Genomic DNA, 115343 nt, shown 5'->3' on the forward strand with positions numbered 1-115343 from the left:
CAAAAGAAAGCAGAAGAACAAAAGAAAGCAGAAGAACAGAAGAAAGTAGAAGAACAGAAGAAAGTAGAAGAACAGAAGAAAGTAGAAGAACAGAAGAAAGTAGAAGAACAGAAGAAAGTAGAAGAGCAAAAGAAAGCGGAGTAACTGCTTTAGTGAAACAGCCGGAAAACAAGAATGTGGTGTAAGAGAGAGTGAACGAATAAGCAAGACTAGTAATATTTATACGAGTGTGAGGGAACGTTAGCCCTCACCTCTTTATTTTTCTTTTTTCTTATAGTATTAAATGATTTGAGTGTGAAAAAAGATATAAATCATCATTATTTTTTCTGAAAAGTCTAAATAATATTGAGAAATAAAAATAACTGAAAATATTAATAAATATGTGTTGTGTTTATACAGTGTTGTTCGTTATAATGAACATAAGGTTTTTAAAAAAGAACACATATTAGCTAAGCTAATATAGTTTTCTTTACATCTCTTATTGAAAAATAAGTGATAAAAATATAAAAAAAAGCTAGGGGGAATTGATTGTGAGTCTGAAAAAGAAATTAGGTATGGGAGTTGCATCAGCAGCATTGGGGTTAGCTTTAATTGGTGGAGGAACATTTGCATTCTTTAGCGATAAAGAAGTATCAAACAATACATTTGCAGCTGGGACGTTAGACCTTACATTAAACCCTAAGACGCTTGTAGATATTAAAGATTTAAAACCAGGGGATTCTGTTAAGAAAGAGTTCTTATTACAAAACAGCGGTTCGTTAACTATTAAAGATGTTAAATTAGCAACAAAGTATACTGTTAAAGATGCAAAAGGTGATAATGCTGGTGAAGACTTTGGTAAGCACGTTAAAGTAAAATTCCTTTGGAACTGGGATAAACAAAGTGAGCCTGTATACGAAACAACTTTAGCAGACTTACAAAAAGTTGATCCAGATCTTTTAGCTAAAGATATCTTTGCTCCTGAGTGGGGAGAAAAGGGTGGATTAGCAGCTGGTACAGAGGATTATCTATGGGTACAATTTGAGTTTGTAGATAATGGAAAAGATCAAAATATCTTCCAAGGTGATACATTGAATTTAGAATGGACATTCAATGCTAACCAAGAAGCTGGGGAAGAAAAATAATAAAAAAGCGGGTATCCCCCGCTTTTTTTTATAAAGAAAAAGAAGTGCTACTTGTAAGCACTTCTTTCTATTTATTATTTTGCTTCCACTTTGTAAATTCAAGAAATTCACGAAATTGTTCTTTGGAGACACCAGAGTTCATTGCATCTTTAACGAGTTGTGTCCATTCGGAGTCTAGGTTAGTTTCCTTTGTTGTTTCATCATGAAGTAAAGTATCAACTGGAATTTGTAGAACTGCTGCGATCTTTTCAAGAAACTGAATGGAAGGGTTTTTTTGTAAATTTCGTTCTATAGAACTAATGTAAGATTTAGCAACGCCAGCTTTTTCGGCAAGTTCAGTTAATGAAATACCTTTTTGTAAACGAAGGCGTTTTATACGTTCTCCAATCATATTTGCGCACCTTTCTATCAATATGTAGTTGTCTTATGATGTCATTATTATAACATAAACTTCGTTAAAAAGAACAAACCTATTGAGCCTGACTGGATGGCTTCATACGTTGGAAAAATTGCTCGATGTCTTGCATGGCGATACCAGCATCTAGAGCTTCAAGTATTAAATCAATCCATTCTTGATCCAGTGCGTCTGTCTTATCTTTGTACAAATGTAATTCCTCCCTAATTATCGGTCATAATTGCTGCTACAGAATACATGATAATGAAATCCGATTTTGTGTTTTATATAGTGAATTATCAAATATTGTGTAGATGAAACAAAGATAAAATCCCCATTAAACTCCCTCTATGGAAATTATAAATTGTTCGATAAAAACTTTCAATATTTTCAGAAAACATTGTTGAATTGTGATATATTCGTATGCTAACTATGAAATTTTTACAAATATATTAAAAACATTACATAATATGACTAAATATTGAAAAAATATAGAATTTTTAATAAAATTCAATTTGTAATACATATTATTTATTAGGGGAGGAAATATGGGATGAACAAGAAACCGTTCAAAGTTTTGTCATCAATCGCTTTGACAGCTGTATTAGGTCTTTCATTCGGAGCTGGCACTCAATCTGCATATGCTGAAACGCCTGTGAATAAAACAGCTACGAGCCCAGTTGATGATCATTTAATTCCGGAAGAACGTTTAGCAGATGCGCTAAAAAAACGTGGGGTAATTGATTCGAAGGCTTCAGAGACAGAAACAAAGAAAGCAGTCGAAAAGTATGTAGAGAACAAAAAGGGTGAAAATCCTGGAAAAGAAGCAGCAAATGGGGACCAGCTTACGAAAGATGCATCCGACTTTTTAAAGAAAGTAAAAGATGCGAAAGCAGACACGAAAGAAAAATTAAATGAACCAGCAACAGGGACACCTGCAGCGACAGGCCCAGTTAAAGGCGGACTAAATGGTAAAGTGCCAACTTCTCCAGCAAAACAAAAAGACTATAACGGTGAAGTTCGTAAAGACAAAGTACTCGTTTTACTTGTAGAGTACGCTGACTTTAAACATAATAATATCGACAAAGAGCCTGGATATATGTATTCTAACGATTTTAATAAAGAACATTATGAAAAAATGTTATTCGGCAACGAGCCATTCACATTAGATGATGGAAGCAAAATCGAAACATTTAAACAATATTACGAAGAGCAATCTGGTGGTAGTTACACAGTGGACGGAACAGTTACAAAATGGTTAACAGTTCCTGGTAAAGCTGCTGATTACGGTGCAGATGCTGCTAGCGGCGGCCATGATAATAAAGGACCAAAAGGGCCACGTGATTTAGTAAAAGATGCATTAAAAGCAGCTGTAGATAGTGGTATTGATTTATCAGAGTTCGATCAATTTGATCAATACGATGTAAATGGTGATGGAAATAAAAATCAACCAGATGGTTTAATCGATCACTTAATGATTATTCATGCGGGTGTTGGACAAGAAGCAGGCGGTGGTAAATTAGGCGATGATGCAATTTGGTCGCACCGTTGGACAGTTGGACCAAAGCCATTCCCAATTGAAGGTACACAAGCGAAAGTTCCATATTGGGGCGGAAAGATGGCAGCATTTGACTACACAATTGAACCAGAAGATGGAGCGGTTGGTGTATTCGCACATGAATATGGTCACGATTTAGGTCTTCCAGATGAGTACGATACACAATATAGTGGTCAAGGTGAGCCGATTGAAGCTTGGTCTATTATGAGTGGCGGAAGCTGGGCTGGTAAAATCGCTGGAACGACACCAACGAGTTTCTCACCACAAAATAAAGAGTTTTTCCAAAAAACAATTGGTGGTAACTGGGCAAATATCGTAGAAGTAGATTACGAGAAATTAAATAAAGGTATCGGTCTAGCGACATATTTGGATCAAAGTGTTACGAAATCAGATCGACCAGGTATGATCCGTGTTAACTTACCAGATAAAGATGTTAAAACAATTGAGCCAGCATTTGGTAAACAATATTATTACAGCACAAAAGGTGACGATCTTCATACGAAGATGGAAACACCGTTGTTTGATTTAACGAATGCAACGAATGCAAAATTTGATTTCAAGTCATTATATGAGATTGAAGCAGGTTATGATTTCCTTGAAGTACACGCTGTAACAGAAGATGGTAAACAAACGTTAATTGAAAGACTTGGCGAGAAAGCAACTAGTGGAAATGCAGATTCGACAAATGGAAAATGGATTGACAAATCATATGATTTAAGTCAATTCAAAGGCAAGAAAGTAAAATTAACATTTGATTACATTACTGATGGTGGTTTAGCATTAAATGGATTCGCTCTTGATAATGCTTCATTAACAGTAGATGGTAAAGTAGTATTCTCTGATGATGCAGAAGGTACACCACAATTAAAATTAGATGGTTTCGTTGTATCTAACGGAACAGAAAAGAAAAAACATAACTACTATGTTGAGTGGAGAAACTATGCTGGGGCAGATAACGCGTTGAAATTTGCTCGCGGTCCAGTATTTAACACTGGTATGGTTGTATGGTATGCAGATTCAGCTTATACAGATAACTGGGTTGGTGTACATCCAGGACACGGTTTCCTTGGTGTTGTTGATTCTCATCCAGAAGCAATTGTTGGTACTTTAAATGGTAAACCAACAGTTAAGAGCAGTACACGATTCCAAATCGCTGATGCTGCGTTCTCATTCGACAAAACGCCAGCTTGGAAAGTTGTATCTCCAACGCGTGGAACATTTACGTATGATGGCTTAGCAGGCGTACCGAAGTTTGATGATTCTAAAACGTATATTAATCAACAGATTCCAGATGCAGGACGTATTTTACCGAAGCTTGGTTTGAAATTTGAAGTAGTAGGACAAGCTGATGATAATTCTGCAGGTGCTGTTCGTTTATATCGTTAATACAGTAAAACTACCGAGAGATTTTCTTTCGGTAGTTTTTTTGTGAGCAATGAATTTTATATAGCTGAAAAAGTCATATATAATGTAACTTTAAGAATAGAAATTTGTTATATATGAAGTCTATATAAATAATGAAAGAATTGGATGAAAATAGTGGGAGAAGGTGAGTGAATGAGTATTTCCTCTATTGTAAGTAGGCAAAAGGAATATTTTTTAAAAGGGCATACGAGAAGCATCGAAATAAGAAAGAATAATTTGAAGAAGCTTTATGAAGGCATTCAGCATTTTGAAGAAGAAATATTTCAGGCGTTGAAATTAGATTTAAATAAGTCAGTTCACGAGTCGTTTACAACGGAAGTTGGATATGTATTAAAAGAAATTTCCTTTCAATTGAAACATATGTCATCATGGAGTAAACCGAAGCGAGTTCGAACAGCACTCACTCATTTTGGATCAAAAGGAAAAGTAGTGCCAGAACCGTATGGTGTGACGCTTATTATTGCACCGTGGAACTATCCTTTTCAATTAGCAATTGCACCACTTGTAGGCGCACTGGCAGCTGGAAATACAATCGTTTTAAAGCCGTCAGAGTTAACGCCAAGCGTTTCAAAAGTGCTTAAGATAATGTTAGATGAATTATTCCCAGAAGAGCTTGTAGCGGTAGTAGAAGGTGGCGTTGAAGAGAGTACATCTTTGCTGAGGGAACCATTTGATTATATTTTCTTTACTGGTAGTGTTGGCGTTGGAAAAGTTGTAATGGAAGCAGCAGCGAAACAGTTGACGCCGCTTACGTTAGAACTTGGCGGGAAAAGTCCTTGTATTGTACATAAAGATGCAAAGATAGAGATGACAGCAAGAAGAATTGTTTGGGGTAAGTTTTTAAATGCAGGGCAGACATGTGTAGCGCCTGATTATATGTACGTGCATTCTTCCGTGAAAGAACAGCTAGTTGAGGCACTGCGACATGAAATTACAGAGCAGTATAGTAAAGAACCTTTGCAAAATGAAAATTACGTGCGTATTGTAAGTGAGCGTCATTTTGAACGATTATGTGGATTTTTACAAGATGGTCAAGTCGTAATTGGTGGAAACTATGAGAAAGATACATTACATATTGAACCGACAGTACTAGCGGATGTTACATGGCAAGATGCTGTTATGGAAGATGAAATTTTTGGTCCGATTTTACCAATCATAGAGTACGACAATATAGAAGATGTAATTGGCACAATCCAGCAACATCCGAAGCCGTTAGCGTTATATGTATTTTCGGAAGATAAAGAAGTACAAAAGAAAGTGACGAGTAATATTTCATATGGTGGAGGCTGTATTAATGATGTTGTCTACCATCTTGCCACGCCATATTTACCTTTTGGGGGTGTTGGAAGTAGTGGATTAGGGGGTTATCATGGGGAAGAAAGTTTTCGGACTTTTTCACATTATAAAAGCATTTTAGCCCAATCTACAGCATTCGACATGAAAATTCGTTACTCTTCTACAAAAAGTGCTTTAAAATTCATACGAAAGTTGTTAAAATGATGATGGTGTTTATCAGTAGGCGTAGCCGTATGATAATAGCCCCTTCGCAATGGAAGGGGTTTTTCTGTTCGACGTTATGTATCATGCGAAAATGAATCAAACATACTACATAAAGAATAGAAACGAACGCTTGCTAAATAACCATTTTTGTTTGGATCGAAACAAAAAATAGTCTATAGAACATAAATATTTATTCATGAATATAAAAATTTAAAATTTAAGGTAGATAGGACGGGAAAATGAAAAAGATTATTAAAGTTGAAGCAGTTGAAAAACATTTTGGAAATCAAGTGATTATCCCACCTCTTTCTTTAGATATTAAAGAGGGAGAGTTTTTAACAATTTTAGGGCCGAGTGGCTGCGGGAAAACGACTTTACTTCGTATGATCGCAGGATTTGAAACTCCAACTAAAGGGAATCTTTTATTAGATGATGAAAGAATTAACGATTTGCCGCCATATAAGCGTCATATGAACCTAGTGTTCCAACATTACGCACTATTCCCACATATGACAGTAGAGAAGAATATTTGTTTTGGTATGAAAATGCAGAAAGTATCAGCAGCAGAGCAGAAAGAGCGTGCTGAAGAGGCAATGCGTTTAACGCAGTTACTTGAGTTCCGTAATCGTAAACCTGCTAAGCTTTCTGGTGGACAACAGCAGCGTGTTGCAATTGCAAGAGCGATTGTAAATAATCCGCGTGTATTACTATTAGATGAGCCACTTGGAGCGCTTGACTTTAAGTTACGAAAAGACTTGCAACGTGAATTGAAAAACTTACAACGTAATTTAGGAATTACGTTTATATACGTAACGCACGATCAAGAAGAAGCAATGAGCATGAGCGATCGTATCGTCGTTATGAATAAAGGACATATCGAACAAATTGGAACGCCGAAAGAAATTTATAATAAGCCGAAAACATTGTTCGTTGCGACATTCATCGGTGAAAATAATATTGTGAAAAATGGGGAAGGCTATGTAGCAATTCGCCCTGAAAATGTGAAAGTACGTTCGGTTGAAGAACCAATTTTAAAAGAATACCATCTTGGACATATTGAAGATATCGAGTTTGTCGGAAATATGGAGAAGCTTTATGTACGTGATGAGAAAACATCAGAATTACTAATGGCATATCAAACTGCTGAAGAGGCAGCGCAGTGGAGCATTGGAGATAATGTATATGTAGGCTGGGAGCAAGAGGACGAGGTGACCTTAAATTGAAAAAAGGGAAATTACTCGCACTACCTACAGTCGCGTGGCTGTTAATTTTCTTCCTAATCCCGCTCGTATTCGTATTAGGATTCGCCTTCATGCAGCGCGGAGCTTACGGGACAGTAGAAATGCAATTTACGCTGGAGAATATATCCCGTGTGTTTGATCCATTGTACTTAGGAACGTTATGGGAAACTGTTAAGATTGCAGTTATTACTACAGTAATATGTTTATTAATTGGTTATCCATTTGCGTATACAATTACAATTGTTGACCGCAAATATCGTTCTATTCTTTTATTATTGGCAACGATCCCGTTTTGGATTAACTTTCTTGTTCGTTCATACGCATGGATTGTTATTTTACGTTCACAAGGTCTTGTGAATACGTTGTTATTAAAACTCGGCATTATTAGTGAACCGTTAAATTTATTATATAATACGCCTTCTGTAATACTCGGAATGGTCTATTCTTTATTACCATTTATGATTTTACCAGTGTATGCAGCAATTGAGCAGCTGGATAAGCGTAAGCTAGAAGCGGCTTATGATTTAGGAGCAACACCAATAAAGGCATTTTGGAATATAACAGTGCCGATGACAATGTCAGGAATTGCGACTGGTTCTATTTTAGTATTCGTTTCTTCTATCGGAATGTTTGTTGTATCAGACGTGATGGGCGGATCGAAAGTAGCATTAATCGGAAACGTTATTCAAAACCAATTCTTAGGTGCACGTGACTGGCCGTTTGGATCTGCGTTATCGATTATCGTTGTTCTATTCTCTGTTCTGTTAATTTACTTATATTATCGTGCAACGAAAGTATATAAATATAATGAGAACGGAGGGGAATAGGCAAAGATGAAGAAGTTTTTAGTTTCTTATTCTTGGTTAATTTTGTTATTCTTGTATTTTCCAATGATGGTTTTAATGGTCTATTCTTTCAACGACTCTCGCATTAATGCGGAGTGGGAAGGTTTTACATTCCATTGGTATACAGATTTATTTCAAAAACAAGATGTTATTGATGCATTTGTAAATAGTATTACGATTGCAGTTATAACAACGATTGTGACAACGGTACTTGGTGTATTCTTTGCGATTGCTTTACATCGTTATAAATATCGTTTCGAAGGGGCTATTAATGGCCTTGTATATTTACCAATTTTAATTCCTGATATTTTAATGGGATTATCTTTACTAATTCTTTTCAGTCAGCTGGGAATGGAACTTGGACAAACAACGATTATTATTGCACATATTACATTTAGTATTTCGTTTGTTGTTGTTATTTTAGCTGCGCGTCTTTCAAGTATGGGACGTGACTTAGAAGAAGCTGCAAATGATTTAGGAGCAACGCCTTGGCAAACGTTTCGTTTTGTAACGTTCCCAGCAATTGCACCGGGAGTTATTTCAGCAGCATTATTAACATTCACATTATCAATTGATGATTTTGTAATTAGTTTCTTCGTATCAGGACCAGGATCAACAACATTGCCATTATACATTTACAGTATGGTTAAGCGCGGAGTATCACCAGAAATTAATGCTCTTTCTACAATTTTAATTGTTGCTATCGTAGGATTAATGGTTCTATCTGAAATCTTCCGTAACAAAGGTGCAGATGGTGAAGAAAACTCTGGAGGACACCTTCCTTTATAATACGAACGATATAGAAAGTACGAGGGGGTAATAAACCGATGAAATTAATGAAAAGAATAGCTGGCGCAGCAATTAGCTTTAGCCTTGTTGCTGGTGTGCTTGCTGGTTGTGGTGAAAAGAAAGAAGAATTAAATATTTATAGCTGGGCTGACAATTTTGATGAGCAAGTGCTAAGAGATTTTGAAAAGAAGTATAATGTGAAAATTAACTATGATAAGTACGCAAGTAACGAAGAAATGCTTGCGAAATTACAAGCTGGTGGCGCAAAGTATGATTTAATTCAACCATCTGATTACATGGTTAAAACAATGGCAAAAATGGATTTATTAGCGCCGTTAGATAAAAAGAATATCCCAAATATCGAAAACATGGTTTCTAATTTCAAAACACCTGCGTTTGATCCAGAGAATAAATATTCTTTAGTGTACACTTGGGGTGTAACAGGGATTGCATACAATAAAAAGTATGTGAAAGAAGCACCTACAAGCTGGGCTGACTTATGGAATGAGAAATATAAAGGACATGTAACGTTATTAAATGATTCCCGTGAAGTATTAGGAGTGGGTCTTAAGAAGCACGGGTTCTCAAACAGTACAAAAGAAGATGCAGAGTTAAAGACAGCAGCAGATGATTTAAAGAAGCTGCTTCCAAACTTATTAGCATTTGATACAGATAACATTAAACAAAAATTCATTACAGAAGATGCTTGGATCGGAACAGTTTGGTCTGGAGATGCAGCATTTATCGCAAAAGATAATAAAGATGTAGAATACGTTGTACCAAAAGAAGGCGGCACAATTTGGGCTGATACGTTAGCAATTCCAAAAGGTTCAAAACATAAAGAGCTTGCTGAGAAGTTTATGAACTACTTACTTGATGAAAAAGTAAGTGTGAAAAACTACGAGTCAATTGGTTACAGTAATCCAAATGAAAAAGCTCATCCTCTTCATAGTAAAGAATACCGTGATAATCACATGATTTTCTTAACGAAAGAAGAGTTAGATCGTACAGAATGGCTTGTTGATGTAGACGATAAGTTAAAAGACTATGATCGTTACTGGACAGAGCTAAAAACAAAAGGTAAATAAGTAAGAAAATGCGGTTTCTAAAGTAGAAATCGCATTTTTTCATAGTAGGAGGAAATCGTTTGAAGAAGAAGTTACATCAGTATGAGGTAATATGTATCGGTTTATTATTTGCTGTATTTAGTATTGTTGCTTGGCGCGTACATGCAGGTGGCGTTACAGTAATGGATACATATGTCCGCGGATTAGTAAAAGGGCTACAAACGGAAAGTTCCCTTACATTTTTCTCGTACTTTACAAAATTGGGGTCAGGAATTGGGATAGCTGCTACGCTCGTTATAAGTTTGCTTGTTTTTTGGAAGAAGCGTTATTATGCCGCGATGATTGTGTATCCAATGGGAATATTAATAACACATCTTGTGAATAAAGGGATAAAAGAGATTGTAAAGAGAGAACGTCCGTCATTAAATGAAGCGTTAGATGCACTTGGATATAGTTTTCCTAGTGGACATGCAATGCTATCGATTATGACATTTGGATTTCTTGCTTATATCATTGCTGCTAATTTGAAAAGCATAGCTGGGAAATGTGTCATAACGATTTTGATGGGTATAGTAATCCTATCGATTGGATTAAGTAGAGTCATTTTAAATGTACATTACCCAACTGATATTTTAGCTGGTTACTGCGTAGGTGGTATTTTGTTAGTTATCGCTATTTACTATCATCGTTTACTTACTGAGAGATTGGGGCTTAATAAAGAGAGATAGAAAAAACGCCTGGAAAAACTATCATTATAGTGTTCCTAGGCGTTTTTTGTTTGTATAAAGATATGATACAGTATAAGTGACAATTGAATTATTTAAAGTAGGTGAAAATGTGTGAAGACAAATGTTCATAAAGTTGATAAGTGGGGGAAGTTAGGAGCTTTTTTGTATCAATTTCGTTATACAGTAATTGTAGCGTTACTGTTGCTTGCAATCGCACTTGGGATTTTTGCTCCAAAGCTACCGGGAGTATTAGGTGGTGACGGTTTCCAAACGGAAGGCGACTATCAAAAAACAAAAGAAATTTTAGATAAAGATTTTAAGAAGTCTCAAGATACGCTTCTGCTCGTTTTTGAGAAAAATAAAGATGCTTCGCATGAGGAATTTAAAAAGCGAATAGATGAAATTGTAAAGAATGTTCAAGAGAAAGAGAACTATGAATCTTTCCATCACCCAATCCAAAATAAAGAAATGCTACAAGATGACATCGGTTATGCGACAATTTTATTTTCCGGGAAAACAAATAAAGAAAGAATGGAAAAGACATTACAATTTGCTAATGAGATTGAGAAAGAAAGTAATGTAGCATTAAAAGTAACACCTACAGGATTTCCGAAAATTAATCAAGAGATTAATGAAAGAACGCAAAATGATTTAAAAGTAGCAGAAATGATTGGATTACCAATTGCGTTTCTTGTATTACTATTTTCGTTTGGTAGCCTTTTGGCATCAATTTTACCGATTTTGAATGGAGCGCTTAGTGTTATTAGCACGATGGGTATATTGTATTTCATCGGTGTGGATAAAGAACTATCTATTTTCGTGTTAAACGTTGCACCGATGATTGGACTTGCACTATCTATTGATTTTGCGCTATTATTTGTGAACCGTTTTCGAGAGGAAGTTGCTAAACGAACGGTAAAAGAAGCGATAGCAATTACATATCAGACGGCAGGACGTGCAATTGTATTTTCAGGATTATGCGTATTTGTTGGGTTATCCGGTTTGTTTTTCTTTAAGATAGATTATATTCAATCTGTCGCAATTAGCGGAATGATTGTTGTGATTATGAGCATTTTATTCTCACTCACACTTCTTCCAGCGTTATTATCGTTAATCGGTAAAAAAATATTAAAAAAGAATCAAGTAGCACATACGCCGGCAAAAGCATGGCGTAAATTTGCACAATTTGTGATGAAACATCCAATTGCAATGATTGTTGTTGTTACAACATTTATTGTTATTTGCTTATTACCGTTACGTACAGCTAATTTGCAGTTCCCTAGTGTTGAAGCTTTACCTGAAAAGAGTGATACAAGGATTGCATATGAAAAGTATGAAGAAGCATTTAATAAAACTGTCAAAACACACGCTGATGTTACGTTAGTTGTAGAGACGAAAAAAGATATGAAAGAAAAAGAAAGTCTACAAAAGATAGAAGAAGTCGTCCAAAAGTTAAAAGATGATAAGAAAGTATATGAAGTAAGAAGTTTATACGACGGGTTAACTGGAATGAAAGCAGATCAAGTTGCTGGAATATTGCAGTCGCCAGAAGCAGCAAAACTAACTCCTGTATTTGAAGCATACACAAAAGGGAATAAGACGACGATAGAAGTCTTTTTGAAAACAAAACCACGTACAGAGACTGCAAAACAGTGGGTGCGTGACTTTAAAAAGAACTATAAAGAAACGAATGTTACGTATTATTTAGGCGGAATGACGACGTTTCAACAAGAATTAGAAGATGAAATTAAAGATAAAGTTGTAATTGGTATGTCTGTTATATTTGGATCGACCTTTGTTATATTATTATTTGCATTCCGATCTATACTCATTCCAATTAAGGCAATTATTATGAATATACTTAGTTTGAGTGCAACCATTGGAATTGTTGTTTGGTTATTTGAAGGTGGTCATTTCGGTTTAGAAGCGAGTCCGGTTCTGTTTGTCTTACCAATCTTCATTTTTGGTCTCGTATTTGGGCTTAGTATGGATTATGAAGTATTTCTTATTTCACGTATTCACGAGCTCTATGAAGAAACAGGAGATAACGATCAAGCAACGTTAGAAGGGCTCGTTTCAACAAGTAGAATCATTACATCAGCTGCATTAATTATGATTGTTGTAACGGGTGCATTCGCATTTACTGATATTTTACCAGTAAAGCAGATGGGGCTTGGCGTGGCATTAGCAATATTTCTTGATGCAACAATTATTCGTCTTATGCTCGTTCCAAGCTTAATGAAGTTATTTGGAGACTGGAATTGGTGGCTACCATTTCGAAAAAAACGAGAAAAATCATCGTAAAAAATGCTCATCATATTGATGAGCATTTTTTTATGAATAGCAAGACCTACATTTTGCAAATAGTATGTGATAAGAACATTACATACAAGTAGGTGAAGGCAATGTTTCGTTATTTTAAGTTTAAGTTAAATGATACAGTACAGTTTGCAGAAAACGATGGGCATATGTATCGCATTGTCGGTTATCGGTTAGAAAAGGGATTTTATCCAAAAGATGAATGGACTCATATCATTTATGAACTACTTAGAGAATTTGACGGGTATACGATGGATGCAGAGGAGGAAGAACTTGTAAAGGTCGTTCAAGTAGAGGATGAGTATTACAAAATACAAGAAGTATCAGGTTATCGTTATCCAGTAAAAATGAAACAAAAACAACAAGTGATGAAAATAGAAAGGATGGACGATTTATTAGATGCTTACAATGACTATAAAAGGTTGGCGGATTTCTTTAAAGATTTATCGTATGAACAAAAAGCTGAAGAAGTATTGTTAGAAATGAAAAGACTTAGAGCTTGAGGGGCAGTCTATTATAAGACTGTCCTCTATTTTTGACGGTGCACCAAAGTGTGTTTTCCGTTACAATGAGAGAATCAATAGAAATAAGGTGATAAACAGTATGGAAACAAAGAAAAAGGGCGAATGGTGTGAAATTACCGTTCCAGCTAAATGGAATGGTATAAGTATTGAATCGGTATTAAAAGTAGAATGGGAAATACCGAAAAAGCTATTACATCAGCTTCGTATGGAAAAAGGTGTTACGGTTAACGGAGAACAAAGAAGATGGAATGAGCTTTTAAAAGAGAACGATAAGTTACAAGTTCATATGTTTGCGGAGGAAGAGTACGGTGTGGATCCAGAATATGGTGAATTGCATGTAGTATACGAAGATGATCACGTACTCATCGTAAATAAACCAGAGAAAATGGACACACATCCTGCTGAAAAAGGTGGAACCGGGACGCTTGCAAATCTTGTTGCTTTTCATTTTCAAATGCAAGGTTTAGAGACGAAGGTGCGTCATATTCATCGTTTAGATAAAGATACGACAGGTGGTGTCGTATTTGCTAAGCATAGAATTGCTGGTGCAATTATGGATCGTTTATTAGTGGAACGAAAAATTAAAAGGACGTACGCAGCGCTCGTTGAAGGGAAAGTAAAGAAGAAACAAGGAAAGATTGATGCTGCTATCGGAAGGGATCGCCATCATGCTACAAGGCGTCGTATTTCTCCAAAAGGTGACCAAGCTATCACATATTATAAAGTAGAAAAGTATTTTAAGAAGCAAAACACGACTTTCGTAACGTTACAATTAGAAACGGGTAGAACACATCAAATTCGTGTTCATATGAGTCATAATGGTAATCCATTAGTTGGGGATGTATTATATGGTGGACAAACAAAATATATGTCCAGTCAAGCATTGCATGCGATGAAGATAAATTTCTTACATCCAATTACGAAAGAAGCGATTGAAGTTGATGTGCCGTTTCCTACAAAGTTACATAATAAAATAAAAGAATTTCAAAAAGAAAATGCGTAAAGTATAAGTTTTAACTTGAAAAAAGTAGATTTTTGCAGGGATTTCTCTAAAAGAAGCGAAGCCGTTAAGAGAAAAGAGAGGTGAGAATCACTTGATCAAATATAAGTATATACTGGGAATGTTTTCCACTTGTCTTTTACTTACTCTATTTCTCTATCCCTATTTACCAAATCGTATGGCAGTACATTGGAATGTAAATGGTGAGCCAAACGAATTTATGAGTAAACAAGTTGTTGTAGCATTTATTCCCTGTTTTATTATTTTTTCATATGGATTTTTGTATATTATTTCACATAATATATTTAAGTTTAATGAAAGAGAGCATGGTATTATAGGCGGATTTATAAAGAAAATTACGTTATTTATGTTGTTTATTCATATGCTTATCCTCTTTATTAATTTTGAGGATTTGATATCCTTTCAAACAGGATTAACGATTGGGATTAGTATGTTTCTTTTTATGCTGAGTAAAGAATTTAAGAAAATAAAAGGCAAAGAAAAAGAAAAAGACCCAATTAAATTACAAAAAATTTGTTTAGTGAGTAGACGGATTTTTCAAGTGATGGCATGTGGCATATTGTTTTCATTGTTTTTGAACTTAGAGTGGGGATTTTATGTATTGCTTAGTGTAATAAGCTGTGGATCTATGTTGTTTATGTTATATATTTTCTATTCATACATAATAGAAAGCTATGAAACTTAAAAAAGAGTCTTCTCATTATGAGAAGACTCTTTTAATCTATTTACTTCGTAATAAATTGTTGTGTCCAGTAGTTGCCGCTTTCTACATAACCAACACCGATGTGAGTGAAGCCGTTATTTAAGATGTTTGCACGGTGTCCAGCGCTGTTCATCCAAGCTTGTACTACTTCTTCAGGTGTACGTTGACCTTGAGCGATGTTTTCACCTGCAGATGTATAAGAAATACCAAATTTCTTCATCATGTCAAACGGAGACCCGTATGTAGGGCTGTTATGATCAAAGTAGTTGTTTTTTTGCATATCTTCAGACTTAATACGTGCTACTTTGCTTAATTCAGTATCGATTTTTAGTGCTGGTAAGCCTTGTTTTGCACGCTCAGCGTTTGTTAATTCAACAACACGTTGTTCAAACTCGCTTAAAGATTTTGCTTCTTCAGCAGGCTTTTGCTCAGCTGGTTTTTGTTCAGCAGGTTTTTGCGTATTGTTGTTTTCAGCAGGCTTTTGAGCTTCTGGTTTTTGAACTTCTTCAGCAGGCTTTTGCGTATTGTTGTTTTCAGCAGGCTTTTGAGCTTCTGGTTTTTGAACTTCTTCAGCAGGCTTTTGCTCGGCAGGTTTTTGCTCAGCAGGCTTTTGAGTTTCTGGCTTAGCTGTTGGTTGCTCAGTTACAACATTTTCAGTAGGTTGTTGACCAGGAATGAAGCAGTTTGGTTGGAAGTTTCCTTGTTGCCATTGTGCTAATGATTCAACTCCCATAGATTGTAAGAATGCTTGTAATTCTTGTTGGCTCATTTGCTTCATCATCACTTTTGAATGCTGAATATTTTGAACCTTTATGTTAGATGGTTGTACTGTTGCAGCTTGTGCATCTAGAGAAGATACTCCTAAAGTAAGAGCTGTTGCAGCAGCTACAGATAATAAAACACGCTTTTTCATGATGTGTGTCCCCCTATATAAAGTTTTAATTTGTTTTCACACGATTTGTTTTTGACAGCCTGTCTGACTGACAAATTCATCGTAGCATACAATTTGCGAGAAAAAAGATGGAAAAAAATTCATAGACTTTAAAATTACCTAATTTATCCTAAGAGAAGAAGGGAGCAAAAATAAGAGAAATATAGAGTATAAAAGGAATTTATAGTGTTTTTATACTTGGTTTTAAGAGGGGGTTTTTGGATAAAGTTACCTAAATAGAAAATGAAGAATCCTATTGTATCAATGGTTTGAGCGATTTTTTGAGGAATATAATGGATTGATTTTTACAAAACTGTAATGTTTCTGTTGTTCTTTTTTATAATAAAGTAACATATTTTTAATGTTGTAGCAGACAAAAAAGCGGCTATCTCTTTACATAGACGAAGGAGATAGCCGTTTTCCTATTATTACGTATGTTACGAGTTATTACGAGTTAGTTTCAATTGCTTCTAATAATAAATCCACAATGTGAATTCCTCTCATTTTATGAGAAAGCCCTTCTCGCTCAATGCCCAATTTCATTTGTAATAAACAACCTGGATTTGCAGTAACAATGGTTGCTGCGTCTGTTTCATGCACACGGTCCATTTTGTAATCTAGAAATTCCATTGATAACTCTGAATGAACAATATTGTAAATACCAGCAGAGCCACAGCAGCGGTCCGCATCTTTCATTTCTCGATATGTTGCACCTTGGATAGCTTCTAGTAACATACGAGGTTCAGAAGATGTGCGCATAACATTGCGTAAATGACAAGAGTCTTGATACGTAATAACCTGCGGCGTGAGTCGTAAGTCAGTTCGCTTATGGAAGTCTAGTTCTACTAGTATAGCAGTAATATCTTTAATCTTAGAAACAAACTGCTTAGCACGTTCAGCCCAATCCGGATCATCCTTTAAAAGATAATCATAGTCTACGAGGTAAGCTCCGCAACCACCTGCATTCGTAATAATATAGTCGATGTTTAAATCTTCGAATGCCTTTATATTTCGCTTTGCTAATTCTTTTGCTCCACTCTTTTCACCAGCATGTCCATGCAATGCACCGCAGCAACTTTGTGTTTTCGGGATAACGACATCACAACCAGCTAATTGAAGAAGTTTCATCGTTGCGTTATTTGTTTCTAAAAACATCGTATCCATTAAGCAACCTGTGAAGAATGCAACTTGTTTTTTCTTTGTACTTTCTGCAGGTAAAAATGAAGGACGATCTTTCATTGCTTTCATTTTTGGGACTTTCGGCAAAACGAGATCCATCGTTGCAAGTGTTTCAGGGAATAACTTCATAATACCTGTTTTATGTGATAGTGTTTGTAAACCAGAACGTTGATAAAATCCGATTAGTCCGGTTAATGTTCGCATTCGATTTTGATGGGGGAATAATCCTTCAAAAACGACTTTTCGAACAGCTTTCACTGGCATTGAGAATTTTTTATTTTGATTAATAATATCGCGAGCTTCTTCTAATAAATGTCCATAATTTACACCAGACGGACAAACAGGCTCACAAGCACGGCAACCAAGACAAACGTTTAATGTATTTTCAACATCTTCATCTGGATCGATTAAACCATCAACGACTGCTTTCATTAATGCGATACGTCCGCGCGGTGAATGTGACTCTTTATATCCGGATTGAATGTAGGTAGGACAAGTAGGTAAACAAAAACCGCATCGCATACAGTTTAGTAGCTCATCTTCACTTAATCGTTTTTTAAATTCCTTTTGAATATTGGCTTTATTTAATGTGGTCATCGCTCAACCACCACTCTTTTTCGAGTGTCTTTCGCGAACATTTTTCCAGGATTCATAATGTTATTTGGATCGAAAGCTTGCTTTATCCCTTGCATAGCTGCAATACCTTCTTTACCTAATTTCATTTCTAAATATGGAGCTTTCATCGCACCAACACCATGTTCACCGGTAATTGTGCCACCAAGTTCAATTGCTTTTGCAAATATTTCAGCAAAAGCTTGTTCAGCTCGGTGCATTTCTTCTTCATTACGAGCGTCTGTCATACAAGTTGGATGTAAGTTACCATCACCAGCGTGCCCAAACGTACAAATAGGAATATTATATTTTTTTGCAATGGCATTAATAGCTTCAACCATCGGAGCGATTTGTGAACGTGGTACAGTCGCATCTTCTAATATTGTAGTAGGCTTTAATCGTGCGAGCGCTGATAGAGCACTACGGCGAGCAGTACGAAGCGCATCTGCTTCTGTTTCATCTTTTGCAATGCGAACATCAACTGCATTCATAGAGCGGCAAACGTTAGCCATGTTTTCAATATCTCGATTGACTACTTCGGGCGGGCCGTCTTGTTCGATTAATAAAATTGCTTTTACGTCAGTTGGTAAACCGATTTGTGCAAACTCTTCTACAACTTCAATTGTCGGTTGGTCTAAAAACTCAAGTGTTGCTGGAATAATTTTATTTGCAATAATAGAAGAAACAGCACGTGCAGCTTCATTAATATCTTCATATAATGCAAGCATTGTTTTCTTTGTTTCAGGTATAGGAACGAGTTTTAATATAGCTTCTGTTACCACGCCAAGTGTTCCTTCAGAACCGATAAATAAACGAGTTAAATCGTAACCTGCTACATCTTTTGCTAATTTACCGCCAGTGCGAATAATATCACCATTTGGTAAGACAAGTTCAAGCCCCATTACATAATCACGTGTTACGCCATATTTCAAACCGCGTAATCCACCTGAGTTTTCGTTAATATTGCCGCCGATTGTAGAAATTTTCATCGAGCTTGGATCTGGTGGATAAAATAAACCTTTTTCTTCTACCGCTTTAATAATATCAAGTGTAATGACACCAGCTTGTACAGTAATTGTTAAGTTTTCTTCATCAATTTCTAAAATATTGTTCATATGGCGGAAAATAAGGACGATACCGCCTTCAAGTGGACATGTACCTGCGCAAAGGTTTGTTCCAGACCCGCGCACATATACAGGAATTTTGTGAGTGTTACATACTTTTAACACTTCAGCTACTTCATTTGTATTACGAGGAGCAATGACTGCATCAGGCATTGCTTGGAAGTTTGGAGTGGCATCATAACTATAAGTTAAACGCCCCATATTGGATGTATCTACATTATCTTCGCCAACAATAGATACGAATGAATGAATAATTTGCTTTTCTAACATTGGAAATCCCCCTCAAACTGTCAACGTGTTTAGTTATAATAAACATCGTGGTAACAGTGCTTTCATTATAATGATAAAAAAGTCGAGGGATTCTTTCTATGTGTAATCATCTGAAGATTAATCTGTTTTATCCTTCTTTTTTGTGTGATTATCTAATAGGAGGAGTGCGAAGTATAAAACGTTTAAGTCTTTGAATTGTTTTGGATCAAGTCCTGTATGTTCTTCAATCTTTTTTAGCCTGTAATGTAATGTGTTAATGTGTATATGTAATTGTTTAGCCGTCTGTTTATAAGATTGGTTATAATCGATAAATAAGCGTAAAGTGTGCATAAGCTCAGGAAATGATAGTAAGTTCTCGATGGTACGCTCTAGAAATTGTTCGCGCGTTTCGGCAGAAATATCTTGTAAACACATTTCTAAACGTAAATCTTCATTAAATACAATTTTTTTCGTTTCCAATGATACAGAAAGAGCACGTAATGCTTGTTCGTAACATATGTTCATATTGTTTGGGGTAACTGTTTGTCCAATCCCAATATATAAAGGAATAGAAAATAAAGTTTCGCAGTCTTGTTTTAACCGTTTTAAAAATTGATAAGTTTGTTCTTTGGAGCTCATCGCTGTAAATAAAATAAAACGATCATTTCCCCAGCGAACAAATAGATGCTCTTTTGTTAAAATATTACGTACATGTTGCCATATTTTACGCTGGAGCATCGTGTCATTTTTGCCAATAGAAAACAAAATAAGTTGTTTTTTCTTATATAAATCAATGCCAAGTGTTTTGGCGCGATCGAGAAAACTCGGGGACCACTCTGTATTTTGAAGCCAATCAAAGACGAAAGCTTCATAAGAACGGTGCTCAAGTTCTAGTTGCTCTAAAAAGTAGTTTTCATGAATTAATAATTCGGTCATCTTACGCAATATTTCGCCGTAGCGTGAAATATTTTCAGGTTCTCCTGTAATTCCAATGACACCAATTACTTCATCATGAAATAATAAAGGAAGATTCATCCCAGCCTTTACACCTTGCAATCGCCTTTCATCTTCTTTTGTAATGATGACGGTTTTCTTTTGTTTGGCGCAGCGGAGTGCACCTTCATGAAATTGACCAATTCTTTCTGTATCTGTACTTGCGATAATAACGCCTTCTATATTAATGATAATAATATTTTCTGTAATTAGTCTGCGTACTTCTCGTACAATTTTATTCGCTAAATCAGGAAATAGCATAATTGACACACCTCAAATTCTATTTGTTGTACATTATATATGTAAATTGAGTAAGAAAGGAAAATTTCACACTTTCCACACATTTATTTGTTATTTTACAATTATAACGAAATCATCCGAAGATGGAGGGAATCTTTTGAGAAAGTATGTTTTTCTTCTCTGTTTTTTATTTCTATTAGTAGGGTGTCAAGGAAGTTCATATACACCAATTGCTAAAGATAAAAATGTTATTATAACAACGAATATAAAAGAAGGCAGTATTAGTTTTATTGATAAAAAAGATAAAAAGTTAATCACGACATGGGAACTAAATGAGCCAATGGCCGGAATCACACTGCTTCCAAATGGTGAGGAAATACTTGTATACGGTAAGCAATTAGAATATATGTATGTATATTCACTAGCGGAAGGAAGGCAAGTGGGAAAATATAAAACTGGAAAGGGCATTGTAAATGTGGTCGTATCAGAAGATAAAAAACAATTATTTGCTGCCGATCAAAATATTCAAAAGGTAAGGTTCTTTACGATAAATGGGAAAGAGACAGGAAATGTTTCAACAGGTAAAGGACCTATAACGATGGTAGAGTATCATAATCGGTTATCTGTATTAAACTTTTATGATACGAAACTAACGACAATTGATACGAAGAAAAAAGAGGTTGTTCAATCCTTTATGATTCCACCAGCATCAACAGGAGCAACGATTAGTCCTGATGGGAAAGAAATATGGATTGGCGGACATGGTGATGGAAATCAAGTAAATGAGAAAGTGTTAGTATATTCTTTGCAGGATGGAGAAATGGTACGTTCTTTACATGCTCCATTTATGCCTGTGAATATAACGAAGGATAGTAAGTACGTATATGCATTAAGTCATGGGTCGAATACACTTAGAAAGTTTGATATTAGCACATATAAAGAAATAGCTTCTGTAGAAGTAGGATCGAATCCATTTGCATTTTTGGAGAGCGGAGCAGAAGGATATGTAGCAAGTTATGATAGTGATGAAGTGTGCGTTATGGATATGAAGAATTTGAAAATAAAACAAACAATTAAAGTCGGAAAAGGACCGTTTCAACTCATAGAGAGGGAAGGGAAGGACAATGAATAAATATAGAGTGCTAGTTGTAGATGATGAAAGTGATATGAGGCAGCTTGTTGGAATGTATTTGGATAACTTCGGATATGAGTGGGGAGAAGCTGAAAATGGAAAAGAGGCTCTTAAAAAAATAGAAACAGATCATTATGATTTCGTTGTATTAGATATTATGATGCCAGAAATGGATGGACTTTCAGTTTGTAAAGAAATTAGAAAAACGTCAGATGTACCGATTATATTTTTAACCGCAAAAGGTGAAGAGTGGAATAGGGTGAACGGTTTACGTATGGGAGCAGATGATTATATTGTAAAACCGTTTAGTCCTGGTGAATTGGTTGCCCGTATGGAAGCTGTGTTAAGAAGATATACAAAACAAGAACAGCAAGAAGAGATTCAATTTGGACCAATTCTTATCAATGAAAAAAGTAGAAGAATCGAGGCGGATGGTGAGTCGATTTCTCTTACTGTAAAAGAGTTTGATTTACTATATTTTCTTTGCCAGCATACAGGACAAGTATTTAGCCGGGAGCAATTACTTGAAAAGGTATGGGGATATGATTATGCCGGAAGTACAAGAACAGTAGATACGCACGTGAAAACGATGCGCTTGAAGCTTGGAGAAAGTGGAAACTACATTCAAACTGTTTGGGGTGTAGGCTATAAATTCGAGGTGTAACGTATGTTTACGATGGTACAAAAACTTTGGCTTACAGTAGTATGTGCAGTATGTGTAACAGTGTCCTTTCTTTATTTCGTATCTTTATACTCGTATGAAAAACTATACGTTGATAATTTAAAAGGTTCATTAGTAATGGAAGGAAAAAATCTTGCTGCTCAATATGATAAGCACGAAGGAATATCAACTTTTGAAGAGAAAGTAAGATCGTTTGATCAAATATCTAGTTCAGACGTTATTTTCGTGTCTAATCCGCGTGATTTAAGTGCATGTTTGCCTTTTGATGTGCATCATCATTCCCTTATAAGTGAAGGAGATAGGCAAACGCTATTAGATGGGAAAACTGTGACAAAAATAGGATATGAAGAACATTTTGACCGTAATATTATGGGGGTTGTCATCCCTGTATTGGAAAATAAAAAATTAGTCGGAATTGTCTATTCGTATATTCCTTTAAAAAGTATAAAAGATTTAATCTATGATATGGGTCTTATTTTAGCACCGTTAGCAATTGCTATGATTTTAATTACTATATGGGTTGGAAGAAAAATTATAATTGCAATTACGAAGCCACTTTCGCAAATGGAACGGGTTGCAAATCATTTGGCTACGGGAGATTTCTCGGAGCGGATTACAGTTTCTTCAGAGGATGAGATTGGACGACTAGGAAAAGCATTTAATAAAATGGCCAATTCATTAGAAACAGAAGATGTAAAGCGTAAGGAATTTTTAGCAAATGTTTCGCATGAACTTAGAACACCACTTAGTTATATAAAAGGGTATAGCGAGGCTATTTTAGATGGCGTTGCCAAGGGACCGCAGCAGGAAAAAGTAACGCAGCTAATTCATAAAGAAGCAGGTCGTATGCAGCGTCTCGTTCATGACTTGTTAGACTTAGCACAATTAGAAGGTGAGCACTTTCCGTTAAAGAAGCAACCTATCGTTTTTTCACAGCTGATTGAAGACGTATTAGATACGTATGAGATTAAGTTTATAGAAAAGGAAATTCATATTTCAACCAATTTAAATCCAGAGGTCATTGTCATGATTGATGAGGATCGTATGCAACAAGTGCTTCATAATGTGTTAGATAATGCGATACGGTATACAAATCAAAACGGAAATATCGTTATAACTTTAGAGCAAATCGATGATTACTGTGAATTGAAAATAAAAGATACAGGAATTGGAATTGATATAGAGCATTTGGAAAATCTTGGAGAGCGCTTTTACCGAGTTGATAAAGCGAGAAGTCGTCAACATGGTGGAACAGGCTTAGGCCTTGCTATTGTGAGACAAATTGTTCATATACATGGTGGACAGTGGCAAATTGAAAGTGAAAAAGATAAAGGAACAACGGTTATTATTAAACTGAATGTACAGGATGAGGTGGGCATGTTCTAATTTTTAGGACATGTTCTTTATATTGAAGGGAATATTTATCCCGCTATTTGTCGGGCAGTAAGATCCCCACCTCAAAATTTAGTGGAAGCAAAGAAGTTAGGTGGGGGATGAACAAAACCCCTACTGATTAAAGTTTCACTTTATACGTAAAAATATAAATTAATATGTAATAAATATCGAAAATTTGACTATTTTATGAACAAAACATTTGTACTTCTTATCAATTCGGTCTAAAATAGTTATGATGCAAAGTTCTTATAAATCGTTTCAATTGTTGTTTGGAAGATACTGAGGTGATTTAACTGGAGTACAAATCTATTAAACCGAAAAAAATTTACGAAGAAGTATCTGAAGCTATTTTAACAATGATTAAAAATGGTACGTTAAAACCTGGTGACAAACTACTCCCTGTGCATCAATTAGCTGAGCAGTTTCAAGTTGGTAGATCTGCTGTTCGTGAAGCGCTAAGTGCGCTAAGAGCGATGGGCTTAATTGAGATGAAACAAGGAGAAGGTACATATGTGAAGAACTTCGATTCTTCTTCATTAACGAAATCATTAAACAATAGATTATTAATGAAGAAAGAAGATATTTTGAATTTATTAGAAGTGCGAAAGGTACTTGAAGTGGGGGCAGTTCGAGTAGCGGCGGCAAAACGTACGGAAGATAATTTACAAAATATGAAACATTGGTTAGATGAAATGGCAAAGAGCATTGGAGATGAAAAGGCTGGCGAAAAAGCCGATTTTCAATTCCATATGGGAATTGCAGAGTCTTCGCATAATAACATTTTGCTTGAACTCATGAATCATGTTTCAGAGATGATTGCTGAAACGATTGGTGAATCAAGACGCATTATTTTATATGGTGAACAAACGACATCAGAACGACTTATAGAAGAGCATCAAGTTATATATGATGCGGTGTTAAAACAAGATGTAGAATTAGCGCAGCAAGCAATGCTAGATCATTTAACAAATGTAGAACATATTGTCACAGGTAAAAACGATATAAATTCGTAATTTAATCTTTTAAAAATTTAATTTTCTGATAAAATAGAGAAAGATTAAGTAAGCGTTTTCTTTAGAAGAGGGAGAGGATAGGCCATGGTTGAGCCTATTTCTTCTCTACTCAGTCATCTGATGACCATATGTTTGTTGGCGAAGTTGTAAAAAGGGGGAGTAATAGTTATGAAAGTTACTTTATTTGTTACTTGTTTAGTCGATATGTTCGAAACAAATGTCGGCAAAGCAACAGTTGAAGTGTTGGAGCGTTTAGGTTGTGAAATTGAATTTCCAGAAGCACAAGTTTGTTGTGGCCAGCCTGCTTATAATAGTGGCCATGTAGAAGCAGCAAAAGAAGCGATGAAACATATGATTGAAACTTTCGAAGATGCAGAATATATCGTTACGCCATCTGGTTCGTGTGCGACAATGTTTCATGAGTATCCGCATGTTTTCAAAGATGATCCAAAGTGGGCTAAACGTGCACAAAAAGTTGCTGATAAAACCTATGAATTTACACAGTTTATTGTAGATGTTTTAAAAGTTACAGATGTTGGTGCAAGTTTACCAGGGATAGCTACTATTCATAAATCATGTCATATGACACGTATGCTCGGAATAAAAGAAGCACCAGGAATTTTATTATCAAATGTAAAAGGATTAACTGTGAGAGATTTACCAAACGTGCAAAATTGTTGCGGGTTTGGGGGAACGTTTTCAGTTAAGATGACTCCAATTTCTGAGCAAATGGTAGACGAAAAAGTAGATAGTGTAATGGAAACAGGTGCAGATTATTTAATCGGTGCAGATTGTGGGTGTTTGTTAAACATTGGCGGACGTATTGAGCGTTTAGGAAAAGAAGTAAAAGTAATGCATATTGCTGAGGTACTGAATAGTCGCTCATGAAGGGGGAACATAAGCTATGTCTATGAAAATCAGTGAGAAAAAATTTAATGATCGCGTTGGTGATGGAATTCAAGATTCGTTTATGCGCGGAGCAGTTTCTTCTGCACAAACGCGTTTATATACGAATCGCTTAAAAGCCGCAGATGAATTAGGAAACTGGGAAGAGTGGCGAGAACTAGGTGAACAAATTCGTCAACATACGTTAGAAAATCTTGATTATTATTTAATGCAGTTAAGTGAAAATGTATCAAAAAGAGGCGGACACGTGTACTTTGCGAAGACGAAAGAGGAAGCAGCAAAGTATATTCAAGACGTTGCCAAAAAGAAACAAGCGAAAAAAGTAGTAAAATCAAAGTCGATGGTAACAGAAGAAATCAGTATGAACCATGCGCTTGAAGAGATTGGCTGTGAAGTATTAGAGAGTGACTTAGGAGAGTATATCTTGCAAGTAGATAACGATCCACCTTCACATATTATTGCACCTGCACTTCATAAAAATAGAACGCAAATTCGCGATGTATTTAAAGAAAAGCTAGGCTATGAAAATTCTGATGACCCGTATGAAATGACAAAGTTTGTTCGTAAACAACTTCGTGAGAAATTTATGGATGCAGAAATTGGTGTAACTGGTTGTAACTTTGCTGTTGCAAATACTGGCTCTCTTTGTTTAGTAACGAATGAAGGTAATGCAGATCTTGTTATGTCAATTCCGAAAACACAAATTGCGGTAATGGGTATGGAACGTATGGTTCCGACAATGGAAGAATTAGATGTTTTAGTTGGTTTACTATGTCGTAGTGCAGTAGGTCAAAAATTAACAAGTTATGTAACAGTAGCAGGACCAATTCAAGAAGAGGAAGTTGATGGACCTGAAGAATTCCATTTAGTTGTTGTTGATAATGGTCGCTCTCAAATTCTGGGATCTGAATTCCGTTCAGTATTACAATGTATTCGTTGCGCTGCTTGTGTTAATGTATGTCCTGTATATCGTCACGTTGGTGGACATTCATATGGATCGATTTACTCAGGACCAATCGGTGCGGTATTAACACCGCTTCTAGGTGGATATGATGATTACAAAGAGCTTCCTTATGCATCTAGTTTATGCGGGGCATGTACAGAAGCTTGTCCAGTAAAAATTCCATTGCATGATTTATTATTAAAGCATCGTCAAGTTATCGTTGAGCAAGAAGGTCGTGCACCACTTGCAGAAAAACTAGCGATGAAAATGTTTAGTATGGGTGCTTCTTCAGCTGCTTTATATAAAATGGGGTCAAAAATGGCACCAGCGGCAATGAGTCCATTTACATCTGGTAATCGTGTATCAAAAGGTGTTGGACCACTTAAAAACTGGACGGATATTCGGGAATTCCCAGCTCCAAGTAAAGAGCGATTCCGTGATTGGTATAAAGATCATAAGAAAGGCGGGGATAAATAATGACAGGATTAATTCAAAACCGTGATGCCTTTCTAGATAACATTGCAAAAGAACTTGGGCGCGCGCGTAAAACAGAAGGTGTAGAGCGACCAGTATGGAAAAGTAATGTGAATATAGAAACGTTAAAAGATTGTTCACAAGAAGAATTACTAGAAGTGTTTAAAAAGCAATGTACAAACATTCATACAACTGTAGTAGAAACGACAAATGACCGATTAGGTGAAGACCTTCAAAAAGTAATCATGGAAAACGGGGGTGGACCTATTTTATTATCAGCAGATGAGCGTTTTGATGCATATGGTTTAACATCTTTATTTAAAGAAGAACTTCCAAAGCGAGACGTTGAAGTAAACGTATGGGAACCAGAGAGAAAAGACGAAAATATGCGTTTAGCTGAAAAAGCGAATATTGGTATTGCATTTAGTGATTATACATTAGCTGAATCTGGTACAATTGTTGTACAAAGTCATAAAGGGCAAGGACGTTCTTTACACTTTTTACCGACTGTATATTTTGCTATTATTCCACGTGAAACACTTGTGCCTCGTATTACACAAGCAGTTCAGGATATGAACTCACGCGTAGAAAATGGGGAGACAGCGGCATCTTGTATTAACTTTATTACAGGGCCAAGTAACTCGGCTGACATTGAGATGAATCTTGTTGTCGGAGTACATGGACCATTAAAAGCAGTATATTTCATCGTATAAAAGAGGGGAAAGCAGGCCAGAAAATGGCCTGCTTTTTAGTAGAATAAAGGATAATATGAAGTAGAAGTTCTCTCCTTTTTTTGCTATGTTTTTTGGAAAAGGAGAGGAAGGGATGTTCACTTATTTATATGCACTGTTAGCAGGGATGGTGTTTGGTTCTTTTTTTATGCTAGTTGCGATGAGGGTTCCATTAGGTGCGTCTATTATTACCCCGCGTTCACATTGTTATTATTGCAAATATGTGCTAAGGCCAAAAGAACTAATCCCCATCATTTCATTTTATATACAAAGAGGCTGTTGTACGAATTGTAAGAGGAAAATTCCAATTATGTATGTAGCATTTGAATGTATAACAGGAAGTATATTTCTTCTTACCGTGTATATGATTGGAATAGAACGAGAGCTTATTATCATTTTATCCCTTTTTTCGCTACTTCTTATTATTTCAGTTACAGATTACTTATATATGTTAATTCCGGATTGTATTTTAATTTCGTTTGCCGTTTTACTCATTCTTGAAAGTATTTTTGTACAATTAGTTACTTGGACAGATAGTATAGTTGGTAGTGGTGTTATATTCATTTTGTTATATTGCATGCAAAAGATATATCCAGAAGGGCTTGGCGGAGGTGATATAAAACTACTTTCGTTACTTGGGTTTATAGTAGGAGTGAAAGGCGTTTTTATCATTTTATTTTTAGCATCTTGTTTCAGTCTTTGTTTCTTCGGGATGGGTATCGTATTAAAACGTATAGAAGTACGAAAACCAATTCCATTTGGTCCTTTTATTAGTCTTGGGGCAATATGTTATGTATTGGCCGTATATTCAAATTAGAGAGGGAATAGAAAATGAACGTATATATGGATGATCAAAGAAGTTGCCCGTTCGGGTATGTGCCCGCAACTACAGTAGAATGTGCTTTGCAAATGGTTCGGTATTATGATGTGAATATTCTTTCCCTTGATTTTAATATGGGGTGGGGAGCAAAAAATGGACTGGATTTTGTAGAAGCTTTTTGTACAGAGGGGTTATATGTAAATGAAATTCACCTTCATACGAATGATGTCATCGGTATGCACAAGATGAAACAGAGAATGGATAAGGGAAAGGAAGAAGGAGAAATTAATCCTCACCTTGTTGTTAAATACGTGGGAAGCTAAAAACTCCAAAGTAAAACTTTGGAGTTTTTAATGTTTCATATGTGCTTGTAAAGGAATAATCTCTTCTTGTTGAGCTGCTGCGATTTCAGTTTCTTCCTGTTGAACTTCAGGTGTTTTTTTTGTTAAGTAGTGGTATACCATACCGACAAATACTGATCCGCCAATAATGTTACCGATTGTAACAGGAATTAAGTTATGAATAGCACCTGAAAAAGAAATTGTCTCAGGATGTGGTGAAACTAAAGATAAAGCAAAGAGTGACAAGTTTGCAATACTATGTTCGTAACCAGATAAGAAGAATGTGAAAACAAGTAGCATCATGACCATTATTTTTGCCGTGTCGCCTTTAACCTGAGATGGTAAGAAGCAAGCAAGACATACGAGCCAGTTACATAAAATGGCTTTAAAGAATAACTGCATTGTAGGTGTGTTCATCTTTCCTTCAACGACTTTATTCATTAAGTGACCGTGATCAATTGCTTCAAAAATTCCAGTTGCGTAAAATAGTAAGGCAAAGAATAACGCGCCGGCTAAGTTACCTGCATAACAAGCAACCCAGTTACGAAGTGTATCAGCAATTGTTGTTTCTTTTCTTAAAGTTGCTACAGTAAAGTACATTGTGTTTCCAGTAAACAATTCAGCACCGCCATATATAATAAGTACGAGAGCAATCCCGAAAAACATAGAAGCAGCTAAATAAGTTGCTGGTGAATCTGCACTGTGAAAAAAGTTACCTAATTTAAAACATAGTACAATAATAAAACCGATATAAATACCTGCAAGTGCAGCACGAATGAAATATTGCATTGGGCTTGTATCTAGCATTTTCTTTTTGCTTTTAGCCAGTTTGACAACATAATCTAGTCCTTGTTCTAGCATGAGTAATACGCTCCTTTAGTAAATCTTCTATAAATACTCCTTATATGAATAAAGTACATGGAATTGTTCTCACTTTCAATAAGTTTGTGCAATGTTTCACAAAAAGGACATACATACATTAAGAAAACGTTTACAAAAGGTAGTATAATGGAATTTTTTCTGGACATTGAGAGGAAGAAAGGAAAAAGAAAAAGCGCTGTAATTACAGCGCTTTTTCGTCTAAATTCTTTTCTACTTTTACTTCTACTTCTTTTGAGAAGAACCAACCACCAACTGCGATTCCGACTAATACAATCCAGAATGTAAGCTTCCACGGAGTGGATTCTGGGAATGAATGTGGAATTACATTTAATGCAGGGTGTGCTAATGTATAAACTGCTAGCTTCACACCAACCCAACCTACAATTAAGAATGCTGCAGTTTCAAGTCCTGGTTTACGTTTTAAGATTTGTACGAATGCAGTTGCTGCAAATCGCATAATGATTAATCCGATAAGTCCACCTACAAAGATAACAACGAATTGCCCAGTATCTAAACTACCAATTGTACCTAATCCTGTTTTTGGTAAAGTCATTGCTAGTGCAACCGCAGCTAAAATTGAATCAACTGCGAAGGCGATATCAGCAACTTCAACTTTAAATACAGTCCACCAGAAGTTCTCTTGTTTTTTCTTTGCTTCTTTTTCTTCTGTTTCTTCATCTGTATTCTTTTTAACATATGTTTTAAATAAGTGATTACCAGCGATAAACATAAGGTAGATGGCACCGATTGCTTGCACTTGCCATACATCGACTAAGAACGAAATCATAAATAACGATCCAAATCGGAAAACAAATGCCCCCGCTAATCCGTAAAATAGTGCTTTCTTTCGTTTTTCTTCTGGTAAATGTTTTACCATAATTGCTAGAACAAGAGCGTTATCAGCCGCTAAAATCCCTTCAAGTGCAATTAGGATGAGTAATACCCAACCATACTCCAATAATAATGATACATCCATGTACATTCTCCTCTCATCTCTATAAGTTCTAAATAAGTGAAGAATTTCCCCACTATTTAGTTTCCCCATACTCCTGCCTATTAACTTTGGAAGAATTTGGAAATGAATACAAAAAAGACCTCTGCCGTTAATAGGCAAAGGTCTTGCTAGACATATGTAATAAAAATGTCAACAAAGCCGGAAGAACTAAGTTCTACGTAATGACGACTTTGTTTCCAAGAAATATTCTTGGACGCTACTCCCCTTTGGAGATATGTTATTGTATTCTCATTATATGGATAATTGATACGGTTGTCAACCTGTTAAAATATCTTCATTAGGATATTTTATTTTCCGGTTCTTTTTACGAGCAAATGAAAAAGCCAATGTTAAAGGACCCATTTTCCCAAAAAACATCATAAAGATAATAATAGCTTTTCCGATTATAGTTAAGTGGGGTGTTAAGTTCATACTGAGGCCAACAGTCCCGAATGCTGAAAATACTTCGAAAGCACTCATCAATAGAGGAACTCGCTCAGTAATACTCAAAATTAAAATAGCAAAAAAGATAAATGAAATAGAAATAATAGTAATGGTTAATGATTTGACAATGAGAGTATCTTTAATGGATTTTTTAAATACGACAATATCCTCTTGTTCTTGTAAAAATTTAAATACGCCAAAAAATATGATTAAAAATGTTGTTAACTTAATCCCACCACCCGTTGAAGCACTACCAGCACCAATAAACATAAGGAGCATCATTAATAGGAGGGAAGGTTTTGACAATGTAGAAATATCAACAGTATTAAACCCGGCAGTTCGTGTTGAAATTGCTTGAAAATAAGAGGCCATTCCTTCTTCAAATGGGGTAAAACCTCTCATAGAAAGGGAGTTATGGAACTCGAATATAAAAATAAAAAGGGTAGCAATAATGTTGACGATTAGAGTAGAAGTGAGCATAAGTTTTGAATGTAGTGTAAGGTTTTTAAAGTTTTTCTTTCTTTTTATGTCTACAATTACTGTAAAACCAATTCCACCTAAAATGATGAGAGAGGAAATGACGAAATTGACAAGAATGCTATGAGAATGGGACATTAAATTATCGCTCCACACAGAAAAACCAGCATTGTTAAAGGCTGAGATTGAATGGAAAAAACTATAATAGATCCCTTTGGCAACCCCATATTTGGGTACCCATTCAAAAGAAAGAATTAAAGTAGCGATACATTCGACTGTAAAAGAGAATAAAAATAATGCTTTGGCAAGACGGATAACGCCGCCGATATTCGTTTGATTTAATGCTTGTTGTAATAAAATACGGTTTTGAAGACCGATTTTTCTTCCGAGCATAATAGCAATTAAGACCGCAAAGCTCATAATGCCAAGCCCGCCAACTTGTATAAGCGTTAAAATGACACATTGTCCAAATAAAGTAAACACTTTTCCAGTATCCACAACACCAAGCCCAGTAACAGTACAAGCGGAAACGGTTGTAAATAAGGCATCGAGCCATGAAATGGACGTTGTCGTAGCAATTGGCAGTTTTAATAAGCATGTGCCGACAACTGATAATACAATAAAAGATAAAGTAAGAACGCGGGGAGGGCTCATGCTAATATTAATCCGTTTCATGTCACATATTGCTCCTTTCGTTTTGCTTTGATTAGTATGTGAAAAAGCACTATTATGTATGTTGAAAATAGAAAGAGGCAGATAATATCTGCCTCTAAGCCATATGTTATATTATTATCCACGTAATTGTTGTTGAGCTAAAGCAACAAGACGTTTTGTTACTTCACCGCCAACTGAACCGTTAGAACGAGATGCTGTATTAGAACCTAAGCTTACACCAAATTCTTGTGCAATTTCATATTTAAATTGTTCAAGCGCTTGTTCTGCACCTGGAACTAATAATTTGTTTGTTTTTACCATGTTGATACACATCCTTATGAGTAGTCCAGTTCAGCTAAGTTCTTATCTAAACTGGTAAAGTTATTTTATGTGGAAATGACATACTCATACGCGGAAGTAATCGGTGCGATTAGAAGTTCTTGGATAGAAAAAAAGAGTAGCAAATTTGCTACTCTTTTTTCAGTATTGTCGCTGTACCTTCCACGACAATATCATTCGATTGATTATATATGTTTGTTTGCAACGTGATGATTTTTTTATCGTCACGCTTCTTAATAACCTCTGCCACAACGCGAAGTGTATCACCGATTTTGACAGGGGCACGGAATGAAACATTTTGGGATAAATAAATCGTATTTTTGCCTGGGAGTTTCGTTCCAAGGATAGTAGAAATAAAACTCGAAACGAGCATACCGTGAGCAATACGTTCTTTAAACATTGTCGTTTTTGCAAAAGAATCTAAAATGTGAATAGGATTCACATCTCCAGTCAATTTTGCAAAATTGATAACATCTTCATCTGTAATTGTTTTTGTAAGGGATGCTTGATCACCGACTTGAATCTCATCATAACGAAGCTCTGGAACAGTTTGTGCTTCTTGAAATGGATTCATTTTGTCCTCCTTCTTTTCCATATCGAAAAATGTTAGCCATCTTGATGTAGTAGGAGGAAGAAAGAGTTTTGTTTGTGCTGCAGTTAGCTCCCACATTTTTCTTACTTGATGGAAGTAAATAGATTTTTTGAGTTTTCCTCGAACTTTTTTGCGAGTTCCAACTGTTTTGACTTGAACTCTTCCAAAAAACCCTCTAACTGTTTTTGAGCCTCTTCACGTTGTAATTGTTGTTGCTCAATAAATTGTTTTGTTGTTTCTTCAAATTGACCGCTTGTTTGTGTAAGAATTGACAAAGATGTTTTTGTAGGAGAAACAGTAAGCTGCTGCATATGAGCAGAAAGTTCTTTCCACTTGTCTTGCCACTCGTTAATTTGATCATTTAAGGAGTTACCAGTTAATTGTTTTACGTAATCTGTATATTGGTTATTGAACTGAGCAGTGATTTGTTGTAGTTCTTTTTCTAGTTCATCTACTCCTGATGTTAATTTATGCAAAGCGTCTTGTTGTTGTTTTAATGTTTCTAAAGTAAGTTGCTCTAATTGTTTCCCAGCTGAAGAAAAAAGGGAAAGTGATTGAGACCAGTTTTTCCAAAATGCATCGACTAATTCGTATGGTTTAGTTTCCATTGTTTGACCCCCAAATGTTTTTTTGCATATTGTGAACGCAGATTACTCTGCTGTACCACCAGGTGAAGATGAAGAATCCTTTTCATCCTTTTCTGGAGAAGTAGAAAATGGAAAGAATGCATTGGTGTATAACGTGAAAAACGTCCGCAACATATTTTGATAATGTTCAAAAGAAGTCGCACATGTTGTTAAATATTGCTCTCCATATTCAGTTAAAGAATAAATTCTTTTTGCCGGCCCTCCATCGCTTGTATCCCAAGTAGAAGAAATAAGGTTTTCTTTTTCTAATTTGCGTAGTGTTCTATAAACATTACCTTGGTCAACAGAAGAAAAGCCGATATCCATTAGCATTTGAATAAGTTTGTAACCATGAAGACTCCAGTCTTTTAGACAGAGAAGTAAGAAGGGAACTAAGAAGTTTTTTGGCATGGAGTTTGGTTGTTTCGCTTGGTTGTTCTCCAAACTTTCGCGTTGTTCTGGTTCATTTTGTAGCATGATTGTGCATCACCTCATGAATCAGTTAGATGGAATTTTTTGCTTATAAGTGCAATTTACACCTATCTGTTTTTAAAGTCAACACATTTGTTAGAAAATAGAAAAAAATAAAATATAGACTTGAAGTTTTATTCAGAATATTAGAAAATAGTGAATAGGTTGAATTGTTTCAAAAAAGAAAAAGGGAGTGTAGGTAAAGTGATTGATCAAAAATTCGATCCACTACAAGCATGGAAAAATGCTTATGAACAAACCGAAACATTTTGGGGAAAAGCGCTCAATGAAACAATTAAAACAGAAGAATATTCTGCTTGGATGGGCAGCGTTCTAGATTTGAATTTGTTTTATCAAAAAGCATTAAATGATACGACAAAAAACTATTTAGAACAAGTAAATGTGCCGACGAAAGAGGATATCGCAAGAGTGGCTACGCTTGTTATTAACTTAGAAAATAAAGTAGATAACATTGAGGAGTTTCTAGAGGAGAAAGTAGATTCTTTAGGACAAGCTCCTACATTAAAGCGTGATGTGACAAAAGTGAAACAAGATATTCGTACGCTTGAAACAAAAGTAGATCAAATTTTAGAATTGCTAGAAAAGCAAAATGCAGTACTAGCTAAACTACAAGTACCTGTAAAAGAAGAGATAAAGCCTGCGAATAAGCCGGAAAATAAAAAATGATAAAAGCGCTTGTTTATAACAGGCAAAAGAGAGAGGGAGAATCTCTTTTCACATGTAAACGGCGAAACATAATTATATAGGGACTCTACAGTATGAGTACCAAAATGATTCATAACAATCGTTCACAAATTCATTTAAGGGGGAAAAGAAATGGTTCAATTAAATGGCAAAGTAGCAATCGTAACAGGTGGAGCAAAAGGAATTGGAAAAGCAATTACAGTAGCATTAGCACAAGAGGGCGCTAAAGTTGTTATTAACTATAATAGTAGTAAAGAAGCAGCTGAAAACTTAGTAAATGAACTAGGAAAAGACGGACATGACGTTTATGCAGTGCAAGCGGATGTTTCTAAAGTAGAAGATGCAAACCGACTTGTAGAAGAAGCTGTGAATCATTTTGGTAAAGTTGATATTCTTGTTAATAATGCTGGTATTACAAGAGATCGTACATTCAAAAAGTTAAATCGTGAAGATTGGGAGCGCGTAATTGACGTGAATTTAAGTAGCGTATTTAATACGACAAGCGCGGTTCTTCCATACATAACGGAAGCGGAAGAAGGAAGAATTATTAGCATTTCTTCTATTATTGGCCAAGCAGGTGGATTTGGCCAAACAAACTACTCAGCAGCAAAAGCGGGTATGTTAGGATTTACAAAATCATTAGCGTTAGAACTTGCAAAAACAAATGTCACTGTAAATGCAATTTGCCCAGGATTTATTGATACTGAAATGGTAGCAGAAGTGCCAGAAGAAGTACGTCAAAAAATCGTTGCAAAAATCCCGAAAAAACGTTTTGGTCAAGCTGATGAAATTGCAAAAGGTGTAGTATACCTATGCCGTGACGGTGCGTATATCACAGGTCAGCAATTAAACATTAACGGCGGATTATATATGTAATGAAGTAAGAAAAAAGTGCATATCCATAGCAGGAATGCACTTCTTTTTTTAAGAAGGAAATCGACCAAAAAGGAGATAAAAAAATGACTACATTCGCAACAGAATGGGAAAAGCAATTAGAGCTATACCCAGAAGAGTACCGAAAAGCATACCGCCGAGTGAAAAGGGCGAGTGAAATTTTATTACGTGAACCAGAGCCGCAAGTAGGATTAACGCCGAAAGAGGTTATTTGGACGAAGAATAAGACGAAGCTTTATCGCTACATTCCAAAACAAGAAAAAACACAAAGAGTTCCAATTCTGTTAATATATGCTCTTATTAATAAACCATATATTATGGATTTAACTCCTGGAAATAGTTTAGTGGAATATCTAGTGGATCGTGGTTTTGATGTGTATATGCTTGATTGGGGCACATTTGGTTTAGAAGATAGTCATTTGAAATTTGATGATTTCGTGTTTGATTATATTGCAAAAGCAGTAAAAAAAGTAATGCGAACTGCAAAATCGGACGAGATTTCTTTACTTGGTTATTGCATGGGTGGAACGCTAACTTCTATTTATGCAGCACTTCATCCGCACATGCCAATTCGTAATTTAATTTTCATGACAAGTCCTTTTGATTTCTCTGAAACAGGATTGTATGGTCCTTTGTTAGATGAGAAATACTTCAATTTAGATAAAGCGGTTGATACATTTGGAAATATTCCGCCAGAAATGATTGATTTCGGAAACAAAATGTTAAAACCAATTACGAACTTTGTCGGTCCATATGTTGCTTTAGTAGATCGTTCAGAGAATGAGCGCTTCGTCGAAAGCTGGAGATTGGTTCAAAAGTGGGTTGGTGATGGTATTCCGTTCCCGGGTGAATCATACAGACAGTGGATTCGTGATTTTTATCAAAATAATAAACTGGTTAAGGGTGAACTCGTTATTCGCGGACAAAAGGTAGACCTTGCAAATATTAAGGCGAATGTCTTAAATATTTCTGGGAAACGTGATCATATCGCTTTGCCATGTCAAGTAGAAGCATTACTAGACCATATTTCTAGCACAGATAAACAATATGTATGTTTACCGACAGGGCATATGTCTATCGTTTACGGTGGAACAGCTGTAAAACAAACATATCCGACGATTGGAAATTGGCTTGAAGAGCGTTCTAATTAAAAATAAAAAATCCAACTAGCCTATGTTAGTTGGATTTTTTTATGGAAAATAACAAAACATAGAAAGGAGAAACTTATATTTTAGGAGTATAATTATGAAACTTATGAATGGTAAGTTGTTTTGGAATACAGGAGTTTCTGTACCTTGTTATCCACTGTTAGAAAATGATATGATATGTGATGTGCTCGTAGTCGGAAGCGGCGAAGCTGGTGCTCATATAGCGCATTCGTTAGCGAAAATTGGCATGAGTGTTACGCTTATTGAAAAAAGAGCAATTGCGTGTGGTAGCACAGCTGCTAATACAGGTTTACTACAATTCCTTCATGATAAATCGTTAATCTCCCTTATCCATACATTTGGTAAAGAAAAAGGGGTACGAGCATATAAGCTTTGTTATGAAGCGCTAAGAACAATGGAAGAGGTTATACCGACTCTTGATATTGATCCCCATTTTATTCCGCGAAATAGTTTATATTATGCAAGTAAAAGTGAGGATGTCTCATTTTTACAAGAGGAATATAATACGTTACAGAATTATGGATTTCCAGTTGAATATTTTATAGAAGCTGATATTAAGAAACGTTATTCTTTTGCAAAACAAGCAGCGTTATATACGCAAGGTGATGCTGAGGTGAATCCGTATTTATTAGCGCATAGTTTTTTGCATAAAGCAAACCAAATGGGAGCTAATATATATGAACATACAGAGGCAATACATATAAAAAAACGCCAAAATGATTTAATTTGTTACACGAAAACAGGAAATCAAATTGTAGCAAAGAATATTATTTTGGCGACAGGTTATGAAGCGCTTTTTGGAAAGAAAGAAAAAAATATAACAGTAGAAACTTCTTATGCAATTGTAACAAATGAAATAGATCAGTTTGAAGGCTGGCATGAGCGATCGTTAATTTGGGAAACGGAACGGCCTTACTTATATTTTCGAACGTATCGAAACCGCATTATTGTAGGCGGATTAGATGAAGCGATGCAAATTCAAACAATTGGTGATACGAAATTATTGCATAAGCGTGATATCCTTATTAATATTGTAAAAGAGATGTTCCCGCAGTATAAAAATATACAGGCAGACTACTATTGGGCAGCCGCATTTGGTGGTACTCATGATGGTCTCCCCATTTTAAAAGAAGACGAAAAGATACATAATTTGTTTTACGCATTGCCGTATGGAGGTAATGGAACTGTATATGGAATGGTCTTTGCCAAATTATTTGAACAGTTATTTACAAATAAAGAAAGGGAAGATTTTTCTTTATTTAATCGATAGAAAAAAGGTAGCGAAGTGATGGAATGAGAGATATAAAAAAGTTTTTACAAAAATTACGTCCAGTACAACTCATTGTTTTATTTTATTTATTAGCAGTAGTTGTATCGGTAATCTTGCTTAGTTTACCGTTTGTTACGAAACCTGGTGTGAAATGGACATTTATAGATGCCCTTTTTACATCGGTTAGTGCGGTAAGTGTTACGGGGCTGTCTGTTATTACGATTTCAGATACGTTTACTACAGCAGGAATTATTGTTTTAGCCCTTATTTTACAATTAGGCGGCTTAGGAATTATGGCGCTTGGTACATTTGTTTGGATTATTACGGGGAAAAAGATTGGTTTGCAAAGAAGAAGATTAATTATGGCAGACCATAATCAAGGAAATTTATCGGGTCTTGTAGAATTGATGCGTTCTATTTTAATTGTAATTATTTCGATAGAACTTATTGGAGCAATCCTATTAGGTACAAGATTTTTACTTTACTTTCCGACTTGGCAAGAAGCTTATTTTCACGGTTTCTTTGCAGCAGTTAGTGCGACTACGAACGGTGGATTTGATTTAACAGGACAATCGTTAATTCCGTATAAAAAAGATTATATTGTTCAAATGATTCATATGTTACTAATTATTTTAGGAGCGATTGGTTTCCCTGTGCTAATGGAAGTGAAACAATTCCTTAGTAAAAGAGAACAACAATTATTTCGTTTTTCATTATTTACAAAATTGACGACAACAACATTTTTTGCACTCGTTGTTGTTGGTACAATTATGATTTTTTTACTGGAGAGAAATCACTTTTTAGTAGGAAAGTCATGGCATGAAACGGTATTTTATACATTATTCCAATCTGTGACGACGCGAAGTGGTGGACTTGCTACGATGGATATACGTGAATTGTCACAACCGACGCTTTTATTTATGAGTATATTAATGTTTATAGGGGCATCTCCAAGTTCGGTTGGGGGCGGAATACGTACAACGACATTTGCTGTTAGTATATTGTCACTATACACCTTTGCAAGGGGCGGTAGAACAGTTAGAGTCTTCAAACGTCAGCTACATGAAGAGGATGTACTAAAAGCATCTGTCGTTATGACGATGGGGATTTTGTTATGTGCTACTGCGCTATTCATTTTATCTATTACGGAAAATGTACCGCTTATGAGCTTAATTGTTGAAGTTTGTTCTGCTTTCGGAACGACGGGACTATCAACAGGTGTTACGCCTGATTTAACAACTGTTGGGAAACTTGTACTCATTGTGCTTATGTTTATCGGACGTGTTGGTATTTTAACATTTATTTTAGCTAGTGGTGGAAGGGAACAACCACCTCGCTATAAATACCCGAAAGAGCGGATTATTATTGGATAGTATGAAACCATTCTACCTACGTTAGGTAGAATGGTTTTTTAATCGTTAATGCCAAATTGTGGATGCATAAAAGCTTCATTTTTATTATCCACTTCGTTTTTTAGTAACTCTTGATTTTCTTCTGAAATCCACCCAATATCATTTGTCGGATGGATCCACTCATCGCCAGCCATAATGGCAGGATCTACTTCATCACTCCAATTGTTAAGCGGACTGTTCTCGGAATTGTATTTACTGTCTCCAATTACAACATTATATTGATTCACAAAAGGTTGTTGCATTGTTTTTCCTGTTCCTTTAAAAGATGGAAAATTCATTTGATGCGGGAGCGTTTCGTCTAAAATTGGTGATTGAATCTTTTCTTTTTTCTTCAAAATTATCGCTCCTTTTTATAATGATTTCTTCATATGTAGTATTTCCATCTAACGCCTCTTATGTACTTGTTAACACTTGCCAGTAATAATTATTTTAAGTTGTTTCAAACTAGAGTAGAAAGTGATTTCTTGAGAGCAGGTGAATGTATTGGTAAAAAGAAAAGTGAAACAAAATGCGGCAATCAATAATAATAAAACTCCGAAAGAAAGCTTACCAGATGCAGAATTTGCATTAGAGTATGAAGGAGAAAATAGCGCAAAGTATGCTAATCGTAATTCAAAAAAAGGGAAACAAAAATGAGGCGTTTTTTACAAACGCCTCATTTTTTTGTGGGATTATAAAGGTTTTTTTAATTATTTGTAAATTTACTGTTTTCTATTGGCAGAAAAATGCGAAAAAACATAGAAGTAGCAACGTATTACACAAAAACAAACAACAAACAAAAGATTAATGTTGGTTTAATACTGCTTTTACACTAGTTGTTTATATTTGAGTTGTACATAAGATTTGTAAAAGGAGAGAGAAACAGTGAAAAAAACAATCTTTAAAGCTGTAGCGACTGGAATGGTATTTTCGTTATTAATGGGGTGTGGTGCAAAGAAGGAAGAAAGTGCTGGAGCGAAAGTGAAAGATGACAAATTATCTGGATCATTAACTGTTTACACAGCAATTGAAGAAGAGCTTGTACCAATTTATCTTGATTCCTTTAAAAAGAAATATCCTGATGTGAAATTGAACATTGTACGTGATTCAACAGGAGTTATTACCGCGAAATTGCTAGCTGAAGGGAAAAATACACAAGCAGATGTTGTATGGGGAACTGCGGCATCAAGTCTATTAGCTTTAGATAAAAAAGATATGTTAAAAGGATACTCTCCAAAAGGAGCAGATCGTGTTCTTCCGCAATTTAAAGACGATAAGCAACCTGAAAAATGGGTAGGAAATACTGCATTTATGACGGGGATTGCTGTAAATAAAGAAGAGTTAAAGAAGAAAAATTTACCAATGCCAGAATCATATGAAGATTTAACGAAACCAGAGTATAAAGGAACACTTGTTATGCCACATCCAGCATCATCTGGAACAGGATTTTTAACAGTTTCTGCATGGCTACAAATCATGGGTGAAGATAAAGGCTGGGATTACATGAAGAAACTTCATGATAATATGGCAAGTTATACGCATTCAGGATCAAAACCAGCGAAATTAGCAGGAGCAGGTGAATATCCAGTCGGTGTATCAATGGTTTATAGTGCTTTAAAAGAGAAACAAAAAGGTGCACCAGTTGAAGTTGTACTGCCGAAAGAAGGATTAGGGTGGGAAGTAGAAGCGAACGCACTTATTAAGAAAGATAATGCGAAAAATGATAAATTAGCGCAAGCATTTTTAGATTGGGCAATTACTGATGATGTAATGAAATTATACTTTGAGAAAAATGGATTTGCGACAATTAAAAATGATTATAAACTTCCAGAGGGATTCCCGAAAGATGTTACTGAAAAATTATATAAAAAGAATGACTTTAAATGGGCAGCAGAAAATCGTGACAAAATTTTAGAAAAATGGGAAAAAGAGTTTGGCCAAAAAGCAGAACCGAAAAAGTAAGTGAGTGGGAGAGAGAAAAATGAGCGAATATTTATCAATTCAACACATTCAAAAACAGTTTGATGCATTTACAGCGTTAAAAGATATTTCTTTTACTGTGAACAAAAATGAGTTTGTTTGTTTATTAGGCCCGAGTGGCTGTGGGAAAACGACGTTGCTTCGCATTTTAGCGGGACTAGAGGAACCAACGACTGGCAGTATAGCTGTGAATGGAAAAGATATTACAGCATTGCCTCCTGGAAAGAGAAACTTCGGAATGGTTTTCCAATCGTATGCTTTATTTCCGAATTTAACAGCACTTGAAAATATTGAATACGGCTTAAAGACAAAAAAATATGGGAAAGCAGAAGTGAAAGAGAAAGCGCTAGATGCGTTAAAACTTGTAGATTTGCTGAATGTAAAAGATAAATATCCTGCTCAAATGTCTGGTGGACAACAGCAGCGAGTAGCACTTGCACGTGCGCTCGCTCTGTCTCCAGATATTTTGTTACTCGATGAGCCGTTATCAGCTTTAGATGCAAAAGTGCGTGAAAAATTACGTAGGGAAATGCGTGATTTGCAAGAGAAAATAGGAGTAACGACGATTATGGTAACGCATGATCAAGAAGAGGCATTAACGATGGCTGATAAAATTGTTGTAATGAATCATGCGGAAATTATGCAGATTGGAACACCAGAGGAGATTTATCAAAGACCAGCCAATCCGTTTGTGGCAGATTTTATTGGTTCTATTAATTTCTTTTCGAAAAATAACGAAGAACATGCAATTCGTCCTGAACATGTAACAATTGTACAAAAGGACGGTATTAAAACAGTTGTGGAAAGTATGGAATTTCGCGGATCTGTATATCGGACGGAAGTGCGAGTCTTAGAAGAAAACACACACCTTTATAATGAGAAAATTGTAGTGGATATATTAGCATCAGAAGTAGAAGCAACGGCTATTAGAAAAGGAAAGCCGATTCAAATCTCTTTCTCAGAAAATCATATGTTGTCATATGGAAAGAAGGTCATTGTATAGATGGAGATGTTAGAAAACTATAAGGTAGAAAGTACGAAAAAAAAGATTAAGAGAAGTATAGGGAAAGAGGAATGGATCCAAAGGCTCGTAATTATCGGTATGATTCTTTCCTTCCTTATCATACTTGTACTACCGCTATTACAACTATTTACACAAGCTTTTTATAATAAAGATGGAGTTTTCATTGGTTTGGCGAATTTCAGTAAATATTTCACAACACCAACTTTAGTGCAGTCTTTACAAAATACAGTATGGATTTCGGGCGCAACAACAATTATTTCAGTTGCAATCGCATTCGTTTACGCATATGCAATTGCCCGTACGAATGTTTTTGGAAAGCGCGTATTTCAGTATGTAGCGTTATTACCATTGTTCGCACCAACGATGATGCACGGTATAGCACTTACATATTTATTTGGTAATCAAGGGCTAGTAACGAAAGGAATGTTTGGTTTATTTGAAGGTATACAAATCCCTTTATATGGACCAGTAGGAATTGTAATAGCTGAAGTTATGTATACATTTCCGCAAGCCTTTCTCATATTGCTAATTGCCTTTCAAGGATCTGATTATCGTTTATATGAAGCTTCTAATATGTTAGGGGCGAGTAAAACGAAGCAATTTTTCACGGTTACTTTACCTAGTGTAAAGTACGGATTAATTAGTGCAATGTTTGTTGTGTTTACACTTAGTTTTACTGATTTTGGGGCACCCAAAATTGTTGGTGGGCAATATAATGTGCTTGCTACTGACGTATACAAACAAGTGATTGGACAGCAAAATATGCCGATGGGTGCAACTGTCGGAATGATTTTATTAATCCCAGCTATATTCGCATTTGTAGTTGATCGTATTACGCAAAGAAAGCAGGCGAATTACTTATCTTCAAAGGCAGTACCATACAGAATAATAGCTAATAAGAAAAGAGATGTAATCTCATTCATATATTGTAGTGTGATTACCCTTATGATCATTCTATTATTTGTTGCAGTTGGTATTGCTGCAAGTGTGAAAGTATGGCCATATAATATGAGTTTTACATTTGAGCATTTTAATTTTTCAAGTTTAACAGGAGATGGACTTGAAGCATTTAAAAATAGCGTAATTGTTTCAGCAGTTACAGCAGTTATTGGGGCGATTTTAACATTTGTATTCGCATATGCAATTGAGAAAATAGACCAGCTACAATTTTTCAGAAAAACAGGTTACTTTTTCTCTATAGTGCCGTTAGCGATACCAGGTTTAGTACTCGGATTAGGATATGTCTTTTTCTTTAGTCAACCAACGATTCAAATTCTTGGACTATCAGTAACGAATCCGTTTCATTCTTTATACGGAACAATCGCTGTGTTAGTACTAGTAAATATCATTCATTTTTATTCTGTAACATTTGTCACGGCAACGACTGCCTTAAAGAAATTAGACCGAGAGTTTGAGCTTGTTTCGCAGTCGATGGGTATTCCGTTTTATAAAACATTCTTACGAGTAACAGTACCAATGTGTTTACCAGCAATTTTAGAAATGGTAATGTACTACTTCGTAAATTCAATGGTAACTGTATCGGCAGTTGTATTCCTATATGCAGCTGATTTTAAACTAGCTGCCGTATCAATCGTAAATATGGATGATGCAGGAAATGTAGCGCCAGCAGCTGCAATGAGTGTACTTATTGTTGTTACAAATATTGTAGTGAGAGTTGTATATGAATGGGGAACGAAAGCACTTCGTAACCGAACTTCACAATGGCAAAAAAGATAAGTAAGAAAGGTGATGGACAGAATGAAAATTGAAGCAGTTATTTTTGATTGGGCAGGTACGACGGTTGATTACGGATGTTTTGCACCACTAGAAGTATTCATGAAGATTTTTCATAAACGCGGCGTTGAAATTACAGCAGAAGAAGCACGTAAGCCAATGGGATTATTAAAAATAGATCATGTAAGGGCACTAACAGAAATGCCTCGTATTGCGGATGAGTGGAAGCGTGTCTTCGGTCAATTACCAACAGAAGCAGACATTCATGAGATGTATGAAGAGTTTGAAGAAATTCTCTTTTCTATTTTGCCAAGTTATGCTACGCCGATTGATGGGATAAAAGGAGTAATCGCTTCTTTACGTGAGAGAGGCATTAAAATCGGTTCAACAACTGGTTATACGAGAGAAATGATGGATATTGTAGCAAAGGAAGCAGCGCTACAAGGATATAAACCTGATTTTCTTGTTACGGCAGATGATGTTCCAGCAGGCCGCCCATACCCATGGATGTGCTATAAAAATGCAATGGAACTTGGTGTGTATCCGATGAACCATATGATAAAAGTAGGGGACACAGTATCAGATATGAAAGAAGGTAGAAATGCTGGAATGTGGACAGTTGGTGTAATTCTTGGAAGTAGTGAGCTCGGTTTAACGGAAGAGGAAGTGGAGAGTATGGATTCGGTAGAGCTTCGTGAAAAAATAGAAATAGTTCGTAATCGGTTTGTTGAAAATGGGGCTCATTTTACGATTGAAACGATGCAGGAGCTCGAAAATGTAATGGAACATATCGAGAAACAAGAACTTATTATTTCATAAAAGGGGTACGGGATCATGAATGAAAATCACTACTTATTATTAACACCAGGACCATTAACGACAACAAAATCAGTAAAAGAAGTTATGCTATACGATTGGTGTACGTGGGATGTTGAATATAATACGATGGTGCAAGAAGTAAGAGCTAAACTTGTATCGCTAGCGACGAAGGAAGAAGAGAAATATACAACAGTGTTAATGCAAGGAAGCGGTACGTTTTCAGTTGAAGCAGTAATTGGCTCTGTTATTCCGGCAAATGGGAAGCTGCTCGTTTGTACAAATGGTGCGTACGGTAAGCGCATTGTGCAAATGGCAGAGATGTTGCAGATTGATGTAGTGGTCAGTCAAACAGAAGAGTGGGAACCTACTAATATTGTAGAAGTAGAAAAGTTATTGCAAGAGGATAAAGAGATTACGCATATTGCAGTTGTTCATTGTGAAACAACGACAGGCATTATAAATCCAATTGTAGATGTATGTAAATTAGGAAAGCGGTATGGAAAGGTTACAATTGTTGATGCGATGAGTAGTTTCGGCGGGATTGAAATAGACATTGCTGATTTACAAATTGATTTTTTAATTAGTAGTGCGAATAAGTGTATTCAAGGGGTTCCTGGATTCGGATTTGTAATCGCAAAACGTGATGAATTATTGAAGTGTAAAGGGCAAGGACGCTCTTTATCTCTTGATTTATATGATCAATGGGAAACGATGGAAAAACAAAATGGGAAATGGCGTTTTACTTCACCTACACATGTTGTACATGCTTTTTATCAAGCACTACTTGAACTAGAAAAAGAGGGTGGAGTAAGAGCGCGTTACAATCGATATTACAACAATCAAAAACTACTAGTGAATAGAATGGGAGAAATCGGATTTAAGCCACTAGTAGATGAGAAATATCAATCTCCTATTATTACATCTTTCATTTATCCAAAAGGGGAGTTCGAGTTTCAACAGTTATATAACGAATTAAAATGCTATGGATTTGTTATTTACCCTGGGAAAATTTCGAAAGTAGATACGTTCCGGATTGGAAATATAGGTGATGTACATGAAGAAGATATTAATCGCTTAGTTGATAGTATTGCTAAAGGAGCTGTTATTGGGTGAAAGTATTTTGTTTAGGTGGAGCAGGTAAAATTTGTCGTGAAGCTATTTTGGATTTAGTTCAATTTTCATCTTTTGAGACGATTACTGTAGCCGATTTTAACGAGGAAGAAGGCTGTAAAGTAGTAGAATGGCTCAACGATCCTCGTGTTGATTTTGTAAAAGTAGATGTAACGAATCACGAGGATACGGTTGCAAAAATGAAAGGTTATGACATTGTAATGGACGGTACGACGATAAAGCTAAACGGATTGTCGACTCGCTGTATTGCAGAAGCAGGCTGCCACGGTGTGAACTTAAATGGATTTGGTGAAGAAAATGAATCGCATGCTATATTTGTTCAAAATGAAAAAACATGTTTGCCTGGGTTTGGCATGACGCCAGGTGTAACGCAAATGATGGCAATGCATGCAGCAAATCAACTGGATATTGTAGAGTCTGTCCGCGTAAGTCACGGTTCGTATCGTCCGATTGCTTTTTCTGCTTCAATTACAGAGACAACGACATATGAATATGATCCACATTTACCATCGCGTACAGTGTATGAAGATGGTGAATTTAAACAAGTACTTCCGTTTGCGCGTCCGAGAGAAATAGAATTGCCAGCGCCTTATGGTAAGGAAACGCAGTATATCATTCCGCATTCTGAAACGCTTACGTTAGCAAAGGCACTAGAAAATAAAGGTGTCAAACTGATAGAGACGAGAGGAACTTGGCCGAAGCAAAATATGCAACTTGTACGTGCTTTATATGATTACGGCATATTGCGTAATGATCAGATTGAAATAAACGGGAAAGAAATAGGCATTATGGATTGTATTTCGCAGTATTTATTGCAATCGAAAGAAGGACAAGAAACAGAGCTTTATGGTTATGCACTTCATGTAGAAGTAATAGGTATGAAAAATAATGAGAAGCAAAGACATGTGTTATATCATACACATCCGTTATCTGATGGTTCTGTTGTAGGATGGGGAAAATTAAGGGCGTATACGAGAAACGTCGGTATTCCATTTGGGATTGCCGCAGAGTTAATTGCAACTGGAAATGTAAATAGGTTGGGTGTTGTTACGCCTGAAGAAGCTTTTGAAAATCCACAATTAATTTTTGATGAGCTAGCAAAGCGTGGTATTCATATTCATGAAGAAGTTTCTACTTACAAAGAAAATTATAACTTTGTATAAGTAAGGAAGTTTATGAGGGAGATATAAATGAGGTGAAGCTATGTCTGTAGTAGGAGAAGAAAGAAAGCGAACCATTCTTGAAAAGGTAGAATTTAAAGGAAAAGTAAAGGTTTCAGAATTAGCGAGAGAATTTGCTGTATCAACAGAAACGATTCGTCGTTATTTAGAAGAATTAGATCGTGAAAAGAAGCTGAAAAAAGTGTATGGTGGAGCTGTTCAACTTCCAGGCGCTGGGGTAGAGGCACCGATGTTAGAAAGAGAAATGCTACATATAGAAGAGAAGAAAAGAATTGGTTATAAAGCAGCGACATTTGTAGAAGATGGTGATGTCATTGCAATTGATGATGGAAGTACACCGCTTCAAATGGTTCCATACCTTGTTCATCGTAAAAACTTAACGATTGTAACAAGTTCATTTCCGGTCGCAACACAATTAATTTCTTCTATTAATAAAAAAATGTTTCACGGTGAAGTTTTATTTATAGGTGGAAAAGTATCTCCAAAGCATTCGCGTGTATCGGGATCTATTTCGCAGCAAGTAATACAGCAATTCCATTTTCATAAAGCGTTTGTTTCGATTGATGGGTTATTACCTAGTTTTGGAGTTTCCAGCTTTGAATTAGAGAAAGCGAAATTGTCAGAGGCGATGATGAAATTAGCTGAGAAGACATATATTTTATGTGATCATACGAAGGTAGGCGTGAAAGGGAATTATCGTATAGCAGCATTTTCACGTATTCAACATGTAATTTGTGATAAAAAAATGCCATATAGTTTTGAAGAAGAACTTATGAAGCATAATATTCAGTGGACAGTTTGTTAAATAAAATGAAAGTACCTAAACTCCCGCCTAATTTTTAGGAGGGAGTTTTATTATCTGTAAATCGTAAAATAAAAGATTTGCAGTTATGCAAAAAGTGGACACATTTTCTCACCTCTTTCATATAATTTACCAATACAAAAAAAGTTGGTCGAAGGAAAGAAGGGAGAACATGTCAGAACGAATATATAATAAACTTGTATTGTACGCGAATATTTTGCAAAAAATAGGTGTCATCAATGAGAAGGAAAAAAGTGAAATTCTTCATACGATAGGTAAAAAGGCCCTTTGAATAAAGGGCTTTTTATTTTTTATCTTTAAAAATATAAATTCAATGTAATATTACCATTGACAATGATAATGATATTCATTATCATTTATTTGCGGGTAATTGATAAGGGTTATCAATTATAAAAAATTATATATGATAGGGGATATTATTTTGAAAAAAAATTATATGAAGGCGCTAGTAGTAGCGACAACATTAGCAATTCCATTTGCTACGTATTCTACTCCAGCATTAGCGGTATTAAAAGTTGAAGCAAATCAATCGGTAGCAGCAGCGAGTGATCGCACGTATGATACTGAGATTAAAATATATAAGGACCAAAAAGATGAGCCATCTATGGTTTCTCAATATATAAAAGATCCTAAAGTAACGATTGCAGCTGGCAAAAAAATTGTCACTGTAACAATGCAAGATAGTGATTATTTTCAATATCTTAGAATAGAAGATAGAAACCAGCCTGGTGTATTTCATGATGTGAAGGTTTTGTCAGAAGATAAGAGGAAGAATGGAACGAAAGTAGTTCAATTTGAAATTGGTGAGTTTGAGAAGAAGCACAATATGCAAATGCATATACTTATTCCAGCTATTGGATATGATCACAAATATCAAGTTCAATTTGAAATTAAAGATCCAACTGTAGGTAACAAAGAAACAGAGAAACCAGATGATAACTCTAATTCAGGCAATACGGAAACGGATAATCCAGTTGATAATCAAAATATGATAACAGATAACAAATTAAGAGAACTTGTGAATAAAAAAGTATTTAATAGAAAAGATTTAAATACACCAATTACGAAAGAAGAGTTATTACAAGTAAAGGATTTGTTTTTAAATACGAATGAGATACTTGATTATAGTGCATTAAAATATATGCCAAATTTAAAATCTTTAACAGTTGCGAATGCGAAGATAAAAGACCCGTCGTTCTTTGCGAACTTAAAGCAATTAAATCATTTAGCTTTGCGTGGTAATGAATTTGCAGATGTAACGCCACTTGTTAAGATGGATAATTTAGAATCTCTTGATTTAAGTAATAATAAAATTACAAACGTTGCACCACTAACTGAAATGAAAAATGTAAAAAGTTTATATCTATCAGGCAACCAAATAGAAGATGTAACAGCATTAGCGAAAATGGAACAACTAGATTACTTGAATTTAGCAAATAATAAAATTACGAACGTTGCTCCATTAAGCGCTTTGAAAAATGTAACATACTTAACTTTAGCAGGTAATCAAATTGAAGATATTAAAGCGTTATATTCATTACCTTTAACAGACTTAGTATTAACACGTAATAAAGTTAAAGATTTATCCGGCATTGAGCAAATGAAGCAATTAGAAGAATTGTGGATCGGGAAAAATGAAATAAAAGATGTTACTCCTCTAAGTAAGATGACACAGTTAAAACAATTACACTTACCTAACAATGAGTTAAAGGATATTACGCCATTATCAAGTCTAGTAAACTTACAAAAGCTTGATTTAGAAGCGAATTATATTTCAGACTTATCACCAGTGAGCAATTTGAAAAAATTAGTATTTCTAAGTTTTGTTGCAAATGAAATCCGTGATGTCCGACCAGTTATAGAACTAAGTAAGACGGCTTATATTAATGTCCAAAATCAAAAAGTATTTTTAGAGGAAACAGAAGTAAATAAAGAAGTAAAAGTACCTATATATGAAAAAGATGGTGAGGTTTCTACGAAAATCCGTCTGAAGAGCGATAACGGTACGTATAGTAATGGTGTAGTGAAATGGAGTACACCAGGTGAGAAAGTATATGAATTTGGCGTGAAAGATCCATTCGCGGATACAGGAATCTTCTTTACAGGATCTGTTATTCAAAATGTAATAGAAAGTAAAGACGGTAATACATCTAAAGAAGATGAGAAAACAGAAGTGGTAGAATTTAAAGATGTACCAAAAGGACATTGGTCAGAAGAAGCAATTAATTACTTAGCGAAAGAAAAGTTATTTATAGGCTATGGAAATGGTGAATTTGGATTTGGGGATAACATTACTCGTGGACAAGTAGCACTTCTAATACAAAGGTACTTAAAATTAGAAAATAATCTAAAACCAAAAACGACATTTACAGATACGAAAGGAAATATGTATGAAACGGCTATTGATACAGTAGTTCAAGCTGGTATTATGACAGGGTATGGAAATGATACATTCCGTCCAGATGGAGTATTAACTCGATATGAAATGTCAGTAGTACTACAAAGAGTATTTCAGTTAAAAGAAAATGAAAATAGTGCAGAGAACTTTAAAGATATACCAAATGGCCATTGGGCGAAAGGATATGTGAAAGCTTTAGTAGATAATAAAATATCAAAAGGTGACGGGGAAGGGAACTTTTTAGGAGATAATTTCGTAACACGTGAACACTACGCACAGTTTTTATATAATGCAATAAAGAAATAAAGTGAAACTTTAATCAGTGGGGGTCTTACTGCCCGGCAAATAGCGGGATAAAAAATGAGGAAAATACGCTATTCTTTAATTAAAGAATAGCGTATTTTTTTATGTGCAAAATGAAATAGGCAATAGATAGGAGTATAGACATATGAATAGCCTATTTTAAAGAAGAACCACGAAACTATATTGACAAAAAAGCGTTCTCATGTGATAATTCAATTAAATTTTTAGAATAATCAAAAAATATTCCTTTTACATAGAAAGGATTCGAACCTTATATGAATATTATGCCGGGGGTGACGAAATGTTATTTTTTCTGAAGAAATGGAATGAATTAAAAGATGTGAAATCTGAATTGGCACTTCGTGATTGGTTTTATGGTACCAAAATTAGCTTATCGCTATGTACGTCAAAAGAGCCGTTAACATTCTTAGTAAATGTTGAGGGAAGAGATAAAGGGCTATTTTCGGAAGAAGATTTTATTGTCGTAAATTGCATGTGCGAGTCAGTATTTGAAAATGAAGAAAAACCAGCTGCAGAGTCATTTATGCATGCGGATATTTATAAAAAAAGTAGTGCAGGATGTATTTTACAAGTGCAGACTGTAGATAGTCATTTAATATCAGAGTTATATGGGGAAGAAGGAGAAGTAACGTTCGATAAACGCAGTGTGGAGCGTGTTTTCGGAAAAGAAGGTATAACAGAAATGACAATTCCAATTGTAGAAGATGAAAAAAAATTCGCTGATTTATTAGAAAGCAATGTTCCGAATTTTATTGAAGGTGGAGGAGTAGTTCTTGTTCATAATTACGGCATGATTGTGTGGGGGAAAACGCCAGAAGAATCGAAAAAATGGCTAGAGGGTATAGAATATTTAATGAACTATCATGTAAAGTTATTAATGATTAAGGGCGCAAGGAGCTCTGTTATATAAAAATGTATGTGATATGGATACAAGTTAATAAATAAATGAAAGCGTTTTAAAAATAATTTCACTCATAAAATATAGGTCTCCTTATTATATATAGATTACATGTTGACATGTAAGGAGGAACATATTTTGCGAGTTAAATATCATTTTCTGCCAAAGCAGCAAGTAACATTTTGCAAAATAAATGATTCTGGTGAAGAGGCACTGCAAATGATGAACGAAACGGGATTTCGAGCCATCCCGGTATTAGCAGAAGATGAGAAGAAATTCATGGGGATTATTTATAAAGTAGATTTATTAGAAAAAAAATGCAATAGCGGATTAGATCATGTAAGTGCAGGAGATATGCTTGACAATTCCAATGCATTTATTTTTGAAAAGGATTCCTTCTTCAGAGCCTTTTATGTAATTCGTCGGCTTCCGTTTTTAGCCGTGCTAAATGATTATAATGAATTTGTCGGTATGTTAACACATTCGAATATATTTGATGTTATTGAAGATTCATTTGGTATGCGAACAGGTGGTTATATATTAACAATTGCAACACAAGATTGTAAGGGGACGATTAAAGAGCTTGGGACATTGTTAAAAGCATACAATATCGGTGGGTTGTTTACACTCGATAACGGTGATCAATATATCCGCCGGGTTATTGTAAATATATCAGATGAGTTAGATGAAACAAGATTAAAGCAATTAATCGGAAAAATAGAGAAAAAAGGATTCAGAGTGAGTCATGTAGATTATATTTAAGTTAAAAAGAAAAGTACCTATCTGTTATATACAGATAGGTACTTTTTTGTCCCGTTATTTGTGGGCAGTAAGATCCCCACCTCAAAATTCAGCGAAAGCAATGGGGGGTTCCCGTAAAAGCCCGATTGATGAGGGCTGATTATATGTGAGCAATGAACTTTATTTTGAAACAGGAGGCGGGGATAATGCTAGATCAGATAAAAAAATAAAGTCTGCATGCTCACGAATTTTAGGGATAGAAGTTTCAATAACGCGTGATGTAATTTCACCTGGGGGGCCCACATGCCCGATAGCTACCATAATAGGCTTTTCTTGAATTTTTTTGATGAGTAATTGGGCTTGTTTTGAAATATGTCCTGCTGTATACACATCATCAAAAAATAGTTGGTTTTCAATAATAGGAACTCCTAATTCTTTTCCGATTTTTGGGACGACACTATTAGGATTCGTTTTACTATCTAAGTAAAATAAACCGTGTTTTTTACAAGCAGCAAGTATAAGGCGAACAATTCTTTCATCTGCTGTTACTTTTGACCCCATATGATTGTTCATTCCAATTGCATGCGGAACTTCTTGAATTGCTTGTTCAAGTCGGTTGTTTATTTCTTCATCGCTTAAATCGGTTGTAATTGCTTTTGGTCCAAGCCATTCTTTTTTACCTTTAATAGGTTCCATTGGCATATGTATAATAACTTCATGACCTTTCTTATGGGCAGCTATTGCATCTTCTTTTGTGGAAGGAAGAAAAGGCATAACAGCAACAGTTAGTGGAATTGGAAGTGACAACATTTGATTAGTCCCCTTCATATTATTGCCGAAATCATCAATGACAATAGCAACTTTATTCGTATGAGCAGTTGCTTGAATGGGAAATAAGAAGGACGGTAAAAACAAAACAATGATGAATAATGCAATCGTATATTTTCGCATATAAATATTTCCTTTCTATTGTTATCCCGCTATTTGTGGGTAGTAAGACTCCCACCTCAACATTGGGCTGGATAGGTGGGAGATTCACTGCCAATAAACGCCCGATTGGTGAATGCTAATAATCAGTGGGGCTGAACAAAAAACACTGATGAAAGTTTCACTTTATCAATCATCATTATGTTTTGCTTTTTTATATAAATTAAACAAAAAATGTCGAAGAAAAGTAGGTGGAAAATTAAGAATCCCCGGTTTACGTAGAATTTGTAAAAAAAGAAGATGAAAAAAATGTCTATTATTGCGAATGTATTTACAAAGATAGAATAATTTGTAATAATTCTCAAAGTGAGGGTAAAGATTTGTAAATTACAGGGAGAAAATGTTAAATTTTCTGATTCTTCAAATTTGCATATGATTAAGTAGTTAAAAAAGTCAATGGAGAAGTGAACTTGAGAGCATGGAAGTATAATAAGGGGGATATGGATGTTTACTGTAAAAAGGAAGTACACATTAGAAAAGCTTTCACGTGATATTCATATGAAACGTGAAGAAATGATTCAACTAGGATTAACAAGTGGGCTAAATAGTAAGGAGACAATTCAAGTTAGTCAAGAATTGGACAAGCTTATTTTACAATATCAGTGTTATAAAGAAAAACAAACACCGAAATGGTTTTCAATTATAAAAATACCTATTTTCCAAATCGGGTATGAAGGAAAATCAAATAATTTTTGGCGAATGCTTGTCGCTGGTTTTATGAAATAAGTATAATTACCCTTATAGGATAAGGATAATTATACTATGTGTAACGGAATTTCGATATGAACTGTCGTCCCTTCGTTTTCTGTACTGTCAATAAAAATATGCCCATTATACATCTCTACAATTCGTTTACATATGACAAGTCCAAGACCTGTTCCAGTATCTTTATTAGTAAAGAACGGATGAAAGAGGTGTTTTTGAATATGTTGTGGAATCCCTTTCCCAGTATCTATAATCTGCAATTGTGCGTGTGTTTTATTGTTTTTTACTACAATGGTTAGTGTATCACTAGAAGTCATAGCCTCAATTGCATTTTTTGTAATGTTTAAAACCACTTGTTTCATATGGTCTTTCGAACAACGGATATGAACAGGATGGTCTGGCAAATGTAAATGGAATACAATGTTATGTAAATTCGCCTCAGATTGAATAATTAATGCTACCTCATTTAGAATTGTTCTTACATCATATGTTTGTTCGATGATGGCGGTTGGCTTTCCGAGAATAAGAAATTCACTTACAATTTCATTGATTCGCTCTATTTCTTGTTCAATTACGGAAAAGTAGAACTGATCTTGTTCATCTTTATATTTCTCTTTTAATAGAGCGACGAGTCCTTTAATTCCAGTAAGAGGATTACGGATTTCGTGTGCTGTACTTGCTGCAAAAGTTCCAACTAATTCAATTTTCTGTAGTTCGTTTTGTTGTCTTTCAAGTTTTGTTTGACGTTTTAACAACATATATTGAGCAAGTAAAAATAAAATAGACATTAAAAATAAAGTAGCGATACACTCTATTGCAACCCACTGGTATAAGGTTTTTTGATGAATAGGTAATGGAGAAACAGAGACCTTCCAATTTAATCTTTGGAGTGGGGTAGTAAGCATATTAGAATGCGTATCACTTGTGTCGTTATTATCATCGGTTAGAAAAACTACATCATGTTTATCAGTTACCTCAAAATGGTATTGTGGTTTAATGGCATTTAAAGAAGATGAAATGTAATCAAAGCGTAAACTAGCTAATAATAATCCTGAGAGCTCTTTCTGTTTATTGAATATGGGGGTAGCAATCATAATAGCTTTATGTCCAAGAACGCGATCAGTAATGACTGATGATACAGTGGTTTTTTTAGTTTGTAGCACGTCTTGAATATATTTACGGTCTGAAACATCTATAGGCTTTGATTCATCTTCAGATGCGATTGTAATGACCCCTTCTGGTGTAGCGTAATATAAACCAGAAAAGCGTGCATCGTTCCCATCTGTATCATGTACAATTTGTTTAATGCCGTTTATATTACCAGTCTCGGTGCCTACAACTTTTGCAAGCATGTCTAAAGCAGAAATTGCTTCACCAAGATGATGATCTAAATAATCTCTATATAAAAAGAGAACTGTATGAGCGGATAATTTGTTTTCCTGTTTCATTTTATATGTATGATACGAATAAAATGTAGCACCAATCCCTATTGTCGGTAGGATAACAAGCAATATATATATAATTATGCTTTGGAATTTGACTTTCAAATGTGGTACTCCTTCTTTTTTTATTATCATTATATATAAACTATGTTAAAATTGTCATGTTTTTATTCAAGAATGATTCTTAATATATTAGGGGAGAGGAAATGGATGAGTGAATGCTCATTCGGAATTCACATGAAGTATGAAGTGGCATTTTCTTTTTATTGCTGAGAATTTAAGTGAAGGGTTGAAAGTTGTATGACATCAAATAATGAACGAGAAGATATTTCTCAATCTTTAAAAGTATTTATTGCATTATCTCGTGTACATCGTTCTGTTATGGATACTACAAATAAATCTATACAAAGTAACGGGTTAAATCCAACTGAATTTGCTGTATTAGAACTGCTATATCATAAAGGTGGTCAACCACTCCAGCAAATTGGTGAGCGCATTTTAATAGCCAGTGGCAGCATTACATATGTTGTAGATAAGCTGGAGAAAAAGGGATTAGTAAAGAGAATCCCATGTCCGAATGACAGACGTGTTATTTACGCGCAATTAACTGAGTCTGGCGAGAACTTTATTGCTTCTATTTTTCCGGGGCATGAGAAAGTTATACATCAGTCTTTTGAAATGTTAACGAAAGATGAAAAAGATGAATTACTTGATCTATTAAAAAAAATTGGGAAGTATGAAAAATAATAATATGTTCCAAAGGAGCTTTGGATAAATAAATCCAGGGCTTTTTTATTTGCAATGAACTCAGAGTAGTCACTGCCGAATTTTGTTGAAAATTAAGAGGGAATTCGAGAATACGTATTGAATTATAATAAAGGTATGTAATGGAGAGGAGGCTCGTTCATGTCATTTAAAGACTATGAATATAAACGCCCAAATATTGAAGAGTTAAAAGAGAAATTTACTGTTGCTTTAGAGAAGTTTGATAACGCAAAAACTGTAGAAGAACAAAAACAAGTCATTCATTCAATTAATGAAATTCGCAACGATTTTGGTACAATGGGAAACCTTTGTTACATTCGCCATTCTGTTGATACGACGGATACTTTTTATAAGGAGGAGCAGGATTTCTTTGATGAATTCTCTCCAGTTGTACAAGGATATGGTACAAAATATTATAAGGCACTTATTAATTCTCCATTTCGTGAAGAATTAGAGGCGTATTATGGAAAACAATTATTTGCTCTAGCAGAATGTGATTTAAAAACATATTCAGATGAAGTCGTGAAAGATTTACAATTAGAAAATAAATTATCGTCGCAATATACACAGTTATTAGCATCCGCAAAAATTGACTTTGCTGGAGAAGAAAGAACGTTATCGCAACTGATTCCGTTTATGCAAGGAAAAGAAAGAAGCGAACGTAAAGCAGCAAGTGAAGCATACTACGGATTTTTAGCTGGAAATGAGGAAGAACTAGATCGTATTTATGATGAGCTTGTTAAAGTGAGAACGAAAATCGCAAAATCTTTAGGTTTCAAAACCTTTGTTGAACTTGGATATGCAAGAATGTACCGTACAGATTATAATGCGGAGATGGTGGCTAATTACCGTCAGCAAGTGCTGGATTATATCGTTCCCGTTACAACGGAATTAAGAAAGCGACAACAAGCACGTATCGGTGTAGAGAAGTTAGCTTATTACGACGAAAACTTTGAGTTTGCTACAGGTAACCCAACTCCAAAAGGAGATGCGGATTGGATTGTTGATCATGGAAAGACGATGTATAAAGAGTTATCGGCTGAAACAGATGAATTTTTCAATTTCATGCTAGATAACGATTTATTAGATTTAGTTGCGAAAAAAGGAAAAGCTGGTGGCGGATATTGTACATATATTGAGAATTATAAAGCGCCATTTATTTTCTCAAACTTCAATGGAACATCTGGTGACATTGATGTATTAACACATGAAGCAGGTCATGCTTTCCAAGTATATGAAAGTCGTAAATTTGAAATTCCAGAATATAATTGGCCAACATATGAGGCATGTGAAATCCACTCTATGAGTATGGAATTCTTTACATGGCCATGGATGAAGCTATTCTTTGAAGAAGATGCAGATAAATATTACTTCTCTCACTTAAGTTCAGCACTTCTGTTTTTACCTTATGGTGTATCTGTTGATGAATATCAACATTATGTATATGAAAATCCTGAAGCATCACCTGAAGAGCGTAAGACAGCATGGCGTAACATAGAGAAGAAATATTTACCGCATCGTGATTATGAGGATAATGATTATTTAGAGCGCGGTGGTTTTTGGCAACGTCAAGGGCATATTTATAGCTCACCTTTCTATTATATTGATTACACGCTTGCTCAAATTTGTGCGCTACAATTTTGGAAACGTGCAAGAGATAATAGACAAGAGGCATGGGAAGATTATGTGAATCTGTGCCAACAAGGTGGAAGTAAATCGTTCTTAGAATTAGTAGAAGTTGCAAATTTAACATCACCATTTGCTGAAGGCTGTGTGAAAAGTGTTATTACAGAAATTGAAGCATGGTTACATGCGATTGACGACACAAAATTGTAAAAAACATGCGCTTTTTTTCACATGTTTAACATCGACATAATGGGAAAATGATGAGATAATAAAAGAAAATTCAGAATACTAAAGAGGTGTTTCTAATAAGGAGCACCTCTTTTCACCAACAAAAAGGGGGGAAAGAAGTATGCTTCAATCTAATATGGATGTGAGTTTAGAAAGTTTAGTAAGCTCATTGCAGTCTACTCGAAGCACGCTATTATCAGAAATTGAAATGTTAAATGATACAGAAGTGAATGTAAAGCCACGCCGTGATAAATGGAGTATTATTCAAATTTTACACCACTTGCATTTAGTTGAACAATCTGTCACGTCTGCCCTTGTATATGCTTTACAAAAAAATGAAAGAAACATGACTCCATTTAAAGACCTCCAACTTACGCTTGATCGCACACATAAACGAGAAGCTCCTCAGCAAATGCAACCAACAGAAACTTTAATGAAAAAACAGCAAGGAATTCAATTACTAGAACATTCACGACAAGAACTATTACATGCGCTTCATAGTGTTATAGATGAAAAAGATCTATTTGAAAATGGATTAAAGCATCCTGTTTTTAATGATCTGAATTTGTATCAATGGGTTCAATTTCTTGATTTGCATGAACAAAGACATCTTACGCAATTAAAAGAGGCGAAACATGCAATTTTGCAGCGCTAAAGTGGAAGAAGTGGGAAACCACTTCTTTTTTTGATACGTGCATAGTTTTCTTTCTTATTTTGGAATACTACATGGAGAAAGAAAAGAAGGAGTTGAAAAAATATGTCTAAGAAGAAGCGAGAAGAAGAGCGTGCCTGGAAAGCGCGTAAAGAAAATCAACAACCGCACGGAAAAGTGAAAGCTTTTGCTGAATTAGTTGAAGGAACAGAAAAAACGTGATGATTATTTCATCACGTTTTTTGTATGAGTGGAAAAGTTAATAAAAAGGTTGTACCGATTCCTTTTTCACTTATAATATCAATTTTTCCATTCATAGCTTGAACAACACTGAATACGACCATCATTCCAAGTCCAGTGCCTTTTTCTTTCGTTGAATAGAAAGGCGAGCCAAGACGTTTTACTTGTTCTGAATCCATACCGACTCCTGTATCTTTTATATATAACTGAATATGCTTATGGTCAGGAACTAATGTGAAATAAAGATCACCGCCTTTTGGCATAGCCTCAATGCAATTTTTTAAAATATTTAATAAACATTGATTTAGTTTTTGCTTTTCTCCAGCGATAAAAAAAGAAGTGCTTTGCTTTATATAATGAGTACGTACATTTGTTAAATTAGCAAGCGGTGTAATTAACGACAATGCATGTAGTAATTCTTCTTCTAACTGTAATGTTTGTTCTTTTTCAATGCTTGGTTTAGCAAAGGTTAAATAATCTGTAAGAACATGATTTGCTTGTTCAATGCCGTTAATGGCAATGTCGATATATAATTTTCGTTCCTGCTCAGTGCATGTATCTGATTGTAACAGTTGTAAAAAACCTTTCGTTGAAGTTAATGGATTGCGAATTTCATGAGAGATAGACGCTGCCATTTCACCAATTAAATGAAATTTTTCAGCATTTATAAGTTCGTTTTGGAGACGAACTTGAGTTTGTAATATGTGTAGTAAATATAAAATTAGAATCGTACCAAGCATTGAACATAACTCATACACAATAATATGCGGTATATAATCAGTCTTATTTGTAACCTTTGAAAGGAAGAAGGGTATCCAACTAAATCCGTATGTGAGACTGTAGATAATAGCAAGTGTTATTTTTATACGATTAGAAGTTCGATTGAAAAATTTATATGTTAATAGTAGAACAATAAATAGAAGAACAGAACCGATAAGAGATGGGAAAACACCGACCCCACCTAATAATAAGCGATATATGTTTAATACACCTAAGATAGAACCACCAGCAATAGGCCCTCCCGTTAATGTACCGACAATTAATACAATATGGCGCATATCAAATTGAAAACCATTATTTGTTTTTGCTGCAAATGTAATACAGAGTACGGTAGCGAGGCAACAGAGTACAATGAATATAGCTGAATTTAATTTAGGAGAGCGTTTCCCTTTTTGATTCCAAAATAAATGATATACGAGCATTGTAATCAGGATGAATAATATATTTAAAAAGAGATAAATAATAAAGGATTTCAGTGGGATGCCTCCTCTCTTCTTATATTAAATTAATCATACTATAAAATGAAAGAAATGAAATGATAAATAGCGGAAAAATCAGAAATTTTTACGCTAGTATACAATATGTTACAATAAGCTGTGTCAATGAAAGAAGAAATTCCGTGCACCGCGCGGGAGAGGTTCGCGAACTCCCTCTATAAAAAACTATGGAAACAACAATATCCTTAGGTATTGTTTTGTTTTTTTATTGTGACAGTTCAAGAACGTTCTTTCTTCTTATTTATAGTAGAGAAGGAGAATGAGTGAAATGAAAAAAGAAAAAGCAGTTGTTGTTTTTAGTGGAGGACAAGATAGTACGACATGTTTATTTTGGGCAATAGAGCAGTTTGCAGAGGTAGAAGCTGTAACATTTAATTACAATCAACGTCATAAGCTAGAAATTGATTGTGCAGCGGAAATTGCAAAAGAGCTAGGAATAAAGCATACGGTACTAGATATGAGTCTATTAAATCAACTTGCTCCAAATGCGTTAACGAGAACGGATATGGAGATTACACATGAAGAAGGTGAATTGCCATCGACATTTGTAGATGGACGAAATTTACTCTTCCTATCATTTGCTGCTGTATTAGCAAAACAAGTTGGAGCACGTCATATTGTAACAGGTGTATGTGAAACTGATTTCAGTGGTTATCCAGACTGCCGTGACGTGTTTGTGAAATCGTTAAACGTTACTTTAAATTTATCTATGGATTACCCGTTTGTCATTCACACGCCACTTATGTGGATTGATAAAGCTGAAACATGGAAATTATCAGATGAACTTGGAGCATTTGAGTTTGTTCGGGAAAAAACATTAACATGTTATAACGGAATCATTGGTGATGGTTGCGGTGAATGTCCAGCATGTCAACTTCGTAAAGCAGGATTAGATACGTACCTACAAGAACGCGAAGGAGCGAACAACTAATGGATAACTTTTTTGGATTTCGCATCGTAGAGAATTTGCAAAAAATGGACAAGGATATTCAGCGTAAACAACTCAAATACCATAATAAAAGAGTAATGGTCAGCAAGGAATTTACATTTGATGCAGCACACCATTTACACTGTTATGAAGGGAAATGTAAAAACTTACATGGTCACACATATAAAGTTGTATTTGGAATTAGTGGATATGTAAATGAAATAGGTCTTGCAATTGACTTTGGAGATATAAAAGAAATTTGGAAGAATGAAATCGAAATTTATTTAGATCATCGTTATTTAAACGAAACGTTACCTGCAATGAATACGACTGCTGAAAATATGGTCGTTTGGATTTATGAAAAGATGGCAGAAGCACTAACTAAAGAGAATCGAGTGAACGAATATAAAGGAGCTCGCGTTGAATTTGTTCGTCTATTTGAGACGCCGACTAGTTATGCGGAAGTAAGACGGGAGTGGATGCTTGATGAGTAAAATCCCTGTCTTAGAAATATTCGGTCCGACTATTCAAGGTGAAGGAATGGTTGTAGGGCAAAAGACAATGTTTATCCGTACGGCTGGTTGTGATTATAGCTGCGCTTGGTGTGATTCTGCTTTTACGTGGGATGGATCGGCTAAAGATCAAATTAGACAGATGACAGCAGAAGATATTTGGGATGAGCTTGTTGCAATTGGAGGAGAAAATTTTTCTCATGTTACGATTTCAGGGGGAAATCCGGCATTACTGAAAAATATTGAGTTTCTTCTTTCTATATTAAAAGAAAATGGAATGCGAACGGCAATTGAAACGCAAGGGAGTAAATGGCAAGATTGGTTACTTCAAATTGATGAGGTAACAATTTCTCCAAAACCACCAAGTTCGACGATGAAAACAGATTTTCGGAAGTTAGATGCTATTATTCAGAAACTAGCAGGAAAAGATATTAGTTTAAAAGTAGTAGTATTCGATGATCATGATTTTGAATATGCAGTTAAGATACACGAACGTTATCCAGGTGTACCATTTTTCCTGCAAGTAGGAAACGATGATACAAAAACAGTGGATGATGCGATGCTTATTAAAAAATTATTAGATAAGTATGAGTGGCTGATTGATAAAGCTGTAAATTGTAAAGAGATGAATGATGCAAAAGTATTGCCTCAGCTTCATGCGTTAGTATGGGGAAATAAACGCGGCGTATAACGAGAAGGGATGTTTAAAATGACTGGAAGATTAGATGAAGATTTAAAAGATGTAACATTATTAGGAAATCAAAATACAAAATATTTATTTGAATATAGTCCAGAAATATTAGAGGTATTTGATAATAATCATCCAAACCGTGATTATTTTGTAAAATTCAATTGTCCTGAATTTACAAGTTTATGTCCGAAAACAGGACAACCAGATTTTGCAACAATTTATATTAGCTATATTCCAGAGCAAAAAATGGTAGAGAGTAAATCTTTAAAGTTGTATTTATTTAGTTTCCGCAATCATGGTGATTTCCACGAAGATTGCATGAACGTTATTATGAACGATTTAATTAAATTAATGGATCCACGTTACATTGAGGTATGGGGAAAATTCACACCACGTGGTGGCATTTCAATTGATCCATACTGCAACTACGGTCGCCCAGGGACGAAGTATGAACAAATGGCTGACTACCGCATGATGAACCACGATCTATATCCGGAAACAATTGATAATCGTTAATAGAAAGAAAAGGCCTGTATACTATACAGGCCCTTTCTTTCTATTATATTATGCATTTTGATTAATGACAGTATAGTTTTTATGACTTACAACTGTAAGAGGTTCCATATCTAGTTCTCTAAAATTCTTCATAATTGTTATATCAACAATAACAGAGTTTTGATTTACTTTTTGAACACGGCCTTGCATTCCACCTTTAAATTCGATGATATCTCCAGTTTCTGCGATCTGCATAAGCAACTCTCCTTGTTACAGTTTTCCCAAAAAAAGAATAAATTTGGTTTTTTTTTATTTCCTCCTATTTTGAACCATATTTCCTACTTTGTAAATGTTTCCAAAGTAAAAATTCGAAAAATATTCACTTTTTGTAAGAAAATATGTAGAAAATCCATGTTTTTTGAAAAAAATAGCAAAAATGCGAGAATCTTTATATCGAGGTATAATGAAAAAGTAGAATAACCTGCTGAAGTGGGAGAAATTAGAGGCGGTAAAATGGTGTTTGAATTTGTGGGGAGTGTTATAGCTTTAATTTTATTTTTATTTTCTTATATGCATTTAAAAAAGATTCGTCAATATGATACGAGTACATATTTTGATGGGATGGATGGTATCCATGCTTCGATAACGCATGATAGTGGTGGGGAGATGTAAAGGTATATGACTTTCTTTTCTTGCGTGGTATGATGTTTAGAACTAGTGCATAATAGAGTTCGTAAGTGATGAATGGAGAGTGAAAAGAATGAAGATTTCTTTTATTCGTCATGGTTGTTTAGGTCGTATAAGAGAACCGATGACAATTAATTCATTTCACGAATGGATGAAACAGTATGATTCCGAGTCAATGATACAAAAAGCTAAAATGCCGATAGAAACAATAGAGGCAATTGAAGCAGCGAAATTTGTCTTAACAAGTGATCAAAGGCGTGCTGTACAATCAGCAGCTGAATTAACGGATTCTTTATCTTTTATGCAAAACTCTCTTTTTAGAGAAGCTGAAGTTCCTTCATACTTTTTTGCTCCGAAGTGGTTGAAATGCACAATTAAGGTATGGATGTTCATTGGACGCACATTATGGATACTTGGCTACCATAAAGATGTTGAGTCTTATAAGGAAGTAAGAGAGAGGGCAAGGCAAGCGGCTTACCTGTTACATCGTTATGCTCTCGTACATGGAAGTATTGCTCTTGTAGGTCATAATTATTTTAATTCGATGATTGGAACGGAGCTGAGGGCAATGGGATGGTCTGGTTCTCCTATTTTGCATATAAAGCCATGGGGATGTACAACATATACGTTTCACGAGGCGATGGATGGAAATATATTAAATACGAATTTAACATAAAAGCACACGATTTATATAAATCGTGTGCTTTCTTTTTAAGATATAGAAATTTTGACGTTTAATGGTTTTACGAGATGAGCATAAGGTTCGCCTACTAGCATAACAATTTCATCTTTTTTATAACCTAACTTTTCGTATAGTGAATAGGCGCGTGTGTTTTCTAAATTAACAAGTAAAGCGATTTTTTCATGCCCTTTTTCAGTTGCATAGATTTCGGCAGCTTCAATTAATTTAGAACCAATACCTTTTCCACCGTGTGCACTTGAAACTGATAATGTATCAATGTAATACTCATCAAGCTCAGCTTCTTTTTCTAACGTAATCGATTCATCTTTATGTAATTCTCTTAAGTGATGTACAATTGGTGCGTCAAGCTGTGTTGCTTCACTACCGTGATAAGCGACAATAATTCCAACTGCACTCTCGTCTTGTTCGTAAATAAAACAGTTTTCGTAGCTCAGACGGTTACTTTCTTTTGAGAACCATGTCTCAAGTCCTAGTAATACTTCTGCTTCAACTGTGCTACCTGTGATTTTTTCAGCAATTTCATGCAGAGCATTATACAATAAAGGAGCTATTGCCATTGCATCTGTCTTTTTTGCTTTCCGAATCATAGTATCCCTCCTAGTTCTATTTGTATATTGTAGCATAGTGGTATGGAACTTTGCATAAGAATGCCGAAATGTTTGATATAGAGAAGTAGCTATGTTAGTATATGATATTTAGTGGACATATAGTAAAATGATATTGTTTGCGAAATAACGAAAATAAAATCATGGCATAACAACAAGATAAAGTGAAATGTTAATTAGTAAGATTTTTTGTTCATTCCACGACTAATTAGTAGTCAACACCAATCGGACTACCTGCAAATAGCGGGATAATTTTACAGTTGTTGACCTATAGAATATACGATAGAATAAAATATTGCAGAGAGGTGAAATACATGGATAAAGAATTAGCAAATACAATTTTAGATCAGCTGAAAAATGGTGAAATAACGGAGTATGTTGTTACGAAAGATGTATTTTATACGTTCAGAGAAGTTGTTGTAAATAGAGAAGACTTTAAGCATTTCATTGGTAACGCACAGCGAGGCGGGCAAGTGATTTATACATATTCAGAAACGCCACGTTCATAAAGGGGAATTTTGATCAGCAGGGCATCCCTCACTGATTAGTAACCTTCACCAACTGGACGTTTAATGTGGGATAAATAAAAGATAAAGGAGAGGGGAATTATGGGCGATTTTAAACAAGGCATTTTACCACATTGGGATTATATGTGGAAAGATAGAGCCGGCAATAGATTTATGGGAATGGTTATGTATCCAGAGAAACGAAAATGTTCAGCAAAAATGCTTCAGAAAATAAAAAGAGCATATGAAGAAGCGATAGAAATTAAAGTAACTGTACAAGTTCAACATACATATCAGTATGTAGAAGGAATGATTGTATACTTTGATGAAGAGGCTCCTGTATGTACAATGCTTGATAAAGATGAAAATCCACATCACATATTTGTAAAAGATATTTTGCGTATTGAGCACTCTGAATAAACTTTTCATAAATAAATTGAAGTTCCATAATAATAATCTTTTTCTATAATAGTTATCTTTTAGTATGCAACGAGAGACGAAAGTATATGTATAATATATTTAATAAGGTAAATTTGATAAATGTAATCGTTTTTTAGAGCAGATTATCGTTTCATATCTGTTCTTTTTTGCGTGATGCTGGAGAAATATATTTCTTCAGCATCTACCGTTTTATGACAAAATATATTGTTAACTTTTTTAAAAATAAGGTTAAATTCGTTGACAACTTTTTTGAAAAGCACTTTATTGACATGAGTTTTAGAATGTTGTTTCATAGTCATTGTATTGAAAAAAAACGGCTATCATGTCGAAAAGTAAAAGTTAAAAAAAGAAAGAATTTATACATATATCTTGTGTCTTATTTTGAAACGTAATACAATATATAGAGAAATCAAGAACAACATATAGAGAATATAGATTTGAGAGGGAGGGTCGGAAATGTTAGTTGCATATGATTCTATGACAGGAAACGTGAAGCGTTTCATTCACAAATTAAATATGCCGGCCGTTCAAATTGATGAAGATCTAGTAATAGATGAAGACTTTATTCTTATTACGTATACAACAGGTTTTGGCAATGTACCAGAACGTGTTTTAGACTTTTTAGAGCGCAATAATGAAAAATTAAAAGGCGTATCTGCAAGCGGCAATCGTAACTGGGGAGACATGTTCGGTGCAAGTGCTGACAAGATTTCTACTAAATATGAAGTGCCTATTGTATCAAAATTTGAGTTATCTGGAACAAATAACGATGTAGAATATTTTAAGGAAAGGGTGCGGGAGATTGCGACACATTGAACTGAATAATGAAATCACGCAAATGCAGGACGGTTTTTATCAGCTTCATAAAGATAAAGAGGCATTAGAAGTCTTTATGGAAGAAGCTAGAGAGAATACCGTTCCTTTTAATAGCGTGGCAGAGCGAATGGAGTATATGAAAGAACATGATTACTATTACAACGTTCTGGACGAGTATAGCTTGGAGGAAGTAGAGGAAGTATATAACATCGCTTATGGTGAAAACTTCGAGTTCCAATCTTATATGGCAGCATCTAAGTTCTACAAAGATTATGCGTTAAAAACGAATGATCAAAAACAATACTTAGAAAGCTATGAAGATCGTGTAGCAATTGTTTCATTATACTTAGGACGCGGTGATGTTTCGAAGGCAAGACAATTCGCAAGCATGATTGTAAAACAAAACTACCAACCAGCGACACCAACCTTTTTAAATGCGGGAAGAAGCAGAAGAGGAGAAATGGTGTCTTGTTTCTTGTTAGAGATGGACGATAGCTTAAATTCGATCGGCTTTAACATTAATACTGCGATGCAATTATCGAAAATCGGCGGGGGAGTAGCTTTAAACTTATCTAAGCTACGCGCACGTGGTGAGCAAATTAAAGGTATCGACAACGCTGCAAGTGGCGTAGTACCTGTTATGAAGTTGCTTGAAGATTCGTTTTCATATGCGAATCAGCTTGGTCAACGAAAAGGTGCCGGTGCAGTATATTTAAACATTTTCCATTGGGATATTATTGAATTCCTTGATACAAAAAAAATAAATGCCGATGAGAAGAGCCGTATTCAGTCTCTATCAATCGGAATTATCGTTCCAAGTAAGTTCTTTGAGCTTGCTGAGAAAAATGAACCTTTCCATGTTTTCGCACCTTATACGGTTTATAAAGAATATGGCAAGCATTTAGATGATATTGATATTGATGAAATGTACGATGAATTAATGAGTAATCCGAAAGTGAAGAAGAAGCCACTAGATATTAGTGCACGTGATATGCTTATTAAAATCGCTATGATTCAGCTTGAGTCTGGTTACCCATACTTAATGTTTAAATCAAATGCAAATAATCAACATCCATTGAAGGATATTGGAACTGTGAAGATGTCGAACTTATGTACAGAAATCTTCCAGCTTCAAGAAACTTCAGAAATAAATGATTACGGTACAGATGACATTATCCGTCGTGATATTAACTGTAACTTAGGATCGTTAAATATCGTAAACGTAATGGAAAATAAAGAAATTCGTGAAGCAGTTCATGCGGGAATGGAAGCTTTAACAGCTGTTTCTGATATGACGATTATTCCGAATGCACCAACTGTGAAAAAAGCAAATGACGAGCTTCATTCAGTTGGACTTGGAGCAATGAACTTACACGGATATTTAGCAAAAAATAAAATCGCTTATGAAAGTGCAGAAGCGAAAGAATTCGCTCGTACATTCTTTATGATGTTAAATTACTACTCTATTGAGAAAAGTATGGAAATCGCTACAGAAAAAGGCGAGACATTTAAGGACTTCGATAAATCTGATTATGCGAATGGCGCATACTTCGAAAAGTATGAAACGACAGATTACAGCCCAGTAACTGAAAAAGTTCAGCAATTATTTGAAGGAATTCATATTCCAACAAAAGAAGATTGGACAAGTTTAAAAGAGCAAGTGCAGAAGAATGGTTTATACAACTCATATCGTCTTGCCATTGCTCCAACACAATCAATCAGTTACGTTCAAAATGCAACTTCAAGCGTAATGCCGATCGTAAGTCAAATCGAATCAAGAACATATGCGAATGCGACAACATATTATCCAATGCCGTATTTATCAAAAGATACGTTCTGGTACTATAAATCTTCTTACGATATGAATCAGTTTAAATTAATTGATTTAATCGCAGAAATTCAAGAACATATTGACCAAGGAATTAGTACAATTCTTTACGTTAATAGTGATATTTCAACACGTGAATTAGCACGTTACTACATCTATGCACATAAAAAAGGCTTAAAGAGTCTGTATTATACGAGAACACGTAAATTAAGCGTGGAAGAGTGTGTGGCTTGTACCGTTTAATGGCATATTGCCATACTAAATGAATAACCCAATAGTATGAGCAGGGTTATGAACCCTGCTCATACTTGGTTTGTTCTACTAAACGGTTAGCTTTTCATTGTTAGATGGAAATTTAACCGTTCAGTAGAACAATAATAGATATAGGGGTGATTCAATGCGCGCTGTTAACTGGAATAAAAAGGAAGATGATTTCAGTTTAATGTTTTGGAAGCAAAACATCGCTCAGTTTTGGACAGAAGAAGAAATCGCGGTTTCGTCTGACAAAAATACTTGGGTGCAATTATCGAAAGAAGAGCAAATTGCTTATAAGCGTGTATTAGGTGGTTTAACACTTTTAGATACGAAACAAGGTGGCGAAGGAATGCCACTTGTACTTGTTCATCTTGAAAATTTACAAGCGAAAAGTGTATTAGCTTTCATGGGAGCTATGGAAGAAGTACATGCGAAAAGTTATAGTCACATTTTCACAACATTAGCTACAGAAGAAGAAATTGATGATATTTTTGACTGGGTAGACAATCATCCGTTACTTGAGAAAAAAGCTGGTATTATTACTAGTTACTATCGTCGTTTATTAAAGCCTGAAGTAACGAAAAAAGAGTTATACATGGCAATGGTAGCAAGTGTGTTCTTAGAAAGTTACTTATTCTATAGTGGATTTTTCTATCCACTTTACTTAGCTGGTCAAGGTAAACTGACGGCAAGTGGTGAAATTATTAACCTTATTATCCGTTAACTTATGGCGGCTTTTGGTAGAGATACCAATTGAAAAACCCTTTTAATTGCTGGGACCCCCTATTGTAAATTTATCTGTATTATTATTGATGAATATATGCATTCAGGTTATTCTCTAACTATCAATAGATGGAAAGGAGAATAGCTGATAGGGCAATCAGCAGCGAAGCCTTTATCTAGCGATAACATGTACGGAATTTACTATTTAAAAATCAATGGGAAGTATTATATTGGTAAAGATGTGAACGTTTCAAATTTAAAACGAATTAGGGAACATATGTGGATGTTAAAGAGTGGTACACATTATAATAGGTATTTACAAGCAGTATACTGTAAATATGAATCCACTTTAGAATATGGAATTCTAGAGGAAATAGAATGTTCATTGGAAGAATTGAGTGAGATTGAGCAACAGTATATTTGGCTGTATGATTCTTATAATAATGGCTATAACTTGACGTTAGGCGGAGAAGGATTGGGTGGAATTAAATTCACTGAAGAACAATTAGAGAAGAAAAGGCAACGTGTTATAGGTGAAAAAAATCCACAATCAAAAATTACAGATGCACAATTTTTTGAGATTGTAGAACTACTAAAGTGCGGAAAGACAAATCCAGAAATTGCTGATATGTATAATCTTCATCCTAATTATGTATCTTTAATTCGACATAAGAAACGTTATAAATATCTTTGGGGAAAAGTGCAAAATTATATGCCGGTTAAATCTGAACACCAACTGAAAACAAGGGGACGTGTGACTCTTGAAATGTTTTTGGATATCGTTCAGATGCTACAAGCCGGTGAATCTAATGCATCCATTGAAAGAAAACATGGGTTATCGAGCGGCACAGGAAGCCGTATCAGACATCGAAAACTGTATAAACAGTGGTGGGTGCGATACGTAGATAAAGGAACGTTCAACGACTATCCCAATGGCGGTGAAATTCCGCAAGAGGAGTAGGGCCAAGCGGTGGGTGAGAATCCCTTAAATCGAAATGGAGGGCTACCTGAGAAGGTAGATGATATAGTCTCTTCTTACAGGAAACTGTAAGCTGTATAAACGGCATAGGAGTAGCGAACTTATGTGAAGGTAAAGGATGAGTCAATTCACGGCGTATTCGTCGGTATTTTAGCACAACAAATTTTCGCAGAACTTTCTGCAGAAGAGCAACAAGAAGTGCAAAAAGAAACACAAGAGTTATTAATGGAACTATATGAAATTGAAATGGCCTATACAGAAGAAATTTACACTTCTATCGGTCTTGTAGAAGATGTAAATCGTTTCGTTCGTTACAATGCGAATAAAGGGCTTATGAACTTAGGACTTGAGCCGAAGTTTGAAGAAGAAGAAATTAACCCAATCGTTTTAAATGGTTTACGTACAGATACGAAAAACCATGATTTCTTCTCTGTAAAAGGAAATGGTTACGTAAAAGCAACGAACGTTGAAAAGTTAGCTGACGATGACTTCGTGTTTAACTTTTAATATAGGATTATAAAGAAAAGCTGTCTTATTCATTGATAAGACAGCTTTTCTTTATAATTTTGTTTACATAACACTATTATTTCTGTATAGCGATTTATGTTTGGGAAGTTCTATTCGGTTAACGGATAGAACTTTTTGTAATTAAATGGGTATTTACAAACCTTTTGTATCGGTGTATTATTTAACTAGTACACCGATACAAAAGGAGGGAAGAAATGAAAATAGAGTTTTCTCCAAATATACCAATTTACATTCAGGTAATGGAATACATAAAAAAAGAGATTGTAACAGGACATTTATTGCCTGGTGATAAAATTCCCTCTGTCCGTGAATTAGCGAGTGAATTACAAGTGAATCCAAATACGATTCAGCGTACATTTCAAGAGCTAGAACGGGATGGAGTTGTTGTCACACGTAGAGGAATGGGACGGTATGTAACGAATGAAGGGGAGAAAATTATGGAGCTGCGAAAAGAGATGGCGAAAGAATTACTTCATTCTTTTATAGATGGAATGGACAATTTAGGTTTTTCAGAAGAAGAAATTCTTACAATTCTTCGTTCTTCATTACATGATAAGAGGGAGGAGAGCCAATGACAGAGCTATTAAAAATAGAAAACTTATGGAAGAGATACGGATTAAAAGCAGTGATCCGTGAATTAAACATAGAGATTACGGAAGGGAAAATTATAGGACTTGTTGGAGATAACGGGAGCGGGAAAACGACGTTATTGAAAATGATTGCAGGCTTGCAATACCCTTCTGAAGGTAGTATTACAATAGACGGTAAAAAGGTAGGATTACAGACGAAAGAAATCGTTTCATTTATGTCCGATAAGCCAGTCTTTGATGATTGGATGACTGTAAAAGACGCTTTATTTTTCTACCGAGATTTTTATAAAAACTTCGATATTCAAAAAGCGGTAGATACGATTGCAGAATTTAAAATACCGTTAGAAGAAAAAATTACAGCATTATCAAAAGGTATGGTAGAGAAGCTGCAAATCATTTTAACATTTTCTCGAAAAGCGAAGCTATACGTACTGGATGAGCCATTGGGCGGGATAGATCCTCTTTCTAGAGAACATGTATTGGATCTAATTCTACAGTTCTATAGAGAAGATTGTACGATATTAATTTCCACTCACTTAATAAATGAAATTGAAAATATTTTTGATGAAGTGATCTTTTTAAAAGATGGAGAAATGGTTCTATATGAAAATGTAGAAGAAATTCGTTTTCAGAGAGGAAAAGCAGTTCATGAATTGTTTAAGGAGGTGTTTAGTAAGTGAAGTCAGTACTTTCCTATTTATGGAATGTAAATAAGAAAAGATATATTGTTACTTTTTTACTCTTTGTGCTAATTGAAGCTGTGTTATTTTCACAAATGATTGTAAGAAAAAGTGATGCGGCTATCAGTAGACAAGAGGGCATATTTGGAATCATTATGATTATATTTTTCTTTTATATTGTTTATATGTTTATACAAACAATGAAATCATATTCACGCTTACTGACTAATCCAATGTTACGACTTACAGCAATATCTGGGAAACAATATGTAATTTCTATGCTTATTTTCTCATTTATCGCAATGGCTATATGGTATGGGATATGTGGAATTCTTTTCTACGTAAGTTATGTATTAGCTTTTCCTACGACTTCTGTATATGTAGAGGCAAAAGAGATTATGCAAGTAGGCATAATTAATAATTTAGTATATACGATAAGCGATTTATTTGATTTTTTGTTTAGTGTGTTACAAATCATATTAGTAATTACTCTAGTTAAGTTACTTACCAAAAAGAAAAAGGCGCAAAATATACTAATCGTTATTATTTTTCTAGTAATAAATATAGCGATTACTTTAGCGACAACCTTGCTAGGAAAATTAGCTCCAGCTTTCCAAGTATTGCGAAGAGTAGAATATCATAGTGAAAGCAAGAGTCTGTTTATTAATATGTTTCAAGAAAATGGATTTAACATTTTTAATATAAGTTTCATGGTAATGGTTAGTGCTCTAATAATATATGTAATTGCTTATATTATCGATAAAAAACTAGAAGTCTAAAGGAGGAATCAGCATTGGGAAACGTAGTAGTAAAGTTAGAGAATGTTCGAAAAAGGATTGGTGGAACGGAAATTATTCGTGGTTTATCATTTGAGGTTCGTGAAGGAGAAGTATACGGATTCCTTGGACCGAACGGTAGCGGTAAGACGACGACGATCCGTATGATGACAGGTCTTATTTCAATGACAGAGGGCGATATTACAATTTGTGGACATAGTATTCGCTCGGAGCGTGAAAAGGCACTAGAGCAAATTGGAGCGATTGTAGAAAATCCTGAACTATATGATTATATGACAGGAATGCAAAACTTAAAGCATTTTGCTAACATGGCCATTACTCCAATTCGTAAAGAGCGCATTGCTGAGATTGTAAAGCTTGTTGAATTAGAGCATGCGATTCATAAAAAGGTGAAAACATATTCACTTGGTATGAAACAACGTTTAGGAATTGCACAAGCATTACTTCATCAGCCGAAAATCTTAATTTTAGATGAGCCGACAAATGGATTAGATCCAGCTGGTATTCGCCAAATTCGTGACTATTTACAACGTTTAGCGAAAGAAGAGAATATTGCTGTAATCGTATCAAGTCACTTATTGAGTGAAATTGAATTAATGTGTGATCGCGTTGTTATTATTAAACAAGGTGAGTTTGTACAAGAGTACAATTTACATGAAAAAGTGAAACATGATGAGGCAGTCGTTGTAGCGTTTGAAGTAGATGAAGTTCAGAAAGCGAATGAAATCATTAAAGGTAAAGCAAAAGGGAATGTAATTGTAGCATCTGTAACAAAAGACAACATTCCGCAACTTGTGAAAAAGCTTGTGCATGCTGATGTGCTTGTATATGGCGTTACTGTTCAAAATAAAACGTTAGAGGATGAGTTCTTAGCGATTACTGGGGGAGTGAAAGCGTAATGTTTAAATTAATTCAAAATGAATTTTTAAAATTACATGCGAAAAAAGGTATGTATATTTTAATAGGTGTAATTGCTTTATTGGAGATTTTGGGAACAGTAGTATTGGCGAAATGGGGCGATGCTGGTAGCTTAAGTGGATCTTACTTAGATTTTGCGAGTTCAAATATCGGCTTAATTATGATATTCACAACGATCTTTGGAATTACAATAGCTTCTCGTGCAATTACAGATGAATTCCAAAAAGGAACGATTAAGCAATTATTAATTCGTCCAAGAAAACGAATGACAATTTTATTTTCTAAATATATTACAGTATTATTAACGATGTTATTTATCGTATTTGCTAGCACATTAATTGCTATGATTATTGGATTAATTGTAATGGACGGTAGTAAAACTGAATTAACGTTAGGAATTGTTTTAAAAACAATATTATATCAGCTGTTATCACCATTTTTCTTTGCAACACTTGTATTTTTCTTAGCAAACGTGTTTAGAAAGTCTGTATTACCAATAATTATTACGATGTTTCTATTATTCTTACAAGGTACAATTAACATGGTACTAATGATGTTTGCAAAAGGTGTAGCGAAGTTTGTAGTATTCAGCCATTTGGATTTAAGAGCTTACGACAGCAATAAATTAATTAGTGGCGGAGTAGAACCTACATTTACAGAATTTACATTTACAACTTCATTATTACTTGTAGCTGCATACTTTGTTGTGTTACTTGTAGCATCAAGTGCATTATTCCAAAAACGTGACGTATTATAATAAAAGAAATCCCCGCTTGTAAAAACGGGGATTTTTATTACATAAATTTCTCTTAGATTGCAACTTGAAGAACAGCGATATGTTATTTTAAGAGATATGCTGTTTGAAATGATTTGAGAAAAATAGGAAGAATTTCAACTAGATTCATATTGCAATTTAGTTATCCAATTATTTATAAGGAAAGGACGCCTATAAAATATTGATTCAAGTTTTACTTTATTTTTTACTATCTTCGGGGGTGTTTCATATGCACTATGCATTTTCACGTATAAGACTACGTAGTTTTTTTGGATGGATGATTATAGGGGTGTTCCTTACAATGATTCCATTAGGTCTAGCAAATGTTTCTGAGAATACAATGGAGGTTATTTCACAAATAACTGTATTTTTTGTATTTCCGTTACTTTGGCTATACGTAAAAACAAATAAAAATAATGTTGTATTTAACAGTTTTTTTGATAAGCCAGGACGTTTATCTTGGGGATTAATTGTATTAGCAACGATAATGGGGATGATTTTTTCAGTTGGCATATCTCAGATTCAATTTTACATATTAGCACATACGTTACCGAATTTCTTAGTTACTATGCTAGAAGACGGAAATGTTATTAATACGAGTAACGTATATATGACGATATTTACTTTCATTTCAGCATGTGTGTTAGCACCTATTATGGAAGAGGTTATTTTTAGGGGATTTTTCTTACAGCGAATGGCTCATAAATGGGGAATTAAAAAAGCTGTAATCATATCTTCAATTATTTTTGGCCTAGGACATTTTGATGTTATTGGTGCGTTCATGTTTGGTGTCGTTATGTGTCTTTTATACATAAAGACACAAAATATATGGACGAATATAGCTGTGCACGCTCTAAATAATTTGATTGCAACAAGTATGCAATTTTTCGGTGGAGAAGAAAGTGGTACAATCTCAATTACTGAATTACAAGCGCAAAGTAATTTATGGATTGGTATCGGTCTTACAGTTGTTGGATTACTATGGTTAATTCCTTATGTTTGGAAACAATGGCGTATAGTAAAAGAAGTTGGCGTGCCACCAGTACGTTTTATAAATGAGCAAAAAGTAGAGAGTGCATCACATGAAAATGAAGTGTATAGTCAAGTGATCGTAACCGATAGATTGATGGCCATAGAGTTACCAGATGAGGCTGTAAATAAGCTTCGGTTAGAAGAAAGTGATTATGTAACAGTATCTGTAGAAGAAGATAAAATCGTTATAAAGAAAGCACATAATAGATAATTAAAAAGTAGCTCTTAGGAGCTACTTTTTAATTTGTAATAATTTCTACACGAAAATTATTACCGTTCTTTACATATTTAATATCTGTAACAGTGCGGACCGTCTTTAAAATCTCCACTTTTTCACCAATTCGCGGGATCGTTGGAACATTATCCCAAATACCAAGCAAGTCATCTAATTGTGCCGTTTTTTCATAAAACCAGATTTTCAATGTAAAGCCCCTTTCTCGAACTTTATGTATTTTAATACATAATATATTATTTTTATTCTTATTGTAAGGGGTTTTTTTATATTTTATGAATAAAAATAAATTAATCTTCTGGGAAGATATGTTCAATATCAGGAGTAAGAGATACTTCTGATAATACGATATGAGAAACTGTCGTTGCATATGAAGAAACATCATTGATAAATTCTTCAAGTTCAACGAGTGAAGGAATAGAAATTTTTACAATGTAGCATAAGCTTCCTGTTACTCGGTAACAAAAACTTGCAGATGGATAAGACTGAATAAATTGTTGCATACGTGTTGTATCACCATTCTTTAAGGTGATTTCTAAAATACAATCTAAAACTAGTCCTGCCTTTTTATAATCAATATCAATTGTGTATTTTTGAATAACACCTTCGCTTTCGAGCTTACGAACACGTTCTGAAGTAGACGGAGCAGATAAGTTTACTCGTTTAGCCAATTCACGCATCGAAAGGCGACTATCATTATATAATTCATTTAAAATTTTTCGATCAACACGGTCTAATTGCATTTGTAAATATACCTCCAGTAAAATAATGATTTTTGTAAAGGGAAAATATAAATTAAGATTCATATGAAATGTAAAGTGAACGTTATTTATTTTACAATAAAACAGAAGGAAATAGGAGGGGAAATGATGGAGAGAATTTCATTATCAAATGTAGGAGATACAAAGTTTCAAAAGTTATTAGGGCATAATTCGGATATATTACATTCGTGGAGTACGTTAGAAGATACACTGTACAATAAAGGAACTCTTTCAGCAGAGTTGAAGGAGCAAGTGAGAAGAACATTAGCGTATGGGAATGAATGTCCGTACTGTATGGCAAAGGGAAGACCTGATGATGTGCAAAAGGCAGAGGAGATTGGTGTAGCCGTTACTTTTGCGCATACATTTGTTCATGACCGAAAAGCAATAGATGATACTATGTTTCACGTATTAAAACAATATTGGACAGAAAAAGAAATTGTAGAGCTTTGCGCCTATGTTTGCTTTATTACTGCGTCACAACAACTTGGTTTTCTATTTCAATTACAGCCAAATTAAGGGGGAAATGATGACAAATCAAATAGCACTTATCATAATCGATGTACAAAAGGCATTTCAATTACAAGATTGGGGCGAGAGAAATAATATTTTTGCTGAAGAAAACATGAGAATTTTGTTAGAAGAATGGAGAAAAAGGGAACGACCAGTTTTTCATATTCAACATGTAAATAAAGAAAATGCTCAGTCAATGTTTTATGAGAGAGCGGAAACGGTGAACTTTAAAGAAGAAGTGCAACCACTACTTGGTGAAGTGGTTATTCAGAAATTCGTTAACAGCGCGTTCATTGGGACAAATTTAGAAGATCGATTAAGAAAGAACAAATGTAATGCAGTAGTGGTTGTAGGATTAACGACAAATCATTGCGTGGAAACTACGACACGAATGGCAGGGAATTTAGGATTTACAACGTATTTAGTGAGTGATGCAACGGCTACTTTTAACCGTAAAGGTCTAGATGGTAAAGAGTATAGTGCAGAAGACATTCACAATATGACGCTTGTAAATTTACATGAAGAATTTGCTACGATTGTGACGACAAAAGAAGTATTAAAATTATTTTGAGAAAATAATTGCGAATTATGTAGAAAAAAATAAGAATATTTCGTATAATCTAAGTACAATCATTTTGAAAATAGGGGTGTCATCATATGGAGCAAATTCCAGTAAAAAAAATAGAAGAAGTACTTGTTTTAGCAGGGGATGATAAACAAAAGCAAAAGGAATTTTATGAATTGCTCTTATCAACAGAGTTTTATGTTGCTGGGTCACTAGAAGCAGAGGACGGGGCAACGGAAGGAATACTTCGCTTGCGTCATTTCCAAGGAGAAGGTAGATGGATCGTTCCGTTCTTTACACAAATGGAATTTGTAAAAGACGTGTTGCCAGAAGATACGCCCCTTATTACGATACGTGGAAATCGATTATTTGGTAGCATCGAGAAAGATGCAACAGCTGTATTAAATGTCGGTACTGATATAAGTAAAACATTTATTCCAGAAGAAATTGCAGATATCGCATCTGGACGAATTTTTAATTATTATAAGTAAAAGGAAAAGCGTAATCGCTTTTCCTTTTTAATTTGAACATAGAGTGGCTACACCGGAAGAAATAGAGACTGTTTTATTATTCGTGTTTATTGAAGCTGTAGCTCCAAGTGGAATACCGATGTTTGGACTTATATGTCCAATTGGTAAACCGAATAGGACAGGTATATGATATGGCGCGAAATATTCATATAATATTGTTTGCAATGATTGAGAGGGCTTTGAAGGAGTGCAGTCGTGACAACTTGTGAAAATAACGCCCCTGCATTCATTAAACTTTCCAGATAAAAGTAGCTGATTTAACATACGGTCAATGCGGTACGGTTCTTCACCAATGTCTTCAAGTAATAAAAGTGTATTGCCCGTATTTATCTCGTAGGGCGAGCCAATTATACTCGTTAACACAGCTAAATTTCCTCCAACTAACGTACCTGTAACTGTACTGTGAGAACTAGGTACGATACATTCTGATGCAGATAAAATGGTTGAATACGGATGGAATAGTTGATTGAAAGAAGATAAAGAAAGAGAATCTACACCTTTCCCTAATTCTTCAACCATTGGGCCATGAAATGTCACAAGCTTTGCATAACGTGAAAAAGCAGTATGTAAAGCTGTAATATCGCTATATCCCCAAAAGATTTTAGGGTTTTGCCGAATGATTTCATATTGAATGTGAGGGAGGAGTCGAGCACTTCCATAACCACCTCGTGCACAAAAAATTGCCTTCACTTCATTATTTGTAAATGCTTCATGTATATCGTCAAGCCGAACTTGATCACTTCCGGCTAAAAATCCATATTTCTCGTAAACACTCTTCCCGATTATTACGGATACCCCCATCTCTTGTAATACATTCACACCTTTTAATACATTTTCGATTGTAGGTGGACCAGATGGTGCAATAATCATTACTGTATCACCTTGTTTTAATACATTTGGATAAATCATTAAGCTCAGCCTCCTTCTCTTTCAATATATTCGCTTCATATGAAGTTCAACCCTTGCAAAAGCAGGGGAAAGCTTATCAAATAAAGAAGATATAAGGGAAATAGGAGGGAAAATGATGTTTACAAGTCGAGTAACAGACATATTAAAAATTGAGTATCCCGTTGTTCAAGCCGGTATGGCAGGCGCGATTACGACGCCAGAACTTGTTGCAGCAGTAAGTAATAGTGGAGGATTAGGGACGCTTGGAGCGGGCTATATGAGCCCAGAACAAATTCGTGAAGCGATTTATAGAATAAGAGAACTAACAGATAAGCCTTTCGGTGTTAATTTACTTGTAACGAAAGAGATAGAAATAGAAGAAGAGAAGGTAAATGAGGCGAAAGTATTACTAAGCGGAGTGAATAGAGAATTAGGTATAGAAGTAGAAGGAACGTTAAAGCTTCCAAAAAGCTATAAGGAACAATTACAAGTGCTATTAGATGAAAAAGTACCGGTCGTTAGCTTTGCATTTCAAACGTTAGAAAAAGAAGAAATAGATGACTTAAAAAGAAGTGGAATAAAAGTTATCGGAACAGCTACCCATGTGAAGGAAGCGAAAGTACTTGCTGAGCTAGGAGTAGATATTATTATTGGGCAAGGTAGCGAAGCAGGAGGGCATAGAGGAACGTTTATTGGGAAAGAACGAGATGCTATGATTGGTACTTTTGCGTTAATACCTCAGTTAGTAGGGGCTGTTCCGCATATCCCAATTGTCGCAGCAGGTGGTGTAATGAACGGACAAGGGCTTGTTGCGGCATTGGCACTAGGAGCAGAAGGTGTCCAAATGGGATCAGCCTTTTTAACAAGTGAAGAGAGTATTACGCACGATGTGTATAAAGAAGCGGTTTTACATAGTACAGATACGAGCACAACTGTAACTCGTGCGTTTTCCGGGAAATATGCACGCGGTATTCGGAATGAATTTATAGAGAGACATGAAGGAAAAGAAGAAGGGCTTCCGATGTATCCAGTGCAAAACGTATTAACTTCTAAAATACGCCAAGAGGCAGCGAAGCAAAATAAGGAAGAATATATGTCACTTTGGGCAGGACAGGCAGCATCATTGGCACGAATCGAATCAGCTCAGCATGTAGTGGAGCGAGTTATGAAAGAAGCGGCGAATGCAATCGAGAAATTACAAAATATATACAAAAAGACCACTTGAGTAATTCAAGCGGTCTTTTCGTTAGTTTGCTTTATAAAATTGTTGGATGGCTTCGTCGATGTAAACCCAGCCTTTCCAACCTAAGTGCATATGATCTTTTAAGAAGTATTTATCGTATTCATGATTTGAGAAGTCGGCAATTGGATAACCAGCTTTTTCAATTTGCTCATGAACTTTCTTATAGTATGCTTCGCGGCGTTCTTTCGGGAAGCCAGCGTAGTCGTACCAAGGACCTTTGACAGGAACAGAAATGAAGAGTGGTTTTGCACCAGATTGTTTTAATAAATCAAGTACAATTTGTAAATCTTCATATTCTGGCGATTGGTCATAAGCATCATTTTTTAAGTAACCTTCACGTTGCTTTAATTTTTTCTTAATTTTGCTATTGAAGTAACCATCTTCGATACCATATTCATTAGATCCAGATTCTGCTGCACCTGTTTGATCCGCATGTTTACGAGCCTCTTCCCAGTTCATTTGTTTTAATGAAGGATCGAGCTTCTCTTTATGCGGTTTAATATTAAACATAGCTGTAAATAAATCTTTACGATCTAAAATGTTACGGTAAATATAAGCGAAAGGTTTAGCAGCAAGTGCTTTTACTTTATACTTCGTATCATCATAAGCGATACCTTCAAGCGAAATTTTTAATAAAGTTTCTTTTTTTACAATCTCAAAGTTTAATAAACGCTTTGCAATTTGTTTTTTCATTTCAGGTTTTAAATCATTGTTGAAAATGAAGTGGTAACCTTGTTGTTTTGAAAAGTTAGGTGCAAAGTGCGTTTCGTCAATACCTTGTGGTACAAACCATTGCGGAGAAAGAACGAATACCATTTTCTTATCTTTCAATTGATCCATTGTAGATGCGAAGTTTAACACATGTACAAGGTCTTGTGTTCCGCCGCGTCCAAGAAGGAATGGCGTAAATCCTTCAGGTTTTACTTTAAAATAATTAGATGGATGGAAAGCATCCATACGTGCGAATTCCGATGAACCGTACATCGGAAGATATTTTGGATCTGCTAACATCTTTTGCTGTAAAATCATACTTTGAATTTTTTCTTCTTTTAAAGAAGTAGCAGCTTGTTCTACTTTTTCATCACTTAAAAGTGGAAGTAGGAAGCGCGTTGGAATAAGTAAGAATACAGCAAAAAGGGCCAATGCTAAAAGCATCGGACCAAATTTTGCTTTGTTCATCGGATTTCTTCCAACTTTTTAATAACCATGTTTGGTGTAGCCCACTCGTCACGGTCAAAATCAGAAATAGAAACTTCAATATCTAAACGCTCTTGGAATTCAACTAATAAAGATACTACAGCGAAAGAATCAAGGATACCTTCTTCAAATAATTGAACATCTAAGTTTTCTTTCACAATATCGTTTTCACATACTTCTTCTAAAATATCTAATACTTGCTCTTTGAATTCTGCCATTTTTAAAATCTCCTTTATATCCGAAATATATTATATGTGCAACTTCTTAATGGAATAAGAAGGGTGCATTAAAAGTATCTGTTAAGGTGTCCAGAGAAGATTAGGAAACCGAAACATACAACGTGGAACGTAATTACAATCGCAAGGATGCGTGTGAATTTATTGTTTGGCCAAAACTTATGCTTCTTGTTTTTTCGTTCGAAAATATCGAATAAAATAAACAGTGCGGCATGATATAGACCATAAATAATATATTGCGCAACAGCGCTTCCTTGGATATGCCAAATTCCCATAATGAAAAAGTTTAAAAATGCACCGATATACGAAATTGTGTAACGGTTCTTAATTAACTTTTTCTTCGTTGCAAAAAAGACGAAACGCATGTAAATAAAATCACGGAACCAGAATGATAAACTCATGTGCCAGCGGTTCCAGAAGTCTTTAATATTACGACTAAGGAATGGCTTATTAAAGTTTTCTGGCGTTTTAATTCCCATCATATAACTTACACCAATTACAAAAGAGCTATAACCAGCAAAATCAAAGAATAGATATAAGCTATAGCTATACATGTAAATCATATTTGAAAAGATTGTATCGTGTTGAGCGAATGCTGGATCCATGCAATATTGCTTTATTAAGTAAGCAATAATAAATTTATACAAGAAACCTTGGAAAATACGATTTAGTCCTGTATATAGTAAATTTTGATATTCTTCAGCGCTAGGTGGCTTTTGAATATCTTTTTGGAATCTTCGGTAACGATCGATAGGTCCTGTTGAAATCGCAGGGAAGAATAAAACGAATTCCCAGAAGTTAAAGAAAGAAAGCTCTTTAATTAAACCATCGCGAACTTCAAATACCATTTGAACTGCTCTGAATGTTACGTAAGATATACCTAGAAAAACAACAAGTTTTAACTCAGGTAATAACGATGCAAATGGTGCGATTTTTGCCAAAATAAGAGGCAAAATCGATAAAATAACAGCTATGCAAAATGTGAATGTACTATTATTTTGTTTTCTTAAAATTAAATAGCCTTTAATAAGGACATATTGCCAAATAATAAATGTAGCTAACATCATTGCTTGCTTTGGTTTATCTGAGAAGATAATAGCAAGCATGACTAATGTTAAAACGGCATTATATTTACGCAACATTTTACCTTTTAATCCAGCTATGATAGTAGGTATTAATAAAATGCCCACTATAGCGAAAAAATAAAATGATCCATATGCGGTCATGCTGTAACCTCACTCAATAATTTTTTGCGATCTACCTTTCCATTTGGTGTCATTGGAATAGAAGATTGATACATGAATTTACGTGGAATCATGTAGTTTGGTAATCGCTCATTGAGTTCTTTTTTGATTGCAGATGTTAATTTGAATTCTTTCTCAAACGAATGCTCTCCAGGAACAACAACCGCTAATAAATAATCGTATTTCTCACCTTTTTTAATTGGAACAATAACTGCTCCTTCTACGTAAGAACACGCACGAAGGTGATGCTCAATTTCTTCTAATTCCATTCGATAACCATGAAGCTTAATTTGGAAATCAAGACGACCATTATAGAATAGAAGACCATTTTCAACATAGCCAGCATCACCTGTTTTATAGGCGCGCTCACCGTCAATCATAGTAAATGCTTTTTCTGTTAATTCAGGGCTTCCTAAATATCCAACGCTTACGCTTGGACCGACAATTACGATTTCACCTTTTTCACCATCAGGTGCAATCGTGCCATCTTCTTTCATAATAAGAAGGCGACAGTCTGATTTACAGTAGCCAACTGGAAGTGATTTGTATTGATTAAGTACTTCTTCTGTAACGTGAATACCTGTGACAGCAACAGTAGCTTCTGTTGGACCGTAAGTATTCATAATTGTTGCATTTGGGAAACGCTCAATTAATTTTCTAGCCACTTCATTTGGTAACACTTCACCGCAGAATAAGAATGTTTTCATGTTTGGTAGCATACTCTCAGAGAAAGATGCTTCCATTAAACACATTTCAGCAAAAGAAGGTGTAGAAGTCCATACTTGTATATCCGATTGCTCTAAAGAAGCAAACAAGTCTTTTGGACGTGCAATCATATCTTTATCGATTGCCCAAAGTGTACCACCTGTTACTAATGATGGGTAAATATCCATGACAGATAAATCGAATGAGAAAGGTGCTTGGTTTAAGAATACTTGCCCTGTTTGTAAGTTGAAATCTTCTACAGCCCATTTTGTAAAGCTTACAAGGCAGTTATAAGTAATCTGAACCCCTTTCGGATTACCTGTGCTTCCTGATGTGTAAATAATGTAGAAGTTCTCATCACCTTTTACCGCATGTTCAGGATTTGGAGTTTTCCCTTTATGAGTAAAGAAAATATCTTTTAAGTTGTCTTCACTTACGATGCGAACTGGTAAATCAGTTACAGTTACTTCTGCTGCCGATAAAAGTAATTTCGCACCAGAATTTTCAGCGATACGTTGTACACGATCAGCTGGGATAGATAAATCTACAGGAATATAAGCATGTCCAGCTTTTACACATCCTAAAAAGTTAATAATCATTTCAGGTTGCATATGGCCATACACCATAATTGGTGAACGATCGTCTGGATACTCAGAAGAAATCCAATGTGCTAACGCATCAGAATCTTCCTTTAATTGTTTGTACGTAATTTTCGCATCTCGCCAAACAAAAGCGGTTTGATCAGGCGTTTCAATAGCCCACTTTTCAATTTGTTCTAATAACTTCATAACGTTCCCACCCTAGAATTCATTGTAAATAAATGTACTTGTGTTTGTATCATGGAATCCATACAACCAAAGTAATGCAAATAAAATTGCAAGATAATAAACCGTCTTTGCAACCCATTGTGTGAGTGGTCGAGACCATATCTCTTTTAATCTTTCCATGTCTTTCCCTCTCTTAATGAAATAATAGCTCTTTGTAGGTATCATGTCCTACATTATTGTGAAAAAAACAAAATCCCACATTTTAGGTAAAAATAAGTCAAAAGGCTCTTTTCTGATATTAGCACTAAATACTAAAAAAGAAAATCCCTAACTTAGCAATTATATTACATTCAGCATGAATTTGTAATGGGTTTGACATGTAAATAGAAAGTGGATTGTGTGAATACATAAAAGTGGACTATAAGAATACGTAAAAATGCAGTATTTGTTTTTATTAATCATTTAAGACGGAGTAAAATTTAAAATTTCTAGTTCTTTTGAAAAGGAGGAAATTATCATGAATAGAGTGTGGAAGAATCTAATTTCGGAAGAAAATATCGTGAAATGGAGAAGGCATTTTCATAAGTATCCGGAATTATCATTTCATGAAAAAGAAACTTCGCAATTTATATATGATACATTATGCTCATTTTCTTCTTTTGAAGTAACGAGGCCGACGAAGTATAGTGTACTAGCAATTAAAAGAGGTGTGAAGCAAGGGAAAGTAATTGCGATTCGAGCTGATATAGATGCTTTACCAATTCAAGAGGAGACAAGTAAATCTTATACATCTGTGAATAAAGGAATGATGCATGCATGTGGGCATGATGCTCACACAGCTATATTATTAAGCACTGCAGAGGTGCTTAATAATATGAAGGAAGAGTTTGTAGGGGAAATTCGTCTATTCTTTCAGCATGCAGAAGAAGTATACCCTGGTGGTGGACAAGAAATGGTTGAGGCGGGTGTTATGGACGGTGTTGATTATGTAATAGGTTTACATGTTATGTCTGGCTTGGAAAGTGGGAAGGTAGGAATTGTATATGGACCGATGATGGCAGCACCAGACGTATTTACAGTTGAAATCCAAGGCAAAGGAGGGCATGCGGCGCGGCCAGAAGAAACGATTGATCCTATCGCTATCGGAGCGCAGATTATTACAAATCTACAACATATCGTATCTAGAAATACAAGTGCTTTCATGCAAAGAGTCGTTTCAGTTACGCAGTTTCATGGGGGAGTGGCAGACAATATTATTCCTAGTACAGCAACTTTAATGGGAACTGTTCGTTCATTTAATCAAGCATTGAGGGTGGAAGCAGAAGGAAAAATCGAGAAAATTGTGAAAGGAATTACAGAAGCACATGGAGGATCGTATACATATACGTATCGATATGGATATGATCCGGTTATTAATGATGAATATATTACGAAAATAGTAGAAGAAAGTGCACTACATTTGTTTGGGAATGAGCGTGTTGTGAAGCTTGAACCTTCTATGGGTGGGGAAGATTTTTCAGCATATTTAAGAAAAGCACCCGGTTGTTTCATTAAATTAGGAACAGGTAATGAAAATATATATACTTGTTATCCACATCACCATCCGAAATTTGACGTGGATGAATCAGCATTAATTTGTGGAGTGGAGCTATTTTTAGAGACGACTATAAGATTACTAAAATCATAGAAAAACAAAAAAAGGCAACTGCGCTCTATCGCAGTTGCTTTTATTTCTTTCCGTCAGAGAGGGCTGAGAAAGAACTATGCTCATTTATAGTATATGAATAGCTAACGGACAAGCTTGTACATTTTAATCATTTTTTTAAAAAAGTTGTTGACATTGATAATCAATGTCAATTAATCTAAATATAGTTGAAATTGATAATTATTATCAATAGGATGGATGCGACATGTTAATGAGAAAAAAATTTCACCTTCTACGGAGGGGCTTAAAAGATAAAAATAAAGATGTTGATCAGCATATGGAATGGCAACGAAATGTAATTCGGTCTGAATATGTAGATGAGAAGAAGAGCATTCAAACAGAAAAAGAGATACAAAGTAAAGGGAGAGGTTCAGTTGAGTAAGTTAGTAATGATTTTTGCAAGTATGAGTGGAAATACAGAGGAAATGGCTGACCATATTGCCGGCGTAATTCGTGAAACAGAAAATGAAATTGAAGTTATTGATATTATGGATTCACCAGAAGCTTCTATATTGGAACAGTATGATGGAATTATTTTAGGTGCATACACATGGGGAGATGGTGATCTTCCTGATGATTTCTTAGATTTTTATGATGCAATGGATTCTATTGATTTAACTGGGAAAAAAGCGGCAGTATTCGGATCATGTGATTCGGCTTATCCGAAATACGGAGTGGCGGTTGACATTTTAATAGAAAAGCTACAAGAGCGCGGAGCAGCAGTTGTGTTAGAAGGACTAAAAGTAGAATTAACGCCAGAAGATGAAGATGTAGAAAAATGTTTACAGTTTGGAGCTGAATTTGTAAAACACCTTTCTTAATGGCAGAAGGGAGCTGAAGAGCAAGTGCATGAGAAAATCTCAATCAAAACGATGACAGATTATCATTTGTATGATTTTATGCGGTGTCCGCATAAATTTTATTTTCGTCATATAAAAAGAAGAGAACCTTCTTCATTTGAATGGCAACAAATAGTGCAAATGATTGTGAATCAAATTATTAACGAGTATTACACGCTACCTGCGGGTCAACAAACGAAAATTGTACTTTTAATATTAATAGAAAAGTATTGGAAAAAAGTAAGGATTAATATGTTTGCTTCGAAGACGGAGTACTATATTGTATTAGCGAAGCTAACGGATCACTTATTACAGTTTGTTGAAAGGGATGATAGTCAGACACCACCATTGTTTTTATACGAGAAGTTTCAAACATATATGGAAGAGTTAGGTGTCCACATGTCATTGACATTTGAAGTTGGTAAGTGGAATGCTGAGTCGTTTGTAATTAAAAAGTATGTTGTCGATGCGGATGAGGAAATGCTTGCTCTTTGTCAGAAGCTAATGACAGTATTCAGTTATAAAGCTTTCGGCGTTCTTCCAGGAAAAATTGAAGTTATTAATTTAATAGAAGGAACTAAGTATGAGTACATTCCAAAACAGGAAGATATTATAACTGGAATGGCTGATTTATCTAGAATGAAAGAAATGTTACAGCAACCTGAGCATTATACAGAGCGTCATTTTCGTTCTGAGTGTATAAGTTGTGCGTTTCGTAGTGAATGCCAAGGGGAAGAAGTAAAGAAAGAAGCGAAACAGAAGAAAAATATAGTTCATTAAAGGATGCAACTTTGCATCCTTTTTTGTTATTGACATGAAAAGCTTTTCATCATTTACGGTATATTTGTAGCAGATTTTAATAAAGTGAAACTTTAATCAGTGGGGGTCAATCGGGCTACCCGCAAATAGCGGGATAAAGGGAGGAATAATCAATGAAAGATGAAACGAAAGTATTTCAATGGTTAAAAGAACAAAATGCTCCTTTTGAAATTCAACTGCAAATTTTACAGGCATTTCAATTGTATAAAGTTATTGTTGAAATGGATAAAAAGTTAATGATGTATGAGGAGAGAGTATATAGGGAGAGAATGTAATCTCATCCCTGTAATATCGTTTTTAGTTGTTCTGTACTTGTAATGAATTCGAGTTCATTCTCTGATTCAAAGTTATAAATAATATTATGTAGTAAAGGACTATATTGATAAAAGGTAGTAATGCGGTGAATGAGTAATGGATCATGATGAGAAATAAGTGTACTGTACTGTTCATATACAGATGTAGTAAACTCATGTCCGAAATCATAATATAGTCCTGCAAAATCAAAAGCAGGATCGCCAATTTGCGCATCACCAAAATCGATAACACCTGAAATGCTTTTGTTCCGTTTGTTAAATAAAATGTGATGATGAGTAAAATCAGCGTGAATGATTGTGTTTTGAAAAGTGGATGTAGCTAAACATGCAAAGAAATTTTCAAATAAGCGATTTAAGGCTAGTTTCTGTAATGAAGTAAGGCTAGTAGTGAGATATTGGTTTAATTTTGTTTGTAGCTCTTTCCAGTAGGTACATGTTTTTTCAATAGGGAAACATAGCGTTGTAACTTGGGATAAAGGAATACTATGTAGTACCGCAAGGAAAGTAGCTAATTGTGTAATAATTGCTTTCAGCTCTGGATCCTCCAGCGTGGCAACTGTTTCTGTTTTTAATGGTTCACCATGAATGAGAGTATAGTAACTACAAAGAGGAACCTCATCAGATTCATTTTTATAAATTAGGTGATATTGTGGAACTTCGATTTCTTGTAGTGATTGAGTGAGAATTGCGCATAGTTCTTTTTCTAACGGAATTCGCATCGCATATTCCTGTTTTCGTGGGAAACGAAACAGTAGCTCATCATTTACTATAACTGCTACATTATCCCATCCTTCTTCATTTTGTTTATATGAATGTATAGAAAGATTAGGCAAAGCTTCTTTTATATAATGTTTGTAAGAGTCCATAATTGTTCCTCGTTTCTGAGTTAAGTTATTCTATTTTATGATATCAGAATTTTCTTTCTATATGTTAAAATATAGCTATTATTATGAAGAAGGGCGGGAGTATTACGAAAAAAAGACTGTTAATCATTTCTCTATGTATCGCTTTTGTATTGTTTTGGTCATATAAAGAGGAGGTTTTTGCTACCTTTAAACCGATTGATCAGTACGAGTTAAATAAGGAGTTAAAGAACAAAAGTATAGAAAACTTAACTCATAATGAAATGAAAAAGGTAGGAGAGCATTTTGTGACCGAGCAACTATCAGTGTTTGGGTCTACTAATAAAGAAGATGTGAAACGAAAAGGTGAAGAACTATTTTTAAATAGAGGGTATGAACAATTAATGGGAAATTATTATCCAAATCGTTTTCAAGATTTAGAGTATAAATTTACAAACGAGGAGATACGTGAAGAGACCGATGAGAGTTTTCTTTATCAAGCTGTAGCGTACGTTGCGGGTACTGAAAATGGTAAGAAAAGCGAAATGAAATTGAATTATGAAGTGAAAATTGTAAAGGTTAATAATATATTTATGGTGCTAGAACAAAAGCAGCGCGTGCAATAAAGGAAATTCATTGCTCAATAGAACATTTGGGGGTGTATTACTTAATACGGAATAAAAAGGCCCTCAAGGAATAAAGGGCCTTTAAAGATTTTCATTTTGTTGACCAAGTTCTTTTTGAGCAATATATAAATTCCCTTGCTCGACTTGTTTAAGAGTATGAACAGAATCTCCTGCATATCCTTTTTGTGTTTTAACAGTTCTTTTTGAACGATTGGAATCTTGTTTCTTCATATAATAGGCCACCTTTCATCAAAAATAAACGAAAATGATAAGTATGAGTAATACAGCAGCGAAAATGGTAATGCCCATTAAAAACGAAGTGTTTTTATATTTAGGTGGCTTATGTACATCTTGCCGATATCCAGGTGAAATTTCAGGGGCAAATTCTTCATCGAATGATTGCTTTTTTTCTTTGTCGTCCATATGTACCCACCTTTCTTTTTCATTATATTATACGTTACAAGAAAAAATATGCATAAAGAAAACAGCCGCTTTATTATTAGCGGCTGTTTTGTGTTGTATATTTTCGTTGTACTTGAAAGAGACGGATAAGTAGGAAGGCAGCGCCAAATGCTAGACCGATAATAAGACCGATCCAATAGCCTTTCGCGGCCCATTCTGTATACGTTGCTAATATGTAACCTAGTGGTAGACCTATTACCCAATAAGCAATTAAAGTCATAATTAGAGCAACATTTACATCTTTATAACCACGCAAAGCTCCTTGTACAGGGGTTGCAATTGCATCCGAAATTTGAAATAAAATTGCAAAGATAAGAAATTCTTTTGCTAAATGATGAACTTTTGCATCTGTCGTATAAATAGAAGCAATTTGATTATCAAAGAAGTAGAGAAGAATCGAATATAATAAAGCAAAGGCAAGGGCTAATCCAATTCCAATCAGTCCGTATTGTTTTGCATTATCGTAACGTTTTGCTCCAACTTCGAATCCGACCGCAATAGTCATTGCCATTGCTAAACTTAGCGGAGTCATATATAACAAGGAAGCAAAGTTCATAGCTGCTTGGTGAGCTGCAATAGTTGTCGTACTAAAATTACTCATCATGAGCGTTACCGCAGCGAAAATACTCGTTTCAAAAAAGATAGCAAATCCGATAGGGACGCCAAGTTTTAAGAATGCTTTCCAACTCGAAAGAGAAGGTCGGTATAATTGTTTGAAAATGTTGAAAGAGGCAAAAGGCTCTTTCGTCTGAATAATAATGACTGTAATAATTAAAATGCACCAATATGTTGCAGTGGAAGCAATTGCTGCTCCGACACCACCAAGCTTCGGGAAACCGAAGTTACCAAAAATTAATAGGTAATTTAATATTACGTTAATTGGTAATGATAGTAATGTAATAATCATTGTTGTTCGAGTTTTTCCTAATGCATCAATAAATCCGCGTAAAACAGTGTAAGTGAATAAAGGTATAATTCCTATTGCGATAATACTTAAAAATTGCGCTGCAATACGTTCCACAGGTTCTTCTAAGCGCATGCCATTTAAAATAGGTGAAACGACGAAGAAACCGATGAGGATAACAACGAAGCTAGCACAAATTGCTAAATAAACCGCTTGTATGACAACGTGGGGAACGTCCTCCTTTTTCTTGGATCCAACGAGCTGTGCAACAATGGGAGTAGTAGCCATTAAAATTCCTGTTAATCCCGTACTAACTGGAATCCATATACTTGTTCCAATTGCAACACCTGCTAAATCAGTTGGACTTGCATGTCCTGACATTGTTGTATCAAAAAAACTCATCGCAAATAATGACATTTGCGTTACGAAAATCGGAAAAAATAGTAATACAAATTGCTTTAACTTTTGTGAGAATGAAGTAGTTTCTTTCATAAAATCCCCTTTCCGTATAAAAAAACAAACTCTTACTATCATACAATTTAATCAAAGATTAGAAAAGAAATAAGCGCCTACAACATATGAAGCCAATAAAAAAAGGATGCACTTTGAAAAGGGATAAGGTATTATGATAAGGTGTGAAAAAATTACATATTATTTGTTATTAAGGAGGCACTACTTGTGGCTGATTGGTTAATTGGTTTAATCATGGGTGCTGTTGAAGGTTTAACAGAGTTTTTACCAGTATCATCAACAGGACATATGATTTTAACAGGACACTTAATTGGATTTGAAGACGAGAGAGCGAAAGTTTTTGAAGTTGTAATCCAATTGGGATCGATTTTAGCGGTTGTAGTTGTATTTTGGAAACGATTATGGTCGTTGGTTGGAATTGGAAAAGTAAAAGAAGGGCCATCGTTAAATTTATTACATATTATTATTGGGATGATTCCTGCCGGCATACTAGGTGTATTATTCCATAGTGCAATTAAAAAGGTTTTATTTGGTCCAGGACCAGTTGTCATTAGTTTAGTAGCTGGTGGTATTTTAATGATTGTTGCTGAGAAGTTTTCAAAACCAAGTACAGCAAGAACGTTAGATGAAATTACATATAAGCAAGCATTTACAATTGGAATGTTCCAATGTTTAGCACTTTGGCCAGGATTTTCTCGTTCGGGTTCTACAATAAGTGGTGGTTTATTAGCTCGCGTGTCGCATACAGCGGCAGCTGAATATACGTTCATTTTAGCAGTACCAATGATGGTAGCTGCAACTGGATTAGATTTAATTAAAAGCTGGGATGTATTAAGCTCGGCAGATGTAACGCTATTTGCAACAGGATTTGTAACTGCATTCGTTGTTGCGATGCTTGCAATTGTTTCGTTCTTAAAATTATTAGCTCGTGTAAAGCTAACACCGTTCGCTTACTACCGTTTCATTTTAGCTGCGGTATTCTATTTCTTCATTATGTAATAAAAAAACCTGCCGAGCTCGGCAGGTTTTTATTTTACTACTTTTTCCATCATGCTTTCCATTACATGTTCCCAAAGAGAAGTATCATCAGCTAATGTAGCACGGAAATTAGCATACATTTCTTTTTGTTTTTCTTCGAAAGTTGGATCTTCTTTTTCAGGTAATGTAGCGCGCATTGAAGTTACTAATTCTTGTACTTTTGGAGCGCGTGGTCCAAAGACGGCTTGTTCATTACCATCTTTATCAATGAAAATAAAGATTGGAATCGCACGTGCTGTTCCATTTGTTAAATATTGATCCATTAATTCTAAGTTTTCATCGCGAATTAATAAACTCATATCAATATTTGCAACTTCAGAAATTCGTTTCATAACAGGTACGCATAAAAGAGCATCGCCACACCAATCAGCAGTTAATACGATAACACGCCAGCCGTCATTTTGACGTTCTTCTAATACAGGAAGTAATTCATTTGGAATTAAAAAGTTATTGTAAATGTGTAGTAGCTCGTATTGGTTTACTTGCATTTCATTCACATATGTATCAAAGGACATACCTTTATCAGCCCATTGTTGTAAGTTCATAATTAACACCTCTTTAGTAAGATTTGCTTTCATTGTACCAATTTTTATATAGAAAAGCTTGTATTCTTACTCTTTCTCGTCACTTAATAATTTATTTAAGAGGAAAAAGAATAGTACGACACATAATTCAGCTATGTTGGACATTTGTACGCTTTCTATCCAATCATCAGCAGTATGAATGACGAACCAATCTAGTGTAATTTCAATGAATGAGAAAAGAGTAATAGAAATCCAATTTGGCATGTTTTGTGTCAGTGGATATAGTAGCGCTTTGAAGAAACTGAAGATGAAAAATGTAATACTGTCTAAGAAAGTGATTAATAAAAAAAAGAGAAGTAACGCAATACGTGAACTATACTCTATACCTGTAATTTGAAAGACTCCTACATATACAAAAAATATAAATACAAAAATTATAATGAGAAAAAGAGCAATAATACTAATGATAATCGTTTTATCTTTTAGGCTGAGATTTGAGAATTTCTCCTCCTCATGCATTAAAATACCCCTTTTTTCTGGAAGTTAACTTCATTTTATCATGAAATACATATTAAAAAACTACGAATTATGGGAAAATAAAGTGACAAAAAGTAAGATTTCATGTAAAATTATTAATAAGGTTTTTATTTAACTAAATGAAATAAAAGGAGCTGTCAAAGTTGTCTCAAAATCGAGAGCAATTAATGGAAGAACTATCGACAAATGTGTTTGCTATGTTTCGCACATTGCGTAATGATATCGGAAAAATATTCGGTGGTTACATACCGTGGAATGAATTCATCGTCCTGAGAATATTAAATCGTACGAATAAAGAAATGGTATCGCGTGTAGCAAATGAATTAAATGTGTCGAATAGTCATATTACAGCTGTTACAGAAAAATTAATTAATAAAGGTTTTGTAACTCGTTCACGTTCTACATCAGATCGCCGAGTTGTGTATTTAGAGATTACAGAACAAGGGAAAGATTTAGTTGCGAAAATGGAAGATGCGAAAAAACAATATTTACAAGAAAGATTCTCTACACTTTCAGAAGATGAAATGAATGTAATGATTTCGATTTCCAAAAAACTTATTTAAGTGATTATAAACAAGAAAACGCTTACGTGATGAAAGAGAAGATCTTCCTTATATATGGAAGATCTTCTTTCGTGTGTAATAGATGTTAAAAAATAAAATGTGTATGAAAAAAGATAGAGCGCCATACTACTAATACAAGGAAGGGAGGGAGAAATATGACGAATCGTAACGGTAGTAAAGGGAGCGGTAATCAAGGATCACCAAAGTCCGGCCAGTTTAATCAGGAATTTAGCACTGAATTTGAAACTGGTAATGATAATAAAGGGAAAGAATATCGTTCTAAAAAAGGGAGTAAATCAAAAAAGGAGTGAATATATTCACTCCTTTTTTGATTTACGATGCTGCTGATTGATCAGTATTATATTTTTCTTCTGATTTTGCGACAATCATTGCGCAAATTGCATCCCCAGAAATGTTTACAGCTGTTCTAGACATATCTAGAATACGGTCAATACCGATAATTAAAGCGATACCTTCTACTGGTAGATTTACTTGATTTAAAACCATTGTAAGCATTACAAGTCCAACACCTGGTACACCAGCAGTACCGATACTAGCTAGTACAGCAGTTAATACGACCATAGCTAATTGCGGTAATGTAAGTTCCACTCCGTATACTTGAGCGATAAATACAGTTGCTACCCCTTGCATAATGGCAGTACCATCCATATTAATAGTTGCCCCTAGTGGTTGTACAAATGAGCTTATCGCTTTTGGAACGCCAAGTTTATCTTGTGCTGTTTTCATTGCAAATGGAAGCGATGCATTAGAGCTAGATGTACTAAATCCAATTGCCATTACTGGTCCGAAATGTTTAAAGAAACGAACAATACTTTCTTTTGCTAATACCTTTAATAAGCCACCATATACAAAGATCCCGTGAATAATGAGTACTAACATAACGACAATCATATACTTGAACATCGCAGCGACGCCTGCAAGCCCCATTTTACCAACGGATGAAGCGAGCAAACCGAATGTTCCAATTGGGGCTAATTTTATAACGAGATTAACGAGATACATCATTAATTCGTTGCCCTGTTCAAGTAATGAATGGATACCTTGAACTCGTTTTCCTAAAATAGCTATACCGAGTCCAATCAATACGGCAAAGGCAATGATTTGTAACATGTTTCCGTCAGCCATCGCTTTTGCTGGGTTATCTGGTACGATATTTAGCAATGTGTCGACGAAAGATGTTTCAGTTTTTGCACCTTCATACTTAAGACCTTCTGTTTTAAAATTACCGCCAGCTCCTGGTTTTATAATAAGTGCAAATGTAACCGCTATAGAGATGGCAACCGCAGTTGTTACGAGAAAGAATGAAATTGATTTTAAACCGATTCTTCCAAGTTGTTTCGGATCTCCAAGACCGGCAGCACCAAGTACGATAGAAATGAACACAACAGGAACAACTAGCATTTTAATAAGTCGAATAAACAATTGACCAATTGGGTTGAACACATATTGATTTAGTGGCTCAAAGCTAGATGGAGCGGCTAAATTTAGAGTGAGTCCAACAACTAGACCTAGAAATAATGCGATTAAGATTGCTTTTGTTTGTTTCAATAAAATCCCCCCTTTTGTTTTTGCGAAATTCCTTCCTAAAGTAATTATACCGAAAAAATACTTAATTTGACAATATTTTCTGAATTTTTAGGTTTTTATTTAAGTACAGATAGACTGATTTTTTGTTTAGAAAATAAAATAGACCATCACATAGGATGGTCAAGGAAGGGGACAATTTATGTCAATTTAATTAGGGATGGAAGCTGTTCAAAGACACTGGGGAATGTCTTATAAATTAGGGAGGAACAACTTCGATACATATACTATAAAAGGTAGATGTGACCTCTGTGTGAACATAGAGTGAAAGAGAGAGGGAGTTTTAAATAAAAGATAGAAAGACAAAAAAATAAGACCATCATATATAAGATGGTCAAGGGAAGGGGACAATTTATGTCAATTTAATTAGGGATGGAAGCTGTTCAAAGACACTGGGGAATGTCTTATAAATTAGGGAGGAACAACTTCGATACATATACTATAAAAGGTAGATGTGACCTCTGTGTGAATATAGAGTGAAAGAGAGAGGGAGTTTTAAATAAAAGATAGAAAGACAAAAAAATAAGACCATCATATATAAGATGGTCAAGGAAGGGGACAATTTATGTCAATTTAATTAGGGATGGAAGCTATTCAAAGACACTGGGGAATGTCTTATAAATTAGGGAGGAACAGCTTCGATACATATACTATAAAAGGTGGATGTGACCTCTATGTGAACATAGAGTGAAAGATATGGGGATTTGAAAAATAGTACATATGAAATTGTTATTGCTAGCAATATTGAGTTAGGATATAGAGTTTTCCAGCATAAAACGAAAAGGAATCTGAATATAAATAAAAGTTGTAATCTATGAAAAAAAGGATTATGCTCAACTATATTATAAGAATATAAGGTTTGTCCCAATTGTTTAAGGGCTTTTAAAAAGCTTTTTATTTATGAGGGGAAAGCTTCACTTTAATAAGGGAGTTAGTGATATGGAAGTAACAAAAAAACAAGGGCTGTATAATCGTCTTATACGATTAAACCCACCACAAATATTAGCGTTAGGTTTTTTCTGCTTAATTGTGGTTGGCGGTTTGTTATTAAAGTTACCATTCGCAACGAAAGCACATATTAGTTGGGTAGATGCTTTCTTTACAGCAACGTCAGCAGCGACCGTAACTGGTTTGGGAGTAGTGGATACAGCAAGTACATTTACGATGTTTGGCGAAATTGTTATTATGTTTTTAATTCAAACAGGTGGTCTAGGTCTTATGACAATTGCCATTTTAATTGTTTGGGTATTAGGCAAAAAAATCGGATTACGCCATCGTTTATTAATTGGAGAAGCATTTAATCAAACAAATATAGGTGGTCTTGTAAAATTAGTAAAGCGTGTCTTTATATTTTCGATTTGTATTGAGCTTATTGGGGTCATCTTTTTATCGTTTCGCTTTATTCCAGAGTTTGGTTTTGGAAAAGGTTTATACTATAGTATTTTTCATGTAATTGCATCTTATAATAATGCAGGCTTTGCTTTATGGCCAGATAATTTAACAAGATATGTAGGAGATCCCATTATTAATATTGGGATTTGCTCTTTAATTGTAATAGGTGGACTCGGTTTTACCGTATTAATTGATATATGGTATAGTCGCAGTTTTCGAAAATTATCACTTCACTCAAAAATAATGATTATTGGAACAGTAGTGCTAAATGTTATAGCAATGATTGTGATTTTTGTATTGGAATATAATAATGTGAAGACGTTAGGGAATTTATCTTTAAATGAAAAACTATGGGCTTCCTTCTTTCAAGGTATTACCCCGCGGACAGCTGGGTTTAATACGGTTGACTATGGAGGTATGGAAGAATCATCTATATTATTTACGATGATTTTAATGTTTATTGGTGCAGGAAGTGTATCAACAGGTGGAGGAATTAAATTAACAACGTTTGTTATCTTAATTACATCTGTTCTTTCTTTCTTTAGAAAAAAGGAGGAAATTGTTTTATTTCAGCGTACAATTAAAATGTCGACAGTAACGAGGGCCTTAGCGATTGCTGTTGCCAGTCAAATACTTATTTTAGCGGCGGTATTCATATTAATGCTTACAGAAAACTTCAGCTTTATTCAATTATTATTTGAGACAATATCAGCGTTTGGCACAGTCGGATTAACGATGGGAATTACTGCAAAGCTATCGGCATTCGGAAAATGTATTATTATGTTTGTTATGTTCTGCGGATTAATTGGACCATTAACACTTGTGTTCTCTTTAGCGCGACCAGCAAAACAAAAAATAAAATATCCATCGGAAGATGTGTTTACAGGATAAGGTATCCCGCGTTAAGCGAGATACCTTTTTCTTTTTTAGAACAGGGAGAACAATAGACCAATAAGTGCTACTCGGAATAAAATTGCGATAAGTGCAGCAATTCCACCGACAACTGCAGCGATACCGCCAGTTACAGTAGCTCCGCGATTATAAGCGTAAATACCGAGTAAAACAGAAACAAGACCAAATAGTGTTGGAAATGTAAATAGCGATAAGATAGATAGCGCAAGAGCGATAAAACCAGCAGTTGATCCAGCAGCGGACGATTTTACAACATCTTTATCGTCTTTATCATCGTAATCATAATCAATGCGTTGTGGTGCAACCTCAGCGGCGTACTCTTCTTTATAGTCACTATAATCACTATCTATTCTATCTCTTCTTTTATAATCATCAAATTTCTCAGTCAAAGTCATGACTCCTTTCATAACAAGGTTCAATAGTAGTATGTATCTCTTTTTCTTTTTTATCCTGCTATTTGTGGGAGTCGAGCTACGTACACATCCCACTGATTAAAGTTTCACTATACCAGAGCATGTACAGGGAGTAGTATCTTTTAAAAGGAGAAAAATGTTTTCTTGAAATAGGAAAAGTTAGTATGACTTCCTCTATTTTGGAAAGTATAAAAAGGAATAATGAGGAAAGGGTGCAATACATAATGGAACATCCAATTGAAAATTTAATGAAAACGGCAATGACAAATTTAAAAGAGATGGTAGATGTAAATACAATTGTTGGGAGCCCGGTTTCAACAGCTGACGGAAATGTAGTATTAACAGTATCTCAAGTGGCTTTTGGTTTTGGAGCTGGTGGAAGTGATTTTAAAGGGGGTTTTATTACTGAAAAACATAACGGTGGGCAAAATCAGCATAAAGAGAACAAGCAAGGGCATCCATTTGGAGGAGGAAGCGGGGCTGGGGTTTCTATTAGTCCAGTAGCTTTTTTAGTAGTTGGTTCTAATGGGGTGCAAGTATTACATCTCAACAGCAGTACACATTTAATTGAAAAGGCTTTAAATACTGTACCAAGCACTGTAGATAAATTTGTGAATGGTCGTCAAAAGTGAACTTGCATTTTTTAGGAATTATGATATATTAGAAAAAGTGCGCTTTAGGATGATCGGAATAATTGAAATGTAAATATATATGATGTGTGGAATAAGGGAGAGGAATTTATGATTAATATCAAAAACTTAGTAGTTGGCTTATTTATGTTAGTAAGCGGCTTTGTTGTATATGTAATAAAAGAAAAAGCTCCATTCTAAAACAGACAAACCGTTAATGTCTGTTTTTAATTTGCGGAAAAATATTGACAAGCTATTGTATTGGTGTTAGAATTTTAATTCGTGTCTCGGTTACAGCTAGTGTAAAGTAAATATCTCTTATGAATGCAATACGAAAAGTTTGCGAAAGATCGGGTAATTTTATCAACAACTTTTGTGAACAAACCCTATAAATTGTATTTGTAAGCTATATATGTATACTAGTGAATCAAGGAGCGGTCAGTGGAACCGTAATGATGAGAGAGAGGTAGGGCTTTCATCCAGTATATGTTACTTTCCCGTTAGGTGAATATAAAAAAGAGGACTCCTTTTAAAAGGAGTCCTCTTTCATTTTTTAAGTGCGACTTTCAACTTGTTGACAAATTTCATCCGTTGTTAAACCATGAGCTGTAATGACTGATCCTTTAATTGATGTATCTGCAATGCCCATCACATTAGAATCTTGCCCAGTTACAACGCAACAATCACACCCTTGTGCATCCTGTTCTGAGTTAAGTGTAACAACTTCATGACCTTGTTGCTGAAGAGCTTGTTGAACGTCTGTTAATGAGTTTTCAACGCCAATTCTAGCCATAATTCTCACCTCCCTACCATCTAATTGCTAGTATGCTCAAGTTCACTGCATTTATGAAAAGACGGTAGGAAGTAAATCTTTGTTTAGTCGTTATATACGCCAGTAAGCATTTGACTAACGAATTGATCGTTTAATGTATCTTGTGCTGAAGAAGTATTTGAATGGATGTCGATTGAAGCAATAAAATGATTATGTTCTTGCGTATTTGGTTCTACCTCTACGTAATTATCGAATTTACAAAAACCTTTCGTATCCATTAGATCAAATAATTGCAGCATTTCTACTACCTCTTGTCTCGTTCCTTTAATTTGTACACACGCCATGTTTATTTCCTCCTTTATTTTGACAAATTGTTTTTTAAAAATAGGATTATGATTACGAAATGAAAAATATGAATGTTATTTTTAGACAGCGCTATTTTTGTTATTTTCCCCCTTTTTCAGCAAAAGTCGTTATATATTCCCGGATTTATAAAATCGGACGTCCGTTTATTGAATACAATAGATTCGTATCAATTGATGAAAATCCTTCTTTTAAACAAATATTTTTTTAGTAGAAATTGGCGAAAAAAATTTTCGACTTTTTGTAAACGTTAACAATGTTGTTAAATCAATATAAGTAAAGAAGTACGTACGATTAAAAATTATAAATTTTCTAAAAATTAACTTGATTTATTTAGAAAGGAGAGTAAACTAGGAAACAATAAAAAATTCATAGAACATGGGAGGCGCTTCTAGTGAATGAGCAATGGATTTTCTTAAATGGAGAATTTGTTCCAAAAGATGAGGCAAAAGTTTCAGTATATGATCATGGCTATTTATATGGCGATGGAGTGTTTGAAGGAATTAGAGTTTATAGCGGTAATGTTTTCCGTTTGAGAGAGCATCTTGTCCGGTTGTATGAATCAGCAAAATCAATCCTTTTAGAAATTCCATATTCATTAGATGAAGTAACAAATATTGTTGTTGAGACGATTCGACAAAATAAATTATCTAATGGATACATTCGCCTTGTTGTATCAAGAGGAGCAGGAAATCTTGGATTGGATCCCGATTCATGTAAGAAGCCGAATGTAGTAGTAATTGCAGAACAATTATCTTTATTCCCACAAGAATATTATGAGAAAGGGATTCCAGTTGTAACAGTTGCAACGCGCCGAAATCGTCCCGATGTTTTATCCCCTCAAGTAAAATCTTTAAATTACTTAAACAATATTTTAGTTCGTATTGAAGCGAAATTAGCTGGAGTACAAGAAGCACTTATGTTAAATGATCAAGGATATGTAGCTGAAGGATCAGGAGATAACGTGTTTATTGTTAAAGGAAATAAATTAATTACACCACCAAGTTCTGCTGGAGCGTTAGAAGGTATTACACGAAACGCCATTTTAGAAATTGGCGAAAAACTTGGATATGACGTAAGAGAAGAGTTATTTACAAGACATGATGTATATGTAGCTGATGAAGTGTTTTTAACAGGAACAGCTGCTGAAGTTATTGCTGTTACGACAGTAGATGGTAGAACGATTGGCTTAGGGCAAACAGGTCCACATACGAACCGTTTATTAGAAGAGTTTCGTAAGTTAGTTGTAGAAGATGGAGAGAAAATTTACGAAGAAAATAAAGTTGGATAACAACTTTTTTAACATAAGAAAGCGTTGATAGGGAGGAGTAGTTGATTGTGAAGCCTCACAGAGAGTCGGTGGTTGCTGAAAACCGATGGTTCACGTCGACGAACATCGCCCTTGAGTGCTAAGCTAAAGCATTTGTCTAGGCTTAGACGGTAGCTCCGTTATTAGCTTGATCCATTTATGGATCACTGAGGCAAGAGTATTCTTGCAAAGAAGGGTGGTACCGCGAAATCTTTCGTCCCTTCAGCACATAGCTGGAGTGTGGACGTAGGATTTTTTTATTGTATAAAAGGTTGAAAAAGGGGGCTTATAAGAACAATGTCTTCAAAAACGGAAGAGAAACTGGCAACTGGTGCACAGCTATTGTTAGAAGCGCTAGAAAAGGAAGGCGTAGAAGTGATTTTCGGTTATCCGGGTGGTGCCGTTTTACCTCTATATGATGCATTGTATGATTGTGAAATTCCGCATATTTTAACAAGGCATGAGCAAGGGGCAATTCACGCTGCTGAAGGGTATGCCAGAATTACAGGGAACCCAGGGGTTGTAATTGCAACGAGTGGACCAGGTGCTACAAATGTAATTACGGGTCTAGCTGATGCGATGATTGATTCATTGCCACTTGTAGTATTTACAGGCCAAGTAGCAACAACGTTAATTGGGAGCGATGCTTTTCAAGAGGCGGATATTATGGGACTTACGATGCCAGTGACAAAACATAACTATCAAGTGCGAAAGGCCTCAGATTTACCTCGAATTATTAAAGAAGCATTTCATATTGCTAAAACAGGAAGACCAGGACCAGTCGTTATTGACCTTCCGAAAGATATGGTAGTCGAGAAAGGTGAGCGATGTAGCAATGTACAAATGGATTTACCAGGATATAACCCTAATTATGAACCGAATCTACTTCAAATAAACAAATTACTACAAGCAATTGAAACCGCAAAAAAACCGTTAATTTTAGCTGGAGCGGGTATACTGCATGCGAAAGCTTCGAAAGAATTGACAAGTTTTGCTCGTAAATATGAAATCCCTGTTGTGCATACATTACTTGGACTTGGTGGTTTTCCACCAGATGATGAACTATTTCTAGGGATGGGGGGAATGCACGGTTCTTACACAGCCAATATGGCATTATATGAATGCGACTTACTCATTAATATAGGTGCGAGATTTGACGATCGTCTTACTGGGAATTTAGCTTTTTTTGCTAAAGGGGCGACTGTTGCACATATCGATATTGATCCAGCAGAAATCGGGAAAAATGTGCCAACAGAGATTCCTATTGTTGCAAGTGCTAAGCAGGCGTTAGAAGTATTGCTTCAATCAGAAGGAAAGAAAGAAAATCATCACGAATGGCTCTTTTTATTAAAGCATAGAAAAGAAAAATATCCATTCTCTTATAAACGAAATTCTGAAAGTATTAAACCTCAATATGCGATTGATATGCTATATGAAATTACGAAGGGAGAAGCGATTGTAACAACAGACGTTGGGCAACACCAAATGTGGGCAGCGCAATATTATCCGCTGAAAAATCCAGATAAATGGGTAACTTCTGGCGGATTAGGAACGATGGGGTTCGGATTTCCAGCAGCAATCGGTGCGCAAATTGCAAAGCCTGAAGAATTAGTTATTGCAATTGTTGGTGATGCTGGGTTTCAAATGACTCTGCAAGAATTAAGTGTATTAAAAGAACACGCTTTACCCGTTAAAGTATTTATTTTAAATAATGAAGCTTTAGGAATGGTAAGACAATGGCAAGATGAATTTTACAATCAAAGATATTCACATTCTTTATTGCCATGCCAACCAGATTTCGTCGCTCTTGCGAATGCGTATGGTATAAAAGGTGTTCGTATTGACGATCCACTTCTTGCAAAGAAGCAAATCCAGCATGCGATCGAATTACAAGAGCCAATCGTAATCGATTGTCGTGTACTTCAATCAGAGAAGGTTATGCCGATGGTTGCACCAGGAAAAGGTGTTCACCAAATGGAGGGAGTGGAAAAAGGGTGAAGAGAATTGTTACAGCGACAGTTCGAAATCAAAGTGGTGTGTTAAACAGAATTACAGGGGTTATGACACGAAGACATTTTAATATTGAAAGTATTTCAGTAGGTCATACAGAATCATCAGATATATCGCGAATGACGATTGTTGTACACGTTGAAAGTGAACAGCAAGTTGAGCAGTTAATTAAACAACTTCATAAGCAAATCGATGTTCTGAAAGTATCAGATATTACAGAAGAAGCAATGATTGCTAGAGAGCTTGCTCTTATTAAAGTAGCAACTTCTGTAGCGAGGGCAGAATTATATAGTTTAATTGAACCATTTCGAGCCGCTGTAATAGATGTTGGGAAGGATTCCATAGTTGTGCAAGTAACAGGTACGCAAGATAAAGTAGAAGCGTTAATTGAATTACTTCGTCCATACGGTTTAAAAGAAATTGCTAGAACAGGTGTAACAGCATTTACACGTAGTATGAAAAAACAAGATAAGCAAGTTATGTTAATTCAATAATCATTTAAATATAGGGGGAAATGAAAATGGCAAAAGTTTATTATGAGAAAGATGTAACAGTAAATGTATTAAAGGAAAAGAAAGTAGCAATCATCGGATATGGCTCGCAAGGTCATGCGCATGCGCAAAATTTACGTGATAACGGATTTGATGTAGTAGTAGGTTTAAGAAAAGGTAAGTCTTGGGATAAAGCGAATGAAGATGGGTTTTCTGTATATACAGTAGCAGAAGCAGCGGAAAAAGCTGATGTAGTAATGATTCTATTACCTGATGAATTACAACCAGAAGTATATGAAGCTGAAATTGCACCAAATTTACAGGCTGGAAACTCTCTCGTGTTCGCACATGGATTTAATGTTCACTTTGATCAAGTAAAACCACCAGCTAATGTAGATGTATTTCTAGTAGCGCCAAAAGGACCGGGGCATCTCGTACGCCGTACGTTCACCGAGGGAGGGGCTGTTCCTGCATTATTTGCAGTATATCAAGATGCAACAGGAGTTGCGACTGAAAAAGCACTTTCTTATGCTGACGGAATTGGAGCAACGAGAGCTGGTGTATTAGAAACGACGTTTAAAGAAGAAACAGAAACAGATTTATTTGGAGAGCAAGCTGTACTCTGCGGCGGAGTGACTGCACTTGTAAAAGCAGGATTTGAAACGTTAGTTGATGCGGGATACCAGCCTGAACTTGCATATTTTGAATGTTTACATGAACTGAAGCTAATCGTTGACCTTATGTATGAAGGTGGACTTGAAAATATGAGATATTCAGTTTCAGATACAGCGCAGTGGGGAGACTTCGTATCAGGACCACGCGTTGTTACTGAAGATACGAAGAAAGCGATGGGGGCAGTATTAGCAGAAATTCAAGATGGTACATTTGCAAGAGGCTGGATTGCAGAGCATAAAGCAGGAAGACCAAATTTCCACGCGACAAATGAGAAAGAGAATGAACATGAAATCGAAGTAGTAGGACGTAAATTACGTGAAATGATGCCTTTCGTACAGCCGCGAGTAAAGGTAGGGATTAAATAATATGAAGCAGATTTTGTTCATGGATACAACGCTTCGTGATGGCGAACAATCACCAGGAGTAAATTTAAATGAACAAGAGAAGTTACAAATTGCTAGGCAATTAGAGAGGCTTGGTATTCATGTAATGGAAGCTGGATTCGCGGCAGCTTCCGAAGGCGACTTCCAATCGGTAAAACGCATCGCGAATACAATTCAAAATGCTACGGTTATGAGTTTAGCTAGAGCGAAAGAAAGTGACATTCGAAGAGCATATGAAGCTGTGAAAGGTGCTGTATCTCCTCGTCTACACGTATTTCTAGCTACGAGTGATATTCATATGAAATATAAACTTTGTATGTCAAAAGAAGATGTGTTAAATAGTATTCATCGTTCGGTTACGCTTGGAAAATCATTATTTCCGACAGTACAATTTTCTGCAGAAGATGCGACAAGAACATCGAGAGCATTTTTAGCTGAAGCAGTAGAAACTGCGATTCGCGCAGGAGCGAATGTAATTAATATTCCGGATACAGTTGGATATACGAATCCGGAAGAATATTATTCTCTTTTTAGATACTTACAAGAATCCGTTCCATCATATGAAAAAGCGATTTTTTCTTGTCATTGTCACGACGATCTTGGTATGGCAGTAGCAAATTCGTTAGCTGCGGTTGAAGGCGGAGCATTGCAAGTAGAAGGAACGATTAATGGCATTGGAGAAAGAGCAGGGAATGCAGCGTTAGAAGAAGTTGCGGTTGCTCTTCATATTAGAAAAGATTTTTATAAAGCAGAACCTTCGATGACTTTAAAAGAGATTAAGGCAACGAGTACATTAGTAAGCAGGTTAACGGGTATGGTTGTACCGAAAAATAAAGCAATCGTTGGAGCGAATGCATTTGCTCATGAATCAGGCATCCACCAAGATGGGGTTCTAAAAGAAGTAACAACTTATGAAATTATCGAACCAGCGCTTATAGGAGAATCTCAAAATCTCTTTGTACTTGGGAAACATTCTGGCCGTCATGCGTTTACGGAAAAAATGAAAGAGCTTGGTTATGAATTTACAAATGAAGAGCGAGATGCGGCATTCGAAGCATTTAAAAAATTGGCGGATCGTAAAAAGGAAATTACTGAGGAAGATTTACGCGCAATTATGCTTGGTGAAGCAGCATTTGCAGCCCAGCAATATAACATTACGCAATTACAAGTGCATTTCGTATCAAATAGTACACAATGCGCAACAGTTGTGCTGAAGGATGAGGAAGGAAATGTATATGAAGATGCAGCCACTGGTTCTGGTAGTATTGAAGCGATATACAATGCGATTCAAAGAATTTTAGGATTAGAATGTGAATTGGCAGATTATCGCATACAATCTATTACACAAGGTCAAGATGCACTTGCTCACGTTCATGTTGAATTAAAAGAAGGTAGTCACCAAATATCAGGTTTCGGAGTTGCGCAAGACGTATTGGAAGCGTCGGCGAGAGCTTATGTCCATGCAGCAGGGAAATTAAAATCTCTTATAGCGCTTGTGAAATAAATATTTGATAGGTGAGAGAAGCTTTCCTCACCTATCAAATAAAAGTTCTGAAAATTCAGTTAAAAGGAGTGTTAAAAATGGAAAAACGTATCGTTTGTTTAGCTGGTGATGGTGTTGGTCCAGAAGTTATGGAAAGTGCGAAGGAAGTATTGCATATGGTAGAAAGGCTATATGGACATCATTTTCATTTGCAAGATGAGTACTTTGGTGGTGTTGCTATCGATTTAACTGGGCAACCATTACCACAGCGAACACTTGCCGCCTGTTTAGCGAGTGATGCGGTTTTACTTGGAGCAGTAGGTGGACCAAGGTGGGATAGTGCGAAAGAAAGGCCTGAGAAAGGATTATTAGCATTAAGAAAAGGACTCGGTGTATTTGCGAATGTTCGCCCTGTAACGGTAGAAAGTGCAACTGCACATTTATCACCATTAAAAAATGCTGATGAAATTGATTTCGTTGTCGTTCGTGAATTAACAGGCGGAATTTATTTTTCTTATCCGAAAGAGCGAACGGAAGAAGTGGCGACAGATACACTTACGTATCATCGACATGAAATTGAACGTATCGTTTCGTATGCCTTTCAATTAGCAAATAAGCGGAAGAAAAAAGTAACATCTATTGATAAAGCGAATGTTTTAGAGTCTAGTAAACTATGGAGAAATGTGACAGCAGAAGTAGCACTTCGCTACCCAAATGTGGAAGTAGAACACATTTTAGTAGATGCAGCGGCTATGGAATTAATTCGGAATCCAGGAAGATTTGACGTTATTGTAACGGAAAATTTATTTGGTGATATTTTAAGTGATGAGGCTTCAGTATTAGCTGGATCATTAGGAATGCTTCCATCAGCAAGTCACGCCGAAAAGGGGCCTTCATTATACGAGCCTATTCACGGATCAGCACCGGATATTGCGGGGAAAAATAAGGCGAATCCAATTGCGATGATACGTTCTGTTGCAATGATGCTTGGGCAATCATTCGGATTAACGAGAGAAGGATATGCAATTGAAGAAGCAGTTTCTGCAGTCCTTAAATCTGGAAAATGTACAGCAGATATCGGGGGGACTGAAACGACAACTTCATTTACAAAGGCAGTTATGCAAGAAATGGAAGAGCAAGCGTTAGTAGGGAGAGGAAGATAATGGGGAAAAGGTTACTAGATAAGCTTTGGGAAAGACATGTAGTTGCGACAAATGAAAATGGATTGGATTTATTATATATCGATCTACATCTTGTTCATGAAGTAACGTCACCGCAAGCCTTTGAAGGCTTGCGGCTTACAAATCGAACAGTCCGCAGACCAGATTTAACATTTGCAACGATGGATCATAATATTCCAACGAAAGATGTTTGGAATATTACCGATCGCATTGCGAAGCAGCAACTAGATACACTTCGGGAAAACTGTAAACAATTTCAGGTGCCATTAGCGGATATCGGAGATGAAGAGCAAGGGATCGTTCATGTTATAGGACCAGAACTTGGACTTACACAGCCAGGGAAAACGATTGTTTGTGGTGATAGTCATACAGCAACACACGGTGCTTTTGGCGCACTAGCGTTTGGTATTGGTACGAGTGAAGTGGAACATGTATTGGCAACGCAAACGTTATGGCAACGAAAGCCGAAAGCGATGGGCATTGAGTTAAAAGGAAAGTTACCGCAAGGTGTTTATGCGAAAGATATTATTTTACATCTCCTTTCAAAGTACGGAGTAGCAGTTGGAACAGGTTACGTAATGGAATTTTACGGAGAGGCCATTCATGCTATGGATATGGAAGAGAGGATGACGCTTTGCAATATGGCAATTGAAGGGGGAGCGAAGGCTGGCATTATTGCACCAGATGAAAAAACGGTTGCTTACGTAAAAGGACGTAAATATGCACCGAAAGACTATGAATCTATTAAGAAAAAATGGGCGGAACTTTATACAGATTTAGATGCAGTTTATGATTTACATATTATAGTAGATGTTACGGATTTAGCGCCGTACGTTACGTGGGGAACAAATCCTAGTATGGGTGTTCGGATTGATGAGAAATTGCCAGAAAAGCATGATGCAAATGACGAAAGAGCGTTTTCTTATATGGGATTGAGTCCCGGACAAAGTACGTATGACATTCCAGTTCAACATGTTTTCATTGGATCTTGTACAAATTCTAGGCTTTCTGATTTAGAAATTGCTGCATCTGTCGTGAAAGGTAAAAAAGTAAAAGAAGGTGTGCGAGCACTTGTTGTACCTGGATCTCAAAGGGTAAGAGAAGCAGCGATGCATAAAGGATTACATCGCATATTTGAAGAAGCTGGATTTGAATGGAGAGAGCCCGGATGCTCAATGTGTCTAGGTATGAATCCAGATCAAGTGCCTGAAGGAGAACATTGTGCCTCTACGTCAAATCGCAATTTTGAAGGAAGACAAGGAAAGGGAGCACGAACGCATTTAGTTAGCCCGGCAATGGCGGCAGCGGCTGCGTTACATGGTCATTTTGTTGATATTAGAAAGGAGAGTTATGATGGAGCCATTTCGTATTCATAAAGGTACTGCTGCAGTACTGATGAATGATAACATTGATACAGATCAAATTATTCCGAAGCAATATTTAAAGAGAATTGAAAGAACTGGGTTTGGGAAGTTTTTATTTGATGAGTGGCGATATGATAATAATCGCCAAGAAAACCTTAATTTCCCGCTTAATGCGCAAGAAAGAAAAGGAGCGAGCATATTAATCACAGGTGATAATTTTGGATGTGGCTCGTCTAGAGAACATGCTCCATGGGCGCTTGCTGATTATGGTTTCTGCGTTATTATCGCTGGAGGATTTGCCGATATCTTTTATATGAATTGTATGAAGAATGGCATGTTACCGATTGTAATGGACAAAGATATGCGTGAACAACTTGCAAAAACAGATGCGAGGGAACAAATCACAGTTGATTTAGAAAATGAAATAATTATAACGAATATGCACAGATTCCATTTTACAATTGAGAAAATGTGGAAAGAGAAGTTATTGAATGGTTTAGATGAAATTAGTATTACAATGCAATATGAACAAGAAATAAAAGAGTATGAAAGAAAAGTAGCTTTACATTAAAAAAGTGACGGAATATTAAAAATGTATTTACATTCAAAATTAACTGTTATATACTATGTGAAAATCAGAGGAGAAAGGGAGTAAGTATTATGAATACAATAAAATCTATTACGATGCTTACACAACTACATCATCATACATGAAACCCTTGAACCTAGCGTGAAAACGTGTAGGTACAAGGGTTATTCCCGTTGTACCTACACTCTACTGAAGAGCCTTGTAGGTATTTTGTCTACAAGGCTCTTTTTATTTTCGGCTTAGGTGAATGAAATAGGCATACATTAGAAGGAGAAAGGTGTGAAAATTTAGATGACAAAATGGAAACGGGCGAACCCGAATGGAACGAGAGATTATTTATTCGAAGAATGTACGTTAATTGAAGAAGTGGAGCAAAAATTAAGGCTTACTTTTTTAGAGAGAGGTTACGAGGAAATAAGAACACCTACAATTGAATTTTATGATGTTTTTGCATTTCAAAATAGACCGATAGATGAAGAGAAGATGTATAAATTTTTTGATGAAAAGGGAAGGATTATCGTTTTACGTCCAGATATGACAATTCCTTTAGCAAGAGTGATTGGAACACAGAGATGGGATACGCCACTTAAAGTGACGTATAGCGGGAATGTATTTCGAGCGAATGAATCCCATTCTGGAAAATATAATGAAATCGTACAAAGTGGTATTGAAGTTATCGGGATTGATAATGTAAGAGCTGAAATTGAATGTGTAATAAGTGTCATTCAAGCACTTCAAAAGTTGAAGGTGCAATCTTTTACAATTGAGATTGGGCAAGTACAGTTATATAAATGTATTGTAAAAAAACTCTCCATCCATGATGAAGAAGAAAGGGTACTTAGAACGTATATAGAAAGTAAAAATTATGCTGCCCTCTCAAATTTTATCGGAGAAAAGAAATTAGATCGATGCGATGAGACAGTAAGATTACTTGAGAAATTACCAAGGCTATTTGGAAATTTAGAAGTTATTGAGGAGGCAGAAAAGCTTGCTTCAAGTAATGAAATGAAAATGGCAATTGCAAGAGTAAAAGAAATGTATGAAACAATTGAAACGTTAGGATATGGTTCTTACATATCAATTGATTTGGGCATGATTCAACACTTAGATTACTATACGGGTGTTATTTTCAAAGGATATATATATGAAATTGGAGAAGAAATCGTTAGTGGCGGAAGATATGATGAGCTAATTGGGAATTTTGGAGAAATGCTGCCAGCTGTTGGACTCGCGGTACAAGTAAATCAAATTGTGAAGGCGCTGCAAGAGCAGCAAGAACCATATGAACGAAATCAAATTGATATTGTGATTCATTATGAGTTAAATAGATTAGCGGAAGCAGAAAGGTTACGAAATTTACTTCGAAAGGATGGGAAAAATGGTTGGTTATCTCTATTCTCTAATTTAAGCGATACCTTTCGATTTGCAAGAAAAAATAAAATAGGAACGGTCGTTGAGGCAAAGAATGAATATTTAGTGGAATATGTATGGAATGAGAAATGGGTAGTCCAGAAAGAAGGAGAGGCTTCATGCGTAACATTCAAATTGCGTTAACGAAAGGAAGATTAGAAAAACATGTCATTCCACTTTTTGAGCAGATTGGAATTGATTGTTCCGATCTCAAAAATAAAGGTCGGAAGCTTGTATTTCAAAGTAAAAATACAAATGTTTCATTTATTTTAGTAAAAGCGGTTGATGTTGCTACTTATGTAGAACATGGGGTAGCTGATATTGGGATCGTTGGAAAAGATATTTTAATGGAAAACGAGAAAGATATTTATGAAATGCTGGATTTAGGAGTGGGGATTTGTAAGTTTTGTGTTGCTTCTATTCCTACGTATAATCCGAAGAGTTACCGGAAGAAAAGAATTGCTACGAAATACCCGCATATTACTTCTACTTATTTTCATGATAAGGGAGAGGATGTAGAAATTATTAAAATAGAAGGTTCTGTAGAAATCGCTCCTCTTCTTGGATTGGCAGATGCGATTGTAGATATTGTTGAAACAGGAAAAACATTACAAGAGAATGGACTTATTGTATTTGAGGAAATGCACTCTATATCGGCTCGGATGATTGTAAATAAGGCAGCCTTAAAAACTAAAAAAGACGAAATATTCAGTATTATAAATATGATGGAGCAAGAAATCTTATCAGGGAAATAGGAGGACTTAAAATGAAAATCATTTATGAAGACTTTAAGGAGGCATTATCTAAAGTAAAAGTGCTAAGAGAAAACGCTAATATAATAGAAGAAACTGTTCAAAGAAGTGTAAGAGAAATCATTAGAAATGTAAGGGAAGGGAAAGATGAAGCTTTATCTTTCTATACAAAAAAGTTTGATGGTGTAGAGATGAAAGATTTTCGTGTAAGTGAAGAAGAAATACAGCAAGCGAGTATGTTTGTAGAGAATTCATTTTTAGAAGCTTTAAAAGAGGCGAAGAAAAACATTGTTTCGTATCACGAAAAGCAAAAGAAGCACTCAATATTCGATTGTGAAAGTAAAGGCATAATTAGAGGGCAACTCATTCGGCCGCTAGAAAATGTAGGTGTATATGTACCGGGTGGGACAGCCTCATATCCTTCTTCAGTATTAATGAATGTATTGCCGGCGAAACTCGCAGGTGTGAAAAAGATTGTAATGGTAACACCGCCGAGGAAAGGAGGAATTGATCCGCATATATTAGCTGCTGCAAATCTTGCGGGAGTAGATGAAATTTATACGATAGGTGGCGCGCAAGCAATTGCTACTTTAGCATACGGGACGGAATCGATTCCGAAAGTGGATAAAATAGTTGGACCGGGAAATTTGTATGTCGCTCTAGCGAAGCGAGAAGTATATGGAATAGTAAATATCGATATGATTGCTGGTCCATCAGAAATTGTAGTTGTCGCGGATGAAACAGGTAATGCAAAATATATCGCAGCGGATTTATTATCGCAAGCAGAGCATGATGAGAGAGCAACGGCGATTTGTATTACAACGAATATGGAACTAGCTAAAGAAGTAGAAAAAGAGGTAGAAAGACAGTTAGAAACGTTACCAAGAAGTGAAATTGCACGTGAATCAATAAATAGAAATGGAGCCATCTTTATCGTTCCTTCTTTAGAGGAGGCACTAAAGTTATCAAATGAAATTGCTCCAGAACATTTAGAGTTACATATAAAAGAACCGATGAATGCTCTAGATTATGTGAAACATGCAGGCTCTATTTTCCTTGGGCCATATGCACCTGAACCGCTCGGGGATTATTTAGCGGGACCGAATCATGTATTACCAACGAGCGGAACGGCAAGATTTTTTTCTCCGTTATCAGTCGATGATTTCGTGAAAAAATCAAGTTTTATTTCTTATACGGAGGAAGCATTAAAAAATGTACAGCATCATATTGTAGAGCTTGCAAATAAAGAAGGGTTACATGCACATGCGAGAGCAATCCAAATAAGGTTTGAGGAGGAACAATAATGCGTCAGTCCAGTCAAGTACGTGAGACGACAGAAACAAAAATTAAATTAAGTTTGCACCTTGATGAAAGTACAAATGTATCTATTCAAACGGGGGTTGGTTTTTTCGATCATATGCTTACTTTATTTGCTAGACATGGAAGATTTGGATTGCAAGTTGAAGCAGAAGGTGATGTATTTGTCGATGCACATCACACCGTTGAAGATGTTGGAATTGTACTCGGAAATTGCTTGAAAGAAGCATTGCAAAACAAAGAGGGAATTAATCGTTACGGTTCTGCGTATGTACCGATGGATGAATCTTTAGGATTTGTCGCAATTGATATAAGTGGACGCTCATATTGTGTATTTCAAGGGGAATTAACAAATCCGAAGCTCGGGGATTTTGATACAGAATTGACGGAAGAATTTTTTAGAGCAGTTGCACATGCTGCCAATATTACATTACATGCGCGCGTTCTATACGGAAGTAATACACATCACAAAATTGAAGCATTATTTAAAGCTTTTGGTAGAGCGCTTAGAGAAGCGGTCGAAAAAAATGCCAATATTACCGGTGTAAATTCAACGAAAGGGATGTTGTAATTGATTGCCATTATAGATTATGGAATGGGGAATATTCGCAGTGTAGAGCAAGCATTAAAATATATTGGCGCAGAGTACATTGTAACGAGTGATAAAAAAGAAATATTGAGAAGCGATGGCGTGATTTTACCGGGAGTAGGTGCATTTCCGAAAGCGATGGACGTATTAGAAGAAAGAGATTTAGTGTGTGTACTAAAAGAAGTTTGTGACATAGGAAAACCACTCCTCGGTATATGTTTGGGCATGCAACTTTTATTTGAACGAAGTGAGGAACTAAAAGATTGTAGCGGGTTAGGTTTACTACCAGGGGAAATTCGTAAGTTAAAAGTTTCGTATAAAATTCCTCATATGGGATGGAATGAATTAAGGAAGGAAAGAGAATTTCCGCTTTGGAATGGATTAGTGGATGGTTCTTTCGTGTATTATGTTCACTCATATTACGCGGATTGTCCAGATGAAATTGTGTGCGGAGTAAGTGATTATGGAATGCAAGTACCAGGGTTTGTAGCGAAAGGAAATGTGTTTGGTGCACAGTTTCATCCAGAAAAAAGTGGCGAAATTGGCATGCAAATATTAAAAAATTTTCAAGGGGTGGTAGAAGCATGGAAATCTTCCCAGCTATCGATTTAAAAGAAGGACGATGCGTTAGACTTTATCAAGGAGAGTTTAGTAAAGAAACGGTGATGAATGAAGATCCGGTAGCGCAGGCGATCATATTTGAAAAGCTTGGAGCGGAAATACTACACATTGTTGATTTAGACGGTGCAATTGCTGGCGAGTCGCTAAATTTGCCCGTCATTGAAAAAATCTGCAAGGCGGTAC

General features: G+C 35.4%; 126 protein-coding genes, 2 pseudogenes, 1 riboswitch and 1 other annotated feature (1 of these 130 running past the window's edge). Of the genes and pseudogenes, 91 read left to right on the top strand and 37 right to left on the bottom strand.

Annotated elements, in window-relative coordinates:
* Nucleotides 1-530: 530 nt before the first annotated feature.
* Complete coding sequence (calY, locus tag ACTJJY_RS00465) at nt 531-1124, top strand: biofilm matrix protein CalY (RefSeq protein ID WP_000053714.1); 594 nt, start codon at nt 531-533, stop codon at nt 1122-1124.
* A 67-nt stretch (nt 1125-1191) separates the two neighbouring features.
* On the opposite strand, the gene ACTJJY_RS00470 is transcribed toward calY, so the two are convergent.
* Together ACTJJY_RS00470 and ACTJJY_RS00475 are read right to left on the bottom strand one after the other, a co-directional pair.
* The gene (locus ACTJJY_RS00470; protein ID WP_000578884.1) at nt 1192-1515 is read right to left on the bottom strand and encodes a helix-turn-helix domain-containing protein; all 324 of its coding nucleotides are present in this window, start codon (nt 1513-1515) and stop codon (nt 1192-1194) included.
* Between the two features lie 79 nt (nt 1516-1594).
* Nucleotides 1595-1729, bottom strand: coding sequence for an anti-repressor SinI family protein (locus tag ACTJJY_RS00475; RefSeq protein ID WP_000276219.1), 135 nt, complete (start codon nt 1727-1729; stop codon nt 1595-1597).
* 342 nt (nt 1730-2071) lie between these two features.
* On the opposite strand from ACTJJY_RS00475, the gene inhA1 reads away from it, so the two are divergent.
* The 11 genes from inhA1 (at nt 2072) to ACTJJY_RS00530 (ending at nt 15220) form a co-directional block, all read left to right on the top strand.
* Complete coding sequence (gene inhA1 / locus ACTJJY_RS00480) at nt 2072-4462, top strand: M6 family metalloprotease immune inhibitor InhA1 (protein ID WP_097920404.1); 2391 nt, start codon at nt 2072-2074, stop codon at nt 4460-4462.
* Nucleotides 4463-4633: 171 nt separating this feature from the next.
* Nucleotides 4634-6001: an aldehyde dehydrogenase gene (locus tag ACTJJY_RS00485; protein WP_440604765.1), complete on the top strand. Its 1368-nt coding sequence runs from the start codon at nt 4634-4636 to the stop codon at nt 5999-6001.
* A gap of 239 nt (nt 6002-6240) precedes the next feature.
* Complete coding sequence (potA, locus tag ACTJJY_RS00490) at nt 6241-7224, top strand: spermidine/putrescine ABC transporter ATP-binding protein PotA (RefSeq protein ID WP_000720333.1); 984 nt, start codon at nt 6241-6243, stop codon at nt 7222-7224.
* Nucleotides 7221-8069: a spermidine/putrescine ABC transporter permease PotB gene (gene potB, locus ACTJJY_RS00495; protein WP_000715500.1), complete on the top strand. Its 849-nt coding sequence runs from the start codon at nt 7221-7223 to the stop codon at nt 8067-8069. The genes potA and potB overlap by 4 nt, the downstream gene beginning before the upstream one ends.
* Before the next feature lie 6 nt (nt 8070-8075).
* The gene (gene potC / locus ACTJJY_RS00500; RefSeq protein WP_000714190.1) at nt 8076-8876 is read left to right on the top strand and encodes a spermidine/putrescine ABC transporter permease PotC; all 801 of its coding nucleotides are present in this window, start codon (nt 8076-8078) and stop codon (nt 8874-8876) included.
* Between the two features lie 38 nt (nt 8877-8914).
* Nucleotides 8915-9964, top strand: coding sequence for a spermidine/putrescine ABC transporter substrate-binding protein PotD (potD, locus tag ACTJJY_RS00505; RefSeq protein WP_440604766.1), 1050 nt, complete (start codon nt 8915-8917; stop codon nt 9962-9964).
* A gap of 59 nt (nt 9965-10023) precedes the next feature.
* On the top strand, nt 10024-10671 hold the full coding sequence (locus ACTJJY_RS00510; RefSeq protein WP_145959690.1) for a phosphatase PAP2 family protein: 648 nt from the start codon (nt 10024-10026) through the stop codon (nt 10669-10671).
* 111 nt (nt 10672-10782) lie between these two features.
* Nucleotides 10783-12975, top strand: coding sequence for an MMPL family transporter (locus ACTJJY_RS00515; RefSeq protein WP_106822704.1), 2193 nt, complete (start codon nt 10783-10785; stop codon nt 12973-12975).
* 101 nt (nt 12976-13076) lie between these two features.
* Entirely contained in the window at nt 13077-13493 is a 417-nt protein-coding gene (locus ACTJJY_RS00520; protein WP_000490302.1) for a hypothetical protein, read from the top strand.
* Between the two features lie 100 nt (nt 13494-13593).
* Nucleotides 13594-14517 (top strand): RluA family pseudouridine synthase, encoded by a 924-nt coding sequence (locus ACTJJY_RS00525; protein WP_440604767.1) that lies wholly within the window; start codon nt 13594-13596, stop codon nt 14515-14517.
* Between the two features lie 91 nt (nt 14518-14608).
* The gene (locus tag ACTJJY_RS00530) at nt 14609-15220 is read left to right on the top strand and encodes a DUF1648 domain-containing protein (RefSeq protein ID WP_440604768.1); all 612 of its coding nucleotides are present in this window, start codon (nt 14609-14611) and stop codon (nt 15218-15220) included.
* A gap of 40 nt (nt 15221-15260) precedes the next feature.
* On the opposite strand, the gene ACTJJY_RS00535 is transcribed toward ACTJJY_RS00530, so the two are convergent.
* The 4 genes from ACTJJY_RS00535 to ACTJJY_RS00550 form a co-directional block, all read right to left on the bottom strand.
* Nucleotides 15261-16151, bottom strand: a complete 891-nt coding sequence (locus tag ACTJJY_RS00535) for a CAP domain-containing protein (RefSeq protein ID WP_440604769.1) — start codon at nt 16149-16151, stop codon at nt 15261-15263.
* 465 nt (nt 16152-16616) lie between these two features.
* Nucleotides 16617-17945, bottom strand: coding sequence for a (Fe-S)-binding protein (locus ACTJJY_RS00540; RefSeq protein WP_440604770.1), 1329 nt, complete (start codon nt 17943-17945; stop codon nt 16617-16619).
* Nucleotides 17942-19354: a glycolate oxidase subunit GlcD gene (gene glcD, locus ACTJJY_RS00545; protein WP_440604771.1), complete on the bottom strand. Its 1413-nt coding sequence runs from the start codon at nt 19352-19354 to the stop codon at nt 17942-17944. Before glcD ends, ACTJJY_RS00540 begins: the two co-directional genes overlap by 4 nt.
* A 117-nt stretch (nt 19355-19471) precedes the next feature.
* Nucleotides 19472-20587, bottom strand: coding sequence for a CdaR family transcriptional regulator (locus tag ACTJJY_RS00550; protein WP_050842921.1), 1116 nt, complete (start codon nt 20585-20587; stop codon nt 19472-19474).
* 136 nt (nt 20588-20723) lie between these two features.
* On the opposite strand from ACTJJY_RS00550, the gene ACTJJY_RS00555 reads away from it, so the two are divergent.
* From ACTJJY_RS00555 to ACTJJY_RS00595, 9 genes are all read left to right on the top strand, one after another.
* Nucleotides 20724-21698, top strand: coding sequence for a YncE family protein (locus ACTJJY_RS00555; protein WP_440604772.1), 975 nt, complete (start codon nt 20724-20726; stop codon nt 21696-21698).
* Nucleotides 21691-22362 carry a response regulator transcription factor gene (locus ACTJJY_RS00560; protein WP_016082390.1) on the top strand — a complete coding sequence of 224 codons (672 nt, stop codon included), beginning with the start codon at nt 21691-21693 and terminating at the stop codon, nt 22360-22362. The genes ACTJJY_RS00555 and ACTJJY_RS00560 overlap by 8 nt, the downstream gene beginning before the upstream one ends.
* A 3-nt stretch (nt 22363-22365) precedes the next feature.
* Nucleotides 22366-23766: a sensor histidine kinase gene (locus ACTJJY_RS00565; RefSeq protein WP_440604773.1), complete on the top strand. Its 1401-nt coding sequence runs from the start codon at nt 22366-22368 to the stop codon at nt 23764-23766.
* Nucleotides 23767-24098: 332 nt separating this feature from the next.
* Entirely contained in the window at nt 24099-24788 is a 690-nt protein-coding gene (locus ACTJJY_RS00570; protein ID WP_254904515.1) for a FadR/GntR family transcriptional regulator, read from the top strand.
* A gap of 168 nt (nt 24789-24956) precedes the next feature.
* Nucleotides 24957-25676 (top strand): (Fe-S)-binding protein, encoded by a 720-nt coding sequence (locus ACTJJY_RS00575; protein WP_000869147.1) that lies wholly within the window; start codon nt 24957-24959, stop codon nt 25674-25676.
* A gap of 16 nt (nt 25677-25692) precedes the next feature.
* On the top strand, nt 25693-27114 hold the full coding sequence (locus tag ACTJJY_RS00580) for a LutB/LldF family L-lactate oxidation iron-sulfur protein (RefSeq protein WP_000061930.1): 1422 nt from the start codon (nt 25693-25695) through the stop codon (nt 27112-27114).
* Nucleotides 27114-27824: a LutC/YkgG family protein gene (locus ACTJJY_RS00585; RefSeq protein WP_440604774.1), complete on the top strand. Its 711-nt coding sequence runs from the start codon at nt 27114-27116 to the stop codon at nt 27822-27824. The genes ACTJJY_RS00580 and ACTJJY_RS00585 overlap by 1 nt, the downstream gene beginning before the upstream one ends.
* Nucleotides 27825-27936: 112 nt before the next feature.
* Nucleotides 27937-28659 carry a prepilin peptidase gene (locus tag ACTJJY_RS00590; RefSeq protein ID WP_440604775.1) on the top strand — a complete coding sequence of 241 codons (723 nt, stop codon included), beginning with the start codon at nt 27937-27939 and terminating at the stop codon, nt 28657-28659.
* A gap of 14 nt (nt 28660-28673) precedes the next feature.
* A complete protein-coding gene (locus ACTJJY_RS00595; protein ID WP_440604776.1) occupies nt 28674-28985 on the top strand; it encodes a cyclic-phosphate processing receiver domain-containing protein in 312 nt (103 codons plus the stop codon).
* Between the two features lie 27 nt (nt 28986-29012).
* Here ACTJJY_RS00595 and ACTJJY_RS00600 read toward each other — a convergent pair whose 3' ends face one another.
* The 7 genes from ACTJJY_RS00600 to phaQ all read right to left on the bottom strand — a co-directional run bounded on the left by ACTJJY_RS00600 (nt 29013) and on the right by phaQ (nt 34488).
* Complete coding sequence (locus ACTJJY_RS00600; protein ID WP_440604777.1) at nt 29013-29864, bottom strand: formate/nitrite transporter family protein; 852 nt, start codon at nt 29862-29864, stop codon at nt 29013-29015.
* A gap of 202 nt (nt 29865-30066) precedes the next feature.
* Nucleotides 30067-30861: a TerC family protein gene (locus ACTJJY_RS00605; protein WP_000383326.1), complete on the bottom strand. Its 795-nt coding sequence runs from the start codon at nt 30859-30861 to the stop codon at nt 30067-30069.
* 294 nt (nt 30862-31155) lie between these two features.
* Complete coding sequence (locus ACTJJY_RS00610; protein ID WP_000822356.1) at nt 31156-32475, bottom strand: TrkH family potassium uptake protein; 1320 nt, start codon at nt 32473-32475, stop codon at nt 31156-31158.
* 114 nt (nt 32476-32589) lie between these two features.
* A complete protein-coding gene (locus tag ACTJJY_RS00615) occupies nt 32590-32775 on the bottom strand; it encodes an alpha/beta-type small acid-soluble spore protein (protein WP_000241212.1) in 186 nt (61 codons plus the stop codon).
* Nucleotides 32776-32923: 148 nt separating this feature from the next.
* Entirely contained in the window at nt 32924-33367 is a 444-nt protein-coding gene (locus ACTJJY_RS00620; RefSeq protein WP_001067918.1) for a MaoC family dehydratase, read from the bottom strand.
* Nucleotides 33368-33468: 101 nt separating this feature from the next.
* Nucleotides 33469-33993, bottom strand: a complete 525-nt coding sequence (gene phaP, locus ACTJJY_RS00625; RefSeq protein ID WP_000448592.1) for a polyhydroxyalkanoic acid inclusion protein PhaP — start codon at nt 33991-33993, stop codon at nt 33469-33471.
* A 42-nt stretch (nt 33994-34035) separates the two neighbouring features.
* Nucleotides 34036-34488 (bottom strand): poly-beta-hydroxybutyrate-responsive repressor, encoded by a 453-nt coding sequence (gene phaQ, locus ACTJJY_RS00630; protein WP_000939954.1) that lies wholly within the window; start codon nt 34486-34488, stop codon nt 34036-34038.
* 198 nt (nt 34489-34686) lie between these two features.
* Between phaQ and phaR the strand changes: the two genes are divergently transcribed.
* The 5 genes from phaR (at nt 34687) to ACTJJY_RS00655 (ending at nt 39893) form a co-directional block, all read left to right on the top strand.
* Nucleotides 34687-35169, top strand: a complete 483-nt coding sequence (phaR, locus tag ACTJJY_RS00635) for a polyhydroxyalkanoic acid synthase subunit PhaR (protein ID WP_000566941.1) — start codon at nt 34687-34689, stop codon at nt 35167-35169.
* A gap of 150 nt (nt 35170-35319) precedes the next feature.
* Complete coding sequence (locus ACTJJY_RS00640; protein ID WP_000250407.1) at nt 35320-36063, top strand: acetoacetyl-CoA reductase; 744 nt, start codon at nt 35320-35322, stop codon at nt 36061-36063.
* Nucleotides 36064-36146: 83 nt separating this feature from the next.
* Nucleotides 36147-37232 (top strand): class III poly(R)-hydroxyalkanoic acid synthase subunit PhaC, encoded by a 1086-nt coding sequence (gene phaC / locus ACTJJY_RS00645; RefSeq protein ID WP_000206336.1) that lies wholly within the window; start codon nt 36147-36149, stop codon nt 37230-37232.
* Nucleotides 37233-37326: 94 nt separating this feature from the next.
* Nucleotides 37327-38520, top strand: a complete 1194-nt coding sequence (locus ACTJJY_RS00650) for an NAD(P)/FAD-dependent oxidoreductase (protein ID WP_440604778.1) — start codon at nt 37327-37329, stop codon at nt 38518-38520.
* Between the two features lie 23 nt (nt 38521-38543).
* Nucleotides 38544-39893, top strand: a complete 1350-nt coding sequence (locus ACTJJY_RS00655) for a TrkH family potassium uptake protein (RefSeq protein ID WP_440604779.1) — start codon at nt 38544-38546, stop codon at nt 39891-39893.
* A 38-nt stretch (nt 39894-39931) separates the two neighbouring features.
* Here ACTJJY_RS00655 and ACTJJY_RS00660 read toward each other — a convergent pair whose 3' ends face one another.
* The gene (locus ACTJJY_RS00660; RefSeq protein ID WP_000726028.1) at nt 39932-40267 is read right to left on the bottom strand and encodes a DUF3905 domain-containing protein; all 336 of its coding nucleotides are present in this window, start codon (nt 40265-40267) and stop codon (nt 39932-39934) included.
* Between the two features lie 148 nt (nt 40268-40415).
* On the opposite strand from ACTJJY_RS00660, the gene ACTJJY_RS00665 reads away from it, so the two are divergent.
* The 11 genes from ACTJJY_RS00665 (at nt 40416) to cbpA (ending at nt 52985) form a co-directional block, all read left to right on the top strand.
* Nucleotides 40416-40568 (top strand): hypothetical protein, encoded by a 153-nt coding sequence (locus ACTJJY_RS00665; RefSeq protein WP_000240799.1) that lies wholly within the window; start codon nt 40416-40418, stop codon nt 40566-40568.
* Between the two features lie 228 nt (nt 40569-40796).
* Nucleotides 40797-41873 carry a putative 2-aminoethylphosphonate ABC transporter substrate-binding protein gene (locus ACTJJY_RS00670; protein ID WP_000750893.1) on the top strand — a complete coding sequence of 359 codons (1077 nt, stop codon included), beginning with the start codon at nt 40797-40799 and terminating at the stop codon, nt 41871-41873.
* 19 nt (nt 41874-41892) lie between these two features.
* A complete protein-coding gene (locus ACTJJY_RS00675) occupies nt 41893-42894 on the top strand; it encodes a putative 2-aminoethylphosphonate ABC transporter ATP-binding protein (RefSeq protein ID WP_000006197.1) in 1002 nt (333 codons plus the stop codon).
* Nucleotides 42895-44652: a putative 2-aminoethylphosphonate ABC transporter permease subunit gene (locus ACTJJY_RS00680; RefSeq protein WP_440604780.1), complete on the top strand. Its 1758-nt coding sequence runs from the start codon at nt 42895-42897 to the stop codon at nt 44650-44652. It abuts the gene before it with no gap.
* A gap of 21 nt (nt 44653-44673) precedes the next feature.
* Complete coding sequence (gene phnX, locus ACTJJY_RS00685; protein ID WP_440604781.1) at nt 44674-45468, top strand: phosphonoacetaldehyde hydrolase; 795 nt, start codon at nt 44674-44676, stop codon at nt 45466-45468.
* 15 nt (nt 45469-45483) lie between these two features.
* A complete protein-coding gene (phnW, locus tag ACTJJY_RS00690; RefSeq protein ID WP_440604782.1) occupies nt 45484-46581 on the top strand; it encodes a 2-aminoethylphosphonate--pyruvate transaminase in 1098 nt (365 codons plus the stop codon).
* Nucleotides 46578-47762, top strand: a complete 1185-nt coding sequence (locus ACTJJY_RS00695) for a saccharopine dehydrogenase family protein (RefSeq protein WP_440604783.1) — start codon at nt 46578-46580, stop codon at nt 47760-47762. The genes phnW and ACTJJY_RS00695 overlap by 4 nt, the downstream gene beginning before the upstream one ends.
* 40 nt (nt 47763-47802) lie before the next feature.
* Complete coding sequence (locus ACTJJY_RS00700; RefSeq protein ID WP_000117666.1) at nt 47803-48585, top strand: DeoR/GlpR family DNA-binding transcription regulator; 783 nt, start codon at nt 47803-47805, stop codon at nt 48583-48585.
* A 421-nt stretch (nt 48586-49006) separates the two neighbouring features.
* Nucleotides 49007-51307, top strand: a complete 2301-nt coding sequence (locus ACTJJY_RS00705; protein WP_440604784.1) for an NEAT domain-containing leucine-rich repeat protein — start codon at nt 49007-49009, stop codon at nt 51305-51307.
* Nucleotides 51308-51605: 298 nt separating this feature from the next.
* On the top strand, nt 51606-52235 hold the full coding sequence (locus tag ACTJJY_RS00710; RefSeq protein WP_053564937.1) for a class II aldolase/adducin family protein: 630 nt from the start codon (nt 51606-51608) through the stop codon (nt 52233-52235).
* A 126-nt stretch (nt 52236-52361) separates the two neighbouring features.
* A complete protein-coding gene (cbpA, locus tag ACTJJY_RS00715; RefSeq protein WP_001264203.1) occupies nt 52362-52985 on the top strand; it encodes a cyclic di-AMP binding protein CbpA in 624 nt (207 codons plus the stop codon).
* A 159-nt stretch (nt 52986-53144) separates the two neighbouring features.
* Here cbpA and ACTJJY_RS00720 read toward each other — a convergent pair whose 3' ends face one another.
* Nucleotides 53145-53915 (bottom strand): divergent polysaccharide deacetylase family protein, encoded by a 771-nt coding sequence (locus ACTJJY_RS00720; protein WP_001234112.1) that lies wholly within the window; start codon nt 53913-53915, stop codon nt 53145-53147.
* 480 nt (nt 53916-54395) lie between these two features.
* Between ACTJJY_RS00720 and ACTJJY_RS00725 the strand changes: the two genes are divergently transcribed.
* Nucleotides 54396-54677: an aspartyl-phosphate phosphatase Spo0E family protein gene (locus ACTJJY_RS00725; protein WP_000495527.1), complete on the top strand. Its 282-nt coding sequence runs from the start codon at nt 54396-54398 to the stop codon at nt 54675-54677.
* Between the two features lie 29 nt (nt 54678-54706).
* On the opposite strand, the gene ACTJJY_RS00730 is transcribed toward ACTJJY_RS00725, so the two are convergent.
* Nucleotides 54707-56203 (bottom strand): DUF3149 domain-containing protein, encoded by a 1497-nt coding sequence (locus tag ACTJJY_RS00730; protein ID WP_440604785.1) that lies wholly within the window; start codon nt 56201-56203, stop codon nt 54707-54709.
* Between the two features lie 195 nt (nt 56204-56398).
* Between ACTJJY_RS00730 and ACTJJY_RS00735 the strand changes: the two genes are divergently transcribed.
* The 4 genes from ACTJJY_RS00735 (at nt 56399) to ACTJJY_RS00750 (ending at nt 59591) form a co-directional block, all read left to right on the top strand.
* On the top strand, nt 56399-56845 hold the full coding sequence (locus tag ACTJJY_RS00735; protein WP_000203336.1) for a MarR family winged helix-turn-helix transcriptional regulator: 447 nt from the start codon (nt 56399-56401) through the stop codon (nt 56843-56845).
* A 159-nt stretch (nt 56846-57004) separates the two neighbouring features.
* Nucleotides 57005-58699 carry a M3 family oligoendopeptidase gene (locus ACTJJY_RS00740; protein WP_063546912.1) on the top strand — a complete coding sequence of 565 codons (1695 nt, stop codon included), beginning with the start codon at nt 57005-57007 and terminating at the stop codon, nt 58697-58699.
* A gap of 139 nt (nt 58700-58838) precedes the next feature.
* Nucleotides 58839-59372 carry a DinB family protein gene (locus ACTJJY_RS00745; protein WP_000941977.1) on the top strand — a complete coding sequence of 178 codons (534 nt, stop codon included), beginning with the start codon at nt 58839-58841 and terminating at the stop codon, nt 59370-59372.
* 102 nt (nt 59373-59474) lie between these two features.
* Entirely contained in the window at nt 59475-59591 is a 117-nt protein-coding gene (locus ACTJJY_RS00750) for a DUF6254 family protein (RefSeq protein WP_000038355.1), read from the top strand.
* A gap of 11 nt (nt 59592-59602) precedes the next feature.
* On the opposite strand, the gene kinB is transcribed toward ACTJJY_RS00750, so the two are convergent.
* Complete coding sequence (gene kinB / locus ACTJJY_RS00755) at nt 59603-60811, bottom strand: sporulation sensor histidine kinase KinB (RefSeq protein ID WP_440604786.1); 1209 nt, start codon at nt 60809-60811, stop codon at nt 59603-59605.
* 206 nt (nt 60812-61017) lie between these two features.
* A riboswitch (PreQ1 riboswitch) is annotated at nt 61018-61061 on the top strand.
* Between the two features lie 93 nt (nt 61062-61154).
* Here kinB and queC point away from each other — a divergent pair.
* From queC to queF, 4 genes are read left to right on the top strand one after another with little or no spacing between them, the layout of a single operon-like run.
* A complete protein-coding gene (gene queC, locus ACTJJY_RS00760; RefSeq protein ID WP_000711595.1) occupies nt 61155-61817 on the top strand; it encodes a 7-cyano-7-deazaguanine synthase QueC in 663 nt (220 codons plus the stop codon).
* Nucleotides 61817-62308 (top strand): 6-carboxytetrahydropterin synthase QueD, encoded by a 492-nt coding sequence (gene queD, locus ACTJJY_RS00765; RefSeq protein ID WP_000368414.1) that lies wholly within the window; start codon nt 61817-61819, stop codon nt 62306-62308. Before queC ends, queD begins: the two co-directional genes overlap by 1 nt.
* A complete protein-coding gene (gene queE, locus ACTJJY_RS00770; protein WP_440604787.1) occupies nt 62301-63017 on the top strand; it encodes a 7-carboxy-7-deazaguanine synthase QueE in 717 nt (238 codons plus the stop codon). Before queD ends, queE begins: the two co-directional genes overlap by 8 nt.
* An 18-nt stretch (nt 63018-63035) precedes the next feature.
* Nucleotides 63036-63533 (top strand): preQ(1) synthase, encoded by a 498-nt coding sequence (queF, locus tag ACTJJY_RS00775; protein ID WP_001986050.1) that lies wholly within the window; start codon nt 63036-63038, stop codon nt 63531-63533.
* Between the two features lie 48 nt (nt 63534-63581).
* Here the strand turns inward: queF and ACTJJY_RS00780 are convergent, their stop codons facing one another.
* Complete coding sequence (locus tag ACTJJY_RS00780; protein WP_001165082.1) at nt 63582-63767, bottom strand: YkvS family protein; 186 nt, start codon at nt 63765-63767, stop codon at nt 63582-63584.
* Between the two features lie 234 nt (nt 63768-64001).
* Here ACTJJY_RS00780 and ACTJJY_RS00785 point away from each other — a divergent pair, with 234 nt between their 5' ends.
* Together ACTJJY_RS00785 and ACTJJY_RS00790 are read left to right on the top strand one after the other, a co-directional pair.
* On the top strand, nt 64002-64184 hold the full coding sequence (locus ACTJJY_RS00785; protein ID WP_440604994.1) for a hypothetical protein: 183 nt from the start codon (nt 64002-64004) through the stop codon (nt 64182-64184).
* A gap of 88 nt (nt 64185-64272) precedes the next feature.
* Nucleotides 64273-64875 (top strand): histidine phosphatase family protein, encoded by a 603-nt coding sequence (locus tag ACTJJY_RS00790; protein WP_440604788.1) that lies wholly within the window; start codon nt 64273-64275, stop codon nt 64873-64875.
* 35 nt (nt 64876-64910) lie between these two features.
* Here ACTJJY_RS00790 and ACTJJY_RS00795 read toward each other — a convergent pair whose 3' ends face one another.
* Nucleotides 64911-65489, bottom strand: coding sequence for a GNAT family N-acetyltransferase (locus tag ACTJJY_RS00795; RefSeq protein ID WP_440604789.1), 579 nt, complete (start codon nt 65487-65489; stop codon nt 64911-64913).
* A gap of 332 nt (nt 65490-65821) precedes the next feature.
* Between ACTJJY_RS00795 and ACTJJY_RS00800 the strand changes: the two genes are divergently transcribed.
* From ACTJJY_RS00800 to ACTJJY_RS00860, 13 genes and pseudogenes are all read left to right on the top strand, one after another.
* A complete protein-coding gene (locus tag ACTJJY_RS00800; protein WP_000356686.1) occupies nt 65822-66016 on the top strand; it encodes a hypothetical protein in 195 nt (64 codons plus the stop codon).
* Nucleotides 66017-66115: 99 nt separating this feature from the next.
* Nucleotides 66116-66433 (top strand): hypothetical protein, encoded by a 318-nt coding sequence (locus ACTJJY_RS00805; protein ID WP_000502199.1) that lies wholly within the window; start codon nt 66116-66118, stop codon nt 66431-66433.
* Between the two features lie 477 nt (nt 66434-66910).
* Nucleotides 66911-67270, top strand: coding sequence for a class Ib ribonucleoside-diphosphate reductase assembly flavoprotein NrdI (gene nrdI / locus ACTJJY_RS00810; RefSeq protein WP_000959447.1), 360 nt, complete (start codon nt 66911-66913; stop codon nt 67268-67270).
* On the top strand, nt 67257-69341 hold the full coding sequence (nrdE, locus tag ACTJJY_RS00815; protein ID WP_440604790.1) for a class 1b ribonucleoside-diphosphate reductase subunit alpha: 2085 nt from the start codon (nt 67257-67259) through the stop codon (nt 69339-69341). The genes nrdI and nrdE overlap by 14 nt, the downstream gene beginning before the upstream one ends.
* Nucleotides 69342-69495: 154 nt before the next feature.
* Nucleotides 69496-70074, top strand: a pseudogene (locus ACTJJY_RS00820) (ribonucleotide-diphosphate reductase subunit beta); the annotation flags it as partial.
* 189 nt (nt 70075-70263) lie between these two features.
* Nucleotides 70264-71037, top strand: coding sequence for a GIY-YIG nuclease family protein (locus ACTJJY_RS00825; RefSeq protein WP_000274263.1), 774 nt, complete (start codon nt 70264-70266; stop codon nt 71035-71037).
* 129 nt (nt 71038-71166) lie between these two features.
* A pseudogene (locus ACTJJY_RS00830) lies at nt 71167-71562 on the top strand (ribonucleotide-diphosphate reductase subunit beta); the annotation flags it as partial.
* Nucleotides 71563-71777: 215 nt separating this feature from the next.
* On the top strand, nt 71778-72158 hold the full coding sequence (locus ACTJJY_RS00835; RefSeq protein ID WP_000687503.1) for a GntR family transcriptional regulator: 381 nt from the start codon (nt 71778-71780) through the stop codon (nt 72156-72158).
* Nucleotides 72155-72853: an ABC transporter ATP-binding protein gene (locus ACTJJY_RS00840; RefSeq protein WP_440604791.1), complete on the top strand. Its 699-nt coding sequence runs from the start codon at nt 72155-72157 to the stop codon at nt 72851-72853. The genes ACTJJY_RS00835 and ACTJJY_RS00840 overlap by 4 nt, the downstream gene beginning before the upstream one ends.
* The gene (locus ACTJJY_RS00845) at nt 72850-73632 is read left to right on the top strand and encodes an ABC transporter permease (protein ID WP_440604792.1); all 783 of its coding nucleotides are present in this window, start codon (nt 72850-72852) and stop codon (nt 73630-73632) included. The genes ACTJJY_RS00840 and ACTJJY_RS00845 overlap by 4 nt, the downstream gene beginning before the upstream one ends.
* 14 nt (nt 73633-73646) lie before the next feature.
* Nucleotides 73647-74549 carry an ABC transporter ATP-binding protein gene (locus ACTJJY_RS00850; RefSeq protein ID WP_440604793.1) on the top strand — a complete coding sequence of 301 codons (903 nt, stop codon included), beginning with the start codon at nt 73647-73649 and terminating at the stop codon, nt 74547-74549.
* Nucleotides 74549-75325, top strand: coding sequence for an ABC transporter permease (locus tag ACTJJY_RS00855; RefSeq protein WP_440604794.1), 777 nt, complete (start codon nt 74549-74551; stop codon nt 75323-75325). Before ACTJJY_RS00850 ends, ACTJJY_RS00855 begins: the two co-directional genes overlap by 1 nt.
* 247 nt (nt 75326-75572) lie before the next feature.
* Nucleotides 75573-76586 (top strand): CPBP family glutamic-type intramembrane protease, encoded by a 1014-nt coding sequence (locus ACTJJY_RS00860; protein ID WP_440604795.1) that lies wholly within the window; start codon nt 75573-75575, stop codon nt 76584-76586.
* Nucleotides 76587-76614: 28 nt separating this feature from the next.
* Here the strand turns inward: ACTJJY_RS00860 and ACTJJY_RS00865 are convergent, their stop codons facing one another.
* Together ACTJJY_RS00865 and ACTJJY_RS00870 are read right to left on the bottom strand one after the other, a co-directional pair.
* Entirely contained in the window at nt 76615-76797 is a 183-nt protein-coding gene (locus tag ACTJJY_RS00865) for a DUF3913 family protein (protein ID WP_000707107.1), read from the bottom strand.
* A gap of 100 nt (nt 76798-76897) precedes the next feature.
* Nucleotides 76898-77350, bottom strand: coding sequence for an Lrp/AsnC family transcriptional regulator (locus tag ACTJJY_RS00870; RefSeq protein ID WP_135238308.1), 453 nt, complete (start codon nt 77348-77350; stop codon nt 76898-76900).
* A gap of 126 nt (nt 77351-77476) precedes the next feature.
* Here ACTJJY_RS00870 and ACTJJY_RS00875 point away from each other — a divergent pair, with 126 nt between their 5' ends.
* From ACTJJY_RS00875 to ACTJJY_RS00885, 3 genes are all read left to right on the top strand, one after another.
* Nucleotides 77477-77887, top strand: coding sequence for a carboxymuconolactone decarboxylase family protein (locus tag ACTJJY_RS00875; RefSeq protein ID WP_000439757.1), 411 nt, complete (start codon nt 77477-77479; stop codon nt 77885-77887).
* 10 nt (nt 77888-77897) lie between these two features.
* Nucleotides 77898-78452: a cysteine hydrolase family protein gene (locus ACTJJY_RS00880; RefSeq protein WP_440604796.1), complete on the top strand. Its 555-nt coding sequence runs from the start codon at nt 77898-77900 to the stop codon at nt 78450-78452.
* 86 nt (nt 78453-78538) lie between these two features.
* The gene (locus ACTJJY_RS00885) at nt 78539-78937 is read left to right on the top strand and encodes an SseB family protein (protein ID WP_213743747.1); all 399 of its coding nucleotides are present in this window, start codon (nt 78539-78541) and stop codon (nt 78935-78937) included.
* 27 nt (nt 78938-78964) lie between these two features.
* Here the strand turns inward: ACTJJY_RS00885 and ACTJJY_RS00890 are convergent, their stop codons facing one another.
* Nucleotides 78965-79885 (bottom strand): S66 peptidase family protein, encoded by a 921-nt coding sequence (locus tag ACTJJY_RS00890; RefSeq protein WP_440604797.1) that lies wholly within the window; start codon nt 79883-79885, stop codon nt 78965-78967.
* A 115-nt stretch (nt 79886-80000) separates the two neighbouring features.
* Here ACTJJY_RS00890 and ACTJJY_RS00895 point away from each other — a divergent pair, with 115 nt between their 5' ends.
* Nucleotides 80001-81089, top strand: coding sequence for an NAD(P)H-dependent flavin oxidoreductase (locus ACTJJY_RS00895; RefSeq protein WP_440604798.1), 1089 nt, complete (start codon nt 80001-80003; stop codon nt 81087-81089).
* A 21-nt stretch (nt 81090-81110) separates the two neighbouring features.
* Here the strand turns inward: ACTJJY_RS00895 and dltD are convergent, their stop codons facing one another.
* The 5 genes from dltD to ACTJJY_RS00920 form a co-directional block, all read right to left on the bottom strand.
* Entirely contained in the window at nt 81111-82286 is a 1176-nt protein-coding gene (gene dltD, locus ACTJJY_RS00900; RefSeq protein ID WP_001030268.1) for a D-alanyl-lipoteichoic acid biosynthesis protein DltD, read from the bottom strand.
* Nucleotides 82283-82522, bottom strand: a complete 240-nt coding sequence (gene dltC, locus ACTJJY_RS00905) for a D-alanine--poly(phosphoribitol) ligase subunit DltC (protein WP_000807310.1) — start codon at nt 82520-82522, stop codon at nt 82283-82285. The genes dltD and dltC overlap by 4 nt, the downstream gene beginning before the upstream one ends.
* Before the next feature lie 68 nt (nt 82523-82590).
* A complete protein-coding gene (gene dltB / locus ACTJJY_RS00910; protein WP_065228503.1) occupies nt 82591-83766 on the bottom strand; it encodes a D-alanyl-lipoteichoic acid biosynthesis protein DltB in 1176 nt (391 codons plus the stop codon).
* Complete coding sequence (gene dltA / locus ACTJJY_RS00915) at nt 83763-85277, bottom strand: D-alanine--poly(phosphoribitol) ligase subunit DltA (protein ID WP_440604799.1); 1515 nt, start codon at nt 85275-85277, stop codon at nt 83763-83765. The genes dltB and dltA overlap by 4 nt, the downstream gene beginning before the upstream one ends.
* Nucleotides 85278-85289: 12 nt before the next feature.
* Nucleotides 85290-85436 (bottom strand): teichoic acid D-Ala incorporation-associated protein DltX, encoded by a 147-nt coding sequence (locus ACTJJY_RS00920; protein WP_000440293.1) that lies wholly within the window; start codon nt 85434-85436, stop codon nt 85290-85292.
* A 337-nt stretch (nt 85437-85773) separates the two neighbouring features.
* Between ACTJJY_RS00920 and ACTJJY_RS00925 the strand changes: the two genes are divergently transcribed.
* The 5 genes from ACTJJY_RS00925 (at nt 85774) to ACTJJY_RS00945 (ending at nt 88894) form a co-directional block, all read left to right on the top strand.
* Nucleotides 85774-86943: an amidohydrolase gene (locus ACTJJY_RS00925; protein WP_440604800.1), complete on the top strand. Its 1170-nt coding sequence runs from the start codon at nt 85774-85776 to the stop codon at nt 86941-86943.
* Between the two features lie 223 nt (nt 86944-87166).
* Entirely contained in the window at nt 87167-87343 is a 177-nt protein-coding gene (locus tag ACTJJY_RS00930) for a hypothetical protein (RefSeq protein WP_000929009.1), read from the top strand.
* A complete protein-coding gene (locus ACTJJY_RS00935; protein ID WP_000041153.1) occupies nt 87336-87782 on the top strand; it encodes a flavodoxin in 447 nt (148 codons plus the stop codon). Before ACTJJY_RS00930 ends, ACTJJY_RS00935 begins: the two co-directional genes overlap by 8 nt.
* Nucleotides 87783-87806: 24 nt before the next feature.
* Nucleotides 87807-88580, top strand: coding sequence for a hypothetical protein (locus ACTJJY_RS00940; RefSeq protein WP_440604801.1), 774 nt, complete (start codon nt 87807-87809; stop codon nt 88578-88580).
* A gap of 152 nt (nt 88581-88732) precedes the next feature.
* The gene (locus tag ACTJJY_RS00945; RefSeq protein WP_000651086.1) at nt 88733-88894 is read left to right on the top strand and encodes a hypothetical protein; all 162 of its coding nucleotides are present in this window, start codon (nt 88733-88735) and stop codon (nt 88892-88894) included.
* Between the two features lie 2 nt (nt 88895-88896).
* Here ACTJJY_RS00945 and ACTJJY_RS00950 read toward each other — a convergent pair whose 3' ends face one another.
* Entirely contained in the window at nt 88897-89799 is a 903-nt protein-coding gene (locus ACTJJY_RS00950) for an aminoglycoside phosphotransferase family protein (protein ID WP_440604802.1), read from the bottom strand.
* A gap of 83 nt (nt 89800-89882) precedes the next feature.
* Here ACTJJY_RS00950 and ACTJJY_RS00955 point away from each other — a divergent pair, with 83 nt between their 5' ends.
* Nucleotides 89883-90401, top strand: coding sequence for a biotin transporter BioY (locus ACTJJY_RS00955; protein WP_440604803.1), 519 nt, complete (start codon nt 89883-89885; stop codon nt 90399-90401).
* An 81-nt stretch (nt 90402-90482) separates the two neighbouring features.
* On the opposite strand, the gene ACTJJY_RS00960 is transcribed toward ACTJJY_RS00955, so the two are convergent.
* The 3 genes from ACTJJY_RS00960 to ACTJJY_RS00970 form a co-directional block, all read right to left on the bottom strand.
* Complete coding sequence (locus ACTJJY_RS00960) at nt 90483-90632, bottom strand: hypothetical protein (RefSeq protein WP_000743742.1); 150 nt, start codon at nt 90630-90632, stop codon at nt 90483-90485.
* Nucleotides 90633-90650: 18 nt separating this feature from the next.
* Nucleotides 90651-90824, bottom strand: a complete 174-nt coding sequence (locus ACTJJY_RS00965) for a hypothetical protein (RefSeq protein ID WP_000341062.1) — start codon at nt 90822-90824, stop codon at nt 90651-90653.
* 76 nt (nt 90825-90900) lie between these two features.
* Nucleotides 90901-92259, bottom strand: coding sequence for an MATE family efflux transporter (locus ACTJJY_RS00970; RefSeq protein WP_440604804.1), 1359 nt, complete (start codon nt 92257-92259; stop codon nt 90901-90903).
* Nucleotides 92260-92445: 186 nt separating this feature from the next.
* Here ACTJJY_RS00970 and uppP point away from each other — a divergent pair, with 186 nt between their 5' ends.
* Nucleotides 92446-93237, top strand: coding sequence for a bacitracin resistance undecaprenyl-diphosphatase (uppP, locus tag ACTJJY_RS00975; protein ID WP_098613088.1), 792 nt, complete (start codon nt 92446-92448; stop codon nt 93235-93237).
* A gap of 29 nt (nt 93238-93266) precedes the next feature.
* On the opposite strand, the gene ACTJJY_RS00980 is transcribed toward uppP, so the two are convergent.
* Together ACTJJY_RS00980 and ACTJJY_RS00985 are read right to left on the bottom strand one after the other, a co-directional pair.
* Nucleotides 93267-93854: a thioredoxin family protein gene (locus ACTJJY_RS00980; protein WP_440604805.1), complete on the bottom strand. Its 588-nt coding sequence runs from the start codon at nt 93852-93854 to the stop codon at nt 93267-93269.
* 33 nt (nt 93855-93887) lie between these two features.
* Entirely contained in the window at nt 93888-94319 is a 432-nt protein-coding gene (locus ACTJJY_RS00985; RefSeq protein WP_440604806.1) for a YrvL family regulatory protein, read from the bottom strand.
* A gap of 161 nt (nt 94320-94480) precedes the next feature.
* Between ACTJJY_RS00985 and ACTJJY_RS00990 the strand changes: the two genes are divergently transcribed.
* Nucleotides 94481-94900, top strand: coding sequence for a MarR family winged helix-turn-helix transcriptional regulator (locus ACTJJY_RS00990; RefSeq protein WP_000081434.1), 420 nt, complete (start codon nt 94481-94483; stop codon nt 94898-94900).
* A 155-nt stretch (nt 94901-95055) separates the two neighbouring features.
* The gene (locus ACTJJY_RS00995) at nt 95056-95211 is read left to right on the top strand and encodes a hypothetical protein (RefSeq protein WP_000184928.1); all 156 of its coding nucleotides are present in this window, start codon (nt 95056-95058) and stop codon (nt 95209-95211) included.
* Between the two features lie 22 nt (nt 95212-95233).
* Here the strand turns inward: ACTJJY_RS00995 and ACTJJY_RS01000 are convergent, their stop codons facing one another.
* Nucleotides 95234-96469, bottom strand: a complete 1236-nt coding sequence (locus ACTJJY_RS01000) for a dicarboxylate/amino acid:cation symporter (RefSeq protein WP_440604807.1) — start codon at nt 96467-96469, stop codon at nt 95234-95236.
* A 975-nt stretch (nt 96470-97444) separates the two neighbouring features.
* Between ACTJJY_RS01000 and ACTJJY_RS01005 the strand changes: the two genes are divergently transcribed.
* Nucleotides 97445-98788, top strand: a complete 1344-nt coding sequence (locus ACTJJY_RS01005) for a TrkH family potassium uptake protein (RefSeq protein ID WP_064531905.1) — start codon at nt 97445-97447, stop codon at nt 98786-98788.
* Between the two features lie 35 nt (nt 98789-98823).
* Here the strand turns inward: ACTJJY_RS01005 and ACTJJY_RS01010 are convergent, their stop codons facing one another.
* On the bottom strand, nt 98824-99198 hold the full coding sequence (locus ACTJJY_RS01010; RefSeq protein WP_000136546.1) for a hypothetical protein: 375 nt from the start codon (nt 99196-99198) through the stop codon (nt 98824-98826).
* Between the two features lie 188 nt (nt 99199-99386).
* Here ACTJJY_RS01010 and ytfJ point away from each other — a divergent pair, with 188 nt between their 5' ends.
* Nucleotides 99387-99854: a GerW family sporulation protein gene (gene ytfJ / locus ACTJJY_RS01015; RefSeq protein WP_002093915.1), complete on the top strand. Its 468-nt coding sequence runs from the start codon at nt 99387-99389 to the stop codon at nt 99852-99854.
* Nucleotides 99855-99962: 108 nt separating this feature from the next.
* The gene (locus tag ACTJJY_RS01020) at nt 99963-100052 is read left to right on the top strand and encodes a hypothetical protein (protein ID WP_000608227.1); all 90 of its coding nucleotides are present in this window, start codon (nt 99963-99965) and stop codon (nt 100050-100052) included.
* Between the two features lie 352 nt (nt 100053-100404).
* Here ACTJJY_RS01020 and ACTJJY_RS01025 read toward each other — a convergent pair whose 3' ends face one another.
* Both ACTJJY_RS01025 and ACTJJY_RS01030 read right to left on the bottom strand, forming a co-directional pair.
* Nucleotides 100405-100644, bottom strand: a complete 240-nt coding sequence (locus ACTJJY_RS01025) for a YkuS family protein (protein WP_000101022.1) — start codon at nt 100642-100644, stop codon at nt 100405-100407.
* A gap of 83 nt (nt 100645-100727) precedes the next feature.
* Nucleotides 100728-100967 carry a DUF3911 family protein gene (locus ACTJJY_RS01030; RefSeq protein WP_000752514.1) on the bottom strand — a complete coding sequence of 80 codons (240 nt, stop codon included), beginning with the start codon at nt 100965-100967 and terminating at the stop codon, nt 100728-100730.
* Nucleotides 100968-101380: 413 nt separating this feature from the next.
* Here ACTJJY_RS01030 and ilvE point away from each other — a divergent pair, with 413 nt between their 5' ends.
* From ilvE to hisA, 14 genes are all read left to right on the top strand, one after another.
* The gene (gene ilvE / locus ACTJJY_RS01035) at nt 101381-102277 is read left to right on the top strand and encodes a branched-chain-amino-acid transaminase (RefSeq protein WP_001005486.1); all 897 of its coding nucleotides are present in this window, start codon (nt 101381-101383) and stop codon (nt 102275-102277) included.
* 15 nt (nt 102278-102292) lie between these two features.
* Nucleotides 102293-102520: a binding site (T-box leader), on the top strand.
* A gap of 72 nt (nt 102521-102592) precedes the next feature.
* Nucleotides 102593-104293, top strand: a complete 1701-nt coding sequence (gene ilvB / locus ACTJJY_RS01040) for an acetolactate synthase large subunit (RefSeq protein WP_440604808.1) — start codon at nt 102593-102595, stop codon at nt 104291-104293.
* On the top strand, nt 104290-104799 hold the full coding sequence (ilvN, locus tag ACTJJY_RS01045; RefSeq protein WP_000822952.1) for an acetolactate synthase small subunit: 510 nt from the start codon (nt 104290-104292) through the stop codon (nt 104797-104799). Before ilvB ends, ilvN begins: the two co-directional genes overlap by 4 nt.
* 26 nt (nt 104800-104825) lie before the next feature.
* On the top strand, nt 104826-105836 hold the full coding sequence (gene ilvC / locus ACTJJY_RS01050; RefSeq protein ID WP_001151744.1) for a ketol-acid reductoisomerase: 1011 nt from the start codon (nt 104826-104828) through the stop codon (nt 105834-105836).
* A 1-nt stretch (nt 105837) separates the two neighbouring features.
* Nucleotides 105838-107358 (top strand): 2-isopropylmalate synthase, encoded by a 1521-nt coding sequence (gene leuA, locus ACTJJY_RS01055; protein ID WP_042972357.1) that lies wholly within the window; start codon nt 105838-105840, stop codon nt 107356-107358.
* 77 nt (nt 107359-107435) lie between these two features.
* Nucleotides 107436-108500: a 3-isopropylmalate dehydrogenase gene (leuB, locus tag ACTJJY_RS01060; protein WP_440604809.1), complete on the top strand. Its 1065-nt coding sequence runs from the start codon at nt 107436-107438 to the stop codon at nt 108498-108500.
* The gene (gene leuC, locus ACTJJY_RS01065; RefSeq protein ID WP_440604810.1) at nt 108500-109894 is read left to right on the top strand and encodes a 3-isopropylmalate dehydratase large subunit; all 1395 of its coding nucleotides are present in this window, start codon (nt 108500-108502) and stop codon (nt 109892-109894) included. The genes leuB and leuC overlap by 1 nt, the downstream gene beginning before the upstream one ends.
* A complete protein-coding gene (gene leuD, locus ACTJJY_RS01070) occupies nt 109872-110453 on the top strand; it encodes a 3-isopropylmalate dehydratase small subunit (RefSeq protein WP_440604811.1) in 582 nt (193 codons plus the stop codon). Before leuC ends, leuD begins: the two co-directional genes overlap by 23 nt.
* A gap of 309 nt (nt 110454-110762) precedes the next feature.
* A complete protein-coding gene (locus ACTJJY_RS01075) occupies nt 110763-112025 on the top strand; it encodes an ATP phosphoribosyltransferase regulatory subunit (RefSeq protein ID WP_440604812.1) in 1263 nt (420 codons plus the stop codon).
* On the top strand, nt 112001-112636 hold the full coding sequence (gene hisG, locus ACTJJY_RS01080) for an ATP phosphoribosyltransferase (protein WP_029441809.1): 636 nt from the start codon (nt 112001-112003) through the stop codon (nt 112634-112636). Before ACTJJY_RS01075 ends, hisG begins: the two co-directional genes overlap by 25 nt.
* Before the next feature lie 11 nt (nt 112637-112647).
* On the top strand, nt 112648-113937 hold the full coding sequence (gene hisD, locus ACTJJY_RS01085; protein WP_440604813.1) for a histidinol dehydrogenase: 1290 nt from the start codon (nt 112648-112650) through the stop codon (nt 113935-113937).
* The gene (hisB, locus tag ACTJJY_RS01090) at nt 113937-114521 is read left to right on the top strand and encodes an imidazoleglycerol-phosphate dehydratase HisB (protein ID WP_440604814.1); all 585 of its coding nucleotides are present in this window, start codon (nt 113937-113939) and stop codon (nt 114519-114521) included. The genes hisD and hisB overlap by 1 nt, the downstream gene beginning before the upstream one ends.
* Complete coding sequence (hisH, locus tag ACTJJY_RS01095) at nt 114522-115151, top strand: imidazole glycerol phosphate synthase subunit HisH (protein WP_000560360.1); 630 nt, start codon at nt 114522-114524, stop codon at nt 115149-115151. It abuts the gene before it with no gap.
* Nucleotides 115124-115343, top strand: the beginning of a protein-coding gene (hisA, locus tag ACTJJY_RS01100) for a 1-(5-phosphoribosyl)-5-[(5-phosphoribosylamino)methylideneamino]imidazole-4-carboxamide isomerase (RefSeq protein WP_440604815.1). 500 nt of this gene lie beyond the right edge of the window; 220 of the gene's 720 nt are visible here — the first part of the coding sequence; the start codon lies at nt 115124-115126; the stop codon falls past the right edge of the window. Before hisH ends, hisA begins: the two co-directional genes overlap by 28 nt.

The organism is Bacillus sp. 22475 (genome assembly GCF_052044835.1).
Taxonomy (GTDB): Bacteria; Bacillota; Bacilli; order Bacillales; family Bacillaceae_G; genus Bacillus_A; species Bacillus_A cereus.

Excerpts from the sequence above, each read along its gene's own strand:
- ACTJJY_RS00605 (WP_000383326.1), bottom strand. The coding sequence starts at position 30,861 with ATGGATGTATCATTATTATTGGAGTATGGTTGGGTATTACTCATCCTA.
- ACTJJY_RS00965 (WP_000341062.1), bottom strand. The coding sequence starts at position 90,824 with ATGGACGACAAAGAAAAAAAGCAATCATTCGATGAAGAATTTGCCCCT.
- ACTJJY_RS00725 (WP_000495527.1), top strand. The coding sequence starts at position 54,396 with ATGTTTACTGTAAAAAGGAAGTACACATTAGAAAAGCTTTCACGTGAT.
- ACTJJY_RS00720 (WP_001234112.1), bottom strand. The coding sequence starts at position 53,915 with ATGCGAAAATATACGATTGCATTATTCATCATTGTTTTGTTTTTACCG.
- ACTJJY_RS00995 (WP_000184928.1), top strand. The coding sequence starts at position 95,056 with ATGACGAATCGTAACGGTAGTAAAGGGAGCGGTAATCAAGGATCACCA.
- queC (WP_000711595.1), top strand. The coding sequence starts at position 61,155 with ATGAAAAAAGAAAAAGCAGTTGTTGTTTTTAGTGGAGGACAAGATAGT.
- queF (WP_001986050.1), top strand. The coding sequence starts at position 63,036 with ATGACTGGAAGATTAGATGAAGATTTAAAAGATGTAACATTATTAGGA.
- ACTJJY_RS00520 (WP_000490302.1), top strand. The coding sequence starts at position 13,077 with ATGTTTCGTTATTTTAAGTTTAAGTTAAATGATACAGTACAGTTTGCA.
- ACTJJY_RS00595 (WP_440604776.1), top strand. The coding sequence starts at position 28,674 with ATGAACGTATATATGGATGATCAAAGAAGTTGCCCGTTCGGGTATGTG.
- ACTJJY_RS01020 (WP_000608227.1), top strand. The coding sequence starts at position 99,963 with ATGATTAATATCAAAAACTTAGTAGTTGGCTTATTTATGTTAGTAAGC.
- phnW (WP_440604782.1), top strand. The coding sequence starts at position 45,484 with ATGAATGAAAATCACTACTTATTATTAACACCAGGACCATTAACGACA.
- ACTJJY_RS01025 (WP_000101022.1), bottom strand. The coding sequence starts at position 100,644 with ATGGCTAGAATTGGCGTTGAAAACTCATTAACAGACGTTCAACAAGCT.
- ACTJJY_RS00560 (WP_016082390.1), top strand. The coding sequence starts at position 21,691 with ATGAATAAATATAGAGTGCTAGTTGTAGATGATGAAAGTGATATGAGG.
- ACTJJY_RS00535 (WP_440604769.1), bottom strand. The coding sequence starts at position 16,151 with ATGAAAAAGCGTGTTTTATTATCTGTAGCTGCTGCAACAGCTCTTACT.
- leuB (WP_440604809.1), top strand. The coding sequence starts at position 107,436 with ATGGAAAAACGTATCGTTTGTTTAGCTGGTGATGGTGTTGGTCCAGAA.
- ACTJJY_RS00985 (WP_440604806.1), bottom strand. The coding sequence starts at position 94,319 with ATGCATGAGGAGGAGAAATTCTCAAATCTCAGCCTAAAAGATAAAACG.
- leuC (WP_440604810.1), top strand. The coding sequence starts at position 108,500 with ATGGGGAAAAGGTTACTAGATAAGCTTTGGGAAAGACATGTAGTTGCG.
- ACTJJY_RS00590 (WP_440604775.1), top strand. The coding sequence starts at position 27,937 with ATGTTCACTTATTTATATGCACTGTTAGCAGGGATGGTGTTTGGTTCT.
- ACTJJY_RS00840 (WP_440604791.1), top strand. The coding sequence starts at position 72,155 with ATGACAGAGCTATTAAAAATAGAAAACTTATGGAAGAGATACGGATTA.
- ACTJJY_RS00780 (WP_001165082.1), bottom strand. The coding sequence starts at position 63,767 with ATGCAGATCGCAGAAACTGGAGATATCATCGAATTTAAAGGTGGAATG.
- glcD (WP_440604771.1), bottom strand. The coding sequence starts at position 19,354 with ATGTTAGAAAAGCAAATTATTCATTCATTCGTATCTATTGTTGGCGAA.
- ACTJJY_RS00735 (WP_000203336.1), top strand. The coding sequence starts at position 56,399 with ATGACATCAAATAATGAACGAGAAGATATTTCTCAATCTTTAAAAGTA.
- ACTJJY_RS00600 (WP_440604777.1), bottom strand. The coding sequence starts at position 29,864 with ATGCTAGAACAAGGACTAGATTATGTTGTCAAACTGGCTAAAAGCAAA.
- ACTJJY_RS00970 (WP_440604804.1), bottom strand. The coding sequence starts at position 92,259 with ATGAAAGAAACTACTTCATTCTCACAAAAGTTAAAGCAATTTGTATTA.
- ACTJJY_RS00925 (WP_440604800.1), top strand. The coding sequence starts at position 85,774 with ATGAATAGAGTGTGGAAGAATCTAATTTCGGAAGAAAATATCGTGAAA.
- ACTJJY_RS00675 (WP_000006197.1), top strand. The coding sequence starts at position 41,893 with ATGAGCGAATATTTATCAATTCAACACATTCAAAAACAGTTTGATGCA.
- queD (WP_000368414.1), top strand. The coding sequence starts at position 61,817 with ATGGATAACTTTTTTGGATTTCGCATCGTAGAGAATTTGCAAAAAATG.
- ACTJJY_RS01005 (WP_064531905.1), top strand. The coding sequence starts at position 97,445 with ATGGAAGTAACAAAAAAACAAGGGCTGTATAATCGTCTTATACGATTA.
- phaP (WP_000448592.1), bottom strand. The coding sequence starts at position 33,993 with ATGGAAACTAAACCATACGAATTAGTCGATGCATTTTGGAAAAACTGG.
- ACTJJY_RS00620 (WP_001067918.1), bottom strand. The coding sequence starts at position 33,367 with ATGAATCCATTTCAAGAAGCACAAACTGTTCCAGAGCTTCGTTATGAT.
- ACTJJY_RS00955 (WP_440604803.1), top strand. The coding sequence starts at position 89,883 with ATGAAGAAGGGCGGGAGTATTACGAAAAAAAGACTGTTAATCATTTCT.
- ACTJJY_RS00795 (WP_440604789.1), bottom strand. The coding sequence starts at position 65,489 with ATGATTCGGAAAGCAAAAAAGACAGATGCAATGGCAATAGCTCCTTTA.
- hisD (WP_440604813.1), top strand. The coding sequence starts at position 112,648 with ATGAAAATCATTTATGAAGACTTTAAGGAGGCATTATCTAAAGTAAAA.
- ACTJJY_RS00790 (WP_440604788.1), top strand. The coding sequence starts at position 64,273 with ATGAAGATTTCTTTTATTCGTCATGGTTGTTTAGGTCGTATAAGAGAA.
- ACTJJY_RS00880 (WP_440604796.1), top strand. The coding sequence starts at position 77,898 with ATGACAAATCAAATAGCACTTATCATAATCGATGTACAAAAGGCATTT.
- dltB (WP_065228503.1), bottom strand. The coding sequence starts at position 83,766 with ATGACCGCATATGGATCATTTTATTTTTTCGCTATAGTGGGCATTTTA.
- leuA (WP_042972357.1), top strand. The coding sequence starts at position 105,838 with ATGAAGCAGATTTTGTTCATGGATACAACGCTTCGTGATGGCGAACAA.
- ACTJJY_RS00825 (WP_000274263.1), top strand. The coding sequence starts at position 70,264 with ATGTACGGAATTTACTATTTAAAAATCAATGGGAAGTATTATATTGGT.
- queE (WP_440604787.1), top strand. The coding sequence starts at position 62,301 with ATGAGTAAAATCCCTGTCTTAGAAATATTCGGTCCGACTATTCAAGGT.
- ACTJJY_RS00885 (WP_213743747.1), top strand. The coding sequence starts at position 78,539 with ATGGAGCAAATTCCAGTAAAAAAAATAGAAGAAGTACTTGTTTTAGCA.
- ACTJJY_RS00615 (WP_000241212.1), bottom strand. The coding sequence starts at position 32,775 with ATGGTAAAAACAAACAAATTATTAGTTCCAGGTGCAGAACAAGCGCTT.
- ACTJJY_RS00890 (WP_440604797.1), bottom strand. The coding sequence starts at position 79,885 with ATGATTTATCCAAATGTATTAAAACAAGGTGATACAGTAATGATTATT.
- dltC (WP_000807310.1), bottom strand. The coding sequence starts at position 82,522 with ATGGCAGAATTCAAAGAGCAAGTATTAGATATTTTAGAAGAAGTATGT.
- ACTJJY_RS00875 (WP_000439757.1), top strand. The coding sequence starts at position 77,477 with ATGGAGAGAATTTCATTATCAAATGTAGGAGATACAAAGTTTCAAAAG.
- ACTJJY_RS00750 (WP_000038355.1), top strand. The coding sequence starts at position 59,475 with ATGTCTAAGAAGAAGCGAGAAGAAGAGCGTGCCTGGAAAGCGCGTAAA.
- ACTJJY_RS00870 (WP_135238308.1), bottom strand. The coding sequence starts at position 77,350 with ATGCAATTAGACCGTGTTGATCGAAAAATTTTAAATGAATTATATAAT.
- ACTJJY_RS00855 (WP_440604794.1), top strand. The coding sequence starts at position 74,549 with ATGTTTAAATTAATTCAAAATGAATTTTTAAAATTACATGCGAAAAAA.
- phaC (WP_000206336.1), top strand. The coding sequence starts at position 36,147 with ATGACTACATTCGCAACAGAATGGGAAAAGCAATTAGAGCTATACCCA.
- ACTJJY_RS00575 (WP_000869147.1), top strand. The coding sequence starts at position 24,957 with ATGAAAGTTACTTTATTTGTTACTTGTTTAGTCGATATGTTCGAAACA.
- ACTJJY_RS00700 (WP_000117666.1), top strand. The coding sequence starts at position 47,803 with ATGTCTGTAGTAGGAGAAGAAAGAAAGCGAACCATTCTTGAAAAGGTA.
- ACTJJY_RS00550 (WP_050842921.1), bottom strand. The coding sequence starts at position 20,587 with ATGCTATTTCCTGATTTAGCGAATAAAATTGTACGAGAAGTACGCAGA.
- inhA1 (WP_097920404.1), top strand. The coding sequence starts at position 2,072 with ATGAACAAGAAACCGTTCAAAGTTTTGTCATCAATCGCTTTGACAGCT.
- dltD (WP_001030268.1), bottom strand. The coding sequence starts at position 82,286 with ATGAACAAAGCAAAATTTGGTCCGATGCTTTTAGCATTGGCCCTTTTT.
- ACTJJY_RS00960 (WP_000743742.1), bottom strand. The coding sequence starts at position 90,632 with ATGAAGAAACAAGATTCCAATCGTTCAAAAAGAACTGTTAAAACACAA.
- ACTJJY_RS00920 (WP_000440293.1), bottom strand. The coding sequence starts at position 85,436 with ATGGAAAGATTAAAAGAGATATGGTCTCGACCACTCACACAATGGGTT.
- potA (WP_000720333.1), top strand. The coding sequence starts at position 6,241 with ATGAAAAAGATTATTAAAGTTGAAGCAGTTGAAAAACATTTTGGAAAT.
- ACTJJY_RS00805 (WP_000502199.1), top strand. The coding sequence starts at position 66,116 with ATGGGCGATTTTAAACAAGGCATTTTACCACATTGGGATTATATGTGG.
- leuD (WP_440604811.1), top strand. The coding sequence starts at position 109,872 with ATGGAGCCATTTCGTATTCATAAAGGTACTGCTGCAGTACTGATGAAT.
- nrdI (WP_000959447.1), top strand. The coding sequence starts at position 66,911 with ATGTTAGTTGCATATGATTCTATGACAGGAAACGTGAAGCGTTTCATT.
- dltA (WP_440604799.1), bottom strand. The coding sequence starts at position 85,277 with ATGAAGTTATTAGAACAAATTGAAAAGTGGGCTATTGAAACGCCTGAT.
- ACTJJY_RS00655 (WP_440604779.1), top strand. The coding sequence starts at position 38,544 with ATGAGAGATATAAAAAAGTTTTTACAAAAATTACGTCCAGTACAACTC.
- ACTJJY_RS01030 (WP_000752514.1), bottom strand. The coding sequence starts at position 100,967 with ATGGCGTGTGTACAAATTAAAGGAACGAGACAAGAGGTAGTAGAAATG.
- ACTJJY_RS00525 (WP_440604767.1), top strand. The coding sequence starts at position 13,594 with ATGGAAACAAAGAAAAAGGGCGAATGGTGTGAAATTACCGTTCCAGCT.
- ACTJJY_RS00980 (WP_440604805.1), bottom strand. The coding sequence starts at position 93,854 with ATGAAAGCAAATCTTACTAAAGAGGTGTTAATTATGAACTTACAACAA.
- hisB (WP_440604814.1), top strand. The coding sequence starts at position 113,937 with ATGCGTCAGTCCAGTCAAGTACGTGAGACGACAGAAACAAAAATTAAA.
- ACTJJY_RS00710 (WP_053564937.1), top strand. The coding sequence starts at position 51,606 with ATGTTATTTTTTCTGAAGAAATGGAATGAATTAAAAGATGTGAAATCT.
- ACTJJY_RS00950 (WP_440604802.1), bottom strand. The coding sequence starts at position 89,799 with ATGGACTCTTACAAACATTATATAAAAGAAGCTTTGCCTAATCTTTCT.
- ACTJJY_RS00585 (WP_440604774.1), top strand. The coding sequence starts at position 27,114 with ATGACAGGATTAATTCAAAACCGTGATGCCTTTCTAGATAACATTGCA.
- potC (WP_000714190.1), top strand. The coding sequence starts at position 8,076 with ATGAAGAAGTTTTTAGTTTCTTATTCTTGGTTAATTTTGTTATTCTTG.
- ACTJJY_RS00835 (WP_000687503.1), top strand. The coding sequence starts at position 71,778 with ATGAAAATAGAGTTTTCTCCAAATATACCAATTTACATTCAGGTAATG.
- hisG (WP_029441809.1), top strand. The coding sequence starts at position 112,001 with ATGCGTAACATTCAAATTGCGTTAACGAAAGGAAGATTAGAAAAACAT.
- ACTJJY_RS00680 (WP_440604780.1), top strand. The coding sequence starts at position 42,895 with ATGGAGATGTTAGAAAACTATAAGGTAGAAAGTACGAAAAAAAAGATT.
- ACTJJY_RS01075 (WP_440604812.1), top strand. The coding sequence starts at position 110,763 with ATGACAAAATGGAAACGGGCGAACCCGAATGGAACGAGAGATTATTTA.
- ACTJJY_RS00580 (WP_000061930.1), top strand. The coding sequence starts at position 25,693 with ATGTCTATGAAAATCAGTGAGAAAAAATTTAATGATCGCGTTGGTGAT.
- potD (WP_440604766.1), top strand. The coding sequence starts at position 8,915 with ATGAAATTAATGAAAAGAATAGCTGGCGCAGCAATTAGCTTTAGCCTT.
- kinB (WP_440604786.1), bottom strand. The coding sequence starts at position 60,811 with ATGCTCGTATATCATTTATTTTGGAATCAAAAAGGGAAACGCTCTCCT.
- phnX (WP_440604781.1), top strand. The coding sequence starts at position 44,674 with ATGAAAATTGAAGCAGTTATTTTTGATTGGGCAGGTACGACGGTTGAT.
- ACTJJY_RS00540 (WP_440604770.1), bottom strand. The coding sequence starts at position 17,945 with ATGACCACATTAAATAAAGCCAATATTCAAAAGGAATTTAAAAAACGA.
- ACTJJY_RS00745 (WP_000941977.1), top strand. The coding sequence starts at position 58,839 with ATGCTTCAATCTAATATGGATGTGAGTTTAGAAAGTTTAGTAAGCTCA.
- ACTJJY_RS00485 (WP_440604765.1), top strand. The coding sequence starts at position 4,634 with ATGAGTATTTCCTCTATTGTAAGTAGGCAAAAGGAATATTTTTTAAAA.
- ACTJJY_RS00610 (WP_000822356.1), bottom strand. The coding sequence starts at position 32,475 with ATGAAACGGATTAATATTAGCATGAGCCCTCCCCGCGTTCTTACTTTA.
- ACTJJY_RS00565 (WP_440604773.1), top strand. The coding sequence starts at position 22,366 with ATGTTTACGATGGTACAAAAACTTTGGCTTACAGTAGTATGTGCAGTA.
- ACTJJY_RS00740 (WP_063546912.1), top strand. The coding sequence starts at position 57,005 with ATGTCATTTAAAGACTATGAATATAAACGCCCAAATATTGAAGAGTTA.
- ACTJJY_RS00860 (WP_440604795.1), top strand. The coding sequence starts at position 75,573 with ATGCACTATGCATTTTCACGTATAAGACTACGTAGTTTTTTTGGATGG.
- phaQ (WP_000939954.1), bottom strand. The coding sequence starts at position 34,488 with ATGCTACAAAATGAACCAGAACAACGCGAAAGTTTGGAGAACAACCAA.
- ilvB (WP_440604808.1), top strand. The coding sequence starts at position 102,593 with ATGTCTTCAAAAACGGAAGAGAAACTGGCAACTGGTGCACAGCTATTG.
- ACTJJY_RS00650 (WP_440604778.1), top strand. The coding sequence starts at position 37,327 with ATGAAACTTATGAATGGTAAGTTGTTTTGGAATACAGGAGTTTCTGTA.
- ACTJJY_RS00470 (WP_000578884.1), bottom strand. The coding sequence starts at position 1,515 with ATGATTGGAGAACGTATAAAACGCCTTCGTTTACAAAAAGGTATTTCA.
- ACTJJY_RS00640 (WP_000250407.1), top strand. The coding sequence starts at position 35,320 with ATGGTTCAATTAAATGGCAAAGTAGCAATCGTAACAGGTGGAGCAAAA.
- ACTJJY_RS00705 (WP_440604784.1), top strand. The coding sequence starts at position 49,007 with ATGATAGGGGATATTATTTTGAAAAAAAATTATATGAAGGCGCTAGTA.
- ilvC (WP_001151744.1), top strand. The coding sequence starts at position 104,826 with ATGGCAAAAGTTTATTATGAGAAAGATGTAACAGTAAATGTATTAAAG.
- ACTJJY_RS00945 (WP_000651086.1), top strand. The coding sequence starts at position 88,733 with ATGAAAGATGAAACGAAAGTATTTCAATGGTTAAAAGAACAAAATGCT.
- ACTJJY_RS00800 (WP_000356686.1), top strand. The coding sequence starts at position 65,822 with ATGGATAAAGAATTAGCAAATACAATTTTAGATCAGCTGAAAAATGGT.
- ACTJJY_RS00895 (WP_440604798.1), top strand. The coding sequence starts at position 80,001 with ATGTTTACAAGTCGAGTAACAGACATATTAAAAATTGAGTATCCCGTT.
- ACTJJY_RS00930 (WP_000929009.1), top strand. The coding sequence starts at position 87,167 with ATGTTAATGAGAAAAAAATTTCACCTTCTACGGAGGGGCTTAAAAGAT.
- ytfJ (WP_002093915.1), top strand. The coding sequence starts at position 99,387 with ATGACTTCCTCTATTTTGGAAAGTATAAAAAGGAATAATGAGGAAAGG.